Source organism: uncultured Dokdonia sp. (assembly GCF_947492535.1).
Classification (GTDB): Bacteria; Bacteroidota; Bacteroidia; order Flavobacteriales; family Flavobacteriaceae; genus Dokdonia.
On record NZ_CANLNH010000001.1, the window covers coordinates 1 to 115,343 of the forward strand.

The window sequence follows — 115,343 nt, forward strand, 5'->3', positions numbered from 1 at the left end:
TAGTTATAGGTAATTTCAATCAGGAGCGTATAGCTAATAATAGAAACTACTGTTGCAAAGTCTCAGCCTAGAGTAGGATAGATTATATTCAGATTCTACATAAAAAGACTCTTTGTTATTTTATTTTTCTCTCAATATGTCAATGAACATTTATAAAATGTGATTTCGAAAAATCATCTTTGAAATCACATTTCAAATATATCTTTTTTCAAAGAAAACTGTCTATATGGAAGCAATTGAATTCTAAGGAGGTTACTTCGAAAATTCGAAGTGATTGGTGTAGAATAACTTACATCCTACACCAATTCATTAATACCTTTATATTGAATTACTTATTTCTGATATAAACTTGTTCATTTCTATGTATGTCCCAATAGGGGGAGCCGTATTAGTGAAGTTACAGTCTACAAACTCACATTCTAAGAAAGAACTATTTGAAATATGAAGTGCTGGGAATAAGCAATTGGTAAAGGTGCAATTATCATATTCTCCAGAGGGAAGTCCATTGATTGTATAATCAATTCCTTTGTAATTTTCGTCTAGGAATACTTTGGACATGATACGTCATTATTCTTTCAAAGGCATAAAAATCTCTGCTTTCCATTGAAGCTCATTACCTCCCATATTTGGGTTGTTATAAAAGACTTCAATAGGAGTGAGTGCTACGGGAATGTTACGACTTTCTGCATAGCTTTGTAACGCATACCAAGCACGATCTGAAGTGATGTAGTTACCGTTATATGTGGCTTTGATGGCTTTTTGACTTTCGTATTGTTTATACCTAATCTCTGGATGCTTAGGTAGACTATCCCTTTTCTTAATCGGGAAACAAAAATTATAAGTGATACTATCTGTTTTTGTATTCCAATTCGTAACTTCTACAAATGGCGTCCCGTTGAGTTCGACATTCCCTTTCAACATGATTTGTGTCAGTAAGGAATAATTATACATCATTCCTTTTGCTTTCTCAACCTGTAAACCTTTAAGAGGTGTATAGGCAACATAGGTCGCTCTTGTGGTATCCTCTCCATTAATGGTCACTTTTGTTCTTTTGAGATGCGAATTAAGAATGTCATAGAATTCTTTAACCGTTGCTTCAGAACGTTTTTCTATGGCTGTTTTAGAAAACGGAATAGCAAGCTTATTTGCCAGACTATGATCGATATCCTTTATATACACTTTTACGCGAGACGTAGAATCGGTTTCTTTTTCTATCTTCCAAGTATAGGTGTGTATAGAATCCCCAAAATTAAACTGCTGCGTAAGCTCATCAAATTGAGACTGATCTATAATCTCTGTACCTGGAATACCCGCGTACCATGATTTTATAGACTGATTAACGGTTCCTACAGTTGTTTTTGTAGAAAAACGAACTACATAATCATAGGGCTTTATAAATAGATACCAGACTGCTACGATAAGGAAAATGAAGAGTAGTAGACGTACTATCTTTTTCATAAGAAATTAGTTTGAAGCTTGAGCGTTATTAATTTTCATTTTTAAAGAAGCATTGATAAATCTTCCTATATTTTTTCCTTGTACCAGACCGTTATCTACAGCAGCACGATAATGGATTCCACCATAGAGTCTACTAATTGCAGCTTCACTGGCAGCGGCTCTAAACGAAGAAAAACTACGTACAGGAAGTCCATAAGGTAATTCTGTATCATCTACAAAGGAAAACCCATCACCAAAAATACTCGTTAATGCTTCTGAAGCAGCACCCGATACGACTGAGTGACCACTTACATACTCTGGAAATGGAGGCGTTTGTAAAATAGGTTGCCAGCTATCATTAAAATGTTCGTTAATCAATGTTTCTGGACGTACTAAATTACTGCGGTATTTTTCATCCCAACAGCTTATAAAAGCATCGGCAATGGCGATAGATGTTTTTGTATAGGTATACATAGTTTGCATAGGATCATGACCTGCATTTCTAGAAGCGATTTTAGCAATTCCAATCCAGTGTGCGCCTGGTGTGATTTTTTTAGTAGCAAACATAAGGTGTCCTCTGGTAACAGATACATAAGGATTACAATCCCAGAATTGAGCAATGGCAATCTCTTCGGCATTGTCTCCTTGTTTGGTGATGCTTTCGCTGATGTCATATACTTCTTTTAATTCTTTATAAAAATTGGAAGATTCATCCATAGAGAAGGCAGGAGGCGGTACCGGTTTAAATTGCGCCGCCGAGTCAATCACAAAAGGACGTATTTTATTCCAATGTGGTTCGATTCCATCTGCATACGCAGGTGGCGTAGGTTGCCATCTAGAAGGATCGTCTGTGATTACAGAAAACTTAGGCATTGTACGTGTTTCCTTATATAAATCTTTATCCATCCATGCAGCAACATGGTCTGCTACCGTAAGCCCATAGGCTTTAGACGTTGTGTATTCTTTTTCGTTTTTAGTATTCCAAAGTTGGTATAAACTATCACGATACGGCGTGATCATATCTTCAGAAAATACGAGACGTCTACTTAAATCCATATGCGCGACAAGTGCAGCAAGTTCGTAGTTTAGATTCTCGGTTGTTGCAGGTTCAGGAATCGTTGTAAAATCTGTAAGTTGTGTTGCTAGGGAATTATACTCAGATCGTGTACTTGCCAAAATTTCATAAGCCGCTACATTAGGATAGGCATAAATTCTACTGGCTTGTGGTGGCGAAAAAATATCATGTATCATCACTTCTGTTACATTGTTTACAGAGGTATGAAAATCTTCAGCAGAAATCACAATAGGTTCAAGGGGTTTTTCTTCACATGCTGTAAAAGAAAGAACCAGGAGTAGTATTCCAAAATAGCGGGATAATAGGGTATTCATGTTGCGTTTATTTTTGTAATTGGTATACATGTGCTTTGTCATTATTAAAGGTAACCAAAAGATATGTTTTTGTCTCTAACGGTAGGATGGTAAGATGTCTTACTGATTTTTGAGCGAGGTCTAATCCTAATTGATGACCTAATGTACTACTTCCATCACTTTTAATCAATGCTCCAGAGAAAGAATCAAGTCTTCCGTGAAAGGGCTTTACTCCAAAGTAATTTCCAGCCGCGAGCACTTCTTCCTTCCCGTCTCCATCAAAATCATAAGTTTCAAATGCCATGATAGGCGCTACTTGTAAGTTTTCGCCGAAAGGCACAAAAGTAAAACGGCCTCCTTCATTTCTTAAGTATCCAGATTGTAAGGTATGTACTGTTAGTTTTGTGCTTTCTGAAATGGCTTTTTTTCCGAAGATCTCTTCTACGGTCTGACCTCCAAAATCTTGATAACTTGTATATTTTTTAAAGAGATTGGTCATTTGTCCTCCCAGATCATTAAGACCTACAAGGGGGTAATAAGCTCCTTCTTTTTGAGTCGCAACGATAGTTTCTGACTGACCGTTATCATCAAAATCATCGAGATAAGCATACATAGGTGTTTCAGGAGTAGCCACAAATTTGCTATTTTGTCCCCAGTTTCCTAAGATATAATCGATGTCCCCATCGGCGTCCATATCAAAAGGTGCTATCGCTTGCCATAAACCATTTAAAGGAGTATTCATGATCGTTACTTTTCCAAGGGTTCCATTGGTGTTTGCATAAAATTGAGGCATCATCCATTCACCAATAAGAACAAGGTCTTTAGTGCCGTCTCCATTGAAATCGCTCCAAACAGCATCTGTGAGCATACCAATATTATCAAAAGAAGTTGAGGTATCTATTGTAAAAGTACCGTTGTCATTGCGCAGTAATACCGATTCTGAAGGACGCCCAAAGTCATTTGCGATAGCTTGATTGCCTACAAATACATCCAAGTCTCCGTCATTATCATAATCATGTACAGCAAGCACAGAGGCGTTCTGAAAGCTCTCTGGAAGTTGCTGTTGTACAAAAGTGGTGTCTTGTGCTGTGAAATATACATCCTTTAGTGGTTTGGATCTTTTACTAAAATCTGCCCCTCCAGTACCAATGAATAGATCTGCACGACCATCTTGATTAAAGTCTTGTATGGTAGCTACCACATCTTCTGTGCTATTTTCTTTTGTAATTGAAGGATAAGAAGCTTCTGTAAATCCAGTACTATCTCTTAGGTAGATTTTGGATGCTATAAACTTAGAACTTCCAAAGTAAATGTCGTCTTTTTGATCACCGTTTAGATCTCCAATAGCAACCGCAGGACCCCGATCTGATACCTGATATGGAATTAATTTCTGTCTATTGAAATCAATATATGGGTCTTCCGTATGTGTAAAATCAATGCCAAGATTATCAGCTACTTTTTTGAAAAGGGATTTCTGGGTAGGTTGAAGGCTTTTATAATCAAAGGGTATATTGCCTTTCGGCGAAATAGTGAGCGTCTGATTAACAGGAACGTCCATAAGCGTTTGTGCCGTACGATCTGGCCAAACAATTTTAATGTAATCTATAGTCGTTTCATTTCCGAAACCAAAGTGAAGTATAGGTTCTGAAGATGCTTGAAAACCACGTACCGTATATAGCTCTTTGTATTGTAATTGCCCTTTGTTGTATGCAAATACTTTTGTGCCTATTCCGAATCTATTGGAGGGTTTATAATCAAAACGAATTTTCAAATAGTTTGCAGAGGCATCGGTTGTGTTTTGATATACCTGAGGTGTAGTATTGATATTATTGGTTACAATATCTAAGTCTCCATCATTATCTAGATCGGCTAGGGCAGTAGCTCCAGAAACTAAAGTGTCTTTTTTAGTCCATGTGCCAGAGAGGTCTTCAAAAGCTAATTTCCCCTTTCCTTTAAAAATATAATTGTGTGTATTTCCCTTAGGCATTAAGTCTAAGGCTTTCTGATCAATGAGCTTAGTGTTACTTATTTTATTTTGAATTTGCTCACTAGAGATAAAACGAATATAATCAAGATCATTAGGGCGTTTAGGAATTCCGTTTGAGATAAATAAATCTTGCGAACTATCTTGATCAAAATCAGCAAACAGAGCGCTCCAACTCCAATCGGTTGCAGCAATACCACTTAAGAGAGCGGTCTCTTGATAGTCATATCCTTTTTGGTTTACATACAACATATTGCGTGTAAACTGATAATGATACCCAAAACGATCAATACGTAATTTCTGTGTTTGAATATTATCATCTCCTTCAGACGATTTTAATACTTTTTCATCTTCAGGTAACATGTCTAGAGAGATCATATCTGGCCATCCATCGCCATTAATATCTGCTACATCACTTCCCATAGAAAAACGTGAGGTGTGTCCAAAATAGTCTTTTAAGCTTTCGCGAAAGCTTCCTTCTCCAGTATTCAAATAGTAATAATCATCTTCATGGAAATCATTTCCTATATAAATATCTGGCCATCCATCTTGGTTGAAATCGGCAATAGCGATTCCTAATCCGTAGCTATTGATTCCTCCTAAGATGCCTGCTTCTTCACTTACATCTGTAAATTTCCCGCCATCATTTCGCATCAATCGATCTCCTGTTTCATAATTACGTTTAAAACGCAAGGAAGACTTTCCATAAGAGTCTTGTGTGTGTACTGCATGGTTGAGAATGTAAACATCTAAATCGCCATCAAGATCATAATCTAAAAATGCCGCATTAGAACTATAGGTATCTAAATCAAGCCCATATTTGGCAGCGCTTTCTGTAAATGTTTCATCACCATTATTGATGTACAATTCATTATGTCCATCAAACCCATTAATACCTACCACAGCACATACATAAATATCTAACAATCCATCCCCATTTACATCGCCCATCACAGCACCTGTATTCCATGTACTATTTCCTCGTATTCTTGCTTGAACGCTAATGTCTTCAAATTGGAGATTGCCTTTATTGAGGTATAATTTGTTTTTTACTTGGTTTCCTGAAATGAAAATATCAGGAAGATTATCACCATTGATATCTCCTATCGCAAGTCCTCCACCATTATAAAAGTAGAGATAGTCTATGATATTAAAATCATCACTTTCTGTCAGCGTATTTTCAAACGTAAGTCCCGTGTCTGCCGCCGACGGATTTTTAAATAAGGTATCTTTCTCTTTGCAACCAAAGAGGATAAAGAATATGCTCAGAAACAGGATATTTCTAATTGCCAGCATTGTATACTCTTGGTTTTTCGTTGTTAATAGCAGCTATTAAAAAGGTATTGCCTTTTTTATCTTTAAATGTCGCTAGATGTTTGATTTCTTCACGAACCTCAAAGCCGCTTGTTGTATACTCTTGCCATTCAAATCCAAGATTTCCATCGCCTAATAATACATTACCACTACTGGCATCCAATTGTGAATATTGTGGTTTGAATTCAAAATTATTACCCCCCATCACAAGGTCTAAATTTCCATCATTATTAATGTCAGTACACGCAATACCACATACACATGATAACTGTACACGTACAGGTAAGTCTTGAATTTTAAAAGTGCCATTGCCTTCATTAATCGCAATCACAGAGGCTGCTGTTTGTACCTGTTTTACAATAGAGACATCAATGACTTCTTTTGGAAATAACTCATCAATAGATCGTTTTGCATAATCAGACGCTTTGATGTTTTGCTTTTTAAGCGAGACCAATTGTCCCGTTAGTTCTTTCTTCTGATGAAGCGGATAATCTTTTCCGTCTTTCTGGAAGGTGGTGATTTGCTCAATAGTACCATTATTGTCAAAGTCATTAATGTACATTTTCATAGGAGCCCCTTCTTCTGGTTTATAATGAATATTTGTCCCTTCATTACCTAATACCAGATCGAGGTCACCATCATTATCAAGATCTGATGCTTCTACCGTATTCCACCAACCATGTAAATCGTCTAGTGAACTTTTCATAGGGGTAAGTCGTCTTCCATTATTTTTGAAGATTTTTGTAGTACCCCATTCTGAAGTAACCACAAGATCTTTTTTGCCATCTTGATCCATATCTGCCCAAAGTGCATCGGTAATCATTCCGGCATCTTTAAGCGGGTATGCAATACGTTCTGTCGCATTAGAGAATTCTCCGTTTCCTCTGTTTTCTAAAAAGAGATGTTCTGGATCGATTCCATATACAGCAATCACACTTCGTGATCCTACAAAGACATCCATATCGCCATCTTGATCAAAATCATAAGGTGCGATCACAGACATGTTCTGGTAGGCAGAGGGTATGGTATTTTCCGCTTTCGCGAAAGCGCCCTTACCATCATTCAAATATAAACGAAGGCTATAATCTGTTTTGGTCGTTACTTCATTACCGCCTGAGCCCACCATAAGATCTAAATCTCCATCATTATCTGCATCAAAAAATGCCGCCGCCGAATCTTCATAGTTTGCTTCTTTCTTAAAAATCGCATTGTTAGGAGCTTTGGTAAGTACCCCATTGCCTTTATGTAAATAGATCGTTCCTGCTTGTTTTTTTGCGCCTCCAATAAATACATCTTCATGCCCATCACCATTTACATCTCCAATGGCAAGGGAAGGTCCTTCTTGTGATAGTTTTTTAGCGATAAGTCCTTCGTAATCAAAATCACTATACTCGTTTTCTTTATGTGTGTCTAGTGATGTATTTGTAATCTCATTAAAGAGTGTTTGTATTTTCTTAGGAGCGGGTGCTTTATAGGTTGCTGTAGCATCTGTAATCTGTAGCTGAAGCGTTTGATTAACCGTAAGATTCTCAAAAGTCTGTGTTTTGTCATTAGGCCAAATCACACGTAAGGAGTCTATTTTTTGAGAGGTGCCTAATCCTATAGTCATTCCGTGCTCCATAGACGATTGGAATCCTCTAGAAGGGACTAATTCTTGAATATAGGTTTGCCCTCCGTGATATAAACGTACAGATGTGCCAATCGCAAAAGGATTCTTTTCTGCGCCTTTAAATTTTAATTTGATATAGTTATGATCCTTTTCTTTATCCGTATTGTTTCTATAGATAAAAGAAGGCATATTTACGTTATTGACCACTAAGTCAAGATCGCCATCATTATCTAAATCGCCATAGGCAGCACCGTTAGACATACTTAAAATTTCAAGTCCCCAATCTTTGGCTTTGTTTTTAAACGTAATATCGCCTTGGTTTTGGTAGGCATAATTAGAAAGAGGTTTTACTGGCATTTTATTAATGATAGTGTCTAATACTCTGGTCTCTCCTTTAGCTTTACTTTGGATAATTTCATTAGCAAAAAAATCTATAAAATCGAGATCGGTAAGATCATGGTTGATTCCATTAGTTACATAAATATCACGATATCCGTCATTATCCATATCAAAGACCAATCCTGACCAACTCCAATCGGTAGCTTCTACACCACTATGATAGGCCACTTCAGAGAAGGTGCCATTTCCATTGTTTACTTGTAGTGTGTTTTGAATAAATTGTTGGTAGAAATCATTACGTTGCTTTCGCTTGTAGACATTGTATCCATCAAATTCCATCACTGATTTTACACGCTCTTCGCCATCAGGAAGCATATCTGTGATAAAAATATCTTGTAGACCGTCATTATTAATATCTGAAATATCAACCCCCATGGCAGAAAGAGATAGGTGAGAGGTCCATTTTTTGATTTCTTCAGTAAAGGTGCCATCTTGATTATTGATATATAAATAATCGCGCTCAAAGAAATCATTGGAGATGTAAATGTCGGGATACAAATCATGATTTATATCGGTAACCATCACACCGAGCCCAAAACCTATTAATGAGCCGTAAATACCTGCTTCGTCACTTACGTCTGTAAAAACACCATCGTCATTGCGCATTAATAAATCACCAACACCTCTAAACTGACTGTCTATATTTTCCCAATCCTGTGCACGTTTATCACGTTGCCCTTCGTTTCCAAGACTTCGTACAGGCACATTACTATTGTTTAATATATATACATCTAGGTCTCCATCCTTATCGTAATCAAAGAAAGAAGCATGTGTTGAAAATCCTGAAGTCGCTAAGTTGTACTCTTTTGCTTTTTCGGAAAAGGTAAGATCTCCATTGTTGATGTATAGATCATTATCATGGTTATTTGCTTCTAGATTTCCTGCATTACTTACGTAGATGTCTAGCAGCCCGTCAGCATTTACATCTGCCATGGTTACTCCGGTAGACCATGCTTTGTTTCCTTCAATACCTGCTTTTTCAGAGATATCTTCAAAAGTAAAACCTCCTTTGTTTAGATACAGTTTATTTTTCCCCATGTTGGCAGTAAGAAAAATATCTGCAAATCCATCATTATTAATATCTCCTATAGCGACACCACCTCCATTATAGAAGTTGCGGTATTTGAAAATATTAAAGTCTTTCTGGTTTTCTATAGCATTTACAAAATCAATACCTGTTTCTTCTTTAGACAAAAGACTAAACAAGGTATTTTCTTTTCGTACAGGTTCTTTTTTTTCTTCTTTGGTTGTTGAAGTGCATCCTATAATAGATAGAGTGATAAGAACTCCAAGAATGATTTGGTATGTGAATTTAATTTGCATATACTATTACTTCTCTTTTTTTAGAAATAGAGGGGTGTCATTATTACGTCCTACAACATAAAAGACACGTTCTTTTATTTTAATTTTTTGAATACTTCGGGAAGCCCCTTTGATATCATAATTCTGATTTGAAAGTGTGCTAAATCCACCCTTTGTATCATTTTTCAAAAATACGCCATGAGAGCCATCTAGCCTACCTAATTGCGTACTTATTTCATAGTTGTTGCCTACTAACAGGACGTCTAGAAAGCCATCTTCATCAAAATCTTCTATAAGAAGATCATGAACGGAAGAAGCTTGTGCTAAAAAGGGTAATTCATGTGCTTGAAATACGCCATTTCCTTTGTTTTCAAAATAGGTAGACGCAAATAGATAGGCTTCTTTCTTTTCAGAAGATTGTAATTTTTCTTTACCTAGTAGTTGTGTTAAGTTCGCTTTCGCGAAAGCGTTATAAGACAGAAACTTTTTATTTAGGAAAGGAAGTTGTTTTACAAGCTCATCTTTAGTTGCTATAGTGGTTTCTATACCCTGATAATAATACGTAACGATAGGATCAATTTGTTTATTGTCGTCAAAGTCATTGCGATATAATGTCACAGGCTCCTCCAGTGTAGGCTGTAAACGTGTATTTAATCCCCAATTCCCCGCTATAATATCTTGGTCACCATCATTATCAAAGTCGGCAACTTTGATGGTGTTCCACCATCCATGTGTGTTTTCTAATCCTTCTGTTTTTTGACGTTTTAACGATGTTCCATCATTTATAAAAATAGTGATAGGCATCCAATGTCCAGCAATAATTGCATCTGGATAGTCATCATTATTTACGTCTTGCCAAGTGATATCGTATACATTTCCTACATTCTGAAATTCTTTTGAATAGGTAGCTGTAATATCTTTAAAATGACCATTACCATCATTTTTAAATAGGTATTGTGTGGGGGTTTCACCAAATTGATGTGGTACTACATTAGCGGTGATAGCGATATCTACATCTCCATCCTTGTCTAGATCTATAGCTGTTACTTTAGATGCATTGATATTAATGTCATTAAATTGTTCTGAGTCTCTCTGAAGCACACCTTCATTTGTAATATATAATCTAGGGGCTAGTGGTTTTCCTCTTTTAAATTCATTACCACCACTTACAATCAATACATCATTTATTTGATCTCCATTAGCATCAAAGATCAATGAGTGAGTGTCTTCATTGATTTTAGTTTCTTTTGCGTCAGGTAGTTCTTGTGGTTGAAAATCTCCTGATTCATCTTGGATCCAAATCTGAGAGGATTGTCCTTTTGCTCCTAATGTAATGATATCTTCTTTTTGGTCATTATTTAAATCTCCAACATTAATATAGGGTCCTAAATTAGTACTTGCATACGGGACTAAAAGAGATCGACTAAATTCTATTGAAGTACCATCTCGATGTTTAAAATCTATAGGGGTTGTGCTATTTGTAATCAAAGAGTTTTGAATTTCTTGTGAATTACTCTCAATATGTCCTGAAGCATTTTTATAATCTAAAACAATAGTTTGATCTGCTTGAGTATTTTGGAGCGTTTGAATTTTTCCATCTGCCCAGACAACCTGTAAAGAATCTATTTGTTTCTGTGTTCCCAATCCTATAAAAAGCGTAGGGGGTGTTGCAGATAAATATCCTTGTGGATAGTTCTCAAAAAACTGTTTTTCTTCTTTCGTATATATGGAAACTTTTGCACCAACACCTTGTGTGTTTTTTATACTTCCTTTAAAGTTTATTTTTAAATAATGCGTGGCGCTTGTGTCCTGTCTTGTCGTATTTTCTAATATAAGTGCATTTTGATTTACATTATTGACGACAATGTCTAAATCACCATCATTATCTAGATCTGCGTAGCTAGCACCATTACTAAAAGAAGTTTGCGGAGTTTGCCAGGAATCACTCATATTTTCAAACTGAGTGTTTCCTTTATTTTTATAAAAGTAATTGATAGTTTTTTTCTCTGGGAGTTCATCTATGAAGGTAAGTTCTTTAGAACTCATGCCTTTGCCAAGGCGTTTTTGAATACTTTCATTGGAGATAAAGTTAACAAAGTCCATGTCATTTGTAGCTCCTTTTATACCATTAGTGATATAGATGTCTTTTTTACCATCGTTATCAAAATCGGCGATAAGTGGAGACCACGACCATTCTGTTGCAGATATACCACTAAGAAATGCGGTTTCGGTGTACTTATTATTACCCAGATTTAAATGCAATGTGTTTTGCATAAATTGAGGCTCATATCCATTACGCAATTGATTCTGAAAAATAGGGTAGTTGTATTCTGTACCAGAAACTTTTAAAGACTGCAAGTTTTCTGGTAGCATATCTAGAGACATGATATCTGAAAGGCCATCATTATTGATATCAGATATAGCATTTCCCATAGAGAAGTGTGTACTATGACCTAGTATGGATTGCGTAGAATTTACTTCTGTAAATGTCTTGTCTTTTTGATTGATGTAGAGGTAGTCATTTTCAAAAAAATCATTTCCAATATATATATCTGGATATCCATCCTTGTTGATATCAGATATAGAGATGCCAAGTCCATAGCCTAATCTACTTTGGAAAATTCCAGCTTTAGTCGTTACATCTATAAATTGACCGTTTTGATTTTCTAATAACTTGTCTCCATAAAGTGTGTCCACTTTTTTGCGTAATGTACCTTTTCCATAGTTGCTATTTGGGTGTAGCGAATGGTTTAAAATAAATACATCAAGATCTCCATCTGTATCATAATCAAAAAAAGATGCTTGCGTAGCTAGGCCTTTTAGATCTAAGCCATACCTTTTTGCTTGTTCTTTAAATTGAGGAATTCCATCAGTATTGTTTCCTTGATTGATGAATAATAGATTTGTTCCTTTTAAGTTAAGATGTCCATCTACTTTTGAGATATAGATGTCTAATAAGCCATCATTGTTGATGTCTACAGTAGTAATACCTGTAGTCCATCCTATGTCATTTCTAATTCCAGATTGGGAAGTAGTGTTCTGAAATTGTAAGCTTCCTTTATTGATATATAAGTGGTCTGCTTGTTGGTTTGCTGTAAAGTAAATATCATCTAAGCCATCATTGTTAAAATCTGCAATGGCAGTACCTCCACCGTTGTAGAAATAGAGGTAGTTTAGAATATTTAGCTCAGGTGTATTTTGTATTATATTAGAAAAAGAAACTCCAGTATTAGTCACTTCAACAAACTTTGGTTGAAGTATTATTTTTTCTTTACAAGAGGTAAAGAAAAATAGACTAATTAATATTACAAATAGGGGTTTCAATTCGTATTTTAAAATGCAAGTTTACTAAAAGAATAGTGAATAAAAAAGAGGGTTGAAAAACAACCCTCTTTTTAAGCTTAATTCAAAGTGTAGGTCCTAATAACCTGGATTTTGTGTCAAATTAGGATTGAGGATAAGTTGATCTGCTGGAATCGGAAATAAATTTCTACTTTCATCACCTACAAACGCAGGATCTTTTAATTCCCAGTTTCTTGTGAACTGACCGAAACGAATTAGGTCATTACGTCTCCATATTTCTTCATATAATTCACGTCCTCTTTCATCAAGCATATCCTGTTCTGTTAGAGAACCTAGTGGAGAAGCGCTACGAATGATACGTAATTCATTCACTTCGGCTAAAGCATCACCAGAAGCACCTCTTAATATTGCTTCTGCTCTCATTAAGTGAGCATCAGAATATCTAAAGAAAATTTCATGTCCTGTAAATCCTCCAAACGTAGGGTTGTACTTTATAACACGCATTCCAGTAGTCTCACTATTATTAATGATATTGGATGCACCGTTATTATCAGTATAGTCTCTTTCAAACACTAGAGGTCCTCCAGGTCTGTCGTTAAGAGGAGTTCCGTCTATTTCATATTGCTGACCTAAAAGGAAACCATTACCTATATTTGATCCTGCTTCAAAACCTGGGAAGTTTCCAGATTCTGTTGTGCCAGGGCGTCCTGTAAATTCAATACCTTCTGTAGGTACAAAACCTCTACGTTCTTCCTGTCCTTGGCCTTCTAAGTTAGAGTCAGCTGGTCCTTCAAATAAATCATAAAACTCAGAGAGTGTAGCAAAACCATTCCAACCACCTCCAGCAATTTCTGGAGCCATATTATAGTGTAATCCATTCCAAATTCTATTACCTACTGCTGTAGTAAGAAATAAAATAGTCTCGTTATCTTCTTGTTCTCTAAAGATATCGAAATATCCAGTTTCTATTCCGAAACCATCTGCTTCTATTTGATCTACTAAACTTACTACACGTTGCATATCAGATGCATCTGGTGAAGCTCCAATATAAACATGTCTATTTAATAGTACTTTTGCTAATAAGTACCTAGCAGCACTTTTACCTGCTCTGTTTGTTCCGCTACCTGGTCCTACATCATTAAGATTTGCAATAGCTTCTTCCAAGTCTGAAATAATTCTTGCTACCGCCTCTTCTCCAGTCAATACAGTTGGATCTATACTAAGGTTTTCTTCTGGATCTCTTATTGGAACTTGCCCATAATTATCTAAAACAACCCATACACCTAGTGCTCTAAAGAAATGAGCTTGTCCAGTTTGCTCTTGACTTAAGGTGGTCAAAGGAGAAAGTAATTGATCTGCAGAGAAATGCAATCCATTCCATTGATTCCAAACATTTCCAATAAAGGCATGATTAGCAGGCCAGTTATGTTGATGTAATTGTCTCCAAATACCATTATCTCCCCAGTCAGCTCCACGTGTTGGAATAATAAATTCCTCAGTAGTTACTTCACTTAAAGCAAAAAGATTTGCTTGGTCTCCTACAAAACCATTTAGGTTATTGTAAAGGCCAGTTATAAAACCTTCAGGATCTGCAACACCTTCAAAGGCAACAGCATTTACTGAATCGGTTTCTTCTACTTCTAAATCCGTGCAGGATCCTAGTACTGCTACGACCATTATGGCCATTAATGACCTAAAAATGGGTTTTACTTTGTAATACTTCATAGTTTTCATTTTTTATTTAAAATCGTGCATTAACACCTAGTGTAAACGTTCTTGGTCGTGGTGTTTGTGCTAAATCTATACCTCTTGCAGGTATTTGAGCTGCATTTAAGAAACCAGTGTTTGTTGAAACTTCTGGATCAAGTCCACTATAGTCAGTTATTAAGAATAAGTTTTGTCCTGTGAAAGACAAACGTAATCCGTCTAAAACTCCGTCACCACTTAGTGGCCAATCATAAGAAAGTGTTGCATTTTGTAATCTCACAAAATCTCCTTTTTCTAAGAATCTATCAGATACAGTTGTAGATGCTCCAATATTTTCACCATTTAAGAGACTTTGGATTGTTTCTTGTGTAACATTTTGTTGTTGTAAGAAATTCCCTGCTGAGAATAATGCATTGTTTGTCGCATTATATACATAAAATCCTCCTTGATAGTTAAAGAAAGTGGAAAGTGACCAGTTTTTATAGCTAGCATTAAGAGAGAGACCTCCTGTTAAAGTTGGTATTGCTGATCTATCTGAGAATTCTCTATCAGTTACAGGATCTCCTACGCCATCACCATTAAGATCTGCGAATATAGGATTTCCATCTCCATCAAATCCTTCAAATCTAGCTAAGAAGAATGAACTAAGAGGTTGATTGTTGTCTAATCTCTGCGCAAAAGCATTTGTTAGACCGTTACCGTTGATTGGTGCCAAATCTTGTGGTGCATCAGTATAGTCTTCAAGAACATTATCATTGTATGCAATATTAAAACTTGCACTAAAGTTCCAATCATCAGTTTGAACAAAATCATAAGCTAAAGCTAATTCTACACCTTGATTAATTAGAACACCATTATCTAAATTACCAAAAACAGTTGGAATACCACCAAAACCAGGTGCAGGTACAGCTCTCTGTAATAATAAATCTCTTGTTTCTTTTCTATATACGTTAAATGATCCGTTAAAACGATCTTGATTAAATCCAAAATCTACACCCACGTTAAAGTCTGTTGTTTCTTCAAATTTTAATCCTGGATCATTGTTACCAATAAATTGTGTTCCTCCTGGAGGATTTAAATCTGTTGGACCAGCAAATCCTTGTCCAGATATTTGTTGTCTAAGTATTGCATTACCAAAAGTTAATCCTTGAGAGTTACCTGTAATACCAACACCTAGTCTTATTTTTAAAGTTGACACATTATCACCTGTAAAATCTTCTTCATGTAAATTCCAAGCAAAAGCTCCTGATGGGAAAAAAGCAGATTTTTCATCTTCACCAAAAAGAGTAGAACCGTCAAGTCTTCCTGTAGCAGTCAATAAGAATTTATTATTTGCAAAAGATAAATTTGCTCTTACAAATACAGATTGAAATTCATCAAAGTTATCAAATGTATTAGCTGTATATGCTGTTATAAGTCTTTGGAAAGCAGGTAAGTCCTCAAATAAGAATGGATTTTCTGGATCATTAAAATTATTAAAACCTACTGAAGCACTATCATTATCATAACCAAACTGTTGAAAATCTCTTCCAATAGCATTAGAAACTAAATCAAATTGCTGTTCTACAATACCAAATATATTATCTAAATTATTAGTTGTTAAACCACGACCTTGAGAGAAAAAACCATTTCTGTCAAATTTTTGATAAGAATATCCACCAATAACATCTATTCCCCAAGAATCAAAATCTTTTTTGTAATTTAAAGTAAGGTCAAGTTGTGTATTTTCATTTTCAACACTATTGAATTGAACATCACCAACTCCTGAGATGTTATTAACTCCAAAAACATTTGGAGCAAATGCAGATATAATTTGACTATCACCATAATCGTAACTTGCAAATACTTTTGCACTAAATTCTGAAGTAAAATCATATCCAACAGAAATGTTAGCTAAATATCTATTAGAATTAGCTAGAGATTTAAAGTTTTCCAATAAGTTAGGAGGATTAAATCTGTTTTCAAAACCAAATGTAGCATCTGGATCTATAGGGAATGTTGGATTAGTTGTTAGAGATGAAGATAAAAAATCTCCCACAGATCCTGCTCCACCTGATAATGGTGCTTGTGAATCATTAACTCGAGAAATTGTACCTTGGAAATCTACAGTTAATTTATCATCTAAAAATTTCTGACTTAAATTAACTCTACCAGCAATACGTTCCTGTGCAGCTTGCTCTACAAGACCATTTTGATTACTATATGTAAAAGATGATCTTATATTTCCTGACCCCCAATTCTTAGCGTAACTTAAGTCTGTTCTTCTAGAATATGCAGTTCTTAACGCAAAATCTTGATAATCACCATTACCACCTCCATTTAGAGCAGCAGGCAGACCAAGATCTTCACGTGCTTGTATAAATTCACTTGCTGTTAAAAGATCATATTCGTTTGCTACAGTTCCTACACTTACAGAACTATTCAATTCCCAAACCCCTTTTCTAGCCGTTCTACCAGCTTTCGTTTGGATAATTACAACTCCATTTGCTGCACGTGCTCCATAAATAGCTGTTGAAGAAGCATCTTTTAGAATCGAAATGCTTTCTATATCATTAGGGTTTAAAAAACTTAATGGGTTTCTTTGAGCGCTTCCTCCGATACCACCAACCTGAGCAGTAGGTGGTCCTCCACCTCCCAAAGGGATACCATCAACGACGAAAAGTGGGTCATTTCCAGATCGAATAGAATTTACACCTCTAATATTGAAATTAATTGCGGCTCCAGGCTCTCCAGAAGTTTCAGAGATAGCTACCCCAGAAGTTTTACCTTGAATTAATTGTTCAGGAGAAGCTATTACTCCTGAATTAAATTCTTCTGATGTAACCACAGCAACAGTTCCAGTGGCATCTTTTATAGTAGTAGATCCATATCCAATTAATACCACTTCATCAAGTGCGTTGTCAGGAGCTAATGTTACATTTACAGTAGTTTGTCCATTTACAGCGATCTCTTGAGTTGCAAAACCTACATAACTAAATATAAGTATAGCATCACTAGCTACGTTGTTAAGAGTGTAGTTACCGTCAAAGTCGGTAGTAACACCGTTTTGAGTGCCTTTTACAATTACATTTGCACCCGGCAGAGGACCACTTTCCTCTGTCACTGTTCCAGACACTGTCTGGGCAGTTGAAATTCCCGCAAAGAGAACCGCGACAAACAGTAGCATACTTTTAAGTAATACTTTCTTCATAAGATTCTTGTTTAAATTAGTTTGCTTAGTTTTAAAAAAATTCAATGTTTTAATCATTTATAAGCGTCTAATTTATGTAAAATTTACGTTAACGCAATAAAAATACAACGTTAAAGTTACGAAAACGTTTTCGTGTGTACAACGCTTTTTATATGGTTTTATGCGAAATTTTGAGTGTTTTTTTTGACAAGTTGTTAAAAAGGAACACCCCTAATTGTCAAAAATGTAATGTATTATATTTTTCTAATAATTATAATTGAGTTTTGTTAGGATAAGGAGGCTCATTTTGAAATGAACGATTTAAATAGTATTTTAAAAAGAATACTTCTAAAATTGAAAAGTATATTTGCATGAAAATATATTTTTTGGAAGCTACATCAATACATAAAAACATCATTATCATCGGAGGCGGCGCTGCTGGTTTTTTCACTGCAATCAATATAGCTTCTAATCTTCCAGATGCTTCTATTTTAATTCTAGAGCGAGGAAAAGAAGTGCTTACAAAAGTGCGTATTTCAGGAGGCGGTAGATGTAATGTTACGCATGCAGAGTTTATTCCAAAAGAATTGTCAAAAAATTATCCTCGTGGAGAAAGGGAACTTTTAGGTCCTTTTCATTCATTTATGACAGGTGATACAATCTCTTGGTTTGAAAAGCGAGGGGTTGCTCTTAAAATAGAAGAAGATGGTCGTATGTTTCCTGTTTCTGACTCTTCGGCTACAATTATAGATTGCTTTTTGAAAGAAGCAGATCGGCTTGGTATTAATGTATATAAGAATCATTCAGTCCAATATATATCCAAAGAAGCCCAAAATTGGTTCTTAAAAACAAATCAAGGTAATTTTACCTGTGATACATTAATTGTGACTACCGGAAGTAATCCCAAAGTCTGGAAGCTTTTGGAAAATCTAGGGCATACAATTACTCAGGCGGTCCCTTCTTTATTTACATTTAATTGTAAGGATATTCGGATTAAAGATTTGATGGGGTTATCAAAAGAAGCTTCAGTTGAAGTTTTAGATACAAAACTTCAGTCAGAAGGTCCCTTACTTATTACACATTGGGGATTGAGTGGTCCAGGTATTTTAAAACTTTCTGCTTGGGGTGCTAGAGAACTGGCCGCAATGGAATATGAATTTACAATTAAAGTAAATTGGTTGTTAGATAGAACGGTAGATGATGTGATGGAGGAATTAATGAACTTTAAGCATGAGTTTGCAAAACAATCGCCTCATACTTACACACAATTTGATTTGCCTAAAAGGCTTTGGCAAAACTTGCTTACTGCTGCGACTATTAAAGTAGGGGCTAAATGGGCAGACCTCACTAAAAAACAATTAATCGCTTTAAGTAAAGAACTTACCGAAGGGCTATATCCTATAAAAGGGAAAAGTATTTTTAAAGAAGAGTTTGTGACTGCTGGTGGTATCAATCTTAAAGAAATCAATTTTAAGACGTTTGAAAGTAAATTGCATAAAAATCTATACATGTCAGGGGAAGTACTTAACATAGATGCGATTACTGGAGGGTTTAACTTTCAAAATGCTTGGACAGGCGGTCATATGATAGCAGAAGCTATTACTAATGTATAAGCATGTATGCGCTTTCGCGAAAGCATATAAAATATAAATAGCTGAATAATAGAATATTAAATATATTTTTAGTGAGTTTAGTTCAATCTCCAAATCTCAAAGTTGAGAATCGTAGCAAAAGCCACCCAACACGCATAAGGAACTAATAAATAAGCAGCACGATTGTCTACAACTTTAAACCATTTAATGGTTAGAAGTATCATAATGAATAAAATAATGATTTCAATAAGTGCCCAGCTGGGTTGTCTCATTCCAAAAAATAAAATACTCCACATGGCATTTAAAATCAACTGAAATCCAAAGTGATATAAAGCCGTTTGCACCCATTTGTGATAAAAGCCTTTGTGCCATACCAACGCTACGGCAACTCCCATCAGTATATATAGGACAGTCCAAACGGGTCCAAAAATCCAATTTGGAGGATTGAAACTAGGTTTGTTAAGGGTGACATACCAATCTGTAATACTTGATTGTGTCGCAATAGCACCTATCCCGCCTATAGAAAGGCAGAAGACAACAGCGATTAAAATTTTAAGTAGTAGACGTTTCTTCATTTGGTACTACCAATGTATAAAAAAACTCGTAAAAACTTCCATACAAATAATAGAAAGACAACAGTTATCTTTGCCAAAACTTATAATTCTTATATGTCTGAAGATTCTTTTGTTTTACATTTAAACACAGCCATACTTTCAGCCGGATCTGTGTCTTGGCAATCTCCTAGTAATATTGCTTTAGTAAAGTATTGGGGAAAACATGGGGAACAATTACCTCAAAATGCTAGTATAAGCTTTACCTTAAGTAATTGTCATACAACCACAATCTTGCATTATACTCAAAAAGAATCTGAAGGATTTGAATTTGAAGTATATCTAGATGGTCAAAAAGAGGTGGGTTTTGAACCTAAGATTGCTAGTTTTTTTAAACGAATAGAAAAATATGTTCCTTTTATAACAAACTATCGTTTTAAGATTGAGACGTCAAATTCATTTCCGCATAGTTCAGGAATTGCCTCTTCGGCATCCGGAATGAGTGCATTGTCTTTATGTATTATGGACATAGAGCGACAACTTTCTCCTGAAATGACCGAAAGTTATTTTATGCAAAAAGCATCCTTTTTATCTCGTCTAGGATCTGGAAGTGCTTGCCGAAGTTTGGAAGGCCCTCTTATTGTTTGGGGAGCACATCAAGATATCTCAAATAGTAGTGATTTGTATGGTACTTCATATCCATACGAAGTGCATTCAAACTTTCAAGAATATCAAGATACGATACTACTAGTAGATAAAGGAGAGAAACAAGTAAGTAGTACTGTGGGACATGGGTTGATGCATGGGCACGCTTTCGCGAAAGCAAGGTTTACACAGGCTCACGATAATTTAGTCCAGTTAAAAGAGGTGTTAGCCTCTGGAGATTTGGATGCTTTTATCGCCTTAGTTGAAAGTGAAGCACTCACATTACATGCGATGATGATGACCAGTCATCCTTATTTTATATTGATGAAGCCTAACACACTAGAGATCATAAATCGTATATGGGAGTATAGAGAAAACACAGACTCAAAAGTATGTTTTACACTTGATGCAGGAGCTAATGTACATGTGCTATATCCTAAAAAAGAAACCAAAGAGATACACCTTTTTATAGAGAATGAATTGTCAAAGTTTTGCCAAAACAACCACTATATTAATGATAGCGTGGGAAATGGAGCAAAAAAATTGTAGATTTGTATATACTAAGTTAACCTACAACTATGAAAGGCCCCTTATTTTATTCTAAAATTCTTCTTTTCGGAGAATACGGAATCATCAAAGATTCAAAAGGACTCTCAATACCTTATAACTTTTACAATGGAGCGCTTAAATGCGATGGTAGTACATCTGATGAAGCAGTAGACTCTAATGCGAAGTTAACCCAATTTGCATCGCATCTATCTACATTGTCAGAAGCAGAAGATGTACTTGTTCAGTTTGATATTGAGCGATTATCTCAAGATTTAGCTAAGGGAATGTATTTTGATTCTAGTATCCCACAAGGATATGGTGTAGGGAGCAGTGGCGCATTAGTAGCTGCTATTTATGATAAGTATGCAACAGAAAAAATTACAGTTTTAGAAAACTTAACAAGAGAGAAGTTACTAAAACTCAAAGCTATTTTTGGAGCGATGGAATCTTTTTTCCATGGAAAATCTTCAGGATTAGATCCTTTAAATAGTTATTTAAGCTTACCTATTCTTATTAATAGTAAAGATAATATTGAACCTGCTGGTATTCCTTCACAAGAGCAAGAAGGAAAAGGAGCTGTGTTTTTATTAGATAGTGGTATTGTAGGAGAGACTGCTCCTATGGTGAATATCTTTATGGAAAACATGAAGCAAGAAGGTTTTCGTAACATGCTTAAAGATCAGTTTGTAAAACATACAGATGCATGTGTAGATGATTTCTTAAAAGGAGATGTGAAATCACTTTTCGGAAATGTAAAACAACTATCTAAAGTCGTATTAAGTAATTTTAAGCCTATGATTCCTAAAGCATTCCATACCCTATGGAAACAAGGAATAGAAAGTAATGATTACTATCTGAAGCTTTGTGGTTCTGGAGGTGGTGGTTATATCTTAGGGTTTACCCAAGATATAGATAAGGCACGTAAAGCACTTCAAGATCATAGATTAGAAGTTGTCTATAATTTTTAATTTTTCCCCTTTATAAGGTTTTTCTATATGCTTTCGCGAAAAAACAAACGAAGACTTCTTAAGGTGTTTAGTTTGTTTTCTGTAGTGAGAGGGTATAATATTCTGGTGATTGTACTGGCCCAATACCTCGCATCTATATTTATATTATCCTCGGGTAGAACATTAAGAGAAGTTGTCTTTGATCTCAATCTTTTTATGCTTGTTATTGCTTCTGCAGCAACCATTGCAGGCGGATATATCATCAATAACTTTTACGATTCAGAAAAAGATTTAATTAATAGACCTCGCAAAACAATGTTGGATAGATTGGTAAGTCAAAATACCAAACTCTCTTTTTATTTTGTATTGAATTTTCTGGCCGTTATTGCTGCTAGTTATGTCTCATTTAGAGCAGTTGTCTTTTTTGCGATTTATATTTTTGGCATTTGGTTATATTCTCATAAGTTGAAGAAGAGACCTTTTATAGGAAATCTTACCGCGGCAGTACTAGCCATTACTCCTTTCTTCGCTATCTTTTTGTATTACAAAAACCTCGATACCGTCATTTTTGTACATGCTAGTTTTTTGTTTTTGGTGATTGCAATGCGCGAACTCACAAAGGATTTAGAAAATTTAAAGGGAGATTTGGCACAAGGATATCGAACAATTCCTATTGTGTTTGGAGAAAAAACGTCCAAATGGATGCTTACCGCCTTAGCAGGTCTGACAATAATACCAGTTTATTTCTTAATCAATCATTTTGAAGTAGGATATATGGATTTTTACTTTTATGCGAGTGTAATTGCATTACTCTTTTTTTTAGGAGCCTTATGGAAATCACAAGCAAAACTTCATTATTTATTATTACATAATATTTTAAAGTTTATTATTGTAGCAGGTGTTTTTTGTATCGTCCTCATCAAACCTAATGAATGGTTACGATTTATTACTTAATCATATACTGCAGATTTAAGAAGGTCTTTTTTCACTTAAATACTTCCAGTACCTTTTTGGGACATGCTGCATATGTAACTTCATGTTTTTCCGTGATGCAATGTTGGTGCTCTTAAAGTAATTTTGCCATAATTCTTCGTATTGTAGTTCTTCTTCTGTAAAGTAAATAGTTGCTTTTGATGGTGTGTTAACGTCAGAAGTAAGTGCTAGTTCAATCGTTTCTACCGTATGAAGGTCATAATAGATACCATACTTTCGCTTGAGATCATAGATGAGCCATTTTTGATCTGCGTATCGTTTTTTAAAATGATTTGAGTTGAGAGGTAAGACATTAAAATCGGGTGCTATTGTAGCGAAATAGATGTTGTCCTTTGTTTCGCGAAAGCGTACAAAAGCATCCATACGGTGTTTTTCTCGGCCTACCATTTTAACGACTTTTCGTATTTGAACCACATCAAAATCAGTGTAGTCTTCTATAGATGTTTGGTGTTTAAAAAGCTTTACAATATAAGAGAGTAGTGTGTTTTCAATACCTTCTTTTTCACTCAAAAAAGCACGATAGATGGCTGTTGTAGTTATGGCACCTCCAGTTTGTTTGAGACCTTTCCAAACACGTTCGGCCTTTACAGAATCTGTAGTGATGGTTTCTTTTGTGTCAAAAATAGATAACGCATTATTGTAATTAGGGACAATAGATAGTGATGTCGGTTTTTGTTCATAGTATTCAAAAACACAGGTAAGAAATCCTTCAAAAGAACTGTCATATCTATAAATAGCCATGGTGATATTGGTGTTATATAACAAGAGGCGTTTGTGTGTCAAATAAGTTAAGCTGGTTGCTATATGCTTTTCTAAACTTACTAGTACTCTCTTGCATGATCAGGCTTTTGAGCTGGCCAGGTGTTCTGTCTTTTGTTTCAAAATCTTTGGAATCACAAGTGATAAAATATTTAGCTCTATTCATAGCGATACCTATATTTTTGAGGTGTTCCCAATTGAGGTTTCGGTATTTTCGCGCCTGTATGATTTTATGTACAGACCGCATCCCTACACCAGGAATTCGAGCAAGTACATGCTTACTGGCTTTATTAATATTTACAGGGAATTTCTCAAGATTTCTAAGTGCCCAGCTTAGTTTTGGGTCAATATCTGCATCGAGGTTAGGATGCTCTTTTGTGAGTAATTCTTTGACATCAAATCCATAAAATCGAAGTAACCAATCTGCTTGATATAATCTATTTTCTCGTAACATAGGAACTTCTGTACCTATAGAAGGCAAACGATCATCATAACTTATAGGAATATACCCAGAGTAGTAGACGCGTTTCATGTGGAAGTTTTTATAAAAATGAGCACTTGTATACATGATTTGAGCATCAGTTTCTCCAGTAGCTCCGATAATCATTTGCGTACTTTGACCAGCAGGCGCATAGACAGGCGTGCTTTTAATGATTTTCTTTTCACTTTTATATTGAATGATTTCGTTTTTAACCTTTAACATAGGTTTTATAAAATCTTCTCTTTTTTTATCAGGTGCTAGTAGTTTGAGTCCTGATACGGTCGGAATTTCAATATTGACAGAAAGTCGATCTGCATATAAACCTGCTTCACGCATTAACTCATCACTAGCACCGGGAATAGACTTAAGATGTATATACCCATTAAAGTTTTCTTCTTCTCGTAATTTTTTTGCTACGGCAACAAGCCTCTCCATGGTATAATCAGCATTTTTAAAAATGCCGCTACTTAAGAAGAGACCTTCTATATAGTTTCTGCGGTAGAAATTAATAGTTAAGTCAACGACTTCTTGTACTTTAAAAGCAGCCCTTTTAATATCATTGCTTTTTCGAGTGACACAATAAGCACAGTCAAAAATACAGTGGTTTGTCAGCAAAATTTTTAATAAAGAAACACATCGTCCATCTTCAGTATAACTATGACAAATACCCATGCCACTGCTATCGCCTAACCCTTTGTTTTTATTAGCACGTTTGCTTCCGCTAGAAGAGCAGGAAACATCATACTTTGCTGCATCGGCAAGGATATTGAGTTTTTCTTTAATTCGGTCAAAATTCATAAAATGGATTTATTCCAAAAATAAAGAATATTTCCATTTATTATGTATTTCGTTCAAAATTTAACGTTTTTCGCGAAAGCGAATTTTAGGTAGACCGACTATCATTTTTTGTATTTTTAGAAAAAAATTGAATGACACATCCAGAGAATCATCTTAAAATAGCCATGGCGCAAATTGCTCCTGTTTGGCTTAATAAACAAGCAACCTTAGAGAAAATTAAAAAATCCATTACAGAAGCAGCTCAAGAAGGAGCAGAGCTTATCGTGTTTGGAGAAGGCGTATTACCAGGCTATCCGTATTGGTTAGCACTCACTGGAGGTGCCGAGTGGAATAAAGATGTAGTGAAAGAGCTACATGCACACTACGCTCGTAACTGTGTTGATATTGATGCAGGCGATTTAGAAGAGGTGTGTGCGCTTTCGCGAAAGCATAACATAGCCATTTACTTAGGTATTATTGAACGTCCACAAGATCGAGGTGGACATAGTTTATACGCTTCTTTGGTTTATATAAACCAAGAAGGGGAGATACAATCAGTACATCGTAAATTACAGCCTACCTATGATGAACGTTTAACGTGGGCGCCTGGAGATGGCCATGGACTACAAGTACATCCTTTAAAACAATTTACTGTTGGCGGACTAAACTGTTGGGAAAATTGGATGCCGTTACCACGTGCAGCTTTATATGGACAAGGTGAAAATTTACATATTGCTGTTTGGCCAGGAAGTGATTATAATACGAAAGATATTACCCGATTTATAGCGAGAGAATCACGTTCTTTTGTGGTGTCTGTATCAAGTAGAATGCTTAGATCAGACTTTCCAAAAGACACACCTCATTATGATGAGTTGGTGAAGAACGCTCCAGAATTGTTATCGAATGGAGGGTCATGCATTGCTGGACCTGATGGAGAATTTATAGTACATCCAGACATTACTACAGAAGGGAATATATATCATACTATTGATTTTAATCGTGTGTATGAAGAACGACAAAACTTTGATGCAGTAGGACATTATTCACGCCCAGATGTAACGCAATTAAGTGTAAATAGAGAACGTCAGAGTACGATTAAGTTGTCTCCCTCATCCTAACCTTCTCCCAGAGTGAGAAGGAACTTTTTAGAGGTATATAACATTAAAAATAGAGTACTGCTCTAAAATAGAGCAGTACTCTATTTTTAATTTAAAGGAACATATTATTTACAATTAAAAAGCTACTCATCTCTTCTACACTTCCCTAACCTTCCTTTTTAGGAGGGAATACTCGTATGCATATTTTGAAATTTCCCCTCTAGTAAGAGGGGATTAAGGGGTGTGTTATTTTATAAGTATCGAAACTGCCGACTATATTAAAAAACAAAACACCCGTTCAATGAGTGATGGTTTCTCATTGACGGGTGTTGTACACTTGATGATTAGTGTATATGTTATAGCTCTCGTTTTTTAGTTTGAGCGTCTGTAATTAATAGTGGGTATAATTCTTTGATTTGTTTTAGTTGCGTTTTTGCTTTTTGAAGATCTCCTTTGTATTTGCCTTCTTGTACTTGTTTATTGATGACTGTAAAATCATATCCAAACAAACGTTGAGACTCACGATTACGCAGGATGTTATACGCTTTGGCTAATTCATTTTGCAGGAGTACATATGAACTATAAGCAGATTTCCGATTAGCATCTATAGCAATCACTGCTTTTTTAGGGCTGTCTGATGATGTTGGATCGCGATCTCCTTGACAATAATTACAGTAAAATTCGTCATTGCTATTTGCGCCCCCATTATCGATAAATGTTAAGGCTATTTCTGAGATTTCGTTAATAGGAGTTACTTGGTCATCTACAAGAAACTCTCCTTCTATATTTATAAAAATAGGAAGGATGTTTTTTTCTTTAACAGGTGTTGGATCAGGATTTGTTTCTATAGGAAGAAATCTAGCAATGCCTTTGTCCTTATCAATGGTAGTGGTAACTAGGAAAAAAATAAGCAGTAAAAAGGCAATATCGGCCATAGATCCTGCATTTACTTCGGGTGCATTTCGTTTTGACATAACGTGATGGTTTTAAAAAAATTAATAAAATAACATTCCTTTGGTTGGTGTTTTTTTATCAAATAGTCCCCTATCGGTAGTAATCTGTCTAATGAATACAATCATCTTTTTGAATGTATAAGATGATTATTTCCAATTTGTATCAATAGATATGCCATAAAATAGTTTCAAAGTGCTTTCGTAGTTTGTATTTCAGAGTTTACCCGCATTATGTGATAGAACTTCGTGATGAGGGTTGAAACAGCAATGAAATATGACGTTTTTTGAGTTTTAGCATAGCATCGCTATGGCTAAGCTTAAAAATGTAGCGCAGTGATATATTTTGCAGCAGTTTCAAGACGGAATAGATTTTCTATTGCATAATGCGGGTTTAAAGCTACCTTTGCATTCAAATAGAAAGAATCATGAGTCAAGGAGCATCTCGAAGCAACAAAGGAAAACAGAAGACTACTAGAGGAGGCTATCAGAAGCAAGCAAAGCCAAAACAGGCGACGCCTCAAAAGAAGAAGGATGACGGAACAATGCGTTTAAATAAATACATTGCAAATGCAGGTATTTGTTCTCGTCGTGAAGCCGATATGTATATCTCTATAGGAAATGTCACTGTAAATGGGAAGGTTGTTAATGAGATGGGGTATAAGGTACAGCTAGGAGATGATGTACGTTTTGATGGACGTCGTATCAATCCAGAAGCTAAGGCATATGTACTCCTTAATAAACCGAAAGGATTTGCGACAACAACAAGTAATGACAAAGGAAATACAGTGATGGATCTTGTTGCAAAATCTACAAGCTCTCGTATTAAACCTATAGGAAGATTAGGGCGTAATGCAACTGGGTTGTTATTATTTACAAATGATGAAGAAGTACATCAGCGTTTTACAAATTCAAAAGCAGGCGTTGCTAAATTATACCATGTAGAGTTATCTAAAAATCTGAAGGCAGCAGATATTGAGCGCATCAATGAAGGTCTCACTGTTGAGGGTAAGAAAATAAGTGTTGAAGATATTAGTTATGTAGATGGCGCTCCTAAAAAAGAAGTAGGGCTTAAAATTAAACACACTGGGAATAGTGTGATACGCACTATTTTTGATCATCTTAATTACGAGGTTGTAAAAATAGATTGTGTTACGATTGCAGGGCTTACTAAAAAAGATTTGCCAAGAGGTCATTGGCGTCATCTTACAAAACAAGAAGTCATTAATTTAAAAATGGTATAGTTTTTCAGAAAAAACTATATTGCGGCTCACTAACTTGATTTTGATGTCGTATCGACTTACCATTGTAATTCCCGTTTACAACGAAGAAGATAATCTTCAACGTGTAGAAAAAGAATTTCTAACCTATTTTGAAAATGCGACTGTAAAAAGCAAAGTGCTCTTTGTGAATGATGGTTCTAAAGATAGCAGTCAGGCACTTATAGAAGATATCTGTTCTCGTAATGATAGTTTTACATACATTTCTTTTGCACAGAATGCAGGACTAAGTGCTGCGATTAAAGCAGGATTTGATTATGCAGATACAGAACTAGTAGGCTACATAGACGCCGATCTCCAAACCACTCCAGAAGATTTTAATAAACTATTGGATGAAATGGACGATTGCGCATTAGTAACTGGCGTACGAGCCGATCGTAAGGATAGCTTTGTAAAAAATATGTCATCCAAAATCGCAAACGGAATTCGTCGTGCATTTACACATGATGGGATGGATGATACAGGGTGTCCTCTTAAAATTATAAAAGCAGACTACGCAAAACGCATTCCTATGTTTAGAGGATTGCATCGATTTTTGCCTGCCATGATTTTATTGCAACATGGAAAAGTAAAACAAGTACCTGTACGTCATTTTCCTCGTATTGCTGGTGAAGCAAAGTTTGGAGTATGGAATCGATTACTAGGGCCCTTAATGGATTGCTTTGCGTATCTCTGGATGAAAAAGAAGTATATTAATTATACCGTAGAAAAAACAAGCCGTGGATAAGTTTTCCATACTTGCTGTTATTGCTCAAATTCTTTTTGGAGGAAGGATGTACACACAATGGATTCTTTCTGAAAAACAAAAAAAATCAGTAACACCTCTTTTCTTTTGGTGGTTAAGCCTCTCAGGTTCTTTTTTACTTTTTATTTATGGGTATTTACGCGTTGATTTTCCATTAATGCTTGGGCAAGTGCTTACCTATTTTATTTATATACGCAACTTGCAAATACAAGATCAATGGTCAAAAATACCTCGATGGAGTCGGCTCTTGTTCTTTCTAATTCCTGTTATTATTGTTATTTATGGATATAATAATGGTAATTATGATATTAAAAACCTTCTAAATAACCCAGATATTGCACAGTGGTTATTAGTACTAGGAATCATTGCTCAAATAGTTTTCACACTGCGCTTTGTATACCAATGGCTTTATGCCGAACAGCATAAAGAAGCCATACTGCCTTTAGGTTTCTGGGTAATTAGTCTTATAGGAGGGTTAATGACATTGACTTATTTTATCTTTAGACAAGATATTGTATTGATTATTTCTAATGTAATGGGCGCTATTATTTATACGCGTAACATTATGTTGTATCGAAAAAAGCATGATTGATTTCTTAAAAAAATGGCCAATACTAACCATCATAAGTGTGGTTGCACTATTGCTATTGCCTTTTTTAGAGGTGATGGAAGTGACCATTATGGAAGCACGTAATTTTATTACAGCTCGTGAAATGCTTACGGATGGAAATTGGGTGCTTACGACTATGAATGGAGAAGCTAGGTATCAAAAACCACCTCTGCCTACATGGTTAACGGCACTTTCGGCTATGTTGTTCGGAATAAAAAGTACATGGGGATTACGACTGCCTGCTGTACTTATGGTCATGTTGTTAGGGAGTGTGTTGTATACGCTTTCGCGAAAGCTTACCCTGAACAAATCCCATAGTTTGTATACTGGGTTGATAGGAGTTACGTCTCTCTATGTTATTCTTATTGTTTTTGAAGCTCCTTGGGATATTTATGCACATGCATTTATGCTAGTAGGGATTTATAGTATTGTACAAATCTTTAAGACCACTGAAACAGCATGGGGATATATGCTATTAGCTGTTTTAGGAATTGGGGCATCTGTATTAAGTAAAGGCCCTGTGTCTGTATATGCGTTGTTATTACCGTTTTTGATTTCTTACGGAATCATCTTTCGAAAATCAAATACGACTAAAAAATGGATGCAGTTCTCAGGAATTCTTGTGTTGGGGCTTGTGCTAGGATTTAGTTGGTATCTCTATGTACGCTATGCAGATCCAGCAACATTCAAAGCCATTACATCCAAAGAAACAGGGAATTGGACAAGTTATAATGTGCGCCCTTTTTATTACTACTGGAGTTTCTTTGTGCAAAGTGGTGTATGGACGGTTCCTGCTTTTATAGGATTGTTATACCCCTATTTAAAAACACGGGTGTCCAATTTGAAAGTTTATCAGTTTACACTTTTATGGACGTTAATAGCGGTTGTGTTACTTTCTGTTATTCCAGAGAAAAAGTCAAGATATTTAATGCCTGTATTAATTCCATTAGCAATGAATACAGGGTTTTATATTGAGTATCTCATACGTCATTTTAAAGAATTAAAAGATAAACGTGAGACGATTCCCGTATATTCTTCTTTTGGAGTAGTAGGATTGGTCTTTATAGCAATTCCAATTTTTGCTGTCTATCTTTTACTAACAGAGAAACCTATAGAGGTTCCTGTACGTACCTATGTGTTTGTAGGATTACTTTGTGCGATAGGTGTTTTCTTGCTTAAGAAATTATATCAAAAATCAATTGAAGGTGTTATTATGTTGCTCATGATAGGACTTATTACTTGTGTCTATAGTTTAGGACCGTTACACATTAAAAATAAGGAAGTCAGCAAAGATCATTTTGGTTTTGATGGGTTTTTTAAAGGGTTGAATATAGAAGAGACTATACCTATTTATGCTTATAAAAATACATCGCCAGAAATGATATGGGCTAGAGGAGCTAAGATTCCTATTGTAGAAAACTTAAGCGAACTGAAATCTGATACTACATTTTATGTGATAGATTGTCAATTGTGTGAAGAGGTTATAGAAGAGGATAAAGATATTGGTAACTTTATATATGAAGCACCTTATCTTATTGATTTGAACTATGAAGGATTAGATCATAAAGATCGTAAAGTAGGGTATGTGTATAAGTTAATTAAACGAGAGCAATAAAAAAGCAGTATGCGATGTAACCCAAGAACACTTTTTTTAATAGATGGGCTCGGAGCAATCCTATCAGCTTTTATGTTAGGAATAGTATTGGTGAAACTAGAACGCCTTTTTGGAATCCCTACATCTAGCTTATATTTTCTCGCCATATTCCCTGTGTTTTTTGCCATTTTTGATTTTTATTGTTACCAAAAAAAGACAGGTAATTTAGGTCGGTTTTTAAAGATCATTGCAATACTAAATGTATTGTATTGTTGCATATCTGTAGGGTTTGCATTTTATCATATAGAAACGATTACCTTCCTAGGGTGGATGTATATCTGTATTGAGGTGTTGATTATCTTAATCCTTTCACTATTTGAACTTAAAGCAGCTAAAAAAATAACTATTGAAAATAATAAATAATGAAACTAAGCTTAACTTATTATATTACGTTATTTGTTATTAAACTAAAGGGTTTAAAAAAGGCGTTTAGTCAAGATCCAATAGATTATAAGAAAATACGAAAAGAAGATGTTCATCAAGTAAAAGGATCGTTTTTTAAGAAGCATCAAACGCGTACGTTTACTATTTTAAATACGTCAATTACTGAGATTACGTCAGACAAGACTTCAGGTAAATTAGTGTTATTTATTCATGGAGGTGCTTTTATATCTGGTCCAGCAAAACATCACTGGGATACTATAAGAACCATCGTTAAACAAACGAATCATACCATCTGGATGTGTGATTACCCGAAAGCTCCTGAAAATACGATTTCACTGATATCACAAAATATAGATGAGGTGTATAATACAGCTCTAAAAACATACAATGCAAATCAAATTTCTTGTATTGGAGATTCTGTGGGAGGGACACTGATTACAGCTTTGGTTCAAAGGTTAGTTCAAAAAGAAATGGAACTGCCTTCTAAAATTATTCTAGTCTCTCCAGTCATGGATGCTACATTATCTAATCCTGAAATAGAAAAAGTAGATCTGCTTGATCCTATGTTGTCTAAAAAAGGAGTGCTTAGTGCAAAGCAAATGTGTGCCGAAAATAATGATTTAGAAAATAGTATGATATCTCCATTGTATGGGAATTTTGAGCATTTTCCTCATACTATTTTATATGTAGCAACGCATGATATTACATATCCAGATCAGAAACTAGCCATTGAAAAATTAATAAAAGCAAATGTTTCTATAGACGTTATTGAAGGAAAAAAAATGCCTCATATTTGGCCATTTCTACCCGTAATGAAAGAAGCAGGGCAAGCATTAAATGAAATCATTAATAGGTTAAATGAATAGTCTTATTCCATAAAGCTGTTATACAACAATAGGCTTCTTACTCTTCCTAAAAACTTCCCATAGAAACACGCCAACGACTAGTAGGTATTCTGTTGCTACAAGCCATAGATTTTCTTTAAACCCATCGGGTCCATAGGCTGTATAACTGAGTATAATAGTAAAACTCCACACCAGTGGAAACCGATACTTCGTAAATACACATAAAATAAGTGGGGTTGCTACATACCAAGGATGTACTGTGGTAGAGAGTAAAAAATAAAACGAAATGCCTAGAAGTATTGCCGTTATCGTAGCTTTAAGCGTTCTATTTTTTCTAAATAATGCTAAGAGGAGTAACAATCCTACTACATAACGCGGTAATAAAGGTCCTACATCGCCTATAATATTCCATCCAATAGTTTGATAGCCATACCAGCGTATGATATAGTATATACTCGCATTGAATTCAAATTTTTTAAACCATAGCGCAATAGAAGTTCCGAAGTTTTCGGCAAATTCACCTGTTAGGAAAGGAGCAAAGGTAAGTGCTACGGTTCCTAAAACGATGAGGTAATAAAAAGCAGCTTGCTTCCAACCCTTCCACGAAAGAAATAGGTTTTGCCCTTTTGTGGTATTTCGCGAAAGCAAAAATTGAAATAAAAGAGGCAGGAATAATAAGGGTAATAATTTTACTGATATAGATAACGCTATTAAAATAGCACTACCTATCCATTTCCCTTTATGTAGGAGATAGAGGGATCCTATTACGAAAAATAGCATCACTGATTCAAAGTGCAAATTACCCGTCATCTCTATAATGATAAAAGGGTTAAGGGCATACCAGAAGATTGCGTGAATAGGTAATCCCATGCGCTGGAGCAATTTTTTCCCAAGTATGATGACTCCCATATCAGCAATAAGAATGAGTACTCTAAATACAATAGCAGCACCTGTAATACTATTGCCAGAAAATAGGCCTGCAATAGCAAAACACAATTGGTTGATAGGCGGGTAGTTGGTATAATGACTTCCATTGAGTTCGCCCATGCCTTTATAAAGCTGATCGGCTTGAGATACCACATCCATTGCGCCTGATTCTACATAACTTAAAGGTGTCGTTAAATAGGGGTTTATTCCTTCTAAAAGCAATCTACCGTCCCATATAAAACGATAAAAATCTTGAGATAAATTCGGGATTACAGGAAGGAAAATAAGTCGGAATACAAAGGCAATAAAAGCAAGTAACCAGAAATCGGTTTTTCCTAGCTGTACTATTTTATAGAACAAGAGAAATAAGGCACTATATAAAGTGAATAACTTTATAAAATCATCACGTACTAGATCGTAGGCAAATACCCAATAGAATACTAATGATAGTAGAGCAAAAAGAAGCGGAAGTTTGTGATATTTCCAAATCTGTGCAATCACACTTTGGAGGTTAATGATTTAAAGAATACAAATCCAAAACCTATAAAAAGCATAAAGTGAAAAGGGAATAATCCAAAATCACCTCCTTGATCTCCTACAATAAAAGCACTGTACATTCCAAAAGCAAAATACAACATAAGGGCTCCTTCGATAAAAATATTTAAGGAGACTTTTTTCTTAAGATATTTATTGCCTTTCCAATTATCTTTAAGGTTATTTATATTAAACTTTGGAGTACGTATAAAATCACTTCGTTTTCCAATATGCCCTTCAATAACAGCAATAGAATTGTGTAGTGAGAAGCCCATGGCAATACTAAAGAAGGTGAAAAACATACCTATATATCGTATAAATTGCTTGAAGCCGCCGCCATATATATTCTTAAACATATACCAATAGCATATAAAGAAAATCACTGTGCTCATCACAAAGAAACTCATGACTACAAAGTAGGTTTTAAGATGTCCATATTCATTTTTGATATAGAGCATAGGAATACTTAATAACCCTACAATAAGCACATTTAAAAACATGGTGCTATTGAGTAAGTGTAATATTCCGTGAAATTTAGTCTTTGTAGACAAGCTTTTGCTTTTAACTACTTTGGAAGCCATTTTCTGAAAATTTTCGGCCCCTCCTTTATTCCATCTAAATTGCTGTGAGCGTGCAGCGCTAATCACAACAGGCAATTCTGCAGGTGTTTCAACATCTTCAAGATATTTAAACTTCCAGTTTTTAAGCTGTGCTCTATAACTTAAATCAAGATCTTCAGTGAGGGTGTCTCCTTCCCAATTTCCTGCATCAATGATACATTGTTTACGCCATAGTCCTGCGGTACCATTAAAGTTAATGAAATGCCCTTTGCTGTTTCTTCCTACTTGTTCTAATGTAAAATGTGCGTCAAGGGCAAAAGCTTGTACTTTTGTAAGTAGAGAGTAATCTCTATTGATGTGTCCCCATCGTGTTTGTACAACACCAATATTGCGATCTATAAAGTAAGGAACGGTACGTTGTAACCAATTAGGTTCTGGAAGGAAATCAGCATCAAAAATGGCAATAAATTCTCCTTTAGCATCTATAAGACCTTCTTTAAGAGCACCTGCTTTAAATCCGGATCTATCTTTACGCGTTACATGCTTTATGTCGAGTCCCGTTTTTTGTAATCGCTCTATATGCTTTTTTGTAGACTGTAAAGACTCGTCGGTACTATCATCTAGTACTTGAATTTCTAATTTGTCTTCTGGATATTCTAGTAATGCGATATTATCTAGTAATCGCTCCATCACATACAGTTCATTATATACAGGAAGTTGTATGGTCACATAAGGTACTTGCTCTGGATCAGATAAGTCAAATTTTGGGGCATCATCCTTTTTACGTTGTGCCCGCAAATAATTAAATAACAAATTAAGTTGCGATAGGCTATATGCAAATATGATGAGTAGTGAAATGGTGTAAATCGTAATGATTATGAGTTCTAACAGCATTATTTAAAACTATATTTAAATATCCAACTTAAAATTTTTATGCCAGCAAAGATAGCACCTTTTACTGTTCCAGAAACCTTAGAAACTCCAATACGATTACGGTATTTTACTGGGATTTCTGTGTATTTCATTTTCTTCTTTAAAACCTTAAGTTGCATTTCTACCGTCCAACCGTAGGTTTTATCTTCCATCTCTAATTTGAGTAAGCTGGAGTACTTCATCGCTCTAAAAGGCCCTAAATCAGTAAAGCGAGCTCTAAAAAAGAGACGCATTAGGGTCGTTGCTAACCAATTTCCAAATATTTGAGGGATCGTCATGGATCCGCTTTCGCGAAAGCGTTTATCTCTCGCTCCAATCACCATATCACATCCATCCTCAATAATAGGTGTAATAAGCAAAGGTAACTGTTCAGGATAATCACTATAATCGCCATCTAAAAAGACAATAATATCTGTCTTATCTTTTGAGTTGGCAACATATTCCATTCCTTTTAAACAAGCATTTCCATATCCAGGGGTGTCTTCTCTCAATACCGTTGCTCCTGCTTTCTTAGCAACGTCATCTGTTTGATCTGTAGATGCATTACTTACAACAATCACTTCTTGTACACTCTCTGGAATATCTTTAATGACTAGACCTATTGAATCTTGCTCATTATAAGCGGGAATAATAACTTTGATGATGGGATTCATAGTCGGTGTCAGATCTAGTACATCTTTACATCAGGGTTATCACGCCTAAAACTTCTAATGCTGGTCCACATGCCTTCATACATGTCATGTATATATTTTTCTACCTTTATTAGTTTGTTTTTCTGATATATTAAGCTAAATCCGTTTTTCTTATTATTTTGGTATTGTGTTTTACGTTTTTCTTGGGTTGCAAGATCGTAAAAAATCCACCAATTCTCAGCGATTCCATTTTTATAATGCCCTTCTCTCTCTAAAGAGCCGTTTTTACTGTAATAATACCAGTATTCTGTTTTCTTATTTTCTTTGTAATGACCTCTTGAAGCAATTTTTCCATTTTCATGATAGTAATACCAATAACTAGTTTTATCACTACCCATAACCCAGCCTTCTGCTTTGAGGTTGCCATTGGTGTGATATTCTTTAGTATACATACGTACCGCTCCTTCATCTGTGGAGGGTGAGATCCATAAAAGTAACACGAGTAAATATAATGTCATGATGATGTCGTTAGGATTGCTTAGACGTAACTATTTTACAAGGCTAACAGAAAATTATTTTTTTTGTAGCGATAGTACATCAACAAAAGAATAGATCGTCTTGAAGAAAGTATGAGAAAGTGAATAGTGATGCTTATTTTTACCTAAAGTAATACACTATGAATTTAAGTTATTGGGAATATACATCATGGTTATCTAATATTGATTATACTATTGTAGGTAGTGGTATTGTAGGATTAAATTGTGCATTACGCTTACGCGAAAAGTTCCCAGGTGCGCGTATTCTCATTCTAGAAAAAGGCATGTTGCCGCAAGGCGCGAGTACTAAAAATGCAGGATTTGCTTGTTTTGGAAGCCTATCGGAAATCCTTGACGATCTTCATTCACATTCTGAAGAAGAGGTGGTGTCTCTCATTAAGCAGCGTATTGATGGATTAAACCTATTAAGAACTACATTGGGCGATGATGCTATAGATTATCAAGAGCTAGGAGGGTATGAGCTTTTTACAAAAGAAGATGAAACCTTGTATGAACATTGCTTACAACATATAGATCGTATAAATGAATTACTATATCCTATTTTTAAAGCCCCAGTGTATAGTACAAAAGATAATGTGTTTGGATTTGATCATATTCAAGACCGCTATATCTACAATGCCTTTGAAGGGCAAATTGATACAGGCGCTATGATGGAAAGTTTATTACAACTCGCTATTCAAAAAGGGATTAAAATCATGAATGGTGTAACCGTAGATGCTTTTGAAGAAAAAGGAAATATGGTTATGATTAGTACAAATAGATTTTCTCTGGAAAGCAAACAATTATTAATAGCGACCAATGGTTTTGCGTCCCAATTAGGATTACAAGAAGTAAAACCTGCAAGAGCACAGGTATTGATTACAAAACCAATTCCTGATTTGAACATAAAAGGAACATTTCATTTAGATAAAGGGTATTATTATTTTAGAAATATAGATAACCGTATTCTTTTTGGAGGTGGACGTAATCTGGATTTTGCTACCGAAGAAACGACAGATTTAGGGCAGACAGCTTTAGTTCAAAATGAATTGGAGCGTTTATTAAAAGATGTTATTTTACCAGGAATTCCTTTTGAAATAGACAGGCGATGGAGTGGAATTATGGGTGTAGGAACTCAAAAGAAGCCAATCGTTAAGAAACTCTCTCATAGCATACACGCAGGCGTCCGCTTAGGTGGAATGGGAGTTGCCATAGGTAGTCAGGTAGGTAGAGACTTGGCAGATTTGATAGAAGGATGATTCCTTTATTTGTAAAACCCATTACGGGGTAGTTATTCTATTTATTTTGTAATTTTTGGATACAAAATAAATAGAATTTTCTGTTACATTGTTCTTTAAATCAAGTAGGTAGAGACTTGGCAGATTTGGTAGAGGGATGATACTAGTTTTTACACAGCCCATTGTGGGGTGGTTGTTCTTTTGTTTTTGTAATTTTTTGAGAACAAAAAGAAAAGAACTTTCCGTTATGTACATATTTTAAAAAAGAAGCTTTTGCGCTTTTTTAGAAATTACTTTCCGTTATCTTGGTTTCGGATTCAAATGATAAATATTTAGACATAATGAAATTGTTATTTATTGTATTAATACTAATAAATATTCCAGTATTCGCTCAAGATGGTTCTGATATTTGGTATGTTAATTCAGAAAATATTGATAATGGTATTATTGGAAAAGTTTGTCATATAGATGTTTACTCAAAATCATTTATGGGTCGAGCTATTGATACTATAGAAATAAATGTTAAAGGAAAAAAAGTTAAGTTTATTGAGCATAGAGTTGATAATGGCTATAATAACTGGCTCAGAGACCAATATTTAATCGCTTTACCGATATACAGGAATTCTTCTATGCGATTGATTTCTTCTAAAATTGATAGTTTAGACTCTAAAAAAATATATGTAACAAGTGTCGTAGGTTATTATAGGTATGATAATCCACTAGATACTATCACAGTTATTAATCATGATTATTTAAGAAAAAACGTAGCTGCTATTTTGTTAAAAAACTAGTTGTTATTTTAAAAATCTATGAAAAAACAAGCATTAAAAGAAGAGCTATTTAAACATTGTCAATCTCAACTGGGATTACGCCGTGCTGCGGTAGATAATATATTAAAAAATGTGGCGCTATCTCTTAAAGAAGAAACCAAAAGCTCTGCAGGAGATAAGCATGAAACAGGAAGAGCAATGCTTCAGCTAGAAAGAGAAAATGCAGGAAAGCAATTGGCTGAAATAGAAAAGCTAGAAGCAATTCTCCATCGTATATCTACGGCTATTTCTTCTGGACCTGTGCATTTGGGGAGTGTTGTGCATACAAGTCAAGCAAATTACTTTATAAGTATTCCTGTAGGAGAAATTAAAACAGAAGCAGGTGTCTTTTATGCTATTGGCGTAGGATCTCCTATTGGAAAACTGTTACTAGGAAAACAGGAAGGTGATGAAGTACGCTTTCGCGAAAGCGTATTTAAGATTAACACCATTTACTAAATAGCTAAAAGGTGTCTCCAATGCATCTTATGGAAACACCTTACCTTTTAAAAATAAGAATAGCTATTATTCTTTAATCACTTTTATAGTATTACTTCGCTGATTGAGACCTATGATTTTGGCAAAATAGATTCCTGATGAAAGTGTTGACATATCAATGACTGTGGTGTTTTCTTGTGATACAATAAGTTCACCTAATACGCTATATACGTTTACTTTTGCAATCTCTGAAGTATCTGGAGATTGTATCATCAGTTGATCTTGAACAGGGTTTGGAAATACAGAAAATGAAGCTAGATTTTCTTCTTCAGTAGATAAAGATCCCGCATTAAGAACACTCACACCTTCAAAAGTTCCAAACCATATATTTCCTTCATCATCAGCTTCAATACCTCTTATGCCATTGCTTAGGAGTCCATCGCTTTGATCTACTACTAACCAGTCTGTACCATCAAATCGTGATGCACCAAAACTTCCTCCAAACCACACATTTCCATCATTGTCTTCAGCAATTTCTCTTATGTTATTTGAAGCGAGTCCGTCTACAGTTGTAAATATGGTGAAAGAGTCTCCATCAAAGCGTGTCAAACCTGTATCACTAAAACCTGAACTAAACCAGATATCTCCGTTTTGGTCTTGAAAAACTCTGCTAAGTTCATCTGAAGCAAGTCCGTTTTGTGCTGTAATGCTTGTAAATGTTGTACCATCAAATCTGACAGCACCTTTGTCTGCAGTGCTAAACCAAATATCACCGTTGGTAGCTTGGATAACAGATGTGAGTAAATTAGATGATAACCCATCTTCTATAGTGTAATTTGTAAACGTTGTTCCATCAAACATAGAGGCGCCATCACCTGTGGCAAACCAGATGTTACCATCCGTATCTTCTATAATATCTTCTACATTTGAACCTACTAATCCATCTGCTGTAGAAAATTGTGTCCAAGTTGTCCCATCAAACATGCTTACTCCATCGTCTCCAAAAAAAGGAACACTCCCAAACCAATAATTTCCATTGCTATCTTGAAAGCAAGAAACCATGGTGTTACTATGTGGCCCATCGTCTATACCAAATTGTGTCCAAGTTATCCCGTCAAATCTAGCAATTCCAGGATTGTCAGGGTCAGTCCATCCAACACACCAAATGTCTCCATTAGTATCTTGAATGACTTCATATATAATGCCTGGAATTACACCATCTACTACAGTGTAATTAGTAAATGTTTGGCTGTAACCTATATAGTTTATTAATAAGGTGATTAAAAATAATTGTTTTTTCATGTTGTTTTTTTTAGGTTTCAAAACAAATATCTCATAGCTTATATAGAACGAAGTTCATTTTTATAAACATTTACGGAGCCCCGACAAAGAGCTATAGGTTCCCGATATATTTTTACAAAGACGTTTTAAAGTTAAAAATGGATCCGCATACTGTCCTCCTAAAAACATATATGCGGATCTCCTAACAAACCAACTAAACACTCTTTTTTGTCATAAATAACGTTATTTTTCTATTTCAATGTGTGTTCCTTGACTGTTTAGTTAGGCCAAAAGTAATTTGACCTTAGACAGATAAAAACAAGCAATGAGGGAAGTGCCCTTTTGAGTGAGGGAAGTGTTTTCTGATGTATAATTTAAAATGAATGTGCTATAAATTATGTAGGATTTATATTTTGAAGTATTTTCACGCCAACTAATTAATTGTCAAAATTACAATGAGCTATTATATTTTAATGGGGCTAGGTATTGCTGTTTTATTGGCCTTTTTTATTCATTATTTAATTAAGTTTATCAAACACAAATCTCTCTATCCTTTTATGCCGTTTAAATATAATTTTAGACGTCGAAGAGTCACTTTTGCAAAAACACTTGAATTATTATCAGATCGCAAAGCAAAAACGATTATAGAAACAGGGACTTCCAGAAAAGGATTATCAGCAACACGAGGTGATGGTGCAGGTACTTTTGTCTTTGGTAAATGGGCAATGCAAAACAATGCAAAATTGTTTTCGGTAGATATTGATAAAGATGCGGTTCAAGAATGTAAAGTAGAGGTAGAAAATCAAAATCTTCAAGATACTGTTACAGTTCTATTAGACGATTCCTTGAATTTTCTAGCTAATTATAAAGATCAGGTAGATTTTTTATACTTAGATAGTTACGATTATTCAAGAACAGATACAGCCATTCAAATCGCAAGCCAAGAGCATCACTTAAAAGAATTTAAAGCTATTGAATCCAGATTGCATAAAGACACTATTGTTCTTATAGATGATTGTGGATTGCCTGGAGGCGGAAAAGGAAAAACAGTAGTTTCTTATATGGAGCAAAAAGGATGGAAAATCTTAATAGATGCATATCAAATACTTTTAGTCCATAATGATAGTCTTTAGTGCTAGCTTTATCTGATCATCAGGAACATATTGTTTTGAAGATTCAAAAAAGATAGTAATATCTTTATTTGTGCTCTCTATTAAATAATAGCTTCCTTTAAAATAGCTTTGTTGTATAATAACATCAAGACCCGTAGTTGCTTCAGTGATTTGATGAGGATAGACCAGGACTAATGTAGATGTATCCTTTAATGTTGGGTCAAACAGATACGCAGGAATTTCATTTACTTCCCCAAAAAGAGAGGCAATATAGTGTGTCTTTGGATGTTTATAGAGTTCTTTTGTAGGGGCATTTGCAATGATTTCTCCTTCTCGAATGACAATAGTATGGTCCATATACGATAAAATATCCGTGCTGTCATGAGTGGCTACAATACAAGTGATTTGTTGTTTTTTTAAATAGGAAAACAGCTTTCTTCTCAATCTGTTTTTTCTAAAGTTATCAATATGAGAAAAAGGTTCGTCGAGCAATAAAATTTCGGGTTCTTTTGCAATTGATTGCGCGAGTGCTACGCGTTGTTTCTGTCCTCCAGAAAGTGTTTTTACATGCGCTTTCGCGAAAGCGGACATCTCCACCACTTCCAATAATTCCTCAGTACGTTGCGTACTTTCTTCTGGATATAAACGAGAAAGGAATTTTTTGATATTCTCTTCAACCGAAATAAAAGGCATTAAATCAAAATCTTGAGAAAGATATTTGATAAAAGGCATCCCAGGAACAAGGTTTTCTTTAGGCCCTGTTATTTGTTGGTCTTTCCAAGAAATAGTGCCAGAATTTGTATCATATAAACCATAAATTAACTTTAATAATGTTGTTTTTCCACAACCACTTTCTCCTATAACAGCGACATGAGCCCCTTGTTTGATCTGAATAGAAACATCTCGTAATGAGAAACGGTCAGAAATAGTAAACGATACATTTTTGATAGTAAGCATACAATGACAAAGGTAGTATATGTGCTATTAAAAGTATAGAATAGTGATCGTAATATATATTGATTAGGTTAAATAAAAGTGAAAAGATAGTAAGCTCGCGACGGACATCTTATTTTTGTTAAAATTTCTATAATGATTCGTTTCATTTTATTTATCGTATTTGTTATTCTACTTGATATATATGCATATCAAGCCTTTCGTTTTTTAGTAAAAGCACGTTGGGGAACCGTATTGTATTTTCTTATTACAGCTCTTATTATAGGAGGTTTGTTTTTGCAATTTGCCACTGGAGATAGGCGTAGTTGGTCAGCCATGACACAGTTTTTTATTGTGACGTTTATTATTATGATTGTCTCTAAAATGGTACTTATTGCTGTGATGTTTGGAGAAGATATCTTTCGAGTTTTAGAAGGGCTTTATTATAAATTGTCAGGGAAGACGTCCTCATATGCATTACCATCCCGTCGTAAGTTTGTAAGTCAAATTGCTTTAGGGCTAGCAGCAATACCATTTGCCTCTATTTTATACGGTGTGGTTAAAGGCCGTTATAACTTTAAAGTACTGAAGTATACCTTGCATTTTGAAGATTTACCCGACGCCTTTGATGGGTATCGTATCACGCAAATAAGTGATATTCATAGTGGGAGTTTTGACAATAAGGAGAAAGTAGATTACGCCATAGATCTTATTAATGAACAAGCGAGTGATGCTATCTTGTTTACAGGAGATATGGTCAATAATGAGGCAAAAGAAATGGAGCCTTATATGGATATCTTTAGTAAACTAAAAGCAAAAGACGGTAAATTCTCGGTATTAGGAAACCATGATTATGGAGATTATGTGCCTTGGGAAACAGAGGCGCTTAAAAAAGCAAATCTTGATCGTCTTAAAGAGATACAGAAAGAGATAGGGTTTGACTTAATTCTTAATGATAGTCGCTTTTTAGAAAAAGAAGGGCAGCGCATTGCATTAGTAGGAGTTGAAAACTGGGGAGCTGGAGGATTTAAAAAGGCAGGAGATTTAAACAAAGCTATAGAAAATATAGCTTCAGATGATTTTAAGGTATTGCTAAGTCATGACCCTTCACATTGGGATAACGAGGTAGTATCCCATAAAGATCATTTTCACCTCACATTAAGTGGTCATACCCATGGAATGCAATTTGGAATAGAGATTCCTGGATGGATAAAATGGAGTCCTGTAAAATGGCGTTATAAACATTGGGCAGGTATCTATGAAGAGCAAGGACAATACATTAATGTAAACAGAGGGTTTGGGTATTTGGCATTTCCAGGAAGAGTTGGGATATGGCCTGAGATTACTGTTATAGAGCTTAAAAAAGGCTCAGAAACAGCATAGTGAAGATAAAATAGTATATTTGATAAGGGTATTCCCCCGTTTGTGAAGTACTAAATCGTAAAGGTTATGTCAAAATTTGGCGAATTAATAGACTTAAACGTTCCCGTTCTACTGGATTTTTATACAGAATGGAATGAAGACTCTGTATCTATGCATCCTGTGCTTAGAGATGTGGCTGCAGCTATGGGAGACAAAGGCAAAGTAATAAAGATTGATGTAGATAAGAATAATAAGCTTGCAGAAGCTCTTCGTATCAAATCATTACCAACCCTTATTATATATAAAAATGGCGAGATGAAATGGCGTCAGAGTGGAGAGCAAGATGCAAATACTTTAATCGGTATTATGCAAGAATATGCTTCCTAATAATTTTCTTTCATAGGTTTAAAATGATATCCTTTTTCTAAAAAATAATCAATTACTTTAGGTAATGCATACATCATGTTTTTTGATGCTTTTACACTATCGTGAAAAACAACCAAGTCGCCAGATTTAGTATGCCTTAGTACATTTTGCAAACACTTCTCAGGAGTTATTGAGGCATCCCAATCATAGGCTACTGTCCGGTACATAATAATCTGATATCCTTTTTTGCGAAGTTGTTTTGCTTGTTTTCTTTTTATTTTACCATATGGAGGTCTAAAAAGAGGAAAATAAGAAGTACTTTTTTTTGGTTTGTTTAATACGGTAGTCATTGTACTTTCAGCAAGAGCTATATTAGAGATGTAATCTTCTGTAGCTTCTTTCCATCCTTTTAGGTGATGTTGTGTGTGATTACCAACAACATGTCCGTCTTCAATAATCTGCTTAAAAACCTGAGGATGTTTCTGTACATTATCTCCGATACAAAAAAACGTAGCTTTTATATCTTTTTGCTTAAGAAGCGCTAATACCCATTCTGTTACTTCAGGGATGGGACCATCATCAAAAGTGAGGTATATTACTTTTTTCTGAGAAGGGATGTCCCATATATACCAAGACGGGTGCATCCATTTTATAAACGAAGGCACCCGTATAGGAAGTGGGATAAACATACCCAATTTTAATTTTTTAGAATCGTATCATTTTCTGTAGTATCTGCTGGGATAGGAATAGATTCATCACCAAGGATGTCTTCTATACTTTCAACACTTTCTGGCTCATCGTCATCATAGAAGAAAGAGAATGCACGTAGGTAATTATTAAATTCTTTAGCTTTTTCTTCTACGAGTTCTTCATCTTGATTAGCGACTAATAAATCAATAAGGCTTCTATACTTTTCTATATTAGTAATGATCTCTTCTGCATACTCATACTGGGTATTTTCAGAAAGACCACTAAAATACGTAAGCTGTTCTTGATATTTTTTAGCAAGCTGCTCCCATAGATCTCTTGCCTTTTGGGTTTCACCTACCTCGTAATAGCCACTTACGTATGGTTCTAATAATGTATAGAATTCAAAGATGTCTACAGGCATTTTTTCCATTGCCAAATCCATCAATTCTTTTGCCTTTTCAGGTTGATTCTCTATAATGAGTTGTTCTACAACACGCGCTATATTCCCGCGATATGTAATCGCATTAGAGCGTGTTTCACGATCATGATAGATGTTAGGGTCACCACTATTACCCCAATACCAGTCTTTGATAATCTCATAAGATTTTTCAGAATCTATACGTCCCATATCATATGGATTACGAGGGTCTACTGGAGTACTGATAGGAATCAATTTAAAACATACGCCATCAAGCTGTAAATAATCCTTCATCCATAAATAATCGTCATCTCCAAAACTACCTCCTGTAAAATAAATAGGACGCTCCCAGTTATTCGTAGCAAGAATATCCATCATAAGAAGTCTATTCTTATATAGGATATCATTTTTTAATTCAATGTCTATATAAGGAACTACTAAGTCTGAATCTCTTTCTGGAATAATTTTATTCTTAAGTACAGCATTTTTATCTACAGGGATTCTTATTTTCTTACTAGGAAAGGTATTTACTAGTTTTCCATTTCTGAGTTCTTCCTGTGTTCTAGGATCATCACTGGCAATCCAGTTAAGCCAATCGCTAATAGGTGTGATATCATCTTCTCCTCTTTTAATTGGAGAATAAAATAAGGCATCACGGGTACCATAGCGGTATTTTTCGTGAGTAAGTGTACTAGGAACAGGATCGCTATCAAATGCTTTGCGTTTCATTTGATCCATATACCAATCGGTATTAATTAGACTCGTATTTACAACACGCACATCCGTACGATATCCTTCAATTTCTTGAACATACCAAAGAGCAAAGGTGTCATTATCACCTATGGTAAATAAAATAGCATTTTCATCTACCGAATCTAAATATTTCCGAGCCATTGCAAGCGCTGTTTTACGTCCAGAGCGATCATGGTCATCCCAATTTTCTTTGGCTAATAATACAGGTGCGGCAAATAGACAGAGCACCATAGCGATAGGAAGTGCTACTTTAGGTTTAATGAGATCTTTTAGAATATCAAATAGTGCATATGCGCCAAAACCTATCCACATAGCAAAGACATAAAAAGAACCTACTAATGCATAATCACGCTCTCTAGGTTCAAAAGGACGTTCATTTAGATACACTTTAAGCGCTAAGCCTGTAAATAAGAAAAAGACAAGGAGTACCACAAAATTCTTCCGGTCTTTACTTGCATGAAATAGTAATCCTAATAGCCCTAATAATAAGGGTAAGAAGAAATAGGTGTTACGCGCTTTATTTTTTAATACATCCGAAGGTAAATTATCTTGCGAACCTATAAATAAACTATCTACCCAATCTATTCCACTTATCCAATTTCCATTAAAGTTGTCTCCTTGACCTTGAATATCATTTTGACGTCCTGTGAAGTTCCACATAAAATAACGCCAATACATATACCCAAATTGATAACTAAACATATAAGAGATATTATCTCCAAAAGAAGGTTTCTCTATATCAAGGTAGGATCCAATTTCACTTCTTAAGAAAGAATTGTAACCATCATAATCTACTTTGCCTTGGGCATAGTCTAATTTAAACTGCGTAACAATTTCCTGTAATTCTGCGTTTCCTGCATAGTCTGCTTTAATACCAAATTTAAGTGGTCCTGTATACTGCATATAATTTGCGTTATGTTCAGGACTCCACATACGTGGTAAGAAAGCTTTATGGGCATCGTCAAGATTTTGACCTGCATCACGCCATTCATTTACAATAATATATTTGCCAGACTTTTCGTCTTTTTCATATTTTTTCTTTTCATCTACATAAGGATTATCTGGATCTAGTCCTGAGTAATCAGAAGTAAACTGAGGTCCATAAAAAAGATGTGTCTCTGGATATTGTTCACGATTGTAATACGCAAGTAGCTCACGCGCATTATTTGGATTGTTTTCATTTATGGTAGTTCCTGCATTCGCTCTTATAGGTAACATAAGCCAACTTGAGAAACCTATAAATATAAATAATACACACAGTAGTACTGTATTCAAGGCAGGCTTATTATGCTTTCGCGAAAGCGTAAACCCATAGTAAAAAAGCCCTGCAAGTAATAGTGCCGCGATAATAGTACCACTATTGAAAGGAAGTCCCATAGTATTTACAAAGAAAACTTCTAAGTGTCCAAAAATAGCAAGGGTGTATGGTAGTAAGAACTTAAATATAAATAGAAGAACAGCAACGACGACTACAAGCGCAATGATGAAATTTTTAGGAGTAATCTTTTTAGTATTTTTAAAATAGTATAATAATCCTATTGCAGGAATGGTAAGAAGTCCCATGAAGTGAATCCCGAAAGACTGTCCTACAATAAAAGCAATAAGGATAAGCCATCTATTACCACGAGGCTTATGCATGTCACGTTCCCAAAGAAGTCCTAAATAAAATAGTAAGGATAGAATAAAAGCGGCAGGAGCATAAACTTCGGCTTCTACTGCATTAAACCAAAAACTATCTGTAAAACTAAAAGCAAGCGCTCCGATAGCAGCACTTCCAAGGATCGCATATTGTTTTGAAGTAGTTAGTACTTCGTTATTAATATGTAATAGTTTGCGTATTAATAGTGTAAGTGACCAAAACATAAAAAGGATCGTAAAGGCACTTGTTAAGCATGAAAGATAATTTACGGCTAAAGCAACATAAGTGCTGTCTGGCGCAAAAATAGAAACAAAAGCTCCTAGTATTTGATAAAGAGGAGCTCCAGGTGGATGCCCAATCTCTAATTTAGAAGATGTTGAGATGTATTCTCCTGCATCCCAAAAACTTGCTGTAGGCTCTACAGTAAGAGAGTATACAAGTAATGCGATGGCAAAAACACTCCATCCGACTATTTTATTCCACTTCTTAAAGTTGAATTCTGTCATGTTTTTATTTTTTTTGCAATGTGGCGAAGTTAAGAATATCAGGTAACTTCAGCGTTAATTTTTTCAAAACGTGTAAAAAAGTTGTAATATTTTTCAAAATAAGTTTGCATACCAAAAAGTTTGGTTTAAATTTGCATCCGCTATCAAGATAGTGGCCTATGGTGTAACTGGCAACACGTCTGGTTTTGGTCCAGAAGAGTCTAGGTTCGAGCCCTAGTAGGCCAACTCTTCAAACCCTCAGAAAATAAAAGTTCTGAGGGTTTTTTGTTTTTATCAAGTTTCATAATGTATGTCATGGTTTTATTTATATTGAGATATTTGATGGTAAGCAACATTCTTTGAGTTATTGAAATAAAACATACCTAGGAGGAACTAAACCATTTAGTCTCATATGAACAAGCATTTGACCTCTATGGTGTGTTATATGGTCTGCAAGTAATAAGAAAATTTGACGCTTAGTTCTATTTAATCCAAAATAATCTAGCCGCATGTTTAATTGTGAGGTGTCAAATTGTTCAATGAGTTTTATAGCTTCATTAAATGTTTTGTTTACTGTTATAATCATTTCTTTTTTGGATTTATGGACAACTTTAAATACGGTGTCAGTTTTCCAATCTCTAGATTTTCTTCCACCTAATAATGATTGACTATGCCAATCAATAGCATATCCTATATGCATTAAGTTTTCAGCAAAACTCAATGACTCTGATGTGGGTCTAAAGTGATATGTGTCTTCAGGCATCATTTCTGCGATATGAATTAAATATTTTTTAGAGTTCTCTAGCCGTTCTATATAATCTTTAATAAATAGGTTTTCTTGAGCTAATAGCGGTGACGTAACCAAACTAAATAGTATAATTATTATAAGGGCATGTATGCGTTTCATAATGGTTGTAATAGTTTTACCAATGTAATATGGATGCATTAGTATATTCTATAAGAAATTTAGATTTCAATAATAACTTCTACAAAAGAACATAAACCAGTAGATGTTTTGTAAATAAACAGGTATGATTATAGTGCTAGTACCCGTATTAATTTTTGAATTTAGAAATTAATTCAGCTCTATTTGAAACATTAAGCTTGTTGTAGATGTTGGTGATATGTGTTTTAACAGTGCTTAGACTTATAAATAAATTTTCAGCAATATCTTTATTACTCTTTCCTTCAAGGATAAGATTTTTGATATTTAACTCCTGTTTACTTAATTCGTATTTTCTTTTTTTAGTTTTCGTAATTTTAAATAAAAAGAGGTATGTCATTAGTATAAATACTAAAAATCCAAGAATAAAATTAAAGAGCTTGCTCGTAGCGTATTTATTTTCTATTGATTTTAAATGATGGGATGCTAATTCATTTTCTAGAAAAATATATTCGATACTATTAATTTCACTTAGCTTTAATTCTTCAAGGAGGTTCGAGTAATATTCTGGATTAACAGAGATATCCTTTCTAAGTAAGTTTTTATTTTTGAGTTCTTTAATGCTCAATAATTTTATAGCTAAAATCTTAAGAGAGTCCTTTGTATAATTTCGAATCTCATTTAAATAGATCGTTTGATTATCAGTAATCGTGTCTTGTTTTTTTATGAACTTTTTTAATTGTTGCCATTCTTTATCAGTAGGATTAGTGTTTGTAAATGTTGAGAAAGGAGTATCACTTTTTTGAAAAAAGAGGGAGTCATTATTAGATAAAATAAAACTTTTGGAGGTGTCTTTATGATTATTTGTGAAAAGAGTATATATTTTTTCTTCCTCAGAGAGTTCTTGATTAATGTTAAAAAACCCGTTAGTGTCTAACTGGCTACTCGTTATGATCGTAGACTCTTCAGAAGGGTTAATGCTTTCTATAGATAAAAAAATCAGTTGTTTATCTGTTAAGCTGTCACTGGGGACTATATATCCCGATATATTTGTTTGAGCGCTGAGTTTACTGCTCAATACAATTAAGAGTATAAAAAGAAGCATTCTATTCATAAGTGAAAACTACTATTTTTAAGTGTAATATCAATGAAATGAATACATTTTTAGCATAAAATTATCTGAGTTCTAGTGATGATGATCCTGTCATCAAATAAAAAGTTCCAATCATTATGATTGGAACTTTTTATTTGATGAGCGTATGTGTTTAAAAGATTATTTACAAGAGGTAAATAAGCTATATATCTGAATGCGCTTTCGCGAAAGCGTACTCAGGAACATTATATTTTAAAAGTAATTACAGGACGTTGCGCGTGATTTACAAGTCCTTCACTTAAAGAGCCATTTAAGAAATGGGCAAGACCACTTCGGCCATGCGTTCCGATACCTACCAGCCCAGATCCTATGGTTTCTGCAAAATGAAGAATCCCTTTTTCTACAGAATCATCATTATAGATATTAAGTGTGTAATCTGTACATTCAGGCTCTTTCTCCATAAAGGCTTTCATTTTTGCTTCTATCTCATGCGTTGTGTGAAAGTTGTTAGGCGTATTGATATAAAGCATATGTAATTTTACGTCATTATCTTTTGCAAATGAGAATGCTTGTTTAAAAGAAGTGTGATTCTCTTCTTTAAAATTAGTAGCATATACAAATTTCTCTATCGCAAAGTTTTCGTGACGCCTTTTGATAACGAGTACAGGTATTTTGGAATTTCGTACTACTTTCTCTGTATTAGAGCCAATAAGAATTTCTTGAAGACCAGTGGCGCCATGTGATCCCATAACGACCAAATCTGCTTCGTACTTTTCGGTGTATTCCATAATTCCTTCAAAGGCACCGTCAAATTCTGCAGTTTCATGAACTGTAATGCCATCTAAAAAAGGAGCATTCATCATGTTTTCAAATTTTTGATGTGCTAATTTCATAAAAAATATAGCTTCAGGAAGATCACTCTTTGAACCCCCAGTAGCACCATCTACAAGTTGCATAGGGAGTTCAAGCATGTGTAGTAAGTTGATCTCACTTCCATACTTTCTGGCAAGATCTGCGGCAACGCGTAAAGCGTTCTCTGCCTGCTCTGAAAAATCTGTGGGAACAAGTATTTTTTTTATCATATGGGAGGGGTTTTTGTGAATAACTGTGTTCAAAATAGTAACCGTCTTCAATTTACAAAATAATAAGCAGTTTAATAGGCTTTTATAAATGGATAATTTGTCTTACATTTGCACCATTGAAAGAAACGAGTATTGAGGGGACAGCGGTCCCCTCTTTTTATAGGCAAAGATGTTGAGAGAAAAAGTAACCCAACTCCTTCAAGAAGCAATGGATGAAAATCCATCCCTTTTTTTGATAAGTTTAGACATACAAGGTAACAACGAAGTTAAGGTCATAATAGATGGTGATCATGGAGTTACTGTTCAAGATTGTATCGCTGTAAGTAGAAAAGTTGAGCACAATTTAGATAGAGAAGAAGAAGATTTTTCTTTAGAAGTTATGTCTGTAGGAGCTACCACACCTCTTCAGCAAAAAAGGCAGTATAAAAAAAATATAGGTCGTTTTCTGGAGATAAAAACCCAAGCAGGGGCGAAATTGGAAGGAACGCTGGAAGAAGTTACAGAGGAAAATGTAACATTAACTTGGAAAGCGAGAGAGCCTAAGCCTGTGGGAAAAGGAAAAGTAACTGTTCAAAAAACAGAAGTGATTCCTTATGAAAATATAGTAGAAGCAAAAGTGATGATTAAATTTTAACAATATGTTGATATGGAGAATTTAGCGTTAATCGATTCTTTTTCGGAATTTAAGGACGATAAATTAATAGATCGTGTAACTCTGATGGCTATCTTAGAGGATGTTTTTAGAAGCACGTTGAAAAGACGTTTTGGAAGTGACGATAATTTTGATATTATTATTAATCCTGACAAAGGAGATCTTGAAATATGGCGTAACCGTATTGTGGTAGCCGATGGAGAGGTAGAAGATGATAATGCAGAAATATCACTTACAAATGCACGTAAAATTGAAGAAGATTTTGAAGTTGGTGAAGATGTGTCTGAAGAAGTAAAACTTATTGACTTAGGGCGTCGTTCTATTTTAGCATTACGCCAGAACTTAATAAGTAAGATTCATGAACATGATAATACAAATATCTATAAGCAGTTTAAAGAGCTTGAAGGTGAGTTGTATACAGCTGAAGTTCATCATATAAGACATAGAGCAATTATTTTGCTTGATGATGAAGGGAATGAAATCATACTTCCTAAAGATCGTCAGATTCCATCTGACTTCTTTAGAAAAGGAGAAAATGTAAGAGGTGTAATTGAAAGCGTAGAATTAAAGGGAAATAAACCTTCAATTATTATGTCACGTACAGCGCCTATATTTTTGGAAAAATTATTTGAATCAGAAATACCAGAGGTGTTTGATGGTTTAATTACTATTAAAAAAGTAGTGCGTATTCCAGGTGAAAAAGCAAAAGTAGCCGTAGATTCGTATGACGATCGTATAGATCCTGTTGGAGCCTGTGTAGGTATGAAAGGATCTCGTATCCATGGAATCGTACGTGAATTAGGAAATGAAAATATAGATGTGATTAATTATACAAATAATCTTAATCTATTTATAAGCCGAGCATTAAGCCCGGCACGTATCACTAGTTTAAAACTAGATGAAGAAAATAAAACGGCTCAAGTATATTTGAAGCCAGAAGAAGTGAGTAAAGCAATTGGACGTGGAGGACATAATATTCGTCTTGCAGGTCAATTGACAGGATATGAGATAGATGTGTACCGTGAAGGTGTAGAAGAAGATGTAGAGCTTACAGAGTTTTCTGATGAGATCGAAGGATGGATTATTGAAGCATTTGCAAAAATTGGATTTGATACTGCAAGAAGTATCTTAGAACAAGATGTAGATGATTTGGTAAGACGTACTGACTTAGAGGAGGAAACTGTACTTGATGTAATGCGCATTCTCAAAGAAGAATTTGAAGAATAACATGCCTATTCATAATATAAAGGAATAGGAAAAGAATAAATTAAAGCAGTTTATGGCAGCAGCAACAATGCGATTAAATAAGGTGTTAAGGGAGCTCAATATCTCTCTAGATCGTGCCGTAGAGTATTTAGACTCTAAAGGTATCGAGATAGAGGCGCGTCCGACTACAAAAATCTCTCAAGAGATTTATAATGTGCTTTCGGATGAGTTTCAAACAGACGCTAGTAAGAAAGTAGCTTCTAAGGAAGTCGCTGTAGAGAAGCTTAAGGAGAAGGAGGCGTTACGTATTGCTCGAGAAGAAGAAATCGAAGCAAAGCAAGAGGCTAAAAAACCTGAAGTTGTTAAAGCGAAGGTAAGTCTTAGTGGGCCAAAACAAGTTGGGAAAATAGATCTTGATGCATCAAAGAAGGTTCAGCCTGAAAAGAAAAAGGAAGAACCTAAAAAGGAAGAAGTTGTTGATGAGGTAAAACCAATAGAAGAAGCTCCTAAAGTGGAAACTCCTAAAGTGGAAGCGCCTAAGGAGGTAGAAACTCCTCCTGTGCAACCTGTTAAGGAAAAAGTAAAAGAAGAAGCAAAAAAGCCTGTTGCTAAAAAAGAAACTGCTCCTGTAAAAAAAGAAACTCCTAAGAAAGAAACTCCTAAAACTGAAGTCGCTGCCGAAACTCCAGTTAGATTAGGGGATGAAGTTCTTAAGACAGATTATAAAAAACTGGATGGACCTAATTTCACAGGACAAAAAATTGATCTTACTCAATTTAAAAAACCTGAAAAGAAGAAAAAGGAAAGTGCAGAGGATGCTAAGAAAAAGCGCCGTAGACGTATTACAAAACCTGGAGGAGGAAACAACAATAATAATAATTCGAATTCAGGAGGAGGAAATCGTGGTGGAAACCGTGGTGGAAACCGAGGAGGTAATAATAAACGTAAACCAGCAGTAGCTAAAGTAGAGCCAACTGAAGAAGAAGTACAAAAGCAAATTAGAGAGACTCTTGAAAAACTTCAAGGGAAATCTAGTAAGGGTAAAGGAGCAAAATATCGTAGAGATAAGAGAGATCAGCACCGTCAAAAGACAGAAGGTGAACTTGCTGCTCAAGAAATAGAAAGCAAAATCCTTAAAGTAACAGAGTTTGTTACAGTAAGCGAAGTTGCGATTATGATGGATGTACCTGTAACGGGTATTATCTCAGCATGTATGTCTTTAGGAATGATGGTAACTATGAATCAGCGTCTAGATGCTGAAACACTTACGATTGTTGCTGATGAATTTGGATATACAGTAGAGTTTGTTACTGCAGATCTTGAAGAGGCAATTGTTGAAGTAGAAGATGCTCCAGAAGATTTATTAGAAAGAGCACCTATAGTAACTGTAATGGGTCACGTAGATCACGGTAAAACATCGTTCCTTGATTATGTGCGTAGTGAAAATGTGATTGCAGGAGAAAGCGGAGGAATTACACAGCATATTGGTGCATACGGAGTAACATTAGAAAGCGGTCAGAAGATGGCATTCTTAGATACACCGGGTCACGAAGCCTTTACGGCAATGCGTGCTCGTGGAGCTCAGGTAACTGATATCGCTGTTATTGTTGTCGCTGCCGATGATGATATTATGCCACAAACAAAAGAAGCAATAGCGCATGCGCAAGCAGCCAATGTGCCTATTGTATTTGCTATTAATAAAGTAGATTTACCTACAGCAAATCCTGAAAAGATTAAAGAAGGATTAGCAGCTATGAATTTATTAGTCGAAGATTGGGGAGGTAAAATCCAATCTCATGATATTTCTGCTAAGACTGGATTAGGGGTTAATGAATTACTTGAGAAAGTATTGTTAGAAGCTGAATTATTAGAGCTGAAAGCAAATCCTAAGAAAAATGCTATTGGAACTGTTGTAGAAGCATTCTTAGATAAAGGACGTGGATATGTGTCTACGGTGCTTGTGCAAGGAGGAACGTTGCGTGTAGGAGATTATCTCTTAGCAGGTACATGTTCTGGTAAGGTAAAAGCAATGCATGATGAACGTGGAAAGAAAATTAAAGAGGCTGGACCATCAACGCCAGTATCTGTATTAGGTCTTGACGGAGCACCACAAGCGGGTGATAAGTTTAATGTAATGGATGATGAGCGTGAAGCAAAAGATATTGCTTCTAAACGTACACAATTACAGCGTGAGCAAAGTGTTCGTACGCAGCGTCATATTACATTAGATGAGATTGGAAGACGTATTGCACTTGGTGACTTTAAAGAGCTTAACATTATCCTTAAAGGAGATGTTGATGGTTCTGTAGAAGCACTTACAGATAGTTTCCAAAAATTATCTACAGAAGAAATAGCTGTAAATATTATACATAAAGGAGTAGGTGCGATTACAGAAAGTGATGTGCTTCTTGCTTCAGCATCTGATGCAATTATTATTGGATTTAATGTAAGACCTGCGGGTAATGCTAGGCAGGTGGCAGATAAGGAAGAAATCGATATCCGTATGTATTCTATTATATACGATGCGATCAATGATCTTAAAGATGCCATGGAAGGAATGTTATCTCCAGAAATGCGTGAAGAAATTACAGGTACCGCAGAGATACGTGAAACTTTCAAAATATCGAAAGTTGGTACTATTGCTGGATGTATGGTGACTAGTGGTAAGATCTTTAGAAACTCTAGTATCCGTATTATACGTGATGCTGTCGTTGTGTATACAGGAGAGTTGTCAACGCTGAAACGTTTTAAAGATGATGTGAAAGAGGTAAGTAAAGGATATGATTGTGGTATGCAAATTAAGAACTACAATGATATCAAGATTGATGATGTAATTGAAGCTTTCCAAGAAGTAGCGGTTAAGAAAAAGCTTAAATAAGCTCGATACCTATCTTAAATTAAAAAAGCCTTTCTAGTATTTAGAAAGGCTTTTTAGTTATGTAATATTGGTAGTTTATTATCTCTTTGGGTCTGGTTTGAAGATTAAAGCATTAGGAAACTCTTTCTTAATTTGTATAAGCGCTCTATCAGCTTCAAGTCGATTTCTAAAACTTCCTACCCATACTTTATAGTTAGGCGTTTCGTATTCTATATCTGATTTCCACGTTCCCACCTTATTTCTAAATCGTTTAAGCATGGTTCCAGCTTGTGCGGAATTTCCAGAATAGATTTGAATTTTATAGTGGTCTCCAAGTTCGTTATCGTTGCTTAATTCGTTCTTTAATTCTAGTAATTGTGGAATCTTTGCATCTTGAGAAATGGTTACTTGTGCTGTTTGCGCTTTCGCGAAAGCGTAAAAAGACAGAAAAACGAAGAGTGTAAGTGCTTTACTATTAGGGTGTATTGTCATCTTAAAAATATAATTTGTACGGCAAAGGTAAATGAATAAACGAAAAATAGATTATTTTGTTATTTAGAATTATTATAAATTAAAAACTAGCGCTTTTGCATTCTTCAAAAATGAGTTCTAAGTATTATTTTTGCATACGATTTGAAGAGCTCGATTAACAGTTTATTAACAGCAGTTATATTGTAATAATCGTGCCAAATTTTTGAAGCTAATTCAATACCAATTATGATACAGGTGAATCGCCGTAACTCATTTTCGAGAATTATCACATTATGCGCAGCATTCTTGCTCGCTTTTTCTTCTTCCCTTTTTGCTCAGATAGACGCCGCTAGTGGTGATGCAGATGCTGGGAAAGCATTGTTTAAGACTAATTGTGCTGCTTGTCATAAGTTGTATAAGCCTATGACGGGACCTGCACTTTTTGATGTAGTCGAAAAATATGAAGAAGATTACGAGTGGTTAGGAAAATGGATCAGAAACTCGCAAGAACTTATTAAGGCAGGAGATGCTAGAGCTGTAAAAGTGTATGAAGAGAATGGACAGAAAGTCATGAATTCTTTTTCTGCTCTTACAGATGCGGATATTAGTAATATTCTAGCATATACAAATGTGCCAGTTACTACAGGTGGTCCTGATGGAACTCCAAATCCGAATCCTGTACCAGTTGAACCAGGTGTTTCAAATGAAATTATCCTTTCTATTTTAGGGTTAGTATTATTACTTCTTGTCGCGGTATTATTTATCGTAAACAATACGCTTAAGAAATTTGCAGAAGCGCAAGGTATTGTTGTTGAAGAAGAAAAAACACGTAAGCCAATTTGGAAAGCGTTTGTTGAAAATCAATTCCTAGTGTTAGTGTCTGTAATCTTCCTTCTGTTAGGAAGTGCATACTTTGCATATGGATGGATGTCTCAAGTAGGTGTTGATCAAGGGTACGCTCCTGTGCAACCAATTCATTACTCGCACAGAATCCATGCTGGAGACAATGCAATAGATTGTAAGTATTGTCACTCTTCTGCAAGAGTAAGTAAGCATTCAGGAATTCCTTCATTAAATATATGTATGAACTGTCACAAATCTATAGGTGAAGTGGCAGCAGAAACACAGGCAGAAGGTAAGAATGAGTATGGAGTAGATTATAATAAAGAGATTCAGAAGTTATATACAGCTGTAGGTTGGGATGAAGCTTCTCAAGCATATACCGGAGAGACAAAGCCAGTAGAATGGATTCGTATTCATAACCTTCCAGACTTTGCATACTTTAATCACTCGCAGCACGTAAGTGTAGCAGGTGTTGAGTGTCAGAAATGTCACGGTCCTGTAGAGGAGATGGAGATTATGGAGCAGCATTCACCACTTACAATGGGTTGGTGTATTAACTGTCACCGTGAAACAAACGTAAAAGTAGAAGGAAACGAGTATTATACAAAAATACACGAACAGCTTTCTAAAAAATACGGAGTTGATAAACTTACGGCAGCTCAAATGGGAGGTCTTGAGTGTGGTAAATGTCATTATTAATTAAGGACGCCACTTTAAATAAGTATAATATAAGGTCACTGAGCATAGCGAAGTGCAAATAGTATAAAATCAATTATATGTCATCAAACAAGAAATACTGGAAAAGTGTCGATGAGCTTAACGGAAACCCGTTAGTTGAAACACTAAGACAGAATGAGTTTGTAGAAGAGATTCCGACAGATGAGTTTTTAGGTGATAAAGAAACCTTAGAAACTTCTCAAACAACACGTCGTGACTTCTTAAAGTACGTAGGATTCACTACAGCAGCGGCATCGCTTGCAGCTTGTGAAGGTCCTGTTAAGAAATCCATTCCTTATGTAGTGCAGCCAGAACAGATTGTTCCTGGAGTTGCAGATTATTATGCATCTACTATTGCAGATGGATTTGATTTTGCAAGTATACTTGTGAAAACTCGTGAAGGAAGACCTATAAAGATTGAAAATAATAAACTAGCAAAAGCGGGATACGGAGCAAATGCGCGTGTGCACGCTTCTGTGTTGTCTATGTATGATCAAAATCGTGCACAAGGACCAACAGCTTCTGGTGAGGCAGTTACTTGGAGTGATATTGATGCAGGTGTGATGGCACAGTTGAATAGCGGGAAGCAAGTTGTGTTATTAACACAGACATTTGCAAGTCCTTCTACTGATAAATTGATTGCTGAGTTTGTAGAAAAATATCCAAATGTTTCTCATGTTGCTTATGATGCAGTAGGTGAACAATTTGCACTTGATGCTTTCGAAGTAAAGTATGGGGTGCGTGCTCTTGCAGATTATGACTTCTCAAAAGCAGAAGTGATTGTATCTGTAGGTGCAGATTTCTTAGGAGATTGGAACGGTGGAGGCTATGACGCTGGATATGCTAAAGGACGTATACCTACAGATGGTAAGATGTCTCGTCACTTCCAGTTTGAAGCAAATATGTCGCTGTCAGGAGCAAATGCAGATGTGCGTGTTCCTGTAACACCTTCTCAGCAAAAAGCAATATTAAATGCTTTGTCAACAGGCTCTATGTCTGGTGTTCCTGAGAATGCTAAGAAAGCAGTTAGTGCGGCTATAAGCGAATTAAGAGCGGCTGGAAGTAAAGGTGTTGTTGTAACGGGATTACAAGATGTTCCTTCTCAAACAAAAGCGCTAGAGATAAATGCAAATAGCGAAGTGATTGATGTTGCGGCACCAAGAATGACACGTTCTGGTGATATCCGTAAAGTAAATCAGCTTGTTAAAGATATGAATGCTGGTAAGGTAGGAATGTTGGTAATGGCAGGGGTAAATCCTTCATACACGCTTCCTAATGCAGAAGCATTTACTTCAGGTCTTGCTAAAGTTGCGGTATCTGTAGCGTGTTCTATGCGTGCAGATGAAACGGCTACTGCGGCAACACATATTGCACCAACACCTCATTATCTTGAGGCATGGGGTGATGTTCAAATAAAGCAAGGAGAGGTAAGTGTTACACAGCCTACCATACGTCCTTTATTTGATACAAGACAATTCCAAGATAGCTTACTAAAGTGGATGGGAAGTGATCAGTCGTATTATGATTACATAAAAACGACAATGACTAATGCGGGTATTTCTTTTAATAAAGCAGTACACGATGGGGTTGTGATGACGGACGCTTTCGCGAAAGCGGTCTCAACAAATACAGATACTTCTATAACGGAAGATGCAGGTGCTTCAACAACCTTCCAAGGAGGAGGTTTTGAATTGACCTTATATACTAAAACATCAATGGGAGATGGTAATCAAGCAAACAATCCTTGGTTGCAAGAAATGCCAGATCCTATTACAAGAGCAACATGGGATAACTACATTACTATGTCTGAAGCTGATGCTAAGGATAAAGACTTGTGGTTAGACCGTAGTACATTCTTTACAGAGGCGCGTCATGATGCTAATGGTGGTTTGAACGGAAAGCTTGCTAAAATAACCGTAAACGGTGTTCCTTTAATTGCTCCTGTAATGGTGCAACCAGGTCAAGCAAAAGGATCGATTGGTCTTGCTGTAGGGTATGGTAGAACAACATCTATTCAAGAAGAAATGCAAACAGGTGTGAACGCCTATCCATTAATGCTTAATGGTAGTATGACACAAGGAGGTGTTTCTGTTGAGAAAGTAGATGGAGTCCATGAGTTTGCAGTGATACAATTACACAATACCTTAATGGGGCGTGGTGATATTGTAAAAGAAACTAGACTTGAGATCTTTAATACAAAAGATAAAAATCACTGGAATAAAGTACCTCAAGTATCAAAAGATCATCAAGAATATGATGTGACTTCTCCTGATGTTGATCTTTGGGATGAGTTTGATCGTTCTATAGGACATCATTTTAATCTAGGAATAGATTTAAATGCATGTACAGGATGTGGGGCTTGTGTGATCGCATGTCATGCAGAAAACAATGTTCCTGTAGTTGGTAAATCAGAAGTACGCCGTAGCCGTGATATGCACTGGTTACGTATAGATAGATATTATTCTTCTCAAGATACTTTTGATGGAGATAATAAGAAAAAAGACGGATTTAGCGGACTTTCTGGAGACAATGGTTCTTTAGGAGGATTTGGAGAAATGGAAGATCCAGCTGCAAATCCACAAGTGGCTTTCCAGCCAGTAATGTGTCAGCACTGTAATCATGCTCCTTGTGAGACTGTATGTCCAGTAGCAGCAACATCACATGGTCGTCAAGGTCAAAACCATATGGCGTATAACCGTTGTGTAGGTACACGTTATTGTGCAAACAACTGTCCATATAAAGTACGTCGTTTCAACTGGTTCTTATATAATGGTAATGATGAGTTTGATTACCATATGAATAATGACCTTGGACGTATGGTGATTAATCCAGATGTAACAGTACGTTCTCGTGGGGTGATGGAAAAATGTTCTATGTGTATGCAAATGACACAAAAAACAATTTTAGATGCCAAGCGTGATGGACGTGTAATTAAGGATGGAGAATTTGCAACAGCATGTTCAAATGCATGTACAAGCGGAGCATTAACGTTTGGAGATGTAAATGATAAAGATAGTGATGTATATCACCAGTCACAAGACGACAGAATGTATCACTTACTTGAAAGTGTAGGTACAAAACCAAATGTATTCTACCAGACAAAAGTGAGAAATACAAAAGAAGCATAAAATAACTAATCAAAAGAACTAATTATATAGGATTATGGCGCATTACGAAGCACCTATAAGAAGACCACTAGTTACCGGCGATAAAACATATCACGATGTAACTTTAGATGTTGTAGCTCCTGTAGAAGGGCGTGCTAATAAGTCTTGGTGGATAGTATTTACTATTGCTTTAGCTGCATTTCTGTGGGGAATAGGCTGTATTATTTATACCATATCAAATGGTATCGGTAGTTGGGGTCTTAACAAAACTGTAGGATGGGCTTGGGATATTACCAACTTTGTATGGTGGGTAGGTATTGGTCACGCAGGGACACTGATTTCTGCAGTACTTTTACTCTTCCGTCAAAAATGGCGTATGGCGATTAACCGTTCGGCAGAGGCAATGACTATTTTCTCTGTAGTTCAAGCAGGATTATTCCCAATCATTCACATGGGGCGTCCTTGGTTAGCATACTGGGTATTACCTATTCCAAATCAATTTGGTTCTTTATGGGTAAACTTTAACTCACCACTTCTTTGGGATGTATTTGCGATATCAACATATCTATCGGTTTCTTTAGTATTTTGGTGGACAGGATTACTTCCTGATTTTGCAATGATTCGTGATCGTGCAGTAAAGCCTTTCCAAAAGAAGATTTATAGTTTATTATCTTTTGGATGGTCAGGTCGTGCAAAAGATTGGCAACGTTTTGAAGAGGTGTCATTGGTACTTGCAGGTCTTGCAACACCACTTGTACTTTCTGTACACACGATTGTATCATTTGACTTCGCAACTTCGGTAATTCCTGGATGGCATACTACTATTTTCCCTCCTTACTTTGTTGCAGGAGCGGTATTCTCAGGTTTTGCAATGGTAAACACATTACTTATTGTAATGCGTAAAGTATCAAACTTAGAAAATTATATTACGTTACAGCATATCGAATTGATGAACATTGTAATTATGATTACAGGTTCTATTGTTGGAGTGGCTTATATTACTGAGTTATTTATGTCTTGGTATTCTGGTGTAGAATATGAACAATATGCATTCTTAAATCGTGCAACAGGACCTTATGCTTGGTCATATTGGGCGATGATGACATGTAATGTATTCTCTCCACAGTTTATGTGGTTCCCTAAATTAAGAAGAAGTATCATGTTCTCTTTTGTAATTTCAATTGTAGTGAACATAGGAATGTGGTTTGAGCGTTTCGTAATTATCGTTACATCATTACACCGTGATTACCTTCCTTCTTCTTGGACAATGTTCTCGCCTACATTTGTAGATATAGGAATTTTTATAGGTACGATAGGATTCTTCTTTGTATTATTCTTATTGTATGCGCGTACATTCCCAGTAATTGCACAGGCAGAAGTAAAAACAATTATGAAGTCTTCTGGTGAGCGTTATAAGAAATTAAGAGAATCAGGACAATCATTGTTAGGTACAGGTGCAGACCCTCGTACTTCAGGTGGTCCAGTGAAAATAAATCTTGGAGATCACATAACAACTGCAGATGTTCAAAAACTTGATGATGGACAGCCCTTAGTTGAAGCGTCTTCAGGAAGTGTAGAAGATCTTGTTGGTTCACTTGGTGCATTTGATGCAAGTACACAACAGGCAGATGATCTTAAGAAAATTAATGGTATTGGTCCAAAAATGGAAGAGAAGCTTAATGAGCTTGGTATCTTTACATTTGCTCAAGTCGCAAAAATGACTCAGAGAGAGTACGACCTTTTAGATAGTATTACAGGTTCATTCCCAGGTAGAGCAGAACGCGATGATTGGGCAGGACAGGCAACAAAACTTAATAACAACTAGTATGAGTACGGGATCACACGTTATACACGCACTTTATACAGATGACGACGTTTTAATGAACGCCGTTAAGGAAGCAAAGAAGAAGCACTTACATATCAATGAAGTGTATACTCCGTTTCCTGTGCACGGACTTGATAAAGCAATGGGATTAGCTCCTACAAGATTAGCCATTACTGCATTTATGTATGGATGTGTTGGACTTACAGTAGCTATTACAATGATGAATTTTATTATGATTGAAGACTGGCCTCAGAATATTGGAGGTAAGCCTAGCTTTAGTTATATAGAAAATATGCCTGCATTTGTTCCAATTATGTTTGAACTTACAGTGTTTTTTGCAGCCCATTTAATGGTAATTACGTTCTACATGCGTAGTAGGTTATGGCCGTTTAAAAAAGCAGAAAACCCTGATGTACGTACAACAGATGATCATTTTCTAATGGAAATTGATGCTTCAGGACACGATGCTCAAGAACTTGCTGACTTTTTAGTAGGAACAGGAGCAACAGAAATTAATTTAGTAGCAAACGAAGAATAAGGATACGCAATGAAGAATATATTCAAAATAGCTATCGTACTTATTGCCATTATAAGTTTAGGTTCTTGTAAGGAAGATAATAAGCCTAACTATCAGTATATGCCTAATATGTATGAGTCAGCAGGTTATGAAACCTATGGTGATTATGAAGTGTTTGAAGACGTAACTGGAGGGTCGTCAGCAATGAAACCAGCTGAAGGATCAATAGCACGTGGGTGGATGCCTTATGAGATAGAAAATACAAATGAAGGGAAAGAGTTTGCGAAAGCAAATCTTAAAAATAAACTTCCTTTTACTGAAGAGACTGAAGCAAAAGGACAAGAGCTTTACGATATTTATTGTGGTATTTGCCATGGTAAAAAAGGAGATGGTAATGGGAAGCTTGTAGAACGTGAAAAAATATTAGGTGTGCCAGCTTATAATGATGCTGGTAGGGCTATTACTGAAGGAAGTGTATATCATGTTATGTATTATGGTATTAACTCTATGGGGTCTTATGCTTCTCAAATGACAGAAGAAGAGATGTGGATGGTAGATCACTATGTAATGTCTCTAAAAGATAAATTAGATAAGAAAGAGCCTCGTGCTTATGATGTGGTAGAAGTTATTGAAGAAATTCATACAGAAGAAACACATGCAGATGAAGGAGGACATGAGACTGAAGAACACCCTACTACCGAAGAAGATCACGGTACTGAGCACTAAATACACTAACTGAAAAAGCGATAATTAAAAGGATATGGATTATAAATTATCTAAAAACTTACGACTCACAGCCTTCATTTTCATGGCTGTTGGTGCGATATTGTTTGCAGTAGATTATGCTAACTTACCTAGTACTACGGCAGAAGTGGCAGCTATGGAAGCAGCGCATGGCGGAGGACACGGAGGTGGTCACGAAGCAGAAGCAACACATGACAATGGTCATGGAGAAACTGCTGCTCATGGTGAAAAGTCTTCTCATAGTGAGGGAGGTCACGAGATGACTCCAGAAGAACATAATGAGCATGTATTAGGGCAGTATCAAAATAAACCTTGGTCTGCTATCTATATTGCTGCATTCTTCTTTTTTATGATAGCATTAGCGTGTCTTGCTTTTTATGCAATACAATATGCTTCACAAGCAGGATGGTCACCATTGGTGCTTCGAGTAATGGAAGGAATTACAGCGTATTTACTACCTGGTAGTATTATTATGTTTGTATTATTATGTTTATCAAGTTCTCATGTAAATCATATGTTTCATTGGATGGCAGAGGGTATTACCGATCCAGAAAATGCTCATTATGATAAATTAATAGATGGTAAATCAGGATACTTAAATGTTCCTTTTTTCTTAGGAAGAGCAGCATTCTTCATTTTAGGATGGAACCTTTATAGATTTTTTGCTCTGAAATTTAGCAAAAACCAAGACGAAGCAACTGATAATAGATGGCATAAAAAGTCTTTCAAAGCTGCAGCGATGTTTCTTGTATTCTTTATTTATACAGAATCAATCATGTCTTGGGACTGGATTATGTCATTAGATCCACACTGGTTTAGTACATTATTTGGATGGTACGTATTTGCAGGAATGATGGTATGTGCAATTACAACAATTGCATTGGTAACAATGGTACTGAAATCTCAAGGATATTTAAAACAAGTGAATGACAGTCATATTCATGATTTAGCAAAATTTATGTTCGCTTTTAGTATTTTCTGGACATACCTTTGGTTCTCTCAGTTTATGCTAATCTGGTATTCAAACATTCCAGAGGAAGTAACATACTTTATTACAAGGATAGAAGATTATAACCTTCCTTTCTTTGCAATGCTTGGTATGAATTTCGTTTTCCCATTATTATTATTAATGAATAGCGACTTCAAACGAGTAAATTGGTTTGTAGTTATGGCGGGTATTGTAATTCTATTAGGACACTATGTAGATTTATTTAATATGGTTATGCCAGCAACTGTAGGAAAATCATGGTCGTTTGGTTTTGTTGAGATAGGATCATTATTATTCTTCCTTGGATTGTTCATTTTTGTAGTATTTAGATCACTTACAAAACGTCCATTAGAGCCTAAGCGTAATCCGCTTATTGAAGAAAGTAAACATTTTCACTATTAGTATATAGATAAAAGAAGTTAGAAAGCAATGACAGGTTTATTAGCACTCATCGTAGTAATTCTATTTGTAGTTACAATTTGGCAAATGTCAAAAATCTTTAAGTTGTCTCAACTTAAAGGGAATAGTGAAAACGGACAAATAGCAAATGATAAGGACAACCGTGTGAACGGTAAGTTGATGATTATGTTCCTTATCTTCATGTATTTTATAACAATATATTGTTTCTGGAATTATAGTAAATTCTATTTGCCAGAGGCATCTTCAGAACATGGTTCTAGTTATGATACATTAATGTTTATATCGCTTGCACTTATTATGGTGGTTCAAGTTATAACACAAGCATTACTCCATTATTTTGCATATAAATACCAAGGTAAAAAGGGTAATAGAGCTTTGTTTTATGCAGATAATGATAAATTAGAATTTATATGGACAATCATTCCAGTAATTGTTCTAGCGGGTCTTATAATCTATGGATTATTTACGTGGTCTGATATTATGAACTTCGAAGAAGAAGAAGATGCTATTGTAATAGAGTTATATGCAAAGCGATTTGCATGGGAAGCTCGTTATGCTGGAGAAGATAATATTTTAGGAAACGCAAATGTGCGTTTTATAGAAGGAGCAAATACTGTAGGTGTAGATTTAAGTGATCAAGATGCAATGGATGATGTGATTACTTCAGAATTACACTTACCTGTAGGACGTCAAGTAATCTTTAAATTAAGATCTCAAGATGTATTACATTCAGCATATATGCCACATTTCCGTGCGCAAATGAATGTTGTTCCTGGTATGATTACACAATTCTCTTTTACACCTTCAAAAACCACTGCAGAAATTCGTGAGACACAGTACATGAAAGATAAGATGCAGGTGATTAAAGAAATCAGAAAAGAGAAAAACAAAAAGTCTATTGCAGCAGGTAATGGTGAAATAGATGAATATGATGAATTTGATTATTACTTGCTATGTAATAAAATTTGTGGTGCATCACACTACAACATGCAAATGAAAATTGTTGTTGAAACACAAGAAGAATATGACGCTTGGATGAAACAACAAGAAACATTTGGAAAGAAAATAGCAGGAAATTAAAAAGAAAAATTAATTAAAGAAGTATACAGATTATGTCAGCACACGCAGCAGGGTTAGATCACGCACATGACGATCATGGACATCATCATCATAAAGAAACGTTTGTAACAAAGTATATCTTTAGTACAGACCATAAAATGATCTCAAAGCAGTATTTAATTACTGGTTTGATCATGGGTATTATAGGTATTGCAATGTCATTGCTTTTCCGTTTACAATTAGCTTGGCCAGATCATCAATTTACTATTTATGAAGTATTATTAGGTGATTGGGGTAAAGATGGGGTAATGGATCCTAATGTATATCTTGCACTTATCACGATACATGGTACTATTATGGTATTCTTTGTATTGACAGCAGGTCTTAGTGGTACATTTAGTAACCTCTTAATTCCATTACAGATTGGAGCTAGAGATATGGCATCAGGTTTCTTAAATATGGTGTCTTACTGGTTATTTTTCCTTTCATCAGTTATTATGGTACTCTCTCTCTTTGTAGAGTCTGGACCAGCTGCAGCAGGATGGACGATCTATCCTCCATTAAGTGCACTTCCTAATAGTATTTCTGCTTCAGGAATGGGTATGACACTATGGTTAGTATCTATGGCAATATTTATCGCATCTTCTCTTTTAGGATCGCTTAATTATATTGTTACAGTATTAAATTTACGTACAAAAGGAATGACAATGACACGTCTTCCTCTTACAATATGGGCATTCTTTGTAACTGCAATTATTGGAGTAGTATCATTCCCGGTATTATTATCTGCAGCATTAATGCTTATTATGGATAGAAGTTTTGGTACGTCTTTCTTCCTGTCAGATATTTACATAGGAGGAGAAGTATTACATAACTCTGGAGGTTCTCCTGTATTATTTGAACATTTATTCTGGTTCTTAGGTCACCCTGAAGTATACATTGTATTATTACCAGCATTAGGAATAACATCAGAGATTATCGCAACAAACTCTCGTAAACCAATTTTTGGATATCGAGCTATGGTTGCATCCATTCTCGCGATTGCATTCTTATCTACAATCGTATGGGGTCACCATATGTTTATCTCAGGAATGAATCCATTTTTAGGATCTGTGTTTACATTTACAACACTATTAATTGCAATTCCTTCTGCCGTTAAAGCATTCAACTATATAACCACACTTTGGAAAGGAAATCTACAGTTCAATCCTGCAATGTTATTCTCGATTGGATTAGTATCTACCTTTATCTCTGGAGGTTTAACAGGAATTATTCTTGGAGATAGTACACTTGATATTAATGTACACGATACATACTTCGTAGTAGCTCACTTCCACTTAGTAATGGGTATATCTGCGCTATATGGGTTATTTGCAGGAGTGTATCATTGGTTCCCTAAAATGTTTGAAGGGAAAATGATGAATAAAAATTTAGGATATGTTCATTTCTGGGTAACTGTAATTGGAGCTTATGGAATTTTCTTCCCAATGCACTTTATTGGTATGGCAGGTCTTCCAAGACGTTACTATACAAATACAGCATTCCCTTATTTTGATGATCTTTCGGATGTGAATATTGCGATTACTATTTTTGCTTTCATTACAGGAGCAGCACAATTAGTATTCTTATACAACTTTATTCACTCTATGTTCTATGGAAAGAAAGGACCTAAAAACCCTTGGAAATCTAATACATTAGAATGGACAGCTGAAGTAAAGCATATTCACGGAAACTGGGATGGACCTATTCCAGAAGTACACAGATGGGCATATGATTATAGTAAACTGAACAAGGATGAATCTGATTATGTGATTCCTGGTCAAGATTTTGCGCCACAACATATTCCATTACAAGATAATGAAGAAGAAATGCATCACTAAGATGTGATATAGATATTTTAAAAACCCATTCTAATCAGAATGGGTTTTTTGTTTTGACCTATTTTTTAGAAACTTCTAATACCTACATTGGTTTTAATCGTTATAAGTTTGTGAGATACTTTTTACGCTTTCGCGAAAGCGTACTAAGACAATCCTTATATTTGTGTAACACGATTATTCAATCATACTATGAATGAACATTTAGATCCGACAAGTAATCAATACTCTCATGAAGAGATGGATGTAGAACGCGCTTTGCGTCCACTGTCCTTTGAAGATTTTACAGGTCAAGATCAAGTGTTAGAGAATCTTAAGGTTTTTGTGCAAGCTGCAAATTTAAGAGGAGAAGCTTTAGATCATACACTATTTCACGGACCTCCAGGGTTAGGAAAAACAACCTTAGCCAATATTCTTGCAAATGAACTAGATGTAAATATAAAAATCACATCAGGCCCTGTATTAGATAAACCAGGAGACCTTGCAGGTTTATTGACAAACCTTGAAGAACGCGATGTGCTATTTATAGATGAGATTCATCGTTTAAGTCCTATAGTTGAAGAGTATTTATACTCAGCGATGGAAGACTATCGTATTGATATTATGATTGAGACAGGACCCAATGCACGCACAGTGCAGATTGATTTGAGTCCGTTTACGTTAGTAGGCGCAACGACACGATCAGGATTGCTTACAGCACCTATGAGAGCTCGTTTTGGAATCTCTTCTCGATTACAATATTATAGTACAGAGTTACTCACTTCTATCGTGCAACGTAGTTCCCATATTTTAGGAGTGCCTATTTCTATGGAAGCTGCTATAGAAATAGCAGGAAGGAGTAGAGGAACGCCTCGTATTGCAAACTCATTACTGCGTCGTGTGCGTGATTTTGCACAAATAAAAGGTGATGGCACTATAGATATAGGAATTGCTAGGTTTAGTTTGAAGGCATTAAATGTAGATGCACACGGATTAGATGAAATGGATAATAAGATACTGGCTACTATTATCGATAAGTTTAAAGGAGGGCCTGTAGGAATCACCACATTAGCAACGGCTGTTTCAGAAAGTGCAGAAACCATAGAAGAAGTATATGAGCCTTTCTTAATACAACAAGGTTTCATCATGCGTACTCCTAGGGGAAGAGAAGTGACAGAAGAAGCCTATCGCCATTTAGGCAGAACCAAAGGGCCTGTACAAGGAGGTTTATTTTAATGGAAATGCTCAGAGTAGCAGATGTGTTACAAACAAACCACAAGAAGTGTAATCATATAACAATCGTATTTTGAAAGAAAAAAAAATTCCCACAGTTTCTTTTTTTAGTTTTCTTAAAAATGCAAATAAGATTGTTAAGAACCCATTACCTTTTCATCATAAGAACTTTGAAAAAAATGGAGATACATTTCGCTTAAAATTAGGAATGGGTAACTCGGTGATATTCTCCAGAAACCCCGAATTCGCAATGTATACATTGCAGAAAAACCAACGTAACTATACAAAATCCAAAATTCAGACGAAAGACCTTTCTAAGTATGTGGGGAAAGGATTGCTTACTTCAGAAGGAGAACTTTGGAAAAAACAACGCCGACTCATACAACCGGCATTTCATAAAAAACAACTAGAACAGTTGCTGGATACTGTTTTGGAAGCTATCCAGATTGAAATGCGCCATATTCAGCCTAATACAGCTATAGATATCTTTCCGATATTAAATGATCTTGCGTTTCAAACCGTAGCAAAGGCTCTGTTTAGAACTCAGATAGACCCTATGATTATTAAAAGGCTACAGTACATTACAGAAGCTGCACAACAGATGCTTGTTAAGGAATTACGACAGCCTTTTAAAACATTGTATTTTAAATATGGTGGACCCATCAAAAAACACATAGACCTCACAATAGAAGCTCGGGAAATTCTACAGAAACTCGTGAGTGAACGTAGAGAAAGTGGAGAGCGACAAAATGACCTTCTTGATATGCTGCTAGATGCTCGTTATGAAGATGGTACAGGTATGGACGAATCCCAATTAATAGATGAGATATTAATTCTATTTGTTGCAGGTCATGAGACGACATCAAATGCACTTACATTTACATTACAACTCCTTGCGCAGTATCCTGAAATTCAAGAAAAGGTATATGCTGAATGCAATGGGAGTGAGAAGGATTCCGCTTTCGCGAAAGCGGATACAACATCATTACTAGCATATATTAAACACTGTGAGTACACCAAACAAGTTATAGAAGAGTCTATGCGATTATATCCGCCAGCATATTTTGTGGATCGTGTGAATTATGAAACAGATGAATTTGATGAGATTAGGATAGCAAAAGAATCTAGCTTGTTGTTTTCTATTAAGGAAATCCACATGCATAAAGAGTATTGGGAAGACCCTGAATCTTTTAATCCTGATCGCTTTGCAGATAATGCAGGAATGAAACACAAAGCCTATTTTCCATTTGGAGCAGGTCCACGTATGTGTATAGGGAATAATTTTGCAATGTATGAGATGGTACTTGCGATTGCTGAAGTTGTAAAAAAGTATAAAATAAAGAAGAAAGAGACTCCGATAGAGATCAAACCTTTAATTACATTAAAACCGCAAAATGCGATTTTAGAGTTTATACCTCGTTGATGAAGTGATTGAAAATCGAGCAAAACATACTGCGCTCATTAAAGCTGAAGCAAAACGCTTAGGCTTTATGTCTTGTGGTATTTCTAAGGCTGGATTTTTGGAAGAAGAAGCTCCTAGATTAGAGCAGTGGCTTACTAATAATATGCATGGAGAGATGCGTTATATGGAAAACTACTTTGACAAAAGACTAGACCCTACTAAACTGGTAGAAGGTTCTAAGAGTGTGATTTCCTTATTACTTAATTATTACCCAAGTGAAATTCAAAAAGAAGATTCTTATAAGATTTCAAAATATGCATATGGCACCGATTACCATTTTGTAATCAAAGACAAACTCAAAGAGTTACTATATTATATTCAGTCGGAAATAGGTGAAGTAGGTGGTCGTGCTTTTGTAGATAGTGCTCCAGTACTTGACAAAGTATGGGCAGTAAAAAGTGGATTAGGTTGGATGGGAAAGCATACAAATGTGCTTTCTAAAAAAACAGGTTCGTTTTATTTTATTGCAGAGTTGATTATTGATCTTGACCTAGAATATGATACGCCTGTTACAGACCATTGCGGGAGTTGTACTGCATGTATTGATGCATGTCCTACACAAGCAATTGTGGAACCTTATAAAGTAGATGGGAGTAAATGTATTAGTTATTTTACGATAGAGTTAAAAGAAGCGATACCTGAATCAGTAAAAGGGTCTTTTGATGATTGGATGTTTGGATGTGATGTGTGTCAAGATGTATGCCCATGGAATCGATTTAGCAAATCACACAGCGAACCTTTGTTTGATCCAAATCCAAAACTACTAGAATATTCAAAGAAAGATTGGGAAGAGATCACGCAGGAAGTGTTTGCTGAAGTCTTTAAGAAATCAGCGGTAAAAAGGACAAAGTATACAGGATTACTACGTAACATTCAGTTTTTAAAAGAATAACCTCTCTTTCTATTGCATTTTCAAGTAATTTTTACGAAATCGTTTTCGTTGAGTATTTGTTATAAAACCTATATAGTTTCAGAAAAAATCCAGATATTACTACTACAAAAATGCATTTATGATATGTAAATAGCATTTTTTTCTTTCTTAAAAATGAGCAGTATGTTTAAAAATATTAAAAAGCCTAATCTTTCTTTTTGGCAAATATGGAATATGAATGTTGGATTCTTCGGAATTCAATTTAGTTTTGGTTTACAACAAACAGCTGTTAATCCTATTTTTTCATTTCTAGGAGCCGATCATGCGGAATTGCCTTTGCTTAACTTGGCAGGACCAGTAACAGGACTTTTAATCCAACCTATTATTGGAGCGATAAGTGATAAAACATGGATTCCAAAATGGGGAGGAAGAAGAAAACCTTTTTTCTTGATTGGAGCCATATTAGGAAGTCTATGTTTACTAGCGTTTCCTTTTAGTCCAGGATTGTGGTTTGCAGTTGGTCTATTATGGGTATTAGATGCTGCAAATAATACTGCTATGGAGCCTTATAGAGCTTTTGTTGGTGATAAACTGAATGATGATCAGCTTACATTTGGATATCAAATGCAAAGTTTGTTTGTAGGAGCGGGTATAACAATTGCTAACTTTTCACTCTTTCTATTTCAAGATTGGTTTAGTGTGCCTGCTGAAGAAACTGCTAGTTTATGCAGTACGGCAACAGAAACAGTATCTGCAATACCTACTTGGGTATATTACTCCTTTTTCTTAGGTGCTTTTGCGTCAGTAGCAACGATAGCTTGGTCAGTTTGGAAAACGCCAGAAATTCCTCCAAGTGAAGAAGAACTAGAAAAGTTACAACAAGAAAAAAATGAAAAATCATTTTTCCAAAGAGCAATAGAACCGATAGTTGAAATTTTTGGAGCTATAGGTCACATGCCTAAAATGATGTGGAAATTAGCTGCTGTTTACTTTTTTCAATGGTATGCTTTATTTGTGTATTGGCAATTTATTACACCTATGATACGCTCAAGCTTATATGGTCAGACACCTGAAGATAGCGAGAGATACGAAGGTATTATGACTGCTTGTAAAGCAGGAGAGACAATAAGTACAACGGATACCTCATTTGCACAAGGTTTTCAACAAATATCGGAACAAGCATTAGCGCAAACAGGTTTAATGAATGGATCATATAACCTAGTGACCATGTTAGTAGCATTAGCATTGGTGCCTTTTGCTAAGAAATATGGTTCTCGTAATGTATATGTAGTAAGCCTTGTATTTGCAGGGATTGCAATGCTAAGCATGCCTTTTATAAAAGATGAATACATGTTGTTACTACCAATGGTTTTATTTGGTATTGGGTGGGCAGCCATGATGGGAATTCCATATGCCATGGTATCTAAAGTAATTCCGGAAGATAAAAGAGGAGTCTATATGGGTATTGTAAATATGATGATTGTAATCCCTATGCTTATACAAACTGTTACATTTGGTCCAATTATCAAGAATTTATTAAATAATAATGCTGTAAATGCTATTTTGTTTGGAGGTGTATTCTTTATCATCGCGGCATTATTAGCCCTACGATTAAAACGATCTGTATCAGCATCAGTAACAGATATATAAATCCTTAAGTTATGAAACATTTTGGCGTAAAACTGTCACTTTATCTTAATTACTTTGTGTTTGCTATTCTTCTGAATAGTGTAGGGATTGTGATTTTAAAATCTCTTAATAATTATGGAGTAGCGGAAGATACAGCAAGTATTTTAGAAGCATTTAAAGATTTGCCTATTGCGATTGTATCTTTTTTAGTAGCTTCCTTTTTACCGCGATTAGGATATAAGAAAGCAATGCTTATTGCTCTTGCATTGGTTACAATAGGTTGTATTGCTATGTATTTCGGAAATAGTTTTGATACAGCAAAACTTCTCTTTGCAACAGTAGGTGCTTCTTTTGCTTTGATTAAAGTATCTGTATATTCTGTCATAGGATTAGTCACTTATAGTACAAAAGAACATAATTCTTTAATGAGTTCAATAGAGGGGGTCTTTATGTTTGGTATTGCTCTAGCGTACTATCTATTTCCTGCTTTTAATACAGAAGGGCAGCCAGATGCCTGGTTAAATGTATATTGGTTGTTAGCAGCTATGACTGTAATTTCTTTTGTAATACTGCTTTTTACAAAGTTTGAAAATCCACCACAACCAGAAGGAAGCAACGTTAAAGAAGATTTTGTCGAAATGTTTAAGTTATTAAGTAAGGTGCTGATTATTATTTTTGTTATTAGTGCTTTTCTGTTTGTAATGATTGAACAAGGGATCATGACTTGGTTGCCTACTTTTAATGAGAGAGTACTAGGACTTACAGAGAATACGGCAATAATGATGGCTAGCATTCTAGCTATATCCTTAGGTATAGGTAGGTTGTTAGCAGGAGCTCTTACTAGAAAAATAAGTTGGATATACGTATTGTCTGGATGTACTATTATTGCGATGGCATTAGTGCTCTTTGTGTTGCCTGAACTTTTAAACCTTGAAGTTAGTGGAGTAGAAAATATAAGTGATATTCCTCTTTTAGGGTTTGCATTTCCAATTATAGGGCTATTTATTGCTCCTATATATCCATTGTTAAATTCTGTAGTATTATCTGCACTACCTAAAACATTACATAGTCCTATGACAGGTTTGATTGTTATTTTTTCTGCATTAGGAGGAACAATAGGGAGTCGTATTATTGGGTATTTGTTTAAAGAAGTCGGTGCGCAAAAAGCATTTTATTTTACACTTATACCAATGACTGTTTTATTAATATGTTATTTCATCTTAAAAAAATTAACAGAAAACAATGCAGTTCAAGGGTAACATAGAAGAAACACTTCAGCGGTTACTATCTCAAGAAGATACCGATGGAGATAAAAAAATCACAATAGAAGATAAAGGGCCTAAGGCTTTTACAATAGACCTTCTTTCTGAGAATGGTTTCGCGAAAGCGTATGTCATAAAAGGCACTTATCACTTATCAAACTTTCTTCAAGAATTAGCTCTAGAAAAAACACTTGGGAAAACCGAAGCTACAATTCCATTATCTAAAATAGAAGAAACACCTTCCGCTCGCGTATCAAGAATGATCAAAGATTACTTTTGGGATGATCTTACGCGTACATTAGATGCTGACGGCTTGCGTAAAAGTCTAGGAGATGATAAAGCTATAGATACGACACAGCGACTATATGTTCCCGTAACAGATACAGAAGGCGTTGCTTATTATCAAAATATACAACAACAATTTCCGAATCTAGAAGTTGTGATACTCCCTGAAGATATTACACCAACATATGTCAAATCAATTAATGACAAACCAGGTGTTTTAGCATTGGCATTGCAAGAGGGAAAAGGAGTGCCGTTTGTAGTACCCGGAGGTCGATTCAATGAAATGTACGGATGGGATAGTTATTTTGAGGGTGTTGGATTAATCATAGATGGCCGAATCGATCTTGCTAAAGCGATGATAGATAACTTCTGCTATCAGATTACGCATTATGGGAAAATATTAAATGCAAATCGTTCCTATTATCTTACTAGAACGCAACCGCCTTTTTTGAGTTCGTTTATTTATAAAGTATATGAAGCAGATCCTTCTATTGGAAAAGAATGGTTAGCAAGTGTTTTAAAGGTGGCAATTCAAGAGTATGAAACTGTTTGGATGCAAGCACCACGTCTTACAGAAAATGGATTGAATCGTTATTATGCACAAGGTATTGGGATTCCTCCAGAAACCGAAGAGGGACATTTTGATGATGTGTTATCCGCTTTCAAGGAGCAATGTGACGCAGAAGTTTATGCTGAGCAAAGTCGAAGTGCGAAAGGTGCGAGTCGCACTGACAAAGAGGGAAAACCGCTTTCCGTAAAAGAATTTGCAACGTTGTACCAATCAGGAGAATTGCAAGAACCTAAACTAGACACTTATTTTACGCATGACCGAAGCCTACGAGAAAGTGGACATGACACCTCTTGGCGATTGGACGATGTATGTGCCGACTTGAATACAGTAGATTTAAATAGTTTGTTATATAAATATGAATTGGACTTTGGTTATATAATCGACACCTATTTTGATGGAGAGTTTGAAGGATATAATGGTTCGCATTGGTTTATAGAAGCTGAAGAAAGAGCAGAGCGTATGAATACTTTGATGTGGAATGAAGAAGCAGGTCAGTATTTTGATTATAACTTTGAAACGGGAAAACAAACAAACTTTGAAAGTGCCTCAAATTATTTTCCATTTTGGGCAGGACTTGTAGATCAAGAAAGAGTGTCTAAAATGGTTAAAAGTTTGATGCGAGATCTCAAAGAAAAAGGAGGAATCGCTGGCACATCAAAAGCCATGCATGCACAAGTGCCAGAAGGAGCAGTGCAACGCCAATGGGATTATCCTAACGGATGGGCACCACATCAAATGATGATATGGGGAGGGCTCAAAATTCAAAAATTTGAAGACGAACTACAAGAGCTTATCTATAGATGGTTATGGATGATTACTCGAAATGCTGTCGATTATAACGGAACCATTCCTGAAAAATATGATGTAGTTGCTTGTACACATAAAGTATATGCAGAGTACGGTAATGTAGGAACTGAGTTTGATTATATTACTACCAGTGGTTTTGGGTGGATGAATGCCTCTTATCAATATGGACTATCACTATTAAATACTGATCTAAGAAATAAACTAGATCAATTAGTAGATCCAGATACCTTGTTTTCGTAGTTTTAATCAACAATCAACAATCAACAATCAACAATCAACAATCCATTGACTCCATACCAACACGCAATACAACTCCTTAAAAAAGTAGCAACGCCTCAGGGCTTTTTAGCTAGTGCAAATGATATTGCAAATTATAAAAGAGTATGGGCGCGTGATGGAGTGATTTGCGGATTAGCTGGAATCCTAGATGGTGACAAAACATTGGTTGCTGCGATGAAAAATACCTTGCGTACATTAGCAGATCACCAACATGAAAATGGAATGATTCCTTCCAATGTATATTTTGAAGGAGAAAAATCGTCTGTAAGTTATGGCGGATTAGCAGGCCGTGTAGACACGGTTGCTTGGTTTATTATTGGGGTTTGTCAATACACATATAAAACAGGAGATACCGCTTTTTTTAAGCAATTACAACCACATATTCATAAAGGATTTCAGATTCAACAAAGTTGGGAGTACAACGCAGGAGATTTAATGTACGTACCTCGCAGTGGTAATTGGGCTGATGAATACCCTACACAAGGATTTATATTATATGATCAATTGTTACGACTTTGGGCATTACGATCATATTTACACTTTGATGACGATGTGACTTTGAGAAAAAAAGAAAAAGCGATTACAGAAAAAATAGTTGCTAACTATAAAAAAAGTACTTCTAAAGAAAATCGATATCACCCCAATGCATATAAGGAACTAAAAGAAACGCCTTATTGGGTAGCTTCCCTAGAGCCTGCAGGATATCAAACCCAATTTGATGCCTTTGCAACCAGTTTAGCACTTCTATTAAATATAGGAGAATCCCAAGATCATAAAGAATTGATAAACTATACGGAAACCCTTCGTCTTTCATTAGATTTGCAGTTGGTTCCTGCGTTTTGGCCAGTGATACAAGAAGGAGATGATGATTGGAAATGGCTGACCAATAATTGCAAATATGAATTCCGTAATTATCCATACGAATTTCATAATGGCGGGACTTGGCAAATGGTAAATGGTTTTTACGGTATGGGGTTAGCAATTCATAAAGAAGAAGAAAAAGCCCGACAGGTACACGCTCAAATTGAAAAATTAAATCAAGTAGAAGATTGGCGCTTTTATGAAAATTTCAATTCTAAAACAGGAGCCCCTAATGGAGTGCCATTTTGTACGTGGAGTGCTGCAGGAAGTGTGTTGCTTGAGCAAACATTAACTAATAATAAATTACTAGTCTAATACGTGAATCATATAGATAACATAGATATTTTTTGTGTAGGAGAAACACTTATTGATTTTATAGGACATCAAGAAGAAGCTCGTATAGAAGAAACAAAAGATTATCATCGGTATTTAGGAGGATCTCCTACAAACGTAGCGATGAATATGGCTCGATTGGGAGTGAATGTATGTCTGGCAAGTACCATAGGAGAAGATGGTTTTGGAACCTATATTTTAGATAAGTTGAATGACAATAGAGTTCCTGTAACGTATGTACGTAAAGATGCCATACAGCCTACCTCTGTTATATTTGTTTCAAAAACAACAGGTACTCCTGATTTTATCCCTTTTAGGAAGGCAGATGTCATGATTACCGAAAATCAGATTCCCACAGAGGCACTAGAGAAAACACGTATTTTTCATACGACTGCTTTCGCCCTAAGTAAGAATCCGTCTCGTAATACCATTTTAGCAAAAGCAAAAGAAGCACATGACTTAGGCGTTACCTTAAGTATAGATATCAATTATTCTCCCATTATATGGCCAGATCGATTAAAGGCCATGGAGACGCTAAAAACCTATTGTCAATATGATCCATTGGTGAAAATTAGTGAAGATGATATGGAACGTCTTTTTGAAGAGCGCCTTTCACATGAAGAAATCTTTACATTCTTTCACGATCATCTTAATGTGAGTGTAGTATGTTTGACATTAGGGAGTCGTGGTGTTACGCTTTCGCGAAAGCATAATACGCCCATAACCCTTCCTGCCGAAAAAGTAGAAAACATCATGGATGCCACTGGAGCAGGAGATGCGTTTTGGAGTGGTTTCCTATTTGCTTATTTAAAAGAATTTCCTGTAGAGCGATGTTTAAAAATTGCCTTAGCATTAGCCGCTATTAAATTACAGAATGTAGGCAGATTACCACAGAACATGGATGTCTTATCCGAATTATTGAGAATTACATAAAGAGATTCATGTTTGTAAGTAATCCATGCATGAGCCATTAGAATACCTTATTTTTGCAAGTCAATGACCAACTATGAAAAAGTACAATAATAAACGTCGAGAAGCACTCGTTTACCACGCAAAACCAACACCAGGTAAAATAGCAGTGGTTCCTACAAAAAAATATGCCACTCAAAGAGATCTTGCGTTAGCATATTCTCCAGGAGTAGCAGAGCCTTGTCTAGAGATCGAAAAAAATGTAGAAAATGTCTATAAGTATACAGCAAAAGGAAATTTAGTTGCTGTTATATCCAATGGAACTGCTGTTTTAGGATTAGGTGATATTGGTCCTGAAGCATCAAAACCTGTAATGGAAGGGAAAGGATTGCTTTTTAAGATTTTTGCAGGAATAGATGTATTTGATATAGAAGTAGGAACAAAAGATGTAGATGCTTTTATAGAAACAGTAAAAAATATAGCGCCTACATTTGGTGGAATTAATTTAGAAGACATAGCAGCCCCAGAAGCCTTTGAAATAGAACGCAGGCTCAAGGAAGAGCTTGATATTCCTGTGATGCATGATGATCAACATGGGACGGCAATTATTTCTGCAGCCGCATTATTAAATGCCTTAGAAATTGCTGGTAAAAATATAGAAGATGTTCGTATTGTTATAAGTGGGGCGGGAGCTGCCGCAGTTTCTTGTACGCGTTTATACAAAGCTTTTGGTGCTAGTAGCGAAAATATAGTAATGCTGGATAGTAAGGGTGTTATTAGAAAAGATAGAGAAGTGTTAAGCAAAGAAAAAGATGAATTTGCTACCCATAGAAAAATAGATACACTTGATGAAGCTATGGAAAATGCAGATGTATTTGTAGGGCTTTCTATTGCAGATATCGTATCCCCTGAGATGATACGTTCTATGGCAGAAAATCCAATTGTCTTTGCCATGGCAAATCCAGATCCTGAAATTGCCTATGATTTAGCGTGTCGTACACGTGAAGATATTATTATGGCTACAGGACGTTCAGACCATCCTAACCAAGTAAATAATGTACTTGGGTTTCCATTTATCTTTAGAGGAGCACTTGATGTGCGAGCTACAGGAATTAATGAAGAAATGAAAATGGCAGCGGTAAAGGCTTTAGCTAATCTAGCTAAAGAACCTGTTCCTGAACAAGTAAATATTGCCTATGGAGAAACGCGCTTTACATTTGGAAAAGATTATATCATCCCTAAACCTTTTGATCCAAGATTGATCACTACAGTACCCCCAGCAGTTGCAAAAGCAGCGATGGAAAGTGGTGTAGCACAAGAGCCTATAAAAGATTGGGATGCCTATGAAGATGCATTGTTAGAACGACTAGGGGAAGATAATAAGATTGTACGATTATTATTGGATAGAGCACGTCGCGACCCTAAACGTATTGTTTTTGCTGAGTCAGATCAATTAGATGTCCTAAAAGCAGCACAAATTGTACATGATGAAGGGATTGCAATTCCAGTATTGTTAGGAAATAGAGAAGTCATTCTTGAGTTAAAAGCAGAAATAGATTTTGATGCAGATGTAGAGATTATAGATCCAAAATCTAAAGAACAAATACCACAAGTCAATGCCTATGCAGAGTTGTATTGGAAAGCTCGTAAACGCAAAGGGATTACACTTTTTGAAGCCAAAAAATTACTAAGACAACGTGATTATTTTGCAGCTATGATGGTAAATGAAGGCGATGCAGACTGTATGCTTTCTGGTCATAGTAGAAGCTATCCTTCTGTTGTAAAGCCTTTATTGGAAGTGATTGGGCCTGCAAAAGGAGTGCAAAAAGTAGCCGCTTGTAACTTAATGATTACATCTCGTGGTCCTTTGTTCTTAGCAGATACGTCTATTAATATAGATCCTACGGCAAAAGAATTGGCATACATTGCCCAAATGACAGCGACTACAGTAAAAATGTTTGGTTTAGAGCCTGTTGTAGCAATGACAAGCTATGCTAATTTTGGCTCGTCAACTAATGAAAAAGCAACAAAGGTTGGTGAAGCCGTAGCTTATTTACATAGGCACTATCCAGATCTTATTGTAGATGGAGAAGTACAAGCAGACTTTGCATTGAATAAAGATATGTTACAGAGTAAGTTTCCATTTTCGAAACTCGCAGGAAAGAAAGTAAATACATTAGTATTCTCAAATATTGATAGCGCAAATATTACCTATAAGATGGTAAAAGAGCTTGAAAAGGCTGACAATATCGGTCCAATTATGTTAGGAATGCGTAAGCCGGTACACGTGTTGCAATTGGGAGCTAGTGTAGATGAAATGGTAAATATGGCAGCTATTGCAGTGATAGATGCCCAAAAGAAAGAAAAGCACGGTATGTAGTATATTGTTTTTAAGTACGCTTTCGCGAAAGCGTACTTATTAAGAATCTATCCGTAATGATGACTCTTGGTAAAGATATTTTCTTACATTTACGGGCTTAACACTAGAAATAAAGATGATTACTCATTTAAGGGGTAGGCTTATCGAAAAAAATCCAACCTATGTGGTCGTAGACTGCAATGGGGTTGGTTATTTTGTTAATATATCGCTGCATACCTTTTCTGCTTTGCCACAAACAGAGGCAATATCTATTTATACACACCTTCAGGTAAAAGAAGATAGCCATACCCTATATGGGTTTATGGATGTGATGGAACGTGAGATATTTAGATTATTAATTTCTGTTTCCGGAATAGGAACGAGTACAGCTAGAACAATGTTGTCTTCTTTACATCCTGATCAAATAAAACAAGCAATAGCATCTAATGATGTAGCTACAATTCAAGGAATCAAAGGGATAGGTGCAAAAACGGCTCAACGTGTCATTTTAGATTTAAAAGATAAAATCTTAAAAGTGTTTGATTTAGATGTCAATTCTGCCTTACAGAGCAATACACACAAAGAAGAAGCGTTATCAGCATTAGAAACATTAGGTTTTGCAAGAAAACAATCTGAAAAAGTTTGTATGCAAATTCTTAAAGAAAAGCCAGAGGCTAGTGTAGAGATCATTATAAAAGAAGCATTAAAAAAATTATAAAGCCATTTTGGGGACAAAATATTACTTAAAATTTCGCATACTTTTATTAGCTGTTATGAGTTTGTTCTTCTTAGGGACGTCTTCATTAACAGCACAAGAAGGTAACCAACCAACACCGCAAGATTCAGTACCAACTACATTTTCTTTTGGAAATTTATCATTGCCTAATCCTAATAGTATTGTTTCAAAATACACCTACGATCCAGAAACAGATCGATATGTATATACAGAGCAATTAGGGTCTTTTAATATTAATTACCCACTTATTTTAACACCTGAAGAATATTTTCGTCGCCTTAGAGATGAGCAGATGAAACAATATTTTGATGAGAAAGTAGCGGCATTAGATGGGAGAACAGATGAAGGGAAAGATGCTCAAAAGAGTTTAATACCTACACTTTATGTGAAATCAGACCTCTTTCAAACCATTTTTGGAGGTGATAAAATTGAATTTACACCTCAAGGATCTGTAGAGATGGATTTAGGGGTATTATTTACCAAGCAGGATAATCCTGCCTTTTCTCCTCGTAACAGAAGTAACCTAACATTTGATTTTGATCAACGTATTAGTTTAAGTTTATTAGGTAAAGTAGGAGAACGTTTGCAAGTAACTGCAAACTACGATACAGAGTCTACATTTGATTTTCAGAATCAAATTAAATTAGAATACACACCTACCGAAGATGATATCATTCAAAAAATAGAAGTAGGTAACGTCGCAATGCCTCTTAATAGTTCCTTAATACAAGGATCTCAAAGTTTATTTGGAGTTAAGACAGAACTCCAATTTGGGAAAACAAATATTACAGCTGTTTTTGCAGAAAATAGATCACAGCCTCGAACAGTAACTGCAGAAGGTGGAGCAACTGTTCAGGATTTTGAAGTAGCAGCATTAGATTATGATGAGAACAGACACTTTTTCTTAGCGCATTACTTTAGAGATACGTATGATGAGTCTTTAAGAAATTACCCATTTATTAATAACAATATCCAAATTACACGTATGGAAGTTTGGATTACCAATAGACAAAACCAAACGCAAGATGCTCGTAATATTGTCGCTATTCAAGATATAGGGGAAGCAGATCCATCAAATATAGGATTAGATTTCCCACCTGCAGGATTTATAAATAATCCAGCAAGTGCATTTCCTGATAATGCCAATAATGATTTTAATCCAAGAGGGATTACAGACGCAAGTGTGCAATCAGTACTTAGTAATGCCATTAGAGATGTTGCAACAGTGCAACAAGGATTTGGAGGTGTGCAAGTAAGTGATGGAGTAGACTATGTGTTACTAGAAAATGCACGTAAACTACAACCTAATCAATATACATTGTATCCTAGATTAGGATATGTTTCGTTAAATCAACGATTAAATAATGATGAGGTGCTTGGAGTTGCATTCCAGTATACAGTGGGAGGTCAAGTTTTTCAAGTAGGAGAATTTGCAAATGATGGTATTGAAGCAACAAATGGAGATCGTCCAGACGCTGATGACGATGGTATTCCAGATATCGCCGATGCTGATTTTGGACAGGGAAGACCCGATCAAGATCAAGATGGTATTGCTGATGACGCAGATGCAGACGTCAATGGAGATGGTGTGCCAAATGGACAAGATGCCGATGGAAATGGTATTTTAGATAGTGTAATTCCTGCGGGTCAGGCTGGAAGTCCACAAAACCTTGTTGTTAAAATGCTTAAGAGTAATTTGACAAATGTTCAAGAGCCTGTTTGGGATTTAATGATGAAAAACATCTACCCTCTAGGAGCCTTTCAATTAGAACAAGATGGTTTCCGTATGAATATCGTATATGCAGATCCTTCTCCTTTAAATTTTATTACACCTATTAAGAATGGTGTTCCAGTATCATCTACCGACAATGGAGTTCTTGTAGAAGATTTACCTTATAGTTTTAATGGAGTGACTGACGATGCGAGTGTTAATCCTCAGATCATGCCTATCGAAAATCTTGAAAATGCTATAACAAATCCAGATAGAGGTTTCTTAGAGAGTAATACTCTTTTAAGAGTTTTTAATATGGATAGGCTTACTGCTTTTGGAGATCCACAAACTGGCGGTGATGGTTTTTTTGATTTTGTGCCTGGGACTACTGTGCACTTACAGAGTGGAAGTATTGTTTTTACTACTGTGGAGCCTTTTGGAGAGCATTTGTTTGAGTTATTAAGGCAAGATAGGAATCAAGTAGATATGATTAATGATGAAGATTATGAAGATGAAGATACTTACAATGAACATCAAGCAAAATATGTATATAATACATTATATCAATCTACAAAGACAATTGCCCGTGATAATGCAGAAAAAAATAAGTTCTTATTAAAAGGGCGTTATAAATCTGCTCAAGAACAAGGCATATCATTAGGTGCATTTAATATCCCTCAAGGATCTGTTACTGTAACAGCAGGAGGACGTCCTTTAGTTGAAGGATTAGACTATACCGTAAATTATCAGTTAGGTCGTGTAATTATATTAGATAAATCTTTAGAAGCTTCGGGTATTCCTATTACGGCATCTGTAGAGAATAATGCTGTTTTTGGACAACAGAACAAACGCTTTACAGGACTTAATATAGAGCATCGTTTTAGTGATGATTTCATTGTTGGAGGAACTTTCTTAAATTTAAATGAACGACCATTAACACAAAAAGCAACCTATAGTTTTGAACCTATAAATAATACCATATTTGGAATCAATGCTAGTTATTCAACAGAGATCCCATTCTTAACAAGAATGGTAAATAAATTACCAAATATAGATACAGATGCGCCTTCCAACTTTTCGATACGAGGAGAGGCAGCATTCTTATCTCCAGGACAACCTAAAGGAACTGATTTCAATGGAGAAGCGACATCCTATATAGAAGATTTTGAGGCTTCGCAAACAGCCATTGATGTAAGTAGTCCTTTGCAATGGTTTTTATCTTCTGCTCCAGTAGGTTTTGGAGGGGAATTACCTAATAACGATATCGCAGGAGGTTTTAGAAGAGCAAAATTAGCTTGGTATACCATTGATCCTGTTTTTTATAATTCACAACGCCCAGGAGGAATATCCGATACAGACCTTTCATTGCCAGAAACACGTCGTGTTTTTAGAGATGAAATTTTCCCACAACAAGATATCGTAGCTGGGCAAACACAAGCCTTATTTACACTTGATTTAGCATACTTCCCAGATGAAAGGGGACCCTATAACTTTAGTGTAGATGCACAGGATGAACAATTAAATAATCCAGAACAGAATTTTGGAGGTATAATGAGGCAACTTACTTCTACAGATTTTGAACAAGCAAATGTAGAATTTGTTGAATTCTGGTTATTAGATCCGTTTTTTGCTAATAATGATACGACCAACCCTGGAGGTAAATTGACCATAAACTTAGGAAGTATTTCTGAAGATATTCTGAAAGATGGTCGTAAGCAATATGAAAATGGATTGCCTGAAGTGGCATTCCCTCAAGATGGATTTGATGAAGCAACTACCACGACAAACTGGGGAAAAGTACCAACCAATCAATCATTAGTATATGCTTTTGATACAGAAGGGGCAGCTCGTAATAACCAAGATGTTGGGTATGACGGGCTAAATGATGCTGAAGAAGCAAATTTATATCCTGGATTTGCAGGACTTCCTGATCCAGCAGGAGATAATTATGATTATTTCTTGAATGCTCAAGGAGATGTTATTGAGCGTTATAAAGCATTTAATAACCTACAAGGAAACTCACCAGTGGAGGTTACTCAAACCAATAGGGGATCTACTACATTCCCAGATATAGAAGATGTCAACCGTGATAATACGATGAATACGATTGATGCCTATTATGAATATGAACTAGATATCAATCCAGGGACTCTTAATATTGAGACAAACGAATTTGTGACTGATGTTCGAGAACTTACAGTAACCACACAAGATGGCTCTTCATTACCAACACGCTGGGTGCAATTCAGAGTTCCTATTAGCCAAGCTACAAATGTAGTAGGAGGTATTTCTGATTTTAGAGCCATACGTTTTATGCGTATGTACATGAGTGACTGGCAAAATGATGTAATTCTCCGTTTTGGTACGTTAGATTTAGTGCGTGGTGATTTTAGAAGGTATTTATTGACGCTAGATCCTACAGAGCCAAATAATGATAATGATAATACATTGTTTGAAGTTGCTGCGGTAAATATAGAAGCAAATGAGACTCGATCTCCGGTACCCTATAATTTACCTCCTGGCGTACAAAGAGAACGATTAAATAATAATAATAATAATATTCGTCAAAACGAACAATCACTCTCTATACGTGTAAATGGTCTAGAAGAACAAGATTCGAGAGGGGTCTATAAGTTTTATAATCTAGATATGAGACAGTATAAGAATCTGCGAATGTTCATGCATGCAGAGGCATTATCTGAAGATGGCAGTGATGGATTGAATAATGACAATATTGTTGGTTTTGTGCGTATGGGTACAGACCTTAATAGTAATTTCTATCAAATAGAATTAGGATTAGAACCAACGCCATTCAATGTGGCTCAGACTAATCGAGAAGCGATATGGCCTGCCGCAAATGAAATGAATCTTGATTTAGAATTACTACAGACTATTAAGGCTAAAGTGATTTCAGGGGATGTGGAAGATGATCCTGATGCCATTACGTATTTTGATCAAAATGGAGACCGTGTAAACCCTGCGATCATCTGTCATGTCCCTGGAGAACTTCGTATAGGTATCAAAGGATTGCCTAGTTTTGGAGATATAAGAACATTAATGCTGGGAGTTAAAAACGGGAACCCAAGAACAAGTATCGATATTGGATGTTCTCCCGGTGAAATAGGAGGAGAAGTATGGTTTAATGAGCTTCGTCTTTCAGATTTAAGTAATGAAGGAGGATGGGCAGCAGTGGTAAATGCAGATGGAAATATAGCTGACTTTGCTACCGTATCTGCGACAGGTAGACAGAGCACAGTAGGATTTGGAAGTATAGAACAAGGGCCTGCAGAACGTAGTCTTGAAGATGTATTCCAATATGATGTGGTTACCAATGTAAATGTAGGACAGTTATTACCTAAAAAGTGGGGAATTCAATTGCCTTTTAATTATGCAATAGGTGAAGAGATTATTACACCAAAGTTTGATCCTCAGTTTTTAGATTTAGAACTAGATGATAGATTAGATAATGCAGCAACACAAGAAGAACGAGATGATATAGAAGGTGCAGCAATAGATTATACAAGACGTAAAAGTATCAACTTTATAGGAGTTCGTAAGGAACGTACAGGCGATAAGAAACCACAGCCTTATGATGTAGAAAACTTAACATTCTCTTATTCGTATAACCAGACAGATCATAAAGATTTTGAAATTGAGCAATCTAGAGATCAGAATGTTCGTCTTGGAGGAACGTATAGTTTTGATTTTCAAAACAAACCTGTAGAGCCATTTAAGAAAAATGATTCGTTATTTACAGGAAAGTACTGGAAATTCCTTAAAGATTTTAATTTCAACTATTTACCATCTAATATTTCTGTGAGTTCTAATATTGTAAGACAGTATAATGAGCAAAAATTCAGAGACCTTTTAGGTAGTGAAAGTGATATTAGTATCCCTAGACTTTTTCAACGTAATTATCTTTTTGATTGGCAATACAGTGTGAATTTTCCAATCACAAATAGTTTGCGATTTAATTATGATGTAAGTCATAATCGTATTGTGCGTAATTATTTAGATAATGATGGAAATCCTAGTTTCTTAGATGATAATGGAGATGAAATAGAAGGATTTGGCGTATATAATGGGTTCTTTGATATAGGACAACCTAATACGCATTTTGGAACATTGCAGTTAAACTATGATCTTCCTTTTGATAAATTTCCATTTTTAGAATGGATTACAAATACGACATATTCGTATACAGCAAGTTATACTTGGCAACGAGGGTCACAGCAATTCCAGACACTTGAAGGTATTCCAGATCTAGGGAATTCTGTAGAAAATAGAAATACACATGCCATTAATAGTACCTTAGAGATGGACAAGCTTTATAAATATATTGGGCTTACTAAGAAGACTAAAGGGAATAACATCAAAGATAGATCACGAGGAGTTCCTTCACCTACAGATGAAGAAGATTCAAAATCAGGATCACTCACTAAGAAAGAAGGGACTACAAGTACACTTGGTGGTGGAGATAAAGCACTCAATACAGGTATAGGTCTATTAACTGCTATAAAGAGAGTACAAATAAACTATCAAGAAGATAATGGTATCTTTTTACCAGGATATCTTCCTTCTATTGGGTTTTCAGGTAGTTTAAGACCAACTGCAGGATTTATTTTTGGAAGTCAAGCAGAGGTAAGAGAATTAGCTGCTCGTAATGGATGGCTTACATTGTTCCAAGATTTTAATCAGCAGTATAGAGAAGTTGAAAGTAGAAATTTAGGAATACAAGCACGTATTGGTTTAATAAAAGACTTGGATATAGACCTTAACTTTAATCGTATTTTCCAAGAAAACTATTCAGAAAATTACCGTATAGACCCTAATACACTCCAGTATGAGTCTCTAACAGGTAATAATTTTGGAAACTTTAATATCTCAACATTATTAATAGGTACAGCTTTTAGTAAGAGTACTTCAGATTTTTCAGAAGCATTTAATACATTTAGATCTAATCGTATTGAAGTAGCAGATCGTTTAGCTGCCAATTTTTATGGTACTACTGAATTTGAAAGAGATGAAAATGGATTCCCTGTAGGTTTTGGACGTACAAATCAGTCTGTATTATTGCCAGCATTCTTGGCAGCTTATACAGGTAGAGATGTTTCAAAAACAAAAACAGGACCTTTCAGAGATATCCCATTACCTAATTGGAATATCAAGTATACAGGACTTATGCGTCTTAAATGGTTTAAGCAGAACTTTAAGAGGTTTTCTATGCAACATGGGTATACTGCTGGATATACAATTAACCAGTTTAATACAAACTTAGCCTTTAATAGAGATACAGATTTTAACCCTGAAATAGCACAAACCGATCAAGCTGGAAATTTCTTAAACCCTACATTATACGGTAGTGTTACATTAACAGAGCAATTTACGCCGTTGATGCGTTTGGATTTTGAAATGAAAAATTCTGTAAAAATCCTTGCTGAAGTAAAACGTGATAGAGCTTTAGGATTGAGTTTTGATAATAATATCCTTACAGAAATAAAAGGAGATGAATATGTGCTAGGATTAGGATATCGTATTAAAGATTTAACGTTTGTCACTAATTTTGGAGGTCGTAGAAAAGTTCTTAAAAGTGACTTGAACTTTAAAGCAGATCTTTCTTTACGACGTAATGAAACAATTATCAGATATCTTGATATCGATAATAGTCAAACAACTGCTGGACAAGATATATATGGATTACAGTTTACAGCAGATTATGCGCTAAGTAAAAATTTAACAGCGTTATTCTTTTATGATCATACATTTTCTACATTTGCAATATCAACAGCATTCCCACAGACTACAATTAGATCAGGATTTACGTTGAGATATAATTTCGGAAACTAGTATAGATGATAAGCGTGTTATAAACGCTTTCGCGAAAGCATAAACAAACCACATAATAATAAACTAATAATGAGCATACCAGCAGAATTAAAGTACACAAAAGATCACGAGTGGGTGCGTATCGAAGGAGATACAGCTACCGTAGGTATCACACATTTTGCCCAAGGAGAGTTGGGAGATATTGTATATGTTGAAGTAGAAACATTAGACGAATCACTTGATAAAGATGAAGTATTTGGAACTGTAGAAGCTGTAAAAACAGTATCAGACCTTTTTCTTCCGTTAACTGGAGAGATTGTAGCATTTAATGAAGCTCTTGAAGATGACCCAGAATTAGTAAATAAAGATCCTTACGGAGAAGGCTGGATGATCAAATTAAAGATAGCGAATACAGAAGAAATAGAAGACCTTCTTGATGCTAGTGGATATGCGTCTATCATCGGGGCATAAGGTATTATTTGTAATTGCTATAGTATATACAATAGCGCTTACATTAGGGTCGCTTATACGTCCAATACATATCGTAGAGACTCCTATATCAAATATCGATAAGCTCCTGCATGCAGGAGCTTATTTTGGTTTAACCATTTTGTGGATCATGTGGATGATTTTCAAACGTTCTAATAAAAATGATATCTCATTAAAATTAATGCGAAAAATCGTTTTAGGAGTTGTTGTAATAACCATTCTTTATGGCGCCTTAATGGAAGTTTTGCAAGGAACGCTTACTTCATATAGAACGCCAGATGGGTGGGATATTTTGGCAAATACTACGGGAAGTATTCTTGGTTTAGGAGCGTGTCTCATATATATTAACAAATCTAGAATGCTAAAATCATAGTTTTAGTTTTATTTTAGGATTTTATTTCGTTAATTTACTTTCTTTAATATTCACAATTTATGGAAAACAAGAAAAATCCAAAAGCAGATCTTAACAAACGTAGTTTGCTGTTTTTACAATTAGGTCTTATTGCCGTTCTTTTGATAACGTATGTTACAGTAGAATGGAAGACTTATGATAAGAGCGATATTAATTTAGCGCAATTAAATGTAGATGACCTAGATGAAGATATTCCAATCGTAGAATTAAATACACCTCCACCACCTCCACCACCTCCACCGCCACCAGCACCGGAAATCATAGAGGTAGTAGAAGATGAAGAAGAAATTGAAGAAACAATTATAGAATCTACTGAAACTACACAAGATGAAGAAATCGTCGAGGTAGAAGAAGTAGAAGTTGCTGAAGAAGAAGAAGAAATTGCAGATGTACCATTTGCAGTTATTGAAAACGTTCCCATTTTTCCTGGATGCGAAAGCAAAAAGAACAATGCAGAGCGTAAGAAATGTATGAGTGAAAAAGTAAGTAAGCTCGTAAATAAGAAATTTAATACAGAACTTGGGTCTGATTTAGGACTAAGTGGTGTAAACAGAATATTTGTAAGTTTTAAAATAGACAAAAACGGAAACATTGTAAATATCCGTTCAAGAGCTCCGCATCCTAGATTAGAACAGGAAGCAGCACGTGTAATTAAATTACTTCCTAAAATGACACCTGGAAAACAAAGAGGTAAGCCTGTAGGAGTATTATATTCACTTCCAATTACGTTTAAAGTAGAAGATTAATTTCTTTCTTTTCATAAAATTTAGAAATCCCGATGGCGTTAGCTCTCGGGATTTCTTTTTTGGTATGCTTGTTGATTTGCTTTAAAAATTGTTTAACATTTTAAAATCAAATCTTATGAGAAATTCACAAGAAAGTAAGGATGTTCGCCAAAACATTCCTTATGCAAAATCACGCAAGCATGAAGCAAATTTACGAAGAAATCCCACACTCCATTTTCAGATTGGATTAATCCTATCATTATTTGTTGCAATTCTATTTATAGAAATGCGAATGCCTACCAAAGCAGAAAGAGGTCCCTCTGAAGGTATAGGGGAAGAAGACCTTCTTTGGTCAGAAGTTATTGATATCGAACCAATACAGGTGGATAAAATTACTCAAAAAGAACCGCCGCCACCTCAGCAACAGCAACCGGAAGATTTCACCATCATAGATGATGAAGACGATTTGCTTGAAGAGTTTGTAGATGATACGGAAACAAATCAAGATGATATTATATCTGATAATGAGCTTCAAACCCTTGAAGATCCAGATGTTGATGTAGAAGATATCGCTCCTATTCCTGTAAACTTTGTGCAAAAAGTGCCTATTTTTCCTGGTTGTGAAGGGTTGAATACTAATCAAGAACGCAAAGATTGTATGAGTAGTAAAATTTCTAAAATCATTAATAGAAAGTTTGATACTGAATTAGGAGAAAAATTAGGACTTACAGGTGTAAATAAGATTTTTGTTCAGTTTACAATTAATAAAGAAGGTGTTGTAACAGATATGAAGGCAAGAGGGCCTCATGAAGCTTTAGAAAAAGAAGCAAAGCGAGTTATTGGTTACCTTCCTAAGATGACACCAGGAAAGCAAGGAGATAAGTCTGTAGGGGTGATCTATTCACAACCTATTACTTTTCAAATACAAGATTAAATAAATCTTCAAATAAAAAATAAAACCCGTTACGAACCAGTAACGGGTTTTTGTATTTAAAATTCCTATCTTTCGCTCATTAATGCATAACACCTACCATATGCACAAATATGTTGCCCTTCTTATAAGTATACTAGTGATAACGTCTGTACAGGCGCAGATCAATCCTGATCCAAGTGATTTTGAAAAATACCCTATGTTTCCTGATTGTGAAACGCTTGCAGTAGCAGATATTCCCAATTGTTTTAATGCAAAGATGATCCAGTTCTTTGTTGAAAAATTTGAAATGCCTTCACGAGTTACTGAAGAGCAGTATGAGGGACAAATGGTGATGCTTTTTGAAGTAACAACAAAAGGAGAATTCAAACTTTTGAATACAGATGCAATATATGTAGAGCTTAAAGAGGAAGCGCAGAAAGTATTTGATCAACTTCCTAAAATACAACCAGCAACCTATAATGGAGAACCTGCATATATTCAATTTTCTATGCCTGTTAAGATTCCGCTTTCGCGAAATAAAATAGGTGAGTATACATCTCCAGAAATAACAACTACTGAAAAGACTGAAACAAATGCACTTGAAGCTCAGGCAGCCTCAAAGGAATTAGAGAATATAAAAAGTAAAGACTTTGATAGAAAAGTACAGTATAAAAGCCAACTTAACATTCCTTTTTCTCATGAAGTATATTCCAGATTTGATAAGGCATTAAATCAAATAGGGGTAAATACACATACAGCGAGTCGTCCTTTTTTATATGATGTCGTCAATAACTACCATAATTTTGACTCTATAGTCAATACGCTACAGCTAGATAAGAAAAGTTGGTTTGGACGAAAGTTCTTTAATGAACATATGATTCGTTTTCAGGGAGATAATTATTGGTTTACAATAAACCCTGGGGCAGACCTTGCATTAGGAACTGAAACAGATGATCGTAAAGTTGAAAATCTAACCTATAATAATACAAGAACTGTTTTTATTCAAGGAGGTATCGGTACTAAGTTTAGTTTTTATACGGCATTATTTGAAAGCCAAGGACGCTTTGCACAATACTATAATGATTATGCAAGATCGCTTCGTCCAGATGGAGGAAATCCAGCTGTAATACCCGGAAGAGGTATTGCTTCCGAAGGAAGAGGAGGTGATTTTGATTACCCTGTAGCTGAAGGATATGTATCGTATACCCCAAATAAGTTTTTTAATTTTCAAGCGGGAACTGGTCAGCAATTTATTGGAGATGGATATCGCTCATTACTCTTAAGTGATGTATCTGCAAACTATCCATTCTTTAAAATAAATACAACCATCTGGAGGCTTAAGTATACAAATACATGGTCGTCAATAAAAGATGTACGACCAGGAGTCACTGCCGATGGTGCATTCATTAATAAATTTGCTGTAAATCATTACTTAAGTTACAATGTAAATAACAAGCTTAATTTAGGATTTTTTGAATCTGTGATCTCTGCAAGTGAAGATAATGGAGGATTTGATGCGAGTTTATTAAATCCTATTATTTTTCTTAGGAATGTAGAATTTCAAAGAGGTTCTCGAGGCGGAAATGCATTAATTGGTTTAACGGGAAAATATAAGCTTTCAAATAATATCAATATATATGGACAGCTTGTTATAGATGAGTTACGCCTTTCGGAGCTTACAAGCGGAAATCAGAACTTTAGAAATAAACATGGTGTCCAGTTAGGGGTAAAATATTACGACGCTTTTAAAGTGCCTAATCTCTTGTTACAAGCTGAGTTTAATCAGGTACGACCGTATACGTTTTCTAATAACGATCCATTGCTTAGTTACACCAATACCAATCAGCCGTTGGCACATCCTTATGGAGCTAACTTCAGAGAGTTTATAGCAATAGCTAGATATCGAACAGATAGATGGTATGGAAATGCACGTATTATCTATGGGCAACGTGGTTTTGAAGGAGATATAAATGATGTGTTCTTTGGAGGAAATAACTTATTTGGAAGTGAAGATAATAGACCAAGTGATAATGGAATAGCATTATTGCAAGGGAATAGAGTAAACTCTTTATATGCAGATTTGGAAGTAGGCTATCTTATTAATCCTGTAACAAATCTTAAAGCATTTATAAATCCAATATTCAGAGATTTTAGTGCAGAGATGCAAACAGATGCTGTTTTTGATACGAGTACACTTTGGTTTAATATAGGTTTTAGAACAGACTTGTTCAATTGGTACTTTGATAACTAATACGTTTTTTTAAATTGGTGAGTTTTAAGTATACGCTTTCGCGAAAGCGTATAGTGAATGATTTTAAAACGTGAAGAAACGCTGCAATCACCAATAAAGATGTAATGATTACAGCGCTTATTTTATGACAGTTCTTTTAAGAACTCGTCTAGTCTGCTAAAAACAGAGCCCCAGCCATTCATAATTCCCATTTGTTCTTGTTGTATTTTGTATGCCTCTGTAGGATGAATCACATGAAACGTGAAATCTGTTTTGTCTCCATTTTTCTTAAATAATGACACGATTTCTACCCCTTCAGTCATAGGTTTAAAGTTAGCTGTTGATGTGATTTTCTCTAGCTCAGTAATTTCGGTGTATTCTCCTTCTGCAATAAACTCTTGTCCGTTAGGCATGAGCATCGAGTATTTCCATTTTCCACCTACTTTAAATGAATGTTCTACTATTGTAGTTCCTTCTCCTCTAGGATTCCACCATTTTGCGATGTGTTGAGGATCTGACCATGCCTCCCATACTAATGCTATAGGTGCATTAAATGTTTTTTTAATAGTAATTGTTCTGTTAGATTTATCCATCTTTCTTGTTTTTTGATTGTAATTCAGTTAAGTAATTTTCAAAAGAGTCAATTCTTTCTTCCCACAGTGTTTTGTATTGTTCGATCCATAAAAAAGCAGGAACTAACTGTTGAGGTTGGATTTTGCAAAACCGTTTTCTCCCTTCTTTATGAATTTCAAGAATGTTACACTCATTTAATATTTTGATATGCTTTGAAATAGCAGGCCTGCTTATGTCAAATTCTTCGGCGATATCATTAACGGTTAGCATTTTTTTTGACACCAATTCAATAATATCTCTTCGTATGGGGTCAGCAATTGCTTGAAAAACATCTCTTCTCATATCTAATTAGGTAACCAATTGGTTACAAATATAAATGTAACTATTCGGTTACGCAAATAATTTACTTAAAAATGTTAAAGATGGTTTTTAACTTTTGAATGCTGTAATAAAACTTGAAGCAGTAACGTTATCAGAATAAGGGACAGAACTACTTCAACTAAATTATCTTAAAAATGTCATCAAGAATCGCCTTTGTGGGGATGGTTGTTCTGTTGTTGCTGTCTTCATCATGTCAAGAGTCGGGGTGTTATAAATCTCAACGCAATCAAATCTTAGGAAAAAACGAATATAATAGTAGGATATATCAAGAAGAGCTCTATAGGCTTATTAAAGAAAATCCCGATGTAGATTATTATTTTGAAGTTCGAGAAGAAATTTTTGGACAAAGTTACCTTGTGATTAATGCTTTTGGAGATGCTTTTTGTGGAAAGCTATGCCTAATGATTCCTGAAGAAGATACCACAAGTATTACACTTAAAGATTCGGCTGAGTTTCAAGGAGCACAATTAATTGGATTACGCTATAAACAACACAAGACCGACTATGGGTCGGCCTTGGTGTATGATTCTGTAGAATATATTGTTGATTAATAATTAAGGAACGATTCTTCGTCCAAAATTAATTAAGATATGTGGTTTCTTAAATCCTACTGTCTTGGTTTTTTTCTTTCCATTGTAATCGGTAATGATCAGTGTAGGGTATGCAGAAACGCCATATCTACGTGCTATTTTTATACCTTCTCTTGATTCTGCATCAATAGAAACATTAATAAAGTTTTTGTTATAGTAATCTCCTACGTTGCGATCTTTAAAGCTTGTACGTTTTAGTTGTTTACAAGGACCACACCAAGTAGCATAGAAGTCAATAAATACATATTTGTTTTCTTCTTTTGCTTTTGTGAGCGCCTCTTCCCAACTTCCTTTAAAGAAAGAAATTCCTTTTTTCTTTAAAGGAGCATCACTATAACTTGATAGTGTGAAAGCTAGAGCGCAAAGAATGAGTATATACTTACTTTTCATGACATAGACTTTTTCTGCTAAAAGCCAAGGTAAGAAGTTTTAGTGACTCATTTCTTTTTCTGAAGTAATACTTTGATACGCTGCACGACGTATTTTTTCTCCAGTGATAAAATCTTTTTCAGTTTCTTTATCAGAGTAATACATCGAAGTTAATGTTTCCATTTTGGCAATTTCTTCTTCGGTCTTTCCTGCTTTCATTGCGTTAGAGACGTTTTCATGAATACCAACAAGCATGTCGTGATACTTTTGATAATCTGCTTTACTTGCTATTGGACCGTGACCTGGAATGATTTTAGTACTTGCGTTGATGATTAAGAGTCCTTTTTTGGCAGCTTCGATATCTCCTGCTAAGCTTCCTCCATTTTTAATATCTATGTATGGGAATTTAAATCTGCCATGAAAATAGGTGTCTCCTGTGTGTAATACATTGCTTTGTACAAAATACACCAATGCATCTCCATCTGTATGTGCATTGTGAACGTGTGTGATGAAAATATCATTTTCGTTCATATAAAAAGTCGCATCGTCACTAAATGTAATTACGGGAAGTCCTGCGCTTGCTGTATTTTCATTTGATTCAAGACGTTTGCGTACATTATCGTGAGCAACAATCATAGCACCAGCGGCTTCAAAATTTGCATTCCCACCTGAGTGATCTCCATGAAAATGAGTGTTTACTAAAAACTTAACAGGTTTGTCCGAAATCGTTTTGATAGCTGTGATAATTTTGTCACTTAAAGGTGCAAATTGATCGTCAATCATAAAAACACCGTCTTCTCCTACAGAGATTCCTATATTTCCGCCAGCACCTTGAAGCATATAAATATGGTCAGACACAGGTTCTATTTTAATTTTCACATTGTCAAAACGACCTTGTGCATATCCTATAGAAGTGATTGTAAATAAGGCTATAAGTATACTTTTTTTCATAATAATGGTTTGTGTTAAAGGCTTCCAGTCGTAAATTGCAGAGAAAGCTTTCGCGAAAGCGTAATTTTAACACGTATTTAAGATGCATATATTGTTGTGTAAACGACAATCAGGGAGTATCTTTGCACAACTTTTAAAATAGCTAATCTTCTTGTTGATTTGAACGAAGTTGCATCACATACAATTGCCATATCTCCATGGCAAGATTTTAAAGAAATCACAAAAATGCGATTATCGATTAGCGTTGTCTTTTCTAGTGTCGCTGGATATTTTCTTGGTACTTCTGAAATAGACTGGGCTGTAGTAGTAATGCTAGCGGTAGGTGGCTATTTTATGGTAGGGGCTTCAAATGCATATAATCAGGTGCTTGAACGTGATTTAGATGCTTTAATGGATCGTACTAAAAATAGACCTGTTGCTTCAGGGCGTATGTCTGTGAAGACTGCACTGGGAATTGCTATTTTATTTACAGTATTAGGGCTCGTGACATTATTTTATATTAATCCTCAGACGGCTATGTTTGGTGGGATTTCTATATTTATGTATGTATTGCTCTATACACCACTTAAAACAAAAACGCCACTTTCGGTTTTTGTAGGTGCTTTTCCAGGAGCGATTCCTTTTATGTTGGGATGGGTAGCAGCTACCAATGATTTTGGAATAGAACCTGGAACATTATTTATGATTCAATTTTTCTGGCAATTTCCTCACTTTTGGGCAATAGGCTGGTTTTTATTTGATGATTATAAAAAAGGAGGGTTCTTTATGCTTCCTACAGGCAAACGAGATAAAGGGACCGCAGTACAGGTGATTTTATATACTATATGGACGATCCTTATTTCGATAGTACCTGCATTTGGTGTTACTGGTGGATTATTTTTATCGCCTATAGCAACAATTGTTGTTGCTGGTTTAGGATTGTTTATGTTGTACTGGGCAATTAAGCTATACCAAAAAAGAGATGCTCCTACAGCAAAAAAATTAATGTTGTCTAGTGTGACATATATAACGCTACTTCAAATTGTATTTGTAGTAGATAAATTTTTAAGATAATGGATTACACAGCAGGAACAGAAAAATACAAACAAGATCGAGCAAAGAAGCAAATGCTTTGGTTTGGGATTATTAGTTTGTGTATGACGTTTGCAGGTCTTACAAGTGCATATATTGTAAGTATGGAGCGTAAAGATTGGTTAGATAACTATGAATTCCCGCTATCACTTATCATTTCTACAGTTGTAATTGTAGTGAGTAGTATTACCATACAATTAGCAAAACGTTTTATTACTACCAATAAAAGACAACTAGGAACGCTACTGTTAGTAGCAACATTGGTGTTAGGATTTGTGTTTGTAGGATATCAATACCAAGGAATATTTACAGAATTAACAGGTCAAGGTTATTTTGTAACTGGTGAATCAAGTAACATTACCACTACATTTTTGTTCTTAATTGTTGCGGTACATATAGCTCATGTTATAGCAGGAATGATTGCGCTGATTACTGTTGTTATAAATCATATACGAGGGAAGTATTCTAAAGAAGATCATTTAGGATTAACATTAGGAGTTACATTCTGGCACTTTTTAGGAGTGCTATGGATATTCCTATTTTTACTATTATATTTTACAAAGTAAAAGTAAGGTTCTGGTGGGCTTATAGTCAGTTTATTAAGGGCTTAAAAGAATTCTGAAAATAAAAGCTATATAAACCCATTATAAATCCTAATTTTATCTTTGAAATACGCATAGAAAATACCTATTTTTGCAAACGATAAATTAACCAAAATGTCACTATGGACGCTACTGTAACAAATACAACAAGCGAAGGTAAAACTTGGGGCGGCGGAAACAAGCCTCTAAAAGCAAGCTACGGAAAGTTAATGATGTGGTTTTTCATCGTATCTGATGGATTATCTTTTTCAGGATTTCTTGCTGCTTATGGCTTTTCTAGATTTAAATTTATAGACTCTTGGCCTATTGCTGATGAAGTGTTTACTCACTTTCCTTTCTTACATGGTGTGCCTGCACCTATGTATTATGTGGCATTCATGACATTTGTTCTTATTATGTCATCAGTAACTATGGTACTTGCCGTAGATGCTGGACATCACATGAAAAAGAATAAAGTGATCATTTATATGTTCCTTACTATTATAGGAGGAGCAGTTTTTGTTGGATCACAAGCATGGGAATGGGCTACATTTATCAAAGGAGATTATGGAGCTGTAGAGACTAAAGGAGGTAAAATATTACAATTTTTAGATGCTGAAACTGGTAAGCGAGTAGCGCTTGCAGATATAGCGACAACAATTCCTTCCGTAAGAGAACAGCACGAACGTAAGAATGGAATTTGGTATGATTCAGAAGGAGCATTACCTACATTTTCAGTAGAAGAAATAAAAGCTGGATTTGCTGCAAACCCTAATTTATTGATTAGAGTTCAAGATTTAGTTCCAGACATAGAAGCATTAAAAGCTTCAGAAGACCCAACAAAACTAGCAAAAGCTGCATCATTAGAAAAGACACTAGTGAATGTAGATGGAATAGGTGAAAAGTCTATTTTGAATAGAGAACAATCATTACTTCGTTTAAATCGAGATGCCGTAGGTGTTGTAGAAGGTGCAAACCTCAAGCATAACGAATATGGGACTCCTTTATTTGCAGATTTCTTTTTCTTTATTACAGGTTTTCACGGTTTTCACGTATTTTCAGGAGTTTTAATTAATATCATTATTTTCTTCAATGTAGTACTTGGAACGTATGAGCGTAGAGGTCACTATGAAATGGTGGAGAAAGTAGGACTATATTGGCACTTTGTCGATTTAGTATGGGTATTTGTATTTACCTTCTTTTACCTTGTATAATTTTATTCCCGTGAAGATGGGAATCTCAATAAAGTATATATCATAGAATAGTTGAAAAGATATTTTAAAAATGGCACACGAACATAAATTAGAAATATTTAGAGGACTTTTAAAATTTAAGTCTAACGTAACAAAAATCTGGGGAGTACTTATTGTACTGTCTATTGTGACTGCGATAGAAGTATGGTTAGGTATCGTTAAGCCAGAATCTCTTACAGAAAACACATTTATAAGAATGAAACTCCTTAACTGGATTTTCATTATCCTAACCATATTTAAAGCATACTACATTACTTGGGACTTTATGCACATGCGTGATGAAGTAAAAGGACTGCGTAGGGCTGTAGTATGGACAGGAGTATTCTTGATTTTATATCTAGTCTTTATCTTACTAACAGAAGGAGACTATATTTTTAATGTATACGATACAGGATTCCAAAGCTGGGATTTTTAATATAATTGAAAAGCGGTTTTTATAACCGCTTTTTTTAGCACTACACTCAATGCGTATTTCTAATTAAATATACTAAAGTGTATATAGGTGTTATAAAAGATAGTACTATGAAATAAGCATAAATAAAATTAATTTTTTATTTATCAATCGTAATAATTAAACTTTTATGCGAACCTGCCTGGCGGTAGGGAGGAGCAGAGCGATTGATCGAATCAATTTTTTTTATTTTTTATTTCATTTTAATAAAATAAAAATTTGAAATAGATGAAAAAGAAATTAGTGCTTATTGCGCTTTTTGTTTTGCCCATTGTGGCCTATTTATTTTTCTCTTCAGGGATATACAACTTTGCAAAGCTGCCTATCATTACAGAAAAAGTAGCTGATGTAACCACAGTAACAAATCGAGAGATTAAAACACCTAGCCATTCTTCAAAAACGCCTTTAACTTTAAAAGATCATGTCTCTATAGTAGGATACTTAGGCGATAATCTTACGTCAAACATAGGATATACAGCAAACCTTAATTTGATGATCTATAAGTATTTTGTGAAATATGAAGATTTTCAAATGATCCTTTTTGTATCTCCAGGAAGTGAGCAAGTGATTAATGATTTGAAAACTGAATTAGGTAGAATCTTTGATGTGACAAAAATACGTTTTGTACAAGCTTCTAAAGAACAAGCAAGAACCCATTTTGAAAGCTTAGGAACCTCATTAAGTCTATCTCCTAATGGAAGTCATCCTAATGTGTTTGTCATAGATAAAGCGCTGACATTACGATCTGGGCATGAAGAAAAAAAACCTAACGGATACGGCTATGATATGACACAGGCTGTAGAAATGGGGTATATGAAAGATGATATTAAAATATTGCTAGCGGAATATAGATTGGCACTCAAAAAAAATAACAATGCTAGCGATAAAATAGAACAACGTAGAGAAAAGAAATAATGCGTAAGAATACATACATAGGGATTGCTTTTGTAGTACTTATTTTTGGGATTATTTTTATTCCTAAAATCTTTAAAAGATATGCAAATGATGATGTGGTAAGAGGAGGGCGCATGCATGCAATAGGAGAATCTGAAGAACTATCAGAAGATGAGCTTCTATATGTTATGGTTAATAAGAAAGAGAAAAAAGTACCTGCTTTCAAATTTATAGACCAAAATAAAGACACAATCTCTGATAAAGATTATAGAGGGAAAGTATTTCTTGTGGAGTTTTTCTTTACGCGATGCACCGATATTTGTATCCCTATGAATCATAATCTGCAAGCTATTGCAAAGATGTATGAAGAAAATCCTAATTTTGGTATTGCCTCTTTTTCTATAGATCCAGAACATGACACACCAGATGTTATGAAAAAATATGCCGAAGATTATGGAGTGACTAACCCTAACTGGCATTTTATGACAGGAGATCGTTCAGATATATTAAAACTATCTAATGAAGGGTTCTACCTTGCAACCAATACCGAAGATGATCTAGATAACGGATTATATCATTCAGGGCTTTTTGCATTAATAGATCAAAACGGTTTCATTCGTTCTAGATCTGATGGTTATGGAAATCCTAAACCTTATTATAGAGGATCTGTTCCTATGGATGCAACCGTAGCAGAAGGAGAAGAAGCTTCGGAAATAGACATACTTATAGAAGATATTAAAAAACTATTGGAAAAATAATGAGCACAGATCTTTCAGATAAAGAAAAGAAATATCAAAAATGGATTGTCGTACTATCTATTGTAATTCCGCTAGCAGTAGCAGCGTTATTTGGTGTTAAGCTTAAAGATTATGGGGTTGATGTAGAACCACTTACTTTTTTGCCTCCCATTTATGCAACTATTAATGGACTTACAGCGATTGTATTAGTATTGGCAGTCCTGCAGATTAAGAAAGGGAATCGTAAAATGCATGAACGACTCATGAAATTTGCGATACTCCTTTCAGTATTGTTTTTGGTGATGTATGTAGCTTATCATATGACGTCAGATTCTACACCATATGGAGGAGAAGGAACTATACGATATCTATATTTCTTTATTCTAATTACACATATTGTACTCTCTATTGTGATTATTCCGTTAGTGCTTTTTACGTATGTAAGAGCACTTGCAGAACGCTTTGATAAACATAAGAAATTAGCAAAGATTACATTTCCTATTTGGTTATATGTAGCTGTTACAGGAGTGATCGTGTATCTTATGATTTCACCCTATTATGTACATTAGAATGGTATGAGAATTAAAAAAAATATCATTATTGTTTTTATGATTTTTGTTTCCGCTTTCGCGAAAGCAGAGACAGTAGCACCCACTACATTATTGAATCCTCAATGTGCTATGTGTCGAGCTGTTCTAGAATCTGAAGAAGATAATAGCACAGCTAAAGGAATAAATAATGGGATTAAATACCTTATGATTATTCCGTATATATTAGTAGGTGGTGTTTTTTACTTTATCTATAAATCCAGAAAAAAAGATAAAGAAATGGGTTCTGAAGATTCTTTTTCAGAAAACTAATAAAGAAGTATTGTAACACAATTCTAAAAGGATAGTCTATACTCCCGAGAGGTATTTATAATCAATTGTTATTTATATCGTTTTTGTCAAACTGTTTGTAAGGAGAATCCTTTTAAATAGTGGTATTAACACCAATTTCACACAATTTTAGCTTTTCATTACTAATATTGTGCAATCAAAGTGTAGACTATGATCCAAATTAAAGATTTACATAAATCATATCAAATGGGGAGTAACTCACTCCACGTTTTGAAAGGCATTGACTTTAACGTAAAACAGGGAGAGTTGGTCTCTATTATGGGGTCTTCTGGCTCTGGTAAATCTACGTTGCTCAATATACTTGGAATGCTGGATGAAGCAGACCTTGGGTCGTACACATTAGATAATGTACCAATTAAAAACCTTAATGAAAAAGTAGCGGCTCAGTATCGAAACAAATTCTTAGGTTTTATTTTTCAATCGTTCAATCTTATTAATTATAAAAATGCCTTAGATAATGTGTCTATGCCTTTATATTATCAAGGCATGAAACGTAAGGAACGCACAGACAAAGCATTACATTATTTAGAAAAAGTAGGACTTGCAGATTGGGCGACACATCTTCCAAGTGAGCTTTCTGGAGGTCAGAAGCAACGTGTTGCCATCGCTAGAGCACTTGCAAGTGATCCTAAAGTATTACTCGCCGATGAACCTACAGGAGCATTGGATACAAAAACTTCATATGAAGTAATGGAACTTATACAAGGGATTAACGATGAAGGAAAAACAATACTTGTGGTAACACATGAGCCAGATATAGCAGAAATGACCAAACGTATTGTAAACCTTAAGGATGGTCGAATTATAGATGATAGACCTGTAAAACAAATACTAGCAAAGCATCATGTTTGATATAGAACGCTGGCAAGAGATTTTTGAAACACTGGGAAAAAACAAACTCCAGACGTTTTTGACAATGGTGTCTGTATTTTCAGGAGTACTTATTCTTATTATTCTTATAGGGTTTAGTACAGGTATTCAAAATGGGGTGCGTAGTGAGTTTGAGCAAGATGCTACTAATAGAATTGCGATCCGCCCAGGTATCACAACCAAAGAATATAAAGGACTCAATCCCGGTAGACGTATTCAAATGCGTAATGCCGATTTTGAAGAGATAAATACGAAGTACGAGGACGATATTGAATATAAAACAGGTATTTATAATATCTGGGGAGGACAAACTACGTACGGTAAAGAATCTGGTAATTACCGTATAGAAGGATCGTATCCAGATCAGCAGTTTATTGAAAATGCAAGTATGGTTGCAGGACGTTTCCTCAATCAAGACGATATGGATGAGTCTCGCAAAATTGCTATTATCGGAAATCAAATAAAACGAGATTTGTTTAAGGATAAAGAAGCCGTAGGCGAAACGATTAAAATTTTTGATATCAATTTTAAGGTCGTTGGTGTATATACAGATCCAGGAGGAGAACGAGAAGAAACACGTGTGTTTATTCCGTTGCCTACAGCTCAAAAAGTATTTAATGGTGGAGATAGAATACGTTCTATGGCATATACCGTAAATATGTCTGAAAATTTTGAAGAAGCAGTTGCATTATCACAAGTTTTATCAGAAAATTTTGAAACTGATCTTAAAGCAAAATATAGTGTTGCGCCAGATGATCGTAGTGCTTTTAGAGTCAATAATACATTAGAACAAGCGCGTAAAATTTATAGCCTTATAGATACCATTAGTGCTGTGTTTTGGTTTATAGGATTAGGAACTATCATTGCAGGAGTGGTTGGTGTAGGAAATATTATGCTTATTGTAGTAAAAGAACGAACCAAAGAAATAGGAGTGCGCAAAGCATTAGGAGCGCTCCCTAGTTCGATCATAGGAATGATTTTGCAAGAAGCTATTTTTATTACGGCTATTGCAGGATTTACAGGATTATTTGTAGGAGTTATAGCGCTTAATATCGCAAGTCCATTTATAGATAGTGATTTTATCAAATTTCCAAGAGTCGATTTTGTGACTTCAATCACCATTGTGCTTATCATCATTTTTGCAGGAGCACTTGCGGGCTATTTTCCGGCAAGAAGGGCCGCTAATATTAAACCTATAGAAGCACTGAGGGATGAATAATAGTAAATGTTATGTATACGCTTTCGCGAAAGCGTACTAAAAAATATAAAAGATGTTTAATAAAGAACGTTGGTCAGAAATACTGGAAGCTTTAAACGCAAATCGTTTCAGAACGATGCTTACTGCTTTTGGTGTTTTTTGGGGAATCTTAATCTTGGTCTTGTTACTTGCAATGACGACAGGATTACGAAATGGAGTAACATCTGATTTTGGAGACTTTGCTACCAATTCTATCTTCATGTGGGGACAGAGTACATCAAAACCTTATAAAGGATTGCCTAAAGGTCGTAGAGTGCAATTTAAGCTTGAAGATGTAGCAATGCTTAAAGAGCAAATGCCAGAACTTAAATATGTGTCGCCTCGTAATCAATTAGGTGGATATCAAGGCGCTAATAATGTAGTTCGAAATGATAAAACTGGCGCTTTTAGTGTCTCTGGAGATTATCCAGAATTTATCCAACAACAACCTATGGATATTACGGCTGGTAGGTTTTTGAGTTATTCAGACATCAATGAAAAACGAAAAATAGCAGTGATAGGGAAAGATGTGGTAAAAGCATTGTATGATTATGGTGAAGATCCGATAGGAACTTATATTAAGATTAACGGTGTTAATTTTATGGTTACAGGTGTGTTTAAATCAACGAATAGTAATGGAGATGATGAAGAAGATGCCAATACTATTTTTGTACCCTTTACTACATTTTCACAAGCATTTAACCGTGCTGACAATGTAGGATGGATGGTACTTACGGCTCATGATAATGTAAGTATTACGGAGTTGAAACCACGTATTTTAGATGTGATGCGAAGACAACGTACGATTGCTCCCGATGATAGACGAGCGATTGGGAATTTTGATAGAGCTGAAGCTTTTGGCCGTATCAATGGTCTTTTTGATATTCTTACATTGGTAGGGTATATCGTAGGTGCATTAATATTACTCTCAGGGGTGATAGGAATTATTAATATCATGCTTATCGTAGTAAAAGAACGCACAAAGGAAATTGGAGTTCGAAGAGCATTAGGTGCGAGTCCTTGGAATATCAGGACACAAATCTTGCAAGAATCTATGGTACTTACCATGCTGTCAGGTATGTTTGGAGTTGCTGTAGCAGCCGGTGGAATATGGCTTATGAACTATTTTTTAGGCCCTTCAGGTTCGGTAGAAAATTTTGCAAACCCATCAGTACACGTAAGTATTGCTTTTATCGCACTTCTGATTCTTATTGTTTCGGGCCTTATAGCAGGATTAATACCGGCAATTAAAGCAACACAAATCAAACCAATAGATGCATTACGCATCGAATAATACGAATAGAGTTCAATCAATCAATAATAGAATCATATGAAAAGAACGGGAACCATCATCATTTTAGCACTTATAGTTATAGTGTTTTCAGCAGGTATCTGGTATTTGTGGATGAAGGATAAACAAGATCCTGTTGTGTATAAAACAGAACAGGCTAGTACTAAAACCATCGTAAAAAAGACGGTAGCTACTGGAAGTATTGTTCCTAAAGAGGAAGTGCTTATTAAGCCTAATATTTCAGGGATTATAGATGAAATATATGTAGAGGCGGGAGATCAGATTAAAGCGGGAGATCTTATTGCAAAAATTAAAGTAGTCCCTAATGCTTCGTCACTTACAAATGCAAAAAATAATATTGCAAGTGCACGTACAGCAGTGCAAACCGCTAAACTTGCTTTTGAAAATCAAAAAAGTATCTACAATCGTCAGAAATCATTGTTTGATAAAGGTGTGATTTCTGCAAATGATTTTGATGGTATTGAAAATGCCTATAATCAAGCAGATCAGCGTGTAAAGCAAGAACAGGTTAGTTTAACAAGTGCTTTGCAAAATTATGACATCATAAAAACGGGTACGACAAGTGGTCTTGGAGCAGCTGCGACAACACAAGTGCGTTCTACCATCACAGGAATGATTTTAGATGTTCCAGTGAAGACAGGAAATCAGGTGATTGAGGCAAATAATTTCAATGACGGTACTACTATTGCAACACTGGCCGATGTGGATAAGATGATTTTTGAAGGTAAGGTGGATGAAAGTGAAGTTGGAAAAATAAAAGAAGACTTACCATTGGAGATTACTGTAGGTGCTATTGAAAATATGAAATTTGATGCTGTGCTAGATTATATCGCACCTAAAGGTGTAGCAGAAAATGGTGCAATACAATTTGAGATCAAAGGAACATTAGCTAAGATAGATTCTACTACATTTATCAGAGCAGGACTTAGTGCAAATGCAAGTATTATCTTGGCAAAAGCAGATTCAGTACTTGCCATCAAAGAGGCTTTAGTACAATATGATCCAAAAACAAAGAAACCTTTTGTAGAAATAGAGACTGGAAATCAGCAATTTGAACGTCGAGATTTAGAACTTGGAACTAGTGATGGTATCTTTGTAGAAATAAAAGAAGGGGTTTCTAAGGATGATAACATCAAAATTTGGAATCAAATCAAAGCGCCACAAGGATTTGGTAGAAGAGGTTAGGTTACTATAAATCCAGTCTGAGTACGCTTTCGCGAAAGCGTATAAAAATTAATTAACATTTTTTGTAACATAAACACGTTTCAATAGTCATATTGGACATCAATCGATATTATGAGAAAATTATTCATTATATGTTTTAGTCTATTCATTTCTGCAGTAGGATTTGCTCAGAATAAAAAATGGACTCTACAAGAGTGTGTGCAATATGCTTTAGATAATAATATTACGATAAAACAAGCTGAAGTTGCACTATTAAATACAACCCTTGATAAATCTGATGCAGAAGGTGCTTTTGTGCCAACAGTTAATGGAAGGGCAAGTGTATCTGAAAACACAGGTTTAAGTTTCAACCCAGTAACAAATCAACCACAAACCGTAACAACCTTAAATGCAACAGGAGGTATAAATGTAGGATATACATTGTTTGATGGGCTTCGAAATATTCGTCAATTACAACGAGCAGATTTAGCAAAAGTAGCTTCAGAGTTTAATCTTTCTAAAGCAAAAGATGATATCGCATTATTTGTAGCTAATGCTTTTCTAGATATTATTTTAAATAAAGAAAACTTGAAAACAATTCAGGCTCAAAATGCAATTACGTTAGAACAAATAGAAAGAACGCAAGAACTTGTAGATGGAGGTGTATTGCCGGAGGGAGATTTATTAGAAATTAGAGCAACGGCAGCTTCAGAAAGACAACGTATTGTTGCTGCTGAAAATTCAGTAATTCTTTCTAAAATTAATCTGGCACAATTACTTGCTGTAGAAAATTACCGAGATTTTGATGTAGTAGATGGGAGTTATTCAATTTTTGGAGAAGAGATTGTAAACTCTCCTGTAGAATCTATTATTGATAGTGCAAAAGAAAATCGTTATGAAATTAAAATTGCAGAACAAAATCTTGAGATTGCAAAGAAAGATTTACAGATAAGTAAAGGAGCTCGATATCCTACACTTTCTGCTTTTTTCGGATATGATACACGATTTACAACAAATGATTTTATTGATATTCCTTTTAGAACTCAGTTATATACTAATGACGGTATTAACTATGGGTTAAGTCTTAATGTTCCTATTATTAATGGCTTTGGAGTGCGTAATGCAATAAAACGTAGTAAACTGAATATTGAAAATAATGAGATCGCAGTAAAACAGGCAAAGCTTGATTTAGAGTCTACCGTATACCAATCATATACAGCGGTAAAAGCGGCTAAAGAAAGCTATGAAGCAGCCAAAGTTGCTTTAGAGTCTCAGCAATTAGCTTATGAATATGCAAAGCTTAGATATGACGTAGGTCGTACAAATGCGTTTGATTTTAGTCAGTCAAAACTACGTTATGATAACGCACAGATTGAATTAACACGATCAAAATACGATTATATATTCCGTATTAAAGTACTGGAACTCTATTATGGAGTGCCAGCGACAGAACTTAAATTCTAACCAAAATGAGTAGAAAAGTAGTATTTATCCTTTTAGGATTAATTGTAATAGTTATTTTAGGATTAATTGGACTTAGTAAGTCTGGTATCATAAAAAACGGAAAAAAAGGTAAAGAAGTTGAAACAGAACTAGTAGAACGAGCTACTATTATAGAAACTGTTGCTGCAACTGGAAAAATACAGCCAGAGGTAGAAGTGAGTATATCTTCAGAAGTATCTGGAGAGATTATTGAACTTCCTATTAAAGAAGGGCAGGATGTAAAGAAAGGAGATCTACTAGTACGTATTAATCCAGACTTAGTACAAGGGGCACTTAATCAAGTTCAAGCTTCATTACAAAGTGCACGTTCTGGACTTGCACAAGCGGAAGCAAGTTTAAATGTAGCAAAACTAAATTTTGATCGTAATAAGCCTTTATTTGATAAAGGAGTTATATCAAGGGCAGATTTTGATAGAGCACAATCAGATTATGAAGTAGCGCAGGCAACAAAACAAAGTGCGTATTATAATGTACAGAGTGTTGCTGCACAAGTAAAACAAGCACAGGATAACTTAGGTCGTACAGCGATATTTGCTCCTAGAGATGGGACTATATCAAAACTTAGTGTAGAACTAGGAGAACGCGTAGTAGGAACTGCGCAAATGACAGGAACTGAAATTGTAAGAGTTGCAAACCTTGCAAATATGGAAGTAGAAGTTGATGTAAATGAAAATGATATTGTAAAAATAGAGGTAGGAGATTCTACAATAGTAGAAGTAGATGCTTATTTGAAGAAAGAATTTAAAGGAATTGTTACAGAAATAGCAAATTCGGCAGAGTCAACATTAACTGCAGATCAAGTAACAAACTTTAAAGTAAAAGTGCGTATCCTTGAAGAATCGTATAGAGATCTTTTAGAAGGTAAATCGGAAACATACTCTCCTTTTAGACCTGGAATGACTGCAACTGTAGATGTAATTACGAAGAAAAGAGAGAATAGCATTGCAGCACCTATTAGCGCAATTGTTGTAAAGTCAGATACGAGTGCCACAAAGAAAGATAAGCCTAAAAAGGATATTAAAGGAGATGATAAAAAGTTTGAATGTGTCTTTGTTAAAAATGGAGACAAAGCAAAACTTAAAGTAGTCACCACTGGAATTCAAGATGACTCTAATATTGAAATTTTATCTGGATTAGATGAAGGAGATGAAATCATTACGGGGCCTTATAATCTTGTAACTAAAAGACTAAAGACAGGAGATCTAGTACAGGTTAAAGAGGATGAAGAATCTAAAAATGAAACAGACGAATAATGATGTCTAACATATTATGTATAGAGACAGCCACCACAAATTGTTCGGTGGCTTTGTCTATTTATGGAGAGCAAAGCGTGTTGCAAGAAGATAATGATGTGAAATATTCTCATGCAGAACGTCTACATCCATACATAGAAAAAGTGTTGAGTGAAGCAAACATTGAAAAGAATGAGCTTACAGCTATTGCTATAAGTAAAGGTCCTGGTAGTTATACAGGATTACGTATAGGGGTCTCAGCGGCCAAAGGATTATGTTATGCTTTAGGAATACCTCTTATCTCTATTTCAACATTAGAGTCTTTGTCTTATAAAGTTAGTTGTAATGAAGGTGAGTACATTATACCAATGCTAGATGCGCGTAGAATGGAGGTGTATAGTGCTGTTTTTGATGCAAACCATCATCAAGTTAGAGCTACGGAAGCTCAGATTTTAGAAGAAAATTCTTTTATTGACTACCTCGAGAAGGGAAAAGTGTATTTTGTAGGCAATGGCGTGTCAAAGTTTGAAGAAATTTGTAAGCACCCTAATGCTGTTTTTGTAAAAAATACATTGCCTTCAGCGGCAGAAATGACCAAGCTGGCAGAAGCTAAAAATAAGCTAAGTGATTATGAAGATGTGGCCTATTTTGAGCCTTATTATCTTAAAGATTTTATTGCTGGAATACCTAAGAAAAAATAATCAAAAAGTAATATCATAAAAAAGCTCCTATGTCTAAACCATAGGAGCTTTTTAGCGTTATAAAATGTTGTTTTTATCCTTCTTTTTGAATCTCAACAGCGTGAGGGTAAGGAATCTCAATACCAGCCTTATCTAATTCTATCTTACAGTTTTCAATCGTTTGGAAGTATACATCCCAATAATGCTCTGGCGTAGCCCATGGTCGTACCATATAATTTACAGAACTATCAGCTAGTTCTCCCATATTAACTGTAGGAGCAGGGTCTTTTAAGACTTTATCTTGAGAAGTCATAGCTCTCATAAGTGCTTCTTTTGTCTCTTTTATATCTGCATCATAAGCAACACCTATCGTAAGATCGACACGTAACTGTCCTAATTCTGTGTAGTTTTTTATGTTGCCATTAGATAATGCCCCGTTAGGAAGAATGGCTAATTTATTTCCAGGAGTAGCCAGTTTTGTGGTGAAAATTTGAATCTCAGAAACAACACCTACTTCTCCTTGTGCTTCTATTAAATCACCTACTTTAAATGGTCTGAATAACATAATAAGAACTCCACCTGCAAAGTTAGATAAAGAGCCTTGTAATGCAAGACCTACAGCAAGACCTGCTGCGGCAAGAATAGCAGCAAAAGAAGCAGTGTCAATACCTAATTGGCCTAGTATGGCTATAATCAATAAAACCAGCAAAATGGATCTGAGAAGATTAGAAAGAAATTTTTCTAAAGTCTCATCCATATTTTTGTTCTTCTTGAGCATTTTCTTGAAGACCTTCATGATGATGTTGATAATCCATTTTCCAATAATCCATATGATAATTGCCATAATGATTTTGGTACCATACTCAATACCATATTCTAAGGCAGTTTCTGTCCAATCTTTAGCTTCTTGTGCTTTTTGTTCTATTTGCATTGTGTGAATGTTTATTTGTTATTATAAAAATAAGAAAAATACCAAGCGTTCTTTTAAGAGGTATGGTTTTAAATACCTTGTAAGTCAAATGTATGTGTATATCGACATATTTGTGTCGTATATCTATAAATTTCGATATTCTTTACTTATTTATGATTTAATAAGCGCTAATGCCTCTGTGATACTTCTCACTGGAAGCTTGCATGCATTATTAACACAAACATAAATGAGTGTTTCATTTTTGAGATAACGTCCTTCAAAAATCTCCTGTGTGCTTTCTGAAGTGCTAGCCGCTATTAACTTATTCGGAATGTAATGAGTGTTTAACTCCGTAAGAACTTCTTTAGCATTAGGTCCTACTATCACAATCTCATAATAAGGATTCGTATAATTAAGATATAAATCTAACCAGTTACTAAAAGCCGTTGGAGATTGATCTATTTCTGGTTGCATATTATTGAGCATTGCTGCTGCCGTTTGCGTATATGATTTATCTAGATAATAGTGAGAGAGTGTGAAAATATTTTTTGCCATCATAGAGTTGGATGCAGGGATCACTTTATCTATATACGCTATATTCCGGCTTATTAAATCGGTGTCTTCATCAGATGTAAAAAAGAACATGCTATTTTCTTTATTCTGAAAATGCACAAATGCATAATCTGTAAGTTGTTTTGCTTTTTCTAACCAGAAAGTATCTGTAGTTACTTCAAATAAAGCGATAAAAGCATCTATAGTACTGGCATAATCTTCAAGATACCCATTGATGGTACTCTTCCCGTTCTTGTAGTTTCGATTTAGGCCACCATCTTTGCGTATCATGTTGTCAACAATAAACGAGGCATTTTTAAGTGCGATCTCTAAGAATTTCTGATCGTTAAAAACCCGATAGGCATCAACGTATCCTTTGGTCATGAGGCTATTCCAACCGGTTAGAATTTTATCATCTAGGCGAGGTCTTTCTTTATTGCTTTCGCGAAAGCGTACTAAGACCTCTTTCCATTGATTTCTTTTTTCTTTAAGATCAGCAATTGAAATCCCATGTTCTTTTACAAAATTTACATCTGAATCTTTACGAATTAAAACATAATGGTCTTTTTCCCATATTCCAAAGTCATTGATGTTGTAATAGGAAGCAAAAAGATCATACTCTTCTTTTAAGAGTGTTTTTAAGGTTGCTTCTGTCCAAACATAATAAGCACCTTCTTCAAGTTCGCCTTCTGGGGTGAGGCTATCAGCATCTAGAGCGCTGTAAAACCCTCCTTCTTCGGTAGTCATTTCACGAGCGATATAGGCTAATGTTTGGTAGACAGTTTCTTTATAAAGTTCTTTTTGAGTACGTAAGTATGCATCACTATAGAGGCTTACAAGTTGTGCATTGTCATAGAGCATTTTTTCAAAATGTGGAATATGCCATTTTTTGTCTGTACTATACCTTGCAAATCCTCCGCCTATTTGATCTTGGATGCCTCCATATGCAATTTTCTCTAGTGTGGTATTTACGTAGTTAAGGATCGTGCTATCTTGGGTTTGATGGCCATAACGTAATAAGAATTGATAGTTATTAGGCATCATGAATTTAGGAGCTCTATCAATGCCGCCTTCTTGGGTATCCCAATATTTTGACCATGTGCTAAGGGATGCTATAATAAGTTCCTCTTCAAATATTGGTTTGTTAGGATTTGGAGTTACAATATCTCTCGTTTTGATGCCAGATGCAAGTTTATCTGCAAATTCTACTAATGCATTAGGACTTTCTTTAAATGCAGTTGCTACCTGTTCTAGAGAATTCATCCAGTCTTCTTTTGGGAAATATGTACCTCCCCATACAGGTCTTCCATCTGGTAAAGCAATAGCATTAAGAGGCCACCCACCAGCTCTACCTGTCATGAGTTCAACGGCACTCATATATACATTATCTACATCTGGACGTTCTTCACGATCTACTTTTATATTAATAAAATGATCATTCATAAAATTGGCAACCAGTGTGTCTTCAAAACTTTCATGTTCCATGACATGGCACCAGTGACAAGATGAATAGCCAATACTTACTAAAATGAGCTTGTTTTCTTTTTTAGCAAGTGCTAATGTCTCTTCATTCCATGGTTTCCAATTTACAGGATTATGTGCATGTTGAAGTAAATATGGGCTAGTTTCCTGTATGAGGTCATTGGTATATGTATGCATATCAGATTCATTCTGGTTTTTGCAACTCCAGAATAGTATTAGTGTGAGTAACAATAAAAATTGTCTGTATATATTCATAGGAGTAAAAATACGAACAAAAAAAATCCTATCACGAGGATAGGATTTTTATATGATATGTTTTGTGACTTACTTTATTTCAAATGTAAGTCTAAGATTTACACGGTATTCTGTTACCTTATCTCCATCTACAACCGCACTTTGCTCTGCCACATATACAGATTTTATGTTTTTTACTGTTTTTGACGCTTGTGATACTGCATTTTGCGTTGCATCTTCCCAACTAGTTTTAGAACTAGATAGTACTTCTATAACTTTCATTACTGCCATAATTATCTTTTTTTGGTTTAAAAATTTATTGAAACTGTAAGTTACAAATAATCAATAAACTATGTGTAAAACAAGATTTAAAGTGATAATTATGCTGTAATTATGCTTTTCATCCTATCCATTTATCGCTTCAACGGCATTTATGCGACCAGGTAGCATTTGCTTAAGCATATTTTCAATACCGTTTTTAAGTGTGAATGTAGAAGAAGGACACCCACTACAAGCTCCTTGTAGAATCACAGATACATTTTTAGTTTTTTCATCGTAATTTTTAAATACAATGTTTCCTCCGTCACTAGCAACAGCCGGTTTTACATATTCTTCTATGATATTTACAATCTCCTTAGAGGTGTCATCAAGATTTTCAAAGGTAGCTTCAGCAATAGTCTCTACTTGTTGAGGTGTCTTAAGTTGCTCTGCAGTGATAATCTCTTTTCCATCTTGTATAAAGTTTCTTATAAACTCACGAGTTTCAGTAACAACTTCGTCCCAATTTGCCATTTCATATTTTTGAACACTTACATAGTTCTCATCCATAAAAACTTCTTTTACGAATGGGAAATGAAATAATGCTTTAGCTAGAGGTGCGTGAGCCGTATCATCTATTGTTTTAAATTCAAAAGGTGTTGTGACTAGCTTTTTATTTGCTACAAATTTTAAGGTAGATGGGTTTGGTGTACTTTCTGCATATACAGTAACGGGTACTTTTTTTGCAGCGATATCTTCAATGATAACAACGCCATTGTCATTAAGATAATCTTCTATTTGTTTAGAGACTTCATTTTGGATATCAATCCATTCTACAA

At 35.3% G+C, this 115,343-nt stretch carries 92 protein-coding genes and 1 tRNA gene (1 of these 93 running past the window's edge); 61 read left to right on the top strand and 32 right to left on the bottom strand.

The annotated features are described in order from the left end of the window. Nucleotides 1-318: 318 nt before the first annotated feature. The 8 genes from Q1A60_RS00005 to Q1A60_RS00040 form a co-directional block, all read right to left on the bottom strand. Complete coding sequence (locus Q1A60_RS00005; protein ID WP_299762611.1) at nucleotides 319-558, bottom strand: hypothetical protein; 240 nt, start codon at nucleotides 556-558, stop codon at nucleotides 319-321. Nucleotides 559-567: 9 nt separating this feature from the next. Next, complete coding sequence (locus Q1A60_RS00010) at nucleotides 568-1,458, bottom strand: GyrI-like domain-containing protein (RefSeq protein WP_299762614.1); 891 nt, start codon at nucleotides 1,456-1,458, stop codon at nucleotides 568-570. 6 nt (nucleotides 1,459-1,464) lie between these two features. Next, the gene (locus Q1A60_RS00015) at nucleotides 1,465-2,826 is read right to left on the bottom strand and encodes a vanadium-dependent haloperoxidase (protein ID WP_299762618.1); all 1,362 of its coding nucleotides are present in this window, start codon (nucleotides 2,824-2,826) and stop codon (nucleotides 1,465-1,467) included. 7 nt (nucleotides 2,827-2,833) lie between these two features. Then, complete coding sequence (locus Q1A60_RS00020; RefSeq protein ID WP_299762621.1) at nucleotides 2,834-6,085, bottom strand: VCBS repeat-containing protein; 3,252 nt, start codon at nucleotides 6,083-6,085, stop codon at nucleotides 2,834-2,836. Next, on the bottom strand, nucleotides 6,072-9,434 hold the full coding sequence (locus Q1A60_RS00025; RefSeq protein WP_299762625.1) for a VCBS repeat-containing protein: 3,363 nt from the start codon (nucleotides 9,432-9,434) through the stop codon (nucleotides 6,072-6,074). The genes Q1A60_RS00020 and Q1A60_RS00025 overlap by 14 nt, the downstream gene beginning before the upstream one ends. Before the next feature lie 6 nt (nucleotides 9,435-9,440). Further along, complete coding sequence (locus tag Q1A60_RS00030; protein WP_299762627.1) at nucleotides 9,441-12,650, bottom strand: VCBS repeat-containing protein; 3,210 nt, start codon at nucleotides 12,648-12,650, stop codon at nucleotides 9,441-9,443. Between the two features lie 183 nt (nucleotides 12,651-12,833). After that, on the bottom strand, nucleotides 12,834-14,441 hold the full coding sequence (locus Q1A60_RS00035) for a RagB/SusD family nutrient uptake outer membrane protein (protein ID WP_299762630.1): 1,608 nt from the start codon (nucleotides 14,439-14,441) through the stop codon (nucleotides 12,834-12,836). 16 nt (nucleotides 14,442-14,457) lie between these two features. Continuing rightward, on the bottom strand, nucleotides 14,458-17,613 hold the full coding sequence (locus Q1A60_RS00040; protein ID WP_299762633.1) for a SusC/RagA family TonB-linked outer membrane protein: 3,156 nt from the start codon (nucleotides 17,611-17,613) through the stop codon (nucleotides 14,458-14,460). Between the two features lie 350 nt (nucleotides 17,614-17,963). Between Q1A60_RS00040 and Q1A60_RS00045 the strand changes: the two genes are divergently transcribed. Next, nucleotides 17,964-19,205: an NAD(P)/FAD-dependent oxidoreductase gene (locus Q1A60_RS00045; RefSeq protein WP_299762635.1), complete on the top strand. Its 1,242-nt coding sequence runs from the start codon at nucleotides 17,964-17,966 to the stop codon at nucleotides 19,203-19,205. Nucleotides 19,206-19,282: 77 nt separating this feature from the next. Here Q1A60_RS00045 and Q1A60_RS00050 read toward each other — a convergent pair whose 3' ends face one another. Then, nucleotides 19,283-19,759 carry a TspO/MBR family protein gene (locus Q1A60_RS00050; protein ID WP_299762637.1) on the bottom strand — a complete coding sequence of 159 codons (477 nt, stop codon included), beginning with the start codon at nucleotides 19,757-19,759 and terminating at the stop codon, nucleotides 19,283-19,285. 93 nt (nucleotides 19,760-19,852) lie between these two features. Between Q1A60_RS00050 and Q1A60_RS00055 the strand changes: the two genes are divergently transcribed. Genes Q1A60_RS00055 through Q1A60_RS00065 form a run of 3 tightly spaced genes read left to right on the top strand, consistent with a single transcriptional unit; the run spans nucleotide 19,853 to nucleotide 22,830 of the window. Then, on the top strand, nucleotides 19,853-20,929 hold the full coding sequence (locus tag Q1A60_RS00055) for a diphosphomevalonate decarboxylase (RefSeq protein WP_299762639.1): 1,077 nt from the start codon (nucleotides 19,853-19,855) through the stop codon (nucleotides 20,927-20,929). A 29-nt stretch (nucleotides 20,930-20,958) separates the two neighbouring features. Further along, nucleotides 20,959-21,897, top strand: coding sequence for a mevalonate kinase (locus tag Q1A60_RS00060; protein WP_299762642.1), 939 nt, complete (start codon nucleotides 20,959-20,961; stop codon nucleotides 21,895-21,897). 27 nt (nucleotides 21,898-21,924) lie between these two features. Next, a complete protein-coding gene (locus Q1A60_RS00065; protein ID WP_299762645.1) occupies nucleotides 21,925-22,830 on the top strand; it encodes a geranylgeranylglycerol-phosphate geranylgeranyltransferase in 906 nt (301 codons plus the stop codon). 15 nt (nucleotides 22,831-22,845) lie between these two features. Here Q1A60_RS00065 and Q1A60_RS00070 read toward each other — a convergent pair whose 3' ends face one another. Both Q1A60_RS00070 and Q1A60_RS00075 read right to left on the bottom strand, forming a co-directional pair. Beyond that, nucleotides 22,846-23,610, bottom strand: a complete 765-nt coding sequence (locus Q1A60_RS00070) for a TIGR03915 family putative DNA repair protein (RefSeq protein ID WP_299762648.1) — start codon at nucleotides 23,608-23,610, stop codon at nucleotides 22,846-22,848. Nucleotides 23,611-23,623: 13 nt separating this feature from the next. After that, a complete protein-coding gene (locus tag Q1A60_RS00075; protein WP_299762650.1) occupies nucleotides 23,624-24,907 on the bottom strand; it encodes a putative DNA modification/repair radical SAM protein in 1,284 nt (427 codons plus the stop codon). Between the two features lie 131 nt (nucleotides 24,908-25,038). On the opposite strand from Q1A60_RS00075, the gene Q1A60_RS00080 reads away from it, so the two are divergent. Then, nucleotides 25,039-26,004 (top strand): carbon-nitrogen hydrolase family protein, encoded by a 966-nt coding sequence (locus tag Q1A60_RS00080; protein ID WP_299762653.1) that lies wholly within the window; start codon nucleotides 25,039-25,041, stop codon nucleotides 26,002-26,004. Nucleotides 26,005-26,339: 335 nt separating this feature from the next. Here Q1A60_RS00080 and Q1A60_RS00085 read toward each other — a convergent pair whose 3' ends face one another. After that, nucleotides 26,340-26,957 carry a biopolymer transporter ExbD gene (locus Q1A60_RS00085; protein ID WP_299762655.1) on the bottom strand — a complete coding sequence of 206 codons (618 nt, stop codon included), beginning with the start codon at nucleotides 26,955-26,957 and terminating at the stop codon, nucleotides 26,340-26,342. 404 nt (nucleotides 26,958-27,361) lie between these two features. Between Q1A60_RS00085 and Q1A60_RS00090 the strand changes: the two genes are divergently transcribed. From Q1A60_RS00090 to Q1A60_RS00115, 6 genes are read left to right on the top strand one after another with little or no spacing between them, the layout of a single operon-like run. Further along, complete coding sequence (locus tag Q1A60_RS00090) at nucleotides 27,362-28,177, top strand: pseudouridine synthase (RefSeq protein WP_299762658.1); 816 nt, start codon at nucleotides 27,362-27,364, stop codon at nucleotides 28,175-28,177. Between the two features lie 43 nt (nucleotides 28,178-28,220). After that, the gene (locus Q1A60_RS00095) at nucleotides 28,221-28,940 is read left to right on the top strand and encodes a glycosyltransferase family 2 protein (protein ID WP_299762661.1); all 720 of its coding nucleotides are present in this window, start codon (nucleotides 28,221-28,223) and stop codon (nucleotides 28,938-28,940) included. Then, nucleotides 28,933-29,550, top strand: coding sequence for a lipid-A-disaccharide synthase N-terminal domain-containing protein (locus Q1A60_RS00100; RefSeq protein ID WP_299762664.1), 618 nt, complete (start codon nucleotides 28,933-28,935; stop codon nucleotides 29,548-29,550). Before Q1A60_RS00095 ends, Q1A60_RS00100 begins: the two co-directional genes overlap by 8 nt. After that, a complete protein-coding gene (locus Q1A60_RS00105; RefSeq protein ID WP_299762667.1) occupies nucleotides 29,543-31,183 on the top strand; it encodes a glycosyltransferase family 39 protein in 1,641 nt (546 codons plus the stop codon). The genes Q1A60_RS00100 and Q1A60_RS00105 overlap by 8 nt, the downstream gene beginning before the upstream one ends. A gap of 9 nt (nucleotides 31,184-31,192) precedes the next feature. Then, nucleotides 31,193-31,585: a hypothetical protein gene (locus Q1A60_RS00110; RefSeq protein ID WP_299762670.1), complete on the top strand. Its 393-nt coding sequence runs from the start codon at nucleotides 31,193-31,195 to the stop codon at nucleotides 31,583-31,585. Continuing rightward, on the top strand, nucleotides 31,585-32,472 hold the full coding sequence (locus Q1A60_RS00115) for an alpha/beta hydrolase (RefSeq protein ID WP_299762673.1): 888 nt from the start codon (nucleotides 31,585-31,587) through the stop codon (nucleotides 32,470-32,472). The genes Q1A60_RS00110 and Q1A60_RS00115 overlap by 1 nt, the downstream gene beginning before the upstream one ends. An 18-nt stretch (nucleotides 32,473-32,490) precedes the next feature. On the opposite strand, the gene Q1A60_RS00120 is transcribed toward Q1A60_RS00115, so the two are convergent. From Q1A60_RS00120 to Q1A60_RS00135, 4 genes are read right to left on the bottom strand one after another with little or no spacing between them, the layout of a single operon-like run. After that, nucleotides 32,491-33,879, bottom strand: a complete 1,389-nt coding sequence (locus Q1A60_RS00120) for a glycosyltransferase 87 family protein (RefSeq protein ID WP_299762677.1) — start codon at nucleotides 33,877-33,879, stop codon at nucleotides 32,491-32,493. Beyond that, nucleotides 33,876-35,366 carry a cellulose synthase family protein gene (locus Q1A60_RS00125; RefSeq protein WP_299762680.1) on the bottom strand — a complete coding sequence of 497 codons (1,491 nt, stop codon included), beginning with the start codon at nucleotides 35,364-35,366 and terminating at the stop codon, nucleotides 33,876-33,878. The genes Q1A60_RS00120 and Q1A60_RS00125 overlap by 4 nt, the downstream gene beginning before the upstream one ends. After that, nucleotides 35,366-36,058 (bottom strand): glycosyltransferase family 2 protein, encoded by a 693-nt coding sequence (locus Q1A60_RS00130; RefSeq protein WP_299762683.1) that lies wholly within the window; start codon nucleotides 36,056-36,058, stop codon nucleotides 35,366-35,368. Before Q1A60_RS00130 ends, Q1A60_RS00125 begins: the two co-directional genes overlap by 1 nt. A 14-nt stretch (nucleotides 36,059-36,072) precedes the next feature. Further along, on the bottom strand, nucleotides 36,073-36,555 hold the full coding sequence (locus Q1A60_RS00135) for a hypothetical protein (RefSeq protein WP_299762686.1): 483 nt from the start codon (nucleotides 36,553-36,555) through the stop codon (nucleotides 36,073-36,075). Between the two features lie 158 nt (nucleotides 36,556-36,713). On the opposite strand from Q1A60_RS00135, the gene Q1A60_RS00140 reads away from it, so the two are divergent. From Q1A60_RS00140 to Q1A60_RS00150, 3 genes are all read left to right on the top strand, one after another. Then, complete coding sequence (locus tag Q1A60_RS00140) at nucleotides 36,714-37,832, top strand: FAD-dependent oxidoreductase (protein ID WP_299762689.1); 1,119 nt, start codon at nucleotides 36,714-36,716, stop codon at nucleotides 37,830-37,832. A gap of 320 nt (nucleotides 37,833-38,152) precedes the next feature. Beyond that, nucleotides 38,153-38,602: a hypothetical protein gene (locus tag Q1A60_RS00145; RefSeq protein ID WP_299762692.1), complete on the top strand. Its 450-nt coding sequence runs from the start codon at nucleotides 38,153-38,155 to the stop codon at nucleotides 38,600-38,602. 18 nt (nucleotides 38,603-38,620) lie between these two features. Beyond that, nucleotides 38,621-39,079: a 3-oxoacyl-ACP synthase gene (locus Q1A60_RS00150; RefSeq protein WP_299762695.1), complete on the top strand. Its 459-nt coding sequence runs from the start codon at nucleotides 38,621-38,623 to the stop codon at nucleotides 39,077-39,079. Between the two features lie 66 nt (nucleotides 39,080-39,145). Here Q1A60_RS00150 and Q1A60_RS00155 read toward each other — a convergent pair whose 3' ends face one another. Beyond that, the gene (locus Q1A60_RS00155; protein WP_299762698.1) at nucleotides 39,146-40,360 is read right to left on the bottom strand and encodes a two-component regulator propeller domain-containing protein; all 1,215 of its coding nucleotides are present in this window, start codon (nucleotides 40,358-40,360) and stop codon (nucleotides 39,146-39,148) included. 434 nt (nucleotides 40,361-40,794) lie between these two features. Here Q1A60_RS00155 and Q1A60_RS00160 point away from each other — a divergent pair, with 434 nt between their 5' ends. Next, entirely contained in the window at nucleotides 40,795-41,472 is a 678-nt protein-coding gene (locus Q1A60_RS00160) for a class I SAM-dependent methyltransferase (RefSeq protein WP_299762700.1), read from the top strand. Here Q1A60_RS00160 and Q1A60_RS00165 read toward each other — a convergent pair. Next, nucleotides 41,449-42,408 (bottom strand): ABC transporter ATP-binding protein, encoded by a 960-nt coding sequence (locus Q1A60_RS00165; RefSeq protein WP_299762703.1) that lies wholly within the window; start codon nucleotides 42,406-42,408, stop codon nucleotides 41,449-41,451. The two genes, Q1A60_RS00160 and Q1A60_RS00165, sit on opposite strands and share 24 nt — an antisense overlap. Before the next feature lie 132 nt (nucleotides 42,409-42,540). Here Q1A60_RS00165 and Q1A60_RS00170 point away from each other — a divergent pair, with 132 nt between their 5' ends. Further along, a complete protein-coding gene (locus tag Q1A60_RS00170) occupies nucleotides 42,541-43,767 on the top strand; it encodes a metallophosphoesterase (RefSeq protein WP_299762707.1) in 1,227 nt (408 codons plus the stop codon). A gap of 66 nt (nucleotides 43,768-43,833) precedes the next feature. Then, nucleotides 43,834-44,133 (top strand): thioredoxin family protein, encoded by a 300-nt coding sequence (locus Q1A60_RS00175; RefSeq protein ID WP_089369633.1) that lies wholly within the window; start codon nucleotides 43,834-43,836, stop codon nucleotides 44,131-44,133. On the opposite strand, the gene Q1A60_RS00180 is transcribed toward Q1A60_RS00175, so the two are convergent. Continuing rightward, nucleotides 44,130-44,801 (bottom strand): polysaccharide deacetylase family protein, encoded by a 672-nt coding sequence (locus Q1A60_RS00180; RefSeq protein WP_299762709.1) that lies wholly within the window; start codon nucleotides 44,799-44,801, stop codon nucleotides 44,130-44,132. The two genes, Q1A60_RS00175 and Q1A60_RS00180, sit on opposite strands and share 4 nt — an antisense overlap. Before the next feature lie 8 nt (nucleotides 44,802-44,809). Beyond that, entirely contained in the window at nucleotides 44,810-48,118 is a 3,309-nt protein-coding gene (locus Q1A60_RS00185; protein ID WP_299762712.1) for a DUF2723 domain-containing protein, read from the bottom strand. Nucleotides 48,119-48,270: 152 nt separating this feature from the next. Here Q1A60_RS00185 and Q1A60_RS00190 point away from each other — a divergent pair. After that, nucleotides 48,271-48,343 (top strand) — tRNA-Gln (locus Q1A60_RS00190). A 118-nt stretch (nucleotides 48,344-48,461) separates the two neighbouring features. Here Q1A60_RS00190 and Q1A60_RS00195 read toward each other — a convergent pair. The 3 genes from Q1A60_RS00195 to Q1A60_RS00205 form a co-directional block, all read right to left on the bottom strand. Then, nucleotides 48,462-49,004: a DinB family protein gene (locus tag Q1A60_RS00195; RefSeq protein ID WP_299762714.1), complete on the bottom strand. Its 543-nt coding sequence runs from the start codon at nucleotides 49,002-49,004 to the stop codon at nucleotides 48,462-48,464. 148 nt (nucleotides 49,005-49,152) lie between these two features. Continuing rightward, the gene (locus Q1A60_RS00200; protein WP_299762717.1) at nucleotides 49,153-50,094 is read right to left on the bottom strand and encodes a response regulator transcription factor; all 942 of its coding nucleotides are present in this window, start codon (nucleotides 50,092-50,094) and stop codon (nucleotides 49,153-49,155) included. A 224-nt stretch (nucleotides 50,095-50,318) separates the two neighbouring features. Further along, the gene (locus tag Q1A60_RS00205) at nucleotides 50,319-51,155 is read right to left on the bottom strand and encodes a universal stress protein (RefSeq protein WP_363322557.1); all 837 of its coding nucleotides are present in this window, start codon (nucleotides 51,153-51,155) and stop codon (nucleotides 50,319-50,321) included. 169 nt (nucleotides 51,156-51,324) lie between these two features. Between Q1A60_RS00205 and rimP the strand changes: the two genes are divergently transcribed. Genes rimP through infB form a run of 3 tightly spaced genes read left to right on the top strand, consistent with a single transcriptional unit; the run spans nucleotide 51,325 to nucleotide 55,891 of the window. Beyond that, the gene (gene rimP / locus Q1A60_RS00210) at nucleotides 51,325-51,789 is read left to right on the top strand and encodes a ribosome assembly cofactor RimP (RefSeq protein WP_299762721.1); all 465 of its coding nucleotides are present in this window, start codon (nucleotides 51,325-51,327) and stop codon (nucleotides 51,787-51,789) included. A 12-nt stretch (nucleotides 51,790-51,801) separates the two neighbouring features. Next, nucleotides 51,802-53,034: a transcription termination factor NusA gene (gene nusA / locus Q1A60_RS00215; protein ID WP_299762725.1), complete on the top strand. Its 1,233-nt coding sequence runs from the start codon at nucleotides 51,802-51,804 to the stop codon at nucleotides 53,032-53,034. A 52-nt stretch (nucleotides 53,035-53,086) separates the two neighbouring features. Continuing rightward, a complete protein-coding gene (gene infB / locus Q1A60_RS00220; RefSeq protein ID WP_299762728.1) occupies nucleotides 53,087-55,891 on the top strand; it encodes a translation initiation factor IF-2 in 2,805 nt (934 codons plus the stop codon). Between the two features lie 78 nt (nucleotides 55,892-55,969). Here the strand turns inward: infB and Q1A60_RS00225 are convergent, their stop codons facing one another. After that, complete coding sequence (locus Q1A60_RS00225) at nucleotides 55,970-56,362, bottom strand: SPOR domain-containing protein (protein ID WP_299762731.1); 393 nt, start codon at nucleotides 56,360-56,362, stop codon at nucleotides 55,970-55,972. A 225-nt stretch (nucleotides 56,363-56,587) separates the two neighbouring features. On the opposite strand from Q1A60_RS00225, the gene Q1A60_RS00230 reads away from it, so the two are divergent. The 24 genes from Q1A60_RS00230 to Q1A60_RS00345 all read left to right on the top strand — a co-directional run bounded on the left by Q1A60_RS00230 (nucleotide 56,588) and on the right by Q1A60_RS00345 (nucleotide 94,341). Further along, nucleotides 56,588-57,883 carry a c-type cytochrome gene (locus tag Q1A60_RS00230; protein WP_299762734.1) on the top strand — a complete coding sequence of 432 codons (1,296 nt, stop codon included), beginning with the start codon at nucleotides 56,588-56,590 and terminating at the stop codon, nucleotides 57,881-57,883. Between the two features lie 77 nt (nucleotides 57,884-57,960). After that, nucleotides 57,961-61,029: a TAT-variant-translocated molybdopterin oxidoreductase gene (locus Q1A60_RS00235; RefSeq protein WP_299762738.1), complete on the top strand. Its 3,069-nt coding sequence runs from the start codon at nucleotides 57,961-57,963 to the stop codon at nucleotides 61,027-61,029. A 31-nt stretch (nucleotides 61,030-61,060) separates the two neighbouring features. After that, entirely contained in the window at nucleotides 61,061-62,833 is a 1,773-nt protein-coding gene (gene nrfD, locus Q1A60_RS00240) for an NrfD/PsrC family molybdoenzyme membrane anchor subunit (protein WP_299763760.1), read from the top strand. 1 nt (nucleotide 62,834) lies between these two features. Then, nucleotides 62,835-63,371, top strand: coding sequence for a DUF3341 domain-containing protein (locus Q1A60_RS00245; RefSeq protein WP_299762741.1), 537 nt, complete (start codon nucleotides 62,835-62,837; stop codon nucleotides 63,369-63,371). A gap of 9 nt (nucleotides 63,372-63,380) precedes the next feature. Beyond that, on the top strand, nucleotides 63,381-64,076 hold the full coding sequence (locus tag Q1A60_RS00250; RefSeq protein ID WP_299762744.1) for a cytochrome c: 696 nt from the start codon (nucleotides 63,381-63,383) through the stop codon (nucleotides 64,074-64,076). Nucleotides 64,077-64,110: 34 nt separating this feature from the next. Then, on the top strand, nucleotides 64,111-65,484 hold the full coding sequence (locus tag Q1A60_RS00255) for a quinol:cytochrome C oxidoreductase (protein WP_299762747.1): 1,374 nt from the start codon (nucleotides 64,111-64,113) through the stop codon (nucleotides 65,482-65,484). 27 nt (nucleotides 65,485-65,511) lie between these two features. After that, the gene (locus tag Q1A60_RS00260; RefSeq protein ID WP_299762750.1) at nucleotides 65,512-66,582 is read left to right on the top strand and encodes a cytochrome c oxidase subunit II; all 1,071 of its coding nucleotides are present in this window, start codon (nucleotides 65,512-65,514) and stop codon (nucleotides 66,580-66,582) included. Nucleotides 66,583-66,614: 32 nt separating this feature from the next. After that, the gene (locus Q1A60_RS00265; protein ID WP_299762753.1) at nucleotides 66,615-68,441 is read left to right on the top strand and encodes a cbb3-type cytochrome c oxidase subunit I; all 1,827 of its coding nucleotides are present in this window, start codon (nucleotides 66,615-66,617) and stop codon (nucleotides 68,439-68,441) included. A gap of 189 nt (nucleotides 68,442-68,630) precedes the next feature. Continuing rightward, nucleotides 68,631-69,653, top strand: a complete 1,023-nt coding sequence (ruvB, locus tag Q1A60_RS00270) for a Holliday junction branch migration DNA helicase RuvB (RefSeq protein ID WP_299762756.1) — start codon at nucleotides 68,631-68,633, stop codon at nucleotides 69,651-69,653. 70 nt (nucleotides 69,654-69,723) lie between these two features. Next, nucleotides 69,724-71,073, top strand: a complete 1,350-nt coding sequence (locus Q1A60_RS00275; protein ID WP_299762759.1) for a cytochrome P450 — start codon at nucleotides 69,724-69,726, stop codon at nucleotides 71,071-71,073. A gap of 7 nt (nucleotides 71,074-71,080) precedes the next feature. Then, a complete protein-coding gene (queG, locus tag Q1A60_RS00280) occupies nucleotides 71,081-72,004 on the top strand; it encodes a tRNA epoxyqueuosine(34) reductase QueG (RefSeq protein WP_299763762.1) in 924 nt (307 codons plus the stop codon). A 162-nt stretch (nucleotides 72,005-72,166) separates the two neighbouring features. Beyond that, a complete protein-coding gene (locus Q1A60_RS00285; RefSeq protein WP_299762762.1) occupies nucleotides 72,167-73,633 on the top strand; it encodes an MFS transporter in 1,467 nt (488 codons plus the stop codon). 11 nt (nucleotides 73,634-73,644) lie between these two features. Further along, on the top strand, nucleotides 73,645-74,871 hold the full coding sequence (locus Q1A60_RS00290) for an MFS transporter (RefSeq protein ID WP_299762766.1): 1,227 nt from the start codon (nucleotides 73,645-73,647) through the stop codon (nucleotides 74,869-74,871). Continuing rightward, entirely contained in the window at nucleotides 74,855-76,777 is a 1,923-nt protein-coding gene (locus Q1A60_RS00295) for an alpha,alpha-trehalase (protein ID WP_299762769.1), read from the top strand. The genes Q1A60_RS00290 and Q1A60_RS00295 overlap by 17 nt, the downstream gene beginning before the upstream one ends. 45 nt (nucleotides 76,778-76,822) lie before the next feature. After that, on the top strand, nucleotides 76,823-77,992 hold the full coding sequence (locus tag Q1A60_RS00300) for a glycoside hydrolase 100 family protein (protein ID WP_299762773.1): 1,170 nt from the start codon (nucleotides 76,823-76,825) through the stop codon (nucleotides 77,990-77,992). Nucleotides 77,993-77,995: 3 nt separating this feature from the next. After that, on the top strand, nucleotides 77,996-78,943 hold the full coding sequence (locus Q1A60_RS00305) for a carbohydrate kinase (RefSeq protein WP_363322558.1): 948 nt from the start codon (nucleotides 77,996-77,998) through the stop codon (nucleotides 78,941-78,943). Between the two features lie 73 nt (nucleotides 78,944-79,016). After that, the gene (locus Q1A60_RS00310) at nucleotides 79,017-81,299 is read left to right on the top strand and encodes an NADP-dependent malic enzyme (RefSeq protein ID WP_299762776.1); all 2,283 of its coding nucleotides are present in this window, start codon (nucleotides 79,017-79,019) and stop codon (nucleotides 81,297-81,299) included. Nucleotides 81,300-81,414: 115 nt separating this feature from the next. After that, complete coding sequence (gene ruvA / locus Q1A60_RS00315; RefSeq protein ID WP_299762779.1) at nucleotides 81,415-81,996, top strand: Holliday junction branch migration protein RuvA; 582 nt, start codon at nucleotides 81,415-81,417, stop codon at nucleotides 81,994-81,996. Between the two features lie 55 nt (nucleotides 81,997-82,051). Continuing rightward, entirely contained in the window at nucleotides 82,052-89,572 is a 7,521-nt protein-coding gene (gene sprA / locus Q1A60_RS00320) for a cell surface protein SprA (RefSeq protein ID WP_299762782.1), read from the top strand. 69 nt (nucleotides 89,573-89,641) lie between these two features. Continuing rightward, nucleotides 89,642-90,022, top strand: a complete 381-nt coding sequence (gene gcvH, locus Q1A60_RS00325) for a glycine cleavage system protein GcvH (RefSeq protein WP_299762784.1) — start codon at nucleotides 89,642-89,644, stop codon at nucleotides 90,020-90,022. Then, on the top strand, nucleotides 90,000-90,413 hold the full coding sequence (locus tag Q1A60_RS00330; RefSeq protein ID WP_299762786.1) for a VanZ family protein: 414 nt from the start codon (nucleotides 90,000-90,002) through the stop codon (nucleotides 90,411-90,413). The genes gcvH and Q1A60_RS00330 overlap by 23 nt, the downstream gene beginning before the upstream one ends. 59 nt (nucleotides 90,414-90,472) lie before the next feature. Next, nucleotides 90,473-91,198, top strand: coding sequence for an energy transducer TonB (locus Q1A60_RS00335; RefSeq protein ID WP_299762788.1), 726 nt, complete (start codon nucleotides 90,473-90,475; stop codon nucleotides 91,196-91,198). A gap of 115 nt (nucleotides 91,199-91,313) precedes the next feature. Further along, a complete protein-coding gene (locus Q1A60_RS00340; RefSeq protein ID WP_299762790.1) occupies nucleotides 91,314-92,111 on the top strand; it encodes an energy transducer TonB in 798 nt (265 codons plus the stop codon). Nucleotides 92,112-92,211: 100 nt separating this feature from the next. Next, the gene (locus Q1A60_RS00345; protein WP_299762792.1) at nucleotides 92,212-94,341 is read left to right on the top strand and encodes a gliding motility protein RemB; all 2,130 of its coding nucleotides are present in this window, start codon (nucleotides 92,212-92,214) and stop codon (nucleotides 94,339-94,341) included. A 122-nt stretch (nucleotides 94,342-94,463) separates the two neighbouring features. On the opposite strand, the gene Q1A60_RS00350 is transcribed toward Q1A60_RS00345, so the two are convergent. Together Q1A60_RS00350 and Q1A60_RS00355 are read right to left on the bottom strand one after the other, a co-directional pair. Then, nucleotides 94,464-94,913 (bottom strand): SRPBCC domain-containing protein, encoded by a 450-nt coding sequence (locus Q1A60_RS00350; RefSeq protein WP_299762794.1) that lies wholly within the window; start codon nucleotides 94,911-94,913, stop codon nucleotides 94,464-94,466. Further along, nucleotides 94,906-95,235 (bottom strand): metalloregulator ArsR/SmtB family transcription factor, encoded by a 330-nt coding sequence (locus Q1A60_RS00355; protein ID WP_299762796.1) that lies wholly within the window; start codon nucleotides 95,233-95,235, stop codon nucleotides 94,906-94,908. Before Q1A60_RS00355 ends, Q1A60_RS00350 begins: the two co-directional genes overlap by 8 nt. 173 nt (nucleotides 95,236-95,408) lie before the next feature. Between Q1A60_RS00355 and Q1A60_RS00360 the strand changes: the two genes are divergently transcribed. After that, on the top strand, nucleotides 95,409-95,825 hold the full coding sequence (locus Q1A60_RS00360; protein ID WP_299762798.1) for a hypothetical protein: 417 nt from the start codon (nucleotides 95,409-95,411) through the stop codon (nucleotides 95,823-95,825). A 3-nt stretch (nucleotides 95,826-95,828) separates the two neighbouring features. Here the strand turns inward: Q1A60_RS00360 and Q1A60_RS00365 are convergent, their stop codons facing one another. Together Q1A60_RS00365 and Q1A60_RS00370 are read right to left on the bottom strand one after the other, a co-directional pair. Then, nucleotides 95,829-96,254 (bottom strand): thioredoxin family protein, encoded by a 426-nt coding sequence (locus Q1A60_RS00365; RefSeq protein WP_299762800.1) that lies wholly within the window; start codon nucleotides 96,252-96,254, stop codon nucleotides 95,829-95,831. A gap of 39 nt (nucleotides 96,255-96,293) precedes the next feature. Then, nucleotides 96,294-97,184 (bottom strand): MBL fold metallo-hydrolase, encoded by an 891-nt coding sequence (locus tag Q1A60_RS00370; RefSeq protein ID WP_299762802.1) that lies wholly within the window; start codon nucleotides 97,182-97,184, stop codon nucleotides 96,294-96,296. Nucleotides 97,185-97,343: 159 nt separating this feature from the next. Here Q1A60_RS00370 and cyoE point away from each other — a divergent pair, with 159 nt between their 5' ends. The 15 genes from cyoE to tsaB all read left to right on the top strand — a co-directional run bounded on the left by cyoE (nucleotide 97,344) and on the right by tsaB (nucleotide 111,089). After that, the gene (cyoE, locus tag Q1A60_RS00375; protein WP_363322559.1) at nucleotides 97,344-98,237 is read left to right on the top strand and encodes a heme o synthase; all 894 of its coding nucleotides are present in this window, start codon (nucleotides 97,344-97,346) and stop codon (nucleotides 98,235-98,237) included. Further along, on the top strand, nucleotides 98,237-98,821 hold the full coding sequence (locus Q1A60_RS00380; protein WP_299762804.1) for a cytochrome c oxidase subunit 3: 585 nt from the start codon (nucleotides 98,237-98,239) through the stop codon (nucleotides 98,819-98,821). The genes cyoE and Q1A60_RS00380 overlap by 1 nt, the downstream gene beginning before the upstream one ends. Before the next feature lie 158 nt (nucleotides 98,822-98,979). Then, a complete protein-coding gene (locus Q1A60_RS00385) occupies nucleotides 98,980-100,050 on the top strand; it encodes a cytochrome c oxidase subunit 3 (RefSeq protein ID WP_299762806.1) in 1,071 nt (356 codons plus the stop codon). Between the two features lie 70 nt (nucleotides 100,051-100,120). Beyond that, entirely contained in the window at nucleotides 100,121-100,504 is a 384-nt protein-coding gene (locus Q1A60_RS00390; RefSeq protein ID WP_299762808.1) for a cytochrome C oxidase subunit IV family protein, read from the top strand. A 264-nt stretch (nucleotides 100,505-100,768) separates the two neighbouring features. After that, nucleotides 100,769-101,455 carry a hypothetical protein gene (locus Q1A60_RS00395; RefSeq protein ID WP_299762810.1) on the top strand — a complete coding sequence of 229 codons (687 nt, stop codon included), beginning with the start codon at nucleotides 100,769-100,771 and terminating at the stop codon, nucleotides 101,453-101,455. Next, a complete protein-coding gene (locus Q1A60_RS00400) occupies nucleotides 101,455-102,192 on the top strand; it encodes an SCO family protein (protein ID WP_299762812.1) in 738 nt (245 codons plus the stop codon). Before Q1A60_RS00395 ends, Q1A60_RS00400 begins: the two co-directional genes overlap by 1 nt. Next, nucleotides 102,192-102,740 carry a DUF420 domain-containing protein gene (locus tag Q1A60_RS00405; RefSeq protein WP_299762814.1) on the top strand — a complete coding sequence of 183 codons (549 nt, stop codon included), beginning with the start codon at nucleotides 102,192-102,194 and terminating at the stop codon, nucleotides 102,738-102,740. The genes Q1A60_RS00400 and Q1A60_RS00405 overlap by 1 nt, the downstream gene beginning before the upstream one ends. A 6-nt stretch (nucleotides 102,741-102,746) precedes the next feature. Then, entirely contained in the window at nucleotides 102,747-103,031 is a 285-nt protein-coding gene (locus Q1A60_RS00410; protein WP_299762816.1) for a hypothetical protein, read from the top strand. A gap of 189 nt (nucleotides 103,032-103,220) precedes the next feature. Next, a complete protein-coding gene (locus tag Q1A60_RS00415; protein WP_299762817.1) occupies nucleotides 103,221-103,922 on the top strand; it encodes an ABC transporter ATP-binding protein in 702 nt (233 codons plus the stop codon). Further along, nucleotides 103,915-105,159, top strand: coding sequence for an ABC transporter permease (locus Q1A60_RS00420; protein WP_299762820.1), 1,245 nt, complete (start codon nucleotides 103,915-103,917; stop codon nucleotides 105,157-105,159). The genes Q1A60_RS00415 and Q1A60_RS00420 overlap by 8 nt, the downstream gene beginning before the upstream one ends. 52 nt (nucleotides 105,160-105,211) lie before the next feature. Further along, complete coding sequence (locus Q1A60_RS00425; RefSeq protein ID WP_299762822.1) at nucleotides 105,212-106,471, top strand: ABC transporter permease; 1,260 nt, start codon at nucleotides 105,212-105,214, stop codon at nucleotides 106,469-106,471. A gap of 36 nt (nucleotides 106,472-106,507) precedes the next feature. After that, nucleotides 106,508-107,674: an efflux RND transporter periplasmic adaptor subunit gene (locus Q1A60_RS00430; RefSeq protein ID WP_299762824.1), complete on the top strand. Its 1,167-nt coding sequence runs from the start codon at nucleotides 106,508-106,510 to the stop codon at nucleotides 107,672-107,674. 111 nt (nucleotides 107,675-107,785) lie between these two features. Further along, nucleotides 107,786-109,117, top strand: coding sequence for a TolC family protein (locus tag Q1A60_RS00435; protein WP_299762826.1), 1,332 nt, complete (start codon nucleotides 107,786-107,788; stop codon nucleotides 109,115-109,117). Between the two features lie 5 nt (nucleotides 109,118-109,122). Continuing rightward, complete coding sequence (locus Q1A60_RS00440; RefSeq protein WP_299762828.1) at nucleotides 109,123-110,409, top strand: efflux RND transporter periplasmic adaptor subunit; 1,287 nt, start codon at nucleotides 109,123-109,125, stop codon at nucleotides 110,407-110,409. Nucleotides 110,410-110,411: 2 nt separating this feature from the next. Further along, nucleotides 110,412-111,089 carry a tRNA (adenosine(37)-N6)-threonylcarbamoyltransferase complex dimerization subunit type 1 TsaB gene (gene tsaB, locus Q1A60_RS00445; protein ID WP_299763768.1) on the top strand — a complete coding sequence of 226 codons (678 nt, stop codon included), beginning with the start codon at nucleotides 110,412-110,414 and terminating at the stop codon, nucleotides 111,087-111,089. 73 nt (nucleotides 111,090-111,162) lie between these two features. Here tsaB and Q1A60_RS00450 read toward each other — a convergent pair whose 3' ends face one another. The 4 genes from Q1A60_RS00450 to Q1A60_RS00465 all read right to left on the bottom strand — a co-directional run. After that, entirely contained in the window at nucleotides 111,163-111,999 is an 837-nt protein-coding gene (locus Q1A60_RS00450) for a mechanosensitive ion channel domain-containing protein (RefSeq protein WP_299762830.1), read from the bottom strand. Nucleotides 112,000-112,149: 150 nt separating this feature from the next. Next, complete coding sequence (locus Q1A60_RS00455; protein WP_299762832.1) at nucleotides 112,150-114,189, bottom strand: thioredoxin domain-containing protein; 2,040 nt, start codon at nucleotides 114,187-114,189, stop codon at nucleotides 112,150-112,152. Nucleotides 114,190-114,336: 147 nt separating this feature from the next. After that, entirely contained in the window at nucleotides 114,337-114,537 is a 201-nt protein-coding gene (locus tag Q1A60_RS00460) for a dodecin family protein (RefSeq protein ID WP_089369580.1), read from the bottom strand. A 114-nt stretch (nucleotides 114,538-114,651) separates the two neighbouring features. After that, a protein-coding gene (locus Q1A60_RS00465) for a NifU family protein (protein WP_299762851.1) crosses the window boundary here: on the bottom strand, nucleotides 114,652-115,343 show its 3' portion. The gene runs 211 nt beyond the window's last position; only the last 692 of its 903 coding nucleotides appear in the window; the start codon falls outside the window, past its right edge; the stop codon is at nucleotides 114,652-114,654.

What these genes read in the sequence shown, in the direction of transcription:
- Q1A60_RS00450 (WP_299762830.1), bottom strand. Translation starts at nt 111,999, where the DNA reads ATGCAAATAGAACAAAAAGCACAAGAAGCTAAAGATTGGACAGAAACT.
- ruvB (WP_299762756.1), top strand. Translation starts at nt 68,631, where the DNA reads ATGAATGAACATTTAGATCCGACAAGTAATCAATACTCTCATGAAGAG.
- Q1A60_RS00165 (WP_299762703.1), bottom strand. Translation starts at nt 42,408, where the DNA reads ATGCTTACTATCAAAAATGTATCGTTTACTATTTCTGACCGTTTCTCA.
- Q1A60_RS00265 (WP_299762753.1), top strand. Translation starts at nt 66,615, where the DNA reads ATGTCAGCACACGCAGCAGGGTTAGATCACGCACATGACGATCATGGA.
- Q1A60_RS00400 (WP_299762812.1), top strand. Translation starts at nt 101,455, where the DNA reads ATGCGTAAGAATACATACATAGGGATTGCTTTTGTAGTACTTATTTTT.
- Q1A60_RS00145 (WP_299762692.1), top strand. Translation starts at nt 38,153, where the DNA reads ATGAAATTGTTATTTATTGTATTAATACTAATAAATATTCCAGTATTC.
- Q1A60_RS00430 (WP_299762824.1), top strand. Translation starts at nt 106,508, where the DNA reads ATGAAAAGAACGGGAACCATCATCATTTTAGCACTTATAGTTATAGTG.
- Q1A60_RS00035 (WP_299762630.1), bottom strand. Translation starts at nt 14,441, where the DNA reads ATGAAGTATTACAAAGTAAAACCCATTTTTAGGTCATTAATGGCCATA.
- Q1A60_RS00365 (WP_299762800.1), bottom strand. Translation starts at nt 96,254, where the DNA reads ATGAAAAGTAAGTATATACTCATTCTTTGCGCTCTAGCTTTCACACTA.
- Q1A60_RS00135 (WP_299762686.1), bottom strand. Translation starts at nt 36,555, where the DNA reads ATGACATTATATTTACTCGTGTTACTTTTATGGATCTCACCCTCCACA.
- Q1A60_RS00160 (WP_299762700.1), top strand. Translation starts at nt 40,795, where the DNA reads ATGAGCTATTATATTTTAATGGGGCTAGGTATTGCTGTTTTATTGGCC.
- Q1A60_RS00185 (WP_299762712.1), bottom strand. Translation starts at nt 48,118, where the DNA reads ATGACAGAATTCAACTTTAAGAAGTGGAATAAAATAGTCGGATGGAGT.
- Q1A60_RS00205 (WP_363322557.1), bottom strand. Translation starts at nt 51,155, where the DNA reads ATGATAAAAAAAATACTTGTTCCCACAGATTTTTCAGAGCAGGCAGAG.
- Q1A60_RS00125 (WP_299762680.1), bottom strand. Translation starts at nt 35,366, where the DNA reads ATGCTGTTAGAACTCATAATCATTACGATTTACACCATTTCACTACTC.
- Q1A60_RS00405 (WP_299762814.1), top strand. Translation starts at nt 102,192, where the DNA reads ATGAGCACAGATCTTTCAGATAAAGAAAAGAAATATCAAAAATGGATT.
- Q1A60_RS00225 (WP_299762731.1), bottom strand. Translation starts at nt 56,362, where the DNA reads ATGACAATACACCCTAATAGTAAAGCACTTACACTCTTCGTTTTTCTG.
- Q1A60_RS00395 (WP_299762810.1), top strand. Translation starts at nt 100,769, where the DNA reads ATGAAAAAGAAATTAGTGCTTATTGCGCTTTTTGTTTTGCCCATTGTG.
- Q1A60_RS00345 (WP_299762792.1), top strand. Translation starts at nt 92,212, where the DNA reads ATGCACAAATATGTTGCCCTTCTTATAAGTATACTAGTGATAACGTCT.
- Q1A60_RS00025 (WP_299762625.1), bottom strand. Translation starts at nt 9,434, where the DNA reads ATGCAAATTAAATTCACATACCAAATCATTCTTGGAGTTCTTATCACT.
- Q1A60_RS00130 (WP_299762683.1), bottom strand. Translation starts at nt 36,058, where the DNA reads ATGAATCCCATCATCAAAGTTATTATTCCCGCTTATAATGAGCAAGAT.
- Q1A60_RS00115 (WP_299762673.1), top strand. Translation starts at nt 31,585, where the DNA reads ATGAAACTAAGCTTAACTTATTATATTACGTTATTTGTTATTAAACTA.
- Q1A60_RS00180 (WP_299762709.1), bottom strand. Translation starts at nt 44,801, where the DNA reads ATGTTTATCCCACTTCCTATACGGGTGCCTTCGTTTATAAAATGGATG.
- Q1A60_RS00350 (WP_299762794.1), bottom strand. Translation starts at nt 94,913, where the DNA reads ATGGATAAATCTAACAGAACAATTACTATTAAAAAAACATTTAATGCA.
- Q1A60_RS00460 (WP_089369580.1), bottom strand. Translation starts at nt 114,537, where the DNA reads ATGGCAGTAATGAAAGTTATAGAAGTACTATCTAGTTCTAAAACTAGT.
- Q1A60_RS00370 (WP_299762802.1), bottom strand. Translation starts at nt 97,184, where the DNA reads ATGAAAAAAAGTATACTTATAGCCTTATTTACAATCACTTCTATAGGA.
- Q1A60_RS00420 (WP_299762820.1), top strand. Translation starts at nt 103,915, where the DNA reads ATGTTTGATATAGAACGCTGGCAAGAGATTTTTGAAACACTGGGAAAA.
- Q1A60_RS00055 (WP_299762639.1), top strand. Translation starts at nt 19,853, where the DNA reads ATGTCTGAAGATTCTTTTGTTTTACATTTAAACACAGCCATACTTTCA.
- Q1A60_RS00060 (WP_299762642.1), top strand. Translation starts at nt 20,959, where the DNA reads ATGAAAGGCCCCTTATTTTATTCTAAAATTCTTCTTTTCGGAGAATAC.
- Q1A60_RS00310 (WP_299762776.1), top strand. Translation starts at nt 79,017, where the DNA reads ATGAAAAAGTACAATAATAAACGTCGAGAAGCACTCGTTTACCACGCA.
- Q1A60_RS00150 (WP_299762695.1), top strand. Translation starts at nt 38,621, where the DNA reads ATGAAAAAACAAGCATTAAAAGAAGAGCTATTTAAACATTGTCAATCT.
- ruvA (WP_299762779.1), top strand. Translation starts at nt 81,415, where the DNA reads ATGATTACTCATTTAAGGGGTAGGCTTATCGAAAAAAATCCAACCTAT.
- Q1A60_RS00005 (WP_299762611.1), bottom strand. Translation starts at nt 558, where the DNA reads ATGTCCAAAGTATTCCTAGACGAAAATTACAAAGGAATTGATTATACA.
- Q1A60_RS00200 (WP_299762717.1), bottom strand. Translation starts at nt 50,094, where the DNA reads ATGAATAGAATGCTTCTTTTTATACTCTTAATTGTATTGAGCAGTAAA.
- Q1A60_RS00140 (WP_299762689.1), top strand. Translation starts at nt 36,714, where the DNA reads ATGAATTTAAGTTATTGGGAATATACATCATGGTTATCTAATATTGAT.
- Q1A60_RS00175 (WP_089369633.1), top strand. Translation starts at nt 43,834, where the DNA reads ATGTCAAAATTTGGCGAATTAATAGACTTAAACGTTCCCGTTCTACTG.
- Q1A60_RS00155 (WP_299762698.1), bottom strand. Translation starts at nt 40,360, where the DNA reads ATGAAAAAACAATTATTTTTAATCACCTTATTAATAAACTATATAGGT.
- Q1A60_RS00415 (WP_299762817.1), top strand. Translation starts at nt 103,221, where the DNA reads ATGATCCAAATTAAAGATTTACATAAATCATATCAAATGGGGAGTAAC.
- Q1A60_RS00090 (WP_299762658.1), top strand. Translation starts at nt 27,362, where the DNA reads ATGAGTCAAGGAGCATCTCGAAGCAACAAAGGAAAACAGAAGACTACT.
- Q1A60_RS00110 (WP_299762670.1), top strand. Translation starts at nt 31,193, where the DNA reads ATGCGATGTAACCCAAGAACACTTTTTTTAATAGATGGGCTCGGAGCA.
- Q1A60_RS00015 (WP_299762618.1), bottom strand. Translation starts at nt 2,826, where the DNA reads ATGAATACCCTATTATCCCGCTATTTTGGAATACTACTCCTGGTTCTT.
- Q1A60_RS00410 (WP_299762816.1), top strand. Translation starts at nt 102,747, where the DNA reads ATGAGAATTAAAAAAAATATCATTATTGTTTTTATGATTTTTGTTTCC.
- infB (WP_299762728.1), top strand. Translation starts at nt 53,087, where the DNA reads ATGGCAGCAGCAACAATGCGATTAAATAAGGTGTTAAGGGAGCTCAAT.
- Q1A60_RS00335 (WP_299762788.1), top strand. Translation starts at nt 90,473, where the DNA reads ATGGAAAACAAGAAAAATCCAAAAGCAGATCTTAACAAACGTAGTTTG.
- Q1A60_RS00095 (WP_299762661.1), top strand. Translation starts at nt 28,221, where the DNA reads ATGTCGTATCGACTTACCATTGTAATTCCCGTTTACAACGAAGAAGAT.
- Q1A60_RS00250 (WP_299762744.1), top strand. Translation starts at nt 63,381, where the DNA reads ATGAAGAATATATTCAAAATAGCTATCGTACTTATTGCCATTATAAGT.
- Q1A60_RS00065 (WP_299762645.1), top strand. Translation starts at nt 21,925, where the DNA reads ATGCTTTCGCGAAAAAACAAACGAAGACTTCTTAAGGTGTTTAGTTTG.
- Q1A60_RS00360 (WP_299762798.1), top strand. Translation starts at nt 95,409, where the DNA reads ATGTCATCAAGAATCGCCTTTGTGGGGATGGTTGTTCTGTTGTTGCTG.
- Q1A60_RS00425 (WP_299762822.1), top strand. Translation starts at nt 105,212, where the DNA reads ATGTTTAATAAAGAACGTTGGTCAGAAATACTGGAAGCTTTAAACGCA.
- Q1A60_RS00260 (WP_299762750.1), top strand. Translation starts at nt 65,512, where the DNA reads ATGACAGGTTTATTAGCACTCATCGTAGTAATTCTATTTGTAGTTACA.
- Q1A60_RS00435 (WP_299762826.1), top strand. Translation starts at nt 107,786, where the DNA reads ATGAGAAAATTATTCATTATATGTTTTAGTCTATTCATTTCTGCAGTA.
- Q1A60_RS00045 (WP_299762635.1), top strand. Translation starts at nt 17,964, where the DNA reads ATGAAAATATATTTTTTGGAAGCTACATCAATACATAAAAACATCATT.
- Q1A60_RS00355 (WP_299762796.1), bottom strand. Translation starts at nt 95,235, where the DNA reads ATGAGAAGAGATGTTTTTCAAGCAATTGCTGACCCCATACGAAGAGAT.
- Q1A60_RS00085 (WP_299762655.1), bottom strand. Translation starts at nt 26,957, where the DNA reads ATGTCAAAACGAAATGCACCCGAAGTAAATGCAGGATCTATGGCCGAT.
- Q1A60_RS00040 (WP_299762633.1), bottom strand. Translation starts at nt 17,613, where the DNA reads ATGAAGAAAGTATTACTTAAAAGTATGCTACTGTTTGTCGCGGTTCTC.
- Q1A60_RS00105 (WP_299762667.1), top strand. Translation starts at nt 29,543, where the DNA reads ATGATTGATTTCTTAAAAAAATGGCCAATACTAACCATCATAAGTGTG.
- Q1A60_RS00080 (WP_299762653.1), top strand. Translation starts at nt 25,039, where the DNA reads ATGACACATCCAGAGAATCATCTTAAAATAGCCATGGCGCAAATTGCT.
- Q1A60_RS00380 (WP_299762804.1), top strand. Translation starts at nt 98,237, where the DNA reads ATGGATTACACAGCAGGAACAGAAAAATACAAACAAGATCGAGCAAAG.
- gcvH (WP_299762784.1), top strand. Translation starts at nt 89,642, where the DNA reads ATGAGCATACCAGCAGAATTAAAGTACACAAAAGATCACGAGTGGGTG.
- Q1A60_RS00385 (WP_299762806.1), top strand. Translation starts at nt 98,980, where the DNA reads ATGGACGCTACTGTAACAAATACAACAAGCGAAGGTAAAACTTGGGGC.
- Q1A60_RS00010 (WP_299762614.1), bottom strand. Translation starts at nt 1,458, where the DNA reads ATGAAAAAGATAGTACGTCTACTACTCTTCATTTTCCTTATCGTAGCA.
- Q1A60_RS00235 (WP_299762738.1), top strand. Translation starts at nt 57,961, where the DNA reads ATGTCATCAAACAAGAAATACTGGAAAAGTGTCGATGAGCTTAACGGA.
- Q1A60_RS00075 (WP_299762650.1), bottom strand. Translation starts at nt 24,907, where the DNA reads ATGAATTTTGACCGAATTAAAGAAAAACTCAATATCCTTGCCGATGCA.
- Q1A60_RS00170 (WP_299762707.1), top strand. Translation starts at nt 42,541, where the DNA reads ATGATTCGTTTCATTTTATTTATCGTATTTGTTATTCTACTTGATATA.
- nusA (WP_299762725.1), top strand. Translation starts at nt 51,802, where the DNA reads ATGGAGAATTTAGCGTTAATCGATTCTTTTTCGGAATTTAAGGACGAT.
- Q1A60_RS00050 (WP_299762637.1), bottom strand. Translation starts at nt 19,759, where the DNA reads ATGAAGAAACGTCTACTACTTAAAATTTTAATCGCTGTTGTCTTCTGC.
- Q1A60_RS00440 (WP_299762828.1), top strand. Translation starts at nt 109,123, where the DNA reads ATGAGTAGAAAAGTAGTATTTATCCTTTTAGGATTAATTGTAATAGTT.
- Q1A60_RS00245 (WP_299762741.1), top strand. Translation starts at nt 62,835, where the DNA reads ATGAGTACGGGATCACACGTTATACACGCACTTTATACAGATGACGAC.
- Q1A60_RS00255 (WP_299762747.1), top strand. Translation starts at nt 64,111, where the DNA reads ATGGATTATAAATTATCTAAAAACTTACGACTCACAGCCTTCATTTTC.
- tsaB (WP_299763768.1), top strand. Translation starts at nt 110,412, where the DNA reads ATGTCTAACATATTATGTATAGAGACAGCCACCACAAATTGTTCGGTG.
- Q1A60_RS00290 (WP_299762766.1), top strand. Translation starts at nt 73,645, where the DNA reads ATGAAACATTTTGGCGTAAAACTGTCACTTTATCTTAATTACTTTGTG.
- Q1A60_RS00390 (WP_299762808.1), top strand. Translation starts at nt 100,121, where the DNA reads ATGGCACACGAACATAAATTAGAAATATTTAGAGGACTTTTAAAATTT.
- rimP (WP_299762721.1), top strand. Translation starts at nt 51,325, where the DNA reads ATGTTGAGAGAAAAAGTAACCCAACTCCTTCAAGAAGCAATGGATGAA.
- Q1A60_RS00230 (WP_299762734.1), top strand. Translation starts at nt 56,588, where the DNA reads ATGATACAGGTGAATCGCCGTAACTCATTTTCGAGAATTATCACATTA.
- sprA (WP_299762782.1), top strand. Translation starts at nt 82,052, where the DNA reads ATGAGTTTGTTCTTCTTAGGGACGTCTTCATTAACAGCACAAGAAGGT.
- Q1A60_RS00285 (WP_299762762.1), top strand. Translation starts at nt 72,167, where the DNA reads ATGTTTAAAAATATTAAAAAGCCTAATCTTTCTTTTTGGCAAATATGG.
- Q1A60_RS00340 (WP_299762790.1), top strand. Translation starts at nt 91,314, where the DNA reads ATGAGAAATTCACAAGAAAGTAAGGATGTTCGCCAAAACATTCCTTAT.
- Q1A60_RS00195 (WP_299762714.1), bottom strand. Translation starts at nt 49,004, where the DNA reads ATGAAACGCATACATGCCCTTATAATAATTATACTATTTAGTTTGGTT.
- Q1A60_RS00330 (WP_299762786.1), top strand. Translation starts at nt 90,000, where the DNA reads ATGCGTCTATCATCGGGGCATAAGGTATTATTTGTAATTGCTATAGTA.
- Q1A60_RS00455 (WP_299762832.1), bottom strand. Translation starts at nt 114,189, where the DNA reads ATGCATACATATACCAATGACCTCATACAGGAAACTAGCCCATATTTA.
- Q1A60_RS00295 (WP_299762769.1), top strand. Translation starts at nt 74,855, where the DNA reads ATGCAGTTCAAGGGTAACATAGAAGAAACACTTCAGCGGTTACTATCT.
- Q1A60_RS00020 (WP_299762621.1), bottom strand. Translation starts at nt 6,085, where the DNA reads ATGCTGGCAATTAGAAATATCCTGTTTCTGAGCATATTCTTTATCCTC.
- Q1A60_RS00070 (WP_299762648.1), bottom strand. Translation starts at nt 23,610, where the DNA reads ATGGCTATTTATAGATATGACAGTTCTTTTGAAGGATTTCTTACCTGT.